This is a genomic window from Alloalcanivorax xenomutans (genome assembly GCF_900217905.1).
In the GTDB taxonomy this organism is placed as follows: domain Bacteria; phylum Pseudomonadota; class Gammaproteobacteria; order Pseudomonadales; family Alcanivoracaceae; genus Alloalcanivorax; species Alloalcanivorax xenomutans.
This window is the reverse complement of record NZ_OBMO01000013.1, coordinates 1-113925: the sequence shown is the minus strand read 5'-3', so window position 1 is coordinate 113925 and position 113925 is coordinate 1. Positions and strand designations below refer to the sequence as shown.

The 113925-nt window shown below is 62.6% G+C and carries 105 protein-coding genes, 1 other RNA gene and 1 CRISPR repeat array (1 of these 107 only partly in view); of the genes, 67 read left to right on the top strand and 39 right to left on the bottom strand.

The window, feature by feature from the left end; genetic code table 11:
* Both gatA and gatC read right to left on the bottom strand, forming a co-directional pair.
* Positions 1 to 46, bottom strand: the 5' end (the start) of a protein-coding gene (gatA, locus tag CRO06_RS12115; RefSeq protein WP_022996279.1) for an Asp-tRNA(Asn)/Glu-tRNA(Gln) amidotransferase subunit GatA. 1409 nt of this gene lie to the left of the window's left edge; 46 of the gene's 1455 nt are visible here — the first part of the coding sequence; its start codon is at positions 44 to 46; its stop codon lies off the left edge, out of view.
* 6 nt (positions 47 to 52) lie between these two features.
* Positions 53 to 340, bottom strand: coding sequence for an Asp-tRNA(Asn)/Glu-tRNA(Gln) amidotransferase subunit GatC (gene gatC / locus CRO06_RS12110; protein WP_022996278.1), 288 nt, complete (start codon positions 338 to 340; stop codon positions 53 to 55).
* A 354-nt stretch (positions 341 to 694) separates the two neighbouring features.
* Here gatC and CRO06_RS12105 point away from each other — a divergent pair, with 354 nt between their 5' ends.
* From CRO06_RS12105 to CRO06_RS12065, 9 genes are all read left to right on the top strand, one after another.
* Positions 695 to 1738 carry a rod shape-determining protein gene (locus CRO06_RS12105; protein ID WP_014995922.1) on the top strand — a complete coding sequence of 348 codons (1044 nt, stop codon included), beginning with the start codon at positions 695 to 697 and terminating at the stop codon, positions 1736 to 1738.
* Between the two features lie 45 nt (positions 1739 to 1783).
* Positions 1784 to 2662, top strand: coding sequence for a rod shape-determining protein MreC (gene mreC, locus CRO06_RS12100; RefSeq protein ID WP_022996277.1), 879 nt, complete (start codon positions 1784 to 1786; stop codon positions 2660 to 2662).
* Positions 2659 to 3150, top strand: coding sequence for a rod shape-determining protein MreD (mreD, locus tag CRO06_RS12095; RefSeq protein WP_014995920.1), 492 nt, complete (start codon positions 2659 to 2661; stop codon positions 3148 to 3150). The genes mreC and mreD overlap by 4 nt, the downstream gene beginning before the upstream one ends.
* 32 nt (positions 3151 to 3182) lie before the next feature.
* Complete coding sequence (locus tag CRO06_RS12090) at positions 3183 to 3803, top strand: Maf family protein (RefSeq protein WP_035450597.1); 621 nt, start codon at positions 3183 to 3185, stop codon at positions 3801 to 3803.
* A gap of 26 nt (positions 3804 to 3829) precedes the next feature.
* Complete coding sequence (locus CRO06_RS12085) at positions 3830 to 7612, top strand: YhdP family protein (protein ID WP_179746577.1); 3783 nt, start codon at positions 3830 to 3832, stop codon at positions 7610 to 7612.
* Between the two features lie 4 nt (positions 7613 to 7616).
* Complete coding sequence (locus CRO06_RS12080; protein ID WP_097058532.1) at positions 7617 to 8465, top strand: carbon-nitrogen hydrolase family protein; 849 nt, start codon at positions 7617 to 7619, stop codon at positions 8463 to 8465.
* Positions 8452 to 9897, top strand: coding sequence for a metalloprotease TldD (tldD, locus tag CRO06_RS12075; RefSeq protein ID WP_097058531.1), 1446 nt, complete (start codon positions 8452 to 8454; stop codon positions 9895 to 9897). The genes CRO06_RS12080 and tldD overlap by 14 nt, the downstream gene beginning before the upstream one ends.
* A gap of 71 nt (positions 9898 to 9968) precedes the next feature.
* Positions 9969 to 10436 carry a cyclic nucleotide-binding domain-containing protein gene (locus tag CRO06_RS12070; RefSeq protein ID WP_022996272.1) on the top strand — a complete coding sequence of 156 codons (468 nt, stop codon included), beginning with the start codon at positions 9969 to 9971 and terminating at the stop codon, positions 10434 to 10436.
* A 5-nt stretch (positions 10437 to 10441) separates the two neighbouring features.
* A complete protein-coding gene (locus CRO06_RS12065; protein ID WP_022996271.1) occupies positions 10442 to 11626 on the top strand; it encodes an MFS transporter in 1185 nt (394 codons plus the stop codon).
* Positions 11627 to 11726: 100 nt separating this feature from the next.
* Here the strand turns inward: CRO06_RS12065 and yjgA are convergent, their stop codons facing one another.
* Positions 11727 to 12266, bottom strand: a complete 540-nt coding sequence (gene yjgA / locus CRO06_RS12060) for a ribosome biogenesis factor YjgA (RefSeq protein WP_026948582.1) — start codon at positions 12264 to 12266, stop codon at positions 11727 to 11729.
* Positions 12267 to 12332: 66 nt separating this feature from the next.
* On the opposite strand from yjgA, the gene pmbA reads away from it, so the two are divergent.
* From pmbA to CRO06_RS12040, 4 genes are all read left to right on the top strand, one after another.
* A complete protein-coding gene (gene pmbA, locus CRO06_RS12055) occupies positions 12333 to 13688 on the top strand; it encodes a metalloprotease PmbA (protein WP_097058530.1) in 1356 nt (451 codons plus the stop codon).
* Between the two features lie 65 nt (positions 13689 to 13753).
* Complete coding sequence (locus tag CRO06_RS12050; RefSeq protein ID WP_097058529.1) at positions 13754 to 14683, top strand: BPSS1780 family membrane protein; 930 nt, start codon at positions 13754 to 13756, stop codon at positions 14681 to 14683.
* A 90-nt stretch (positions 14684 to 14773) separates the two neighbouring features.
* Complete coding sequence (locus CRO06_RS12045) at positions 14774 to 16477, top strand: molecular chaperone HscC (RefSeq protein ID WP_244902821.1); 1704 nt, start codon at positions 14774 to 14776, stop codon at positions 16475 to 16477.
* On the top strand, positions 16477 to 17805 hold the full coding sequence (locus CRO06_RS12040; RefSeq protein ID WP_097058527.1) for an RDD family protein: 1329 nt from the start codon (positions 16477 to 16479) through the stop codon (positions 17803 to 17805). The genes CRO06_RS12045 and CRO06_RS12040 overlap by 1 nt, the downstream gene beginning before the upstream one ends.
* Before the next feature lie 147 nt (positions 17806 to 17952).
* Here the strand turns inward: CRO06_RS12040 and CRO06_RS12035 are convergent, their stop codons facing one another.
* The 11 genes from CRO06_RS12035 to CRO06_RS11985 form a co-directional block, all read right to left on the bottom strand.
* Positions 17953 to 18222 (bottom strand): HPr family phosphocarrier protein, encoded by a 270-nt coding sequence (locus tag CRO06_RS12035; protein WP_097058526.1) that lies wholly within the window; start codon positions 18220 to 18222, stop codon positions 17953 to 17955.
* Positions 18219 to 19073 (bottom strand): RNase adapter RapZ, encoded by an 855-nt coding sequence (gene rapZ, locus CRO06_RS12030; RefSeq protein WP_097058525.1) that lies wholly within the window; start codon positions 19071 to 19073, stop codon positions 18219 to 18221. The genes CRO06_RS12035 and rapZ overlap by 4 nt, the downstream gene beginning before the upstream one ends.
* Positions 19074 to 19145: 72 nt before the next feature.
* On the bottom strand, positions 19146 to 19619 hold the full coding sequence (gene ptsN / locus CRO06_RS12025; RefSeq protein ID WP_022996263.1) for a PTS IIA-like nitrogen regulatory protein PtsN: 474 nt from the start codon (positions 19617 to 19619) through the stop codon (positions 19146 to 19148).
* An 8-nt stretch (positions 19620 to 19627) separates the two neighbouring features.
* On the bottom strand, positions 19628 to 19927 hold the full coding sequence (gene hpf, locus CRO06_RS12020; protein ID WP_014995905.1) for a ribosome hibernation-promoting factor, HPF/YfiA family: 300 nt from the start codon (positions 19925 to 19927) through the stop codon (positions 19628 to 19630).
* A 68-nt stretch (positions 19928 to 19995) separates the two neighbouring features.
* Positions 19996 to 21462 carry an RNA polymerase factor sigma-54 gene (locus CRO06_RS12015; protein ID WP_097058524.1) on the bottom strand — a complete coding sequence of 489 codons (1467 nt, stop codon included), beginning with the start codon at positions 21460 to 21462 and terminating at the stop codon, positions 19996 to 19998.
* Between the two features lie 147 nt (positions 21463 to 21609).
* Positions 21610 to 22335, bottom strand: a complete 726-nt coding sequence (gene lptB / locus CRO06_RS12010) for an LPS export ABC transporter ATP-binding protein (protein WP_022996261.1) — start codon at positions 22333 to 22335, stop codon at positions 21610 to 21612.
* A gap of 2 nt (positions 22336 to 22337) precedes the next feature.
* The gene (gene lptA, locus CRO06_RS12005) at positions 22338 to 23000 is read right to left on the bottom strand and encodes a lipopolysaccharide transport periplasmic protein LptA (RefSeq protein WP_080531437.1); all 663 of its coding nucleotides are present in this window, start codon (positions 22998 to 23000) and stop codon (positions 22338 to 22340) included.
* Positions 22975 to 23532, bottom strand: a complete 558-nt coding sequence (lptC, locus tag CRO06_RS12000) for an LPS export ABC transporter periplasmic protein LptC (protein ID WP_097058523.1) — start codon at positions 23530 to 23532, stop codon at positions 22975 to 22977. Before lptC ends, lptA begins: the two co-directional genes overlap by 26 nt.
* Positions 23529 to 24032, bottom strand: a complete 504-nt coding sequence (locus tag CRO06_RS11995; protein ID WP_022996258.1) for a KdsC family phosphatase — start codon at positions 24030 to 24032, stop codon at positions 23529 to 23531. Before CRO06_RS11995 ends, lptC begins: the two co-directional genes overlap by 4 nt.
* Complete coding sequence (locus CRO06_RS11990) at positions 24032 to 25000, bottom strand: KpsF/GutQ family sugar-phosphate isomerase (protein WP_055100859.1); 969 nt, start codon at positions 24998 to 25000, stop codon at positions 24032 to 24034. Before CRO06_RS11990 ends, CRO06_RS11995 begins: the two co-directional genes overlap by 1 nt.
* Before the next feature lie 71 nt (positions 25001 to 25071).
* Positions 25072 to 26028 (bottom strand): calcium/sodium antiporter, encoded by a 957-nt coding sequence (locus tag CRO06_RS11985; RefSeq protein WP_022996256.1) that lies wholly within the window; start codon positions 26026 to 26028, stop codon positions 25072 to 25074.
* A 136-nt stretch (positions 26029 to 26164) separates the two neighbouring features.
* Between CRO06_RS11985 and CRO06_RS11980 the strand changes: the two genes are divergently transcribed.
* From CRO06_RS11980 to CRO06_RS11950, 7 genes are all read left to right on the top strand, one after another.
* A complete protein-coding gene (locus CRO06_RS11980; protein WP_022996255.1) occupies positions 26165 to 26809 on the top strand; it encodes an MlaC/ttg2D family ABC transporter substrate-binding protein in 645 nt (214 codons plus the stop codon).
* A gap of 95 nt (positions 26810 to 26904) precedes the next feature.
* Positions 26905 to 27159, top strand: a complete 255-nt coding sequence (locus CRO06_RS11975) for a BolA family protein (RefSeq protein ID WP_014995896.1) — start codon at positions 26905 to 26907, stop codon at positions 27157 to 27159.
* Between the two features lie 51 nt (positions 27160 to 27210).
* Positions 27211 to 28473, top strand: a complete 1263-nt coding sequence (gene murA / locus CRO06_RS11970; RefSeq protein ID WP_022996254.1) for a UDP-N-acetylglucosamine 1-carboxyvinyltransferase — start codon at positions 27211 to 27213, stop codon at positions 28471 to 28473.
* Between the two features lie 10 nt (positions 28474 to 28483).
* A complete protein-coding gene (gene hisG / locus CRO06_RS11965; protein WP_022996253.1) occupies positions 28484 to 29131 on the top strand; it encodes an ATP phosphoribosyltransferase in 648 nt (215 codons plus the stop codon).
* A gap of 1 nt (position 29132) precedes the next feature.
* Positions 29133 to 30434, top strand: a complete 1302-nt coding sequence (gene hisD / locus CRO06_RS11960) for a histidinol dehydrogenase (protein WP_097058522.1) — start codon at positions 29133 to 29135, stop codon at positions 30432 to 30434.
* Between the two features lie 78 nt (positions 30435 to 30512).
* Positions 30513 to 31571, top strand: a complete 1059-nt coding sequence (hisC, locus tag CRO06_RS11955; RefSeq protein ID WP_055100856.1) for a histidinol-phosphate transaminase — start codon at positions 30513 to 30515, stop codon at positions 31569 to 31571.
* An 88-nt stretch (positions 31572 to 31659) separates the two neighbouring features.
* Positions 31660 to 33288 (top strand): DUF4139 domain-containing protein, encoded by a 1629-nt coding sequence (locus CRO06_RS11950; protein ID WP_244902820.1) that lies wholly within the window; start codon positions 31660 to 31662, stop codon positions 33286 to 33288.
* On the opposite strand, the gene CRO06_RS11945 is transcribed toward CRO06_RS11950, so the two are convergent.
* Positions 33285 to 34388, bottom strand: coding sequence for a trypsin-like peptidase domain-containing protein (locus CRO06_RS11945; protein ID WP_022996249.1), 1104 nt, complete (start codon positions 34386 to 34388; stop codon positions 33285 to 33287). The two genes, CRO06_RS11950 and CRO06_RS11945, sit on opposite strands and share 4 nt — an antisense overlap.
* A gap of 197 nt (positions 34389 to 34585) precedes the next feature.
* Between CRO06_RS11945 and CRO06_RS11940 the strand changes: the two genes are divergently transcribed.
* The 3 genes from CRO06_RS11940 to sat all read left to right on the top strand — a co-directional run bounded on the left by CRO06_RS11940 (position 34586) and on the right by sat (position 37775).
* On the top strand, positions 34586 to 35344 hold the full coding sequence (locus CRO06_RS11940) for a Nif3-like dinuclear metal center hexameric protein (protein WP_022996248.1): 759 nt from the start codon (positions 34586 to 34588) through the stop codon (positions 35342 to 35344).
* Positions 35345 to 35405: 61 nt separating this feature from the next.
* Positions 35406 to 36323: a diacylglycerol/lipid kinase family protein gene (locus CRO06_RS11935; RefSeq protein ID WP_022996247.1), complete on the top strand. Its 918-nt coding sequence runs from the start codon at positions 35406 to 35408 to the stop codon at positions 36321 to 36323.
* A gap of 237 nt (positions 36324 to 36560) precedes the next feature.
* Positions 36561 to 37775 carry a sulfate adenylyltransferase gene (sat, locus tag CRO06_RS11930; RefSeq protein WP_022996246.1) on the top strand — a complete coding sequence of 405 codons (1215 nt, stop codon included), beginning with the start codon at positions 36561 to 36563 and terminating at the stop codon, positions 37773 to 37775.
* A 102-nt stretch (positions 37776 to 37877) separates the two neighbouring features.
* Here sat and CRO06_RS11925 read toward each other — a convergent pair whose 3' ends face one another.
* Positions 37878 to 38390 carry a Z-ring associated ZapG family protein gene (locus CRO06_RS11925; RefSeq protein WP_022996245.1) on the bottom strand — a complete coding sequence of 171 codons (513 nt, stop codon included), beginning with the start codon at positions 38388 to 38390 and terminating at the stop codon, positions 37878 to 37880.
* A gap of 284 nt (positions 38391 to 38674) precedes the next feature.
* Between CRO06_RS11925 and CRO06_RS11920 the strand changes: the two genes are divergently transcribed.
* From CRO06_RS11920 to CRO06_RS11900, 5 genes are all read left to right on the top strand, one after another.
* On the top strand, positions 38675 to 39304 hold the full coding sequence (locus CRO06_RS11920; RefSeq protein WP_022996244.1) for an alpha/beta hydrolase: 630 nt from the start codon (positions 38675 to 38677) through the stop codon (positions 39302 to 39304).
* Positions 39305 to 39399: 95 nt separating this feature from the next.
* Positions 39400 to 40488, top strand: a complete 1089-nt coding sequence (gene zapE / locus CRO06_RS11915; protein WP_097058520.1) for a cell division protein ZapE — start codon at positions 39400 to 39402, stop codon at positions 40486 to 40488.
* A 97-nt stretch (positions 40489 to 40585) separates the two neighbouring features.
* Positions 40586 to 41731 carry an acyl-CoA dehydrogenase family protein gene (locus CRO06_RS11910; protein ID WP_022996242.1) on the top strand — a complete coding sequence of 382 codons (1146 nt, stop codon included), beginning with the start codon at positions 40586 to 40588 and terminating at the stop codon, positions 41729 to 41731.
* A gap of 356 nt (positions 41732 to 42087) precedes the next feature.
* Positions 42088 to 43326, top strand: a complete 1239-nt coding sequence (locus CRO06_RS11905) for an OmpP1/FadL family transporter (RefSeq protein WP_022996241.1) — start codon at positions 42088 to 42090, stop codon at positions 43324 to 43326.
* A gap of 139 nt (positions 43327 to 43465) precedes the next feature.
* On the top strand, positions 43466 to 45316 hold the full coding sequence (locus tag CRO06_RS11900; RefSeq protein WP_097058519.1) for a hypothetical protein: 1851 nt from the start codon (positions 43466 to 43468) through the stop codon (positions 45314 to 45316).
* A gap of 13 nt (positions 45317 to 45329) precedes the next feature.
* On the opposite strand, the gene CRO06_RS11895 is transcribed toward CRO06_RS11900, so the two are convergent.
* Positions 45330 to 45662 (bottom strand): type II toxin-antitoxin system HicB family antitoxin, encoded by a 333-nt coding sequence (locus tag CRO06_RS11895; protein ID WP_080531429.1) that lies wholly within the window; start codon positions 45660 to 45662, stop codon positions 45330 to 45332.
* Complete coding sequence (locus CRO06_RS20285) at positions 45659 to 45913, bottom strand: type II toxin-antitoxin system HicA family toxin (protein ID WP_080531428.1); 255 nt, start codon at positions 45911 to 45913, stop codon at positions 45659 to 45661. The genes CRO06_RS11895 and CRO06_RS20285 overlap by 4 nt, the downstream gene beginning before the upstream one ends.
* A gap of 121 nt (positions 45914 to 46034) precedes the next feature.
* On the opposite strand from CRO06_RS20285, the gene CRO06_RS11885 reads away from it, so the two are divergent.
* The 7 genes from CRO06_RS11885 to cas6f all read left to right on the top strand — a co-directional run bounded on the left by CRO06_RS11885 (position 46035) and on the right by cas6f (position 55493).
* Positions 46035 to 47012, top strand: a complete 978-nt coding sequence (locus CRO06_RS11885; RefSeq protein ID WP_080531427.1) for a helix-turn-helix transcriptional regulator — start codon at positions 46035 to 46037, stop codon at positions 47010 to 47012.
* A gap of 191 nt (positions 47013 to 47203) precedes the next feature.
* The gene (gene cas1f / locus CRO06_RS11880) at positions 47204 to 48178 is read left to right on the top strand and encodes a type I-F CRISPR-associated endonuclease Cas1f (protein WP_097058518.1); all 975 of its coding nucleotides are present in this window, start codon (positions 47204 to 47206) and stop codon (positions 48176 to 48178) included.
* Positions 48175 to 51561: a type I-F CRISPR-associated helicase Cas3f gene (gene cas3f, locus CRO06_RS11875; protein ID WP_097058517.1), complete on the top strand. Its 3387-nt coding sequence runs from the start codon at positions 48175 to 48177 to the stop codon at positions 51559 to 51561. Before cas1f ends, cas3f begins: the two co-directional genes overlap by 4 nt.
* A gap of 43 nt (positions 51562 to 51604) precedes the next feature.
* Positions 51605 to 52891 (top strand): type I-F CRISPR-associated protein Csy1, encoded by a 1287-nt coding sequence (gene csy1, locus CRO06_RS11870; RefSeq protein WP_097058516.1) that lies wholly within the window; start codon positions 51605 to 51607, stop codon positions 52889 to 52891.
* Positions 52884 to 53870 carry a type I-F CRISPR-associated protein Csy2 gene (gene csy2, locus CRO06_RS11865; protein WP_014995869.1) on the top strand — a complete coding sequence of 329 codons (987 nt, stop codon included), beginning with the start codon at positions 52884 to 52886 and terminating at the stop codon, positions 53868 to 53870. The genes csy1 and csy2 overlap by 8 nt, the downstream gene beginning before the upstream one ends.
* A gap of 18 nt (positions 53871 to 53888) precedes the next feature.
* Entirely contained in the window at positions 53889 to 54926 is a 1038-nt protein-coding gene (gene csy3 / locus CRO06_RS11860; protein ID WP_097058515.1) for a type I-F CRISPR-associated protein Csy3, read from the top strand.
* Between the two features lie 3 nt (positions 54927 to 54929).
* On the top strand, positions 54930 to 55493 hold the full coding sequence (gene cas6f, locus CRO06_RS11855) for a type I-F CRISPR-associated endoribonuclease Cas6/Csy4 (RefSeq protein WP_097058514.1): 564 nt from the start codon (positions 54930 to 54932) through the stop codon (positions 55491 to 55493).
* 129 nt (positions 55494 to 55622) lie between these two features.
* A CRISPR array of direct repeats spans positions 55623 to 57510; the repeat unit is 28 nt; unit sequence GTTCGCTGCCGCGCAGGCAGCTAAGAAA.
* 228 nt (positions 57511 to 57738) lie between these two features.
* Here cas6f and CRO06_RS11850 read toward each other — a convergent pair.
* The 7 genes from CRO06_RS11850 to CRO06_RS11820 form a co-directional block, all read right to left on the bottom strand.
* Complete coding sequence (locus tag CRO06_RS11850) at positions 57739 to 58938, bottom strand: acyl-CoA dehydrogenase family protein (RefSeq protein ID WP_097058513.1); 1200 nt, start codon at positions 58936 to 58938, stop codon at positions 57739 to 57741.
* An 8-nt stretch (positions 58939 to 58946) separates the two neighbouring features.
* A complete protein-coding gene (locus CRO06_RS11845) occupies positions 58947 to 60563 on the bottom strand; it encodes a class I adenylate-forming enzyme family protein (RefSeq protein ID WP_097058512.1) in 1617 nt (538 codons plus the stop codon).
* A 10-nt stretch (positions 60564 to 60573) separates the two neighbouring features.
* Positions 60574 to 61281 carry an ABC transporter ATP-binding protein gene (locus CRO06_RS11840; protein ID WP_022996233.1) on the bottom strand — a complete coding sequence of 236 codons (708 nt, stop codon included), beginning with the start codon at positions 61279 to 61281 and terminating at the stop codon, positions 60574 to 60576.
* A complete protein-coding gene (locus tag CRO06_RS11835) occupies positions 61281 to 62048 on the bottom strand; it encodes an ABC transporter ATP-binding protein (protein ID WP_218839888.1) in 768 nt (255 codons plus the stop codon). Before CRO06_RS11835 ends, CRO06_RS11840 begins: the two co-directional genes overlap by 1 nt.
* On the bottom strand, positions 62048 to 63337 hold the full coding sequence (locus CRO06_RS11830; RefSeq protein ID WP_026948596.1) for a branched-chain amino acid ABC transporter permease: 1290 nt from the start codon (positions 63335 to 63337) through the stop codon (positions 62048 to 62050). Before CRO06_RS11830 ends, CRO06_RS11835 begins: the two co-directional genes overlap by 1 nt.
* A gap of 10 nt (positions 63338 to 63347) precedes the next feature.
* A complete protein-coding gene (locus CRO06_RS11825) occupies positions 63348 to 64289 on the bottom strand; it encodes a branched-chain amino acid ABC transporter permease (protein ID WP_026948597.1) in 942 nt (313 codons plus the stop codon).
* Positions 64290 to 64366: 77 nt separating this feature from the next.
* Entirely contained in the window at positions 64367 to 65599 is a 1233-nt protein-coding gene (locus CRO06_RS11820; RefSeq protein WP_022996229.1) for a branched-chain amino acid ABC transporter substrate-binding protein, read from the bottom strand.
* Between the two features lie 227 nt (positions 65600 to 65826).
* On the opposite strand from CRO06_RS11820, the gene CRO06_RS20280 reads away from it, so the two are divergent.
* Positions 65827 to 66525 (top strand): GntR family transcriptional regulator, encoded by a 699-nt coding sequence (locus CRO06_RS20280; RefSeq protein WP_022996228.1) that lies wholly within the window; start codon positions 65827 to 65829, stop codon positions 66523 to 66525.
* Here the strand turns inward: CRO06_RS20280 and CRO06_RS11810 are convergent.
* The 4 genes from CRO06_RS11810 to CRO06_RS11795 all read right to left on the bottom strand — a co-directional run bounded on the left by CRO06_RS11810 (position 66522) and on the right by CRO06_RS11795 (position 70797).
* Positions 66522 to 67226: an SGNH/GDSL hydrolase family protein gene (locus CRO06_RS11810; protein WP_097058511.1), complete on the bottom strand. Its 705-nt coding sequence runs from the start codon at positions 67224 to 67226 to the stop codon at positions 66522 to 66524. The two genes, CRO06_RS20280 and CRO06_RS11810, sit on opposite strands and share 4 nt — an antisense overlap.
* A gap of 17 nt (positions 67227 to 67243) precedes the next feature.
* Entirely contained in the window at positions 67244 to 68863 is a 1620-nt protein-coding gene (locus CRO06_RS11805; RefSeq protein ID WP_097058510.1) for a phytoene desaturase family protein, read from the bottom strand.
* Between the two features lie 10 nt (positions 68864 to 68873).
* The gene (locus CRO06_RS11800; RefSeq protein WP_097058509.1) at positions 68874 to 69479 is read right to left on the bottom strand and encodes a TetR/AcrR family transcriptional regulator; all 606 of its coding nucleotides are present in this window, start codon (positions 69477 to 69479) and stop codon (positions 68874 to 68876) included.
* A gap of 280 nt (positions 69480 to 69759) precedes the next feature.
* Positions 69760 to 70797, bottom strand: a complete 1038-nt coding sequence (locus CRO06_RS11795; RefSeq protein WP_097058508.1) for an NADP(H)-dependent aldo-keto reductase — start codon at positions 70795 to 70797, stop codon at positions 69760 to 69762.
* 227 nt (positions 70798 to 71024) lie between these two features.
* Between CRO06_RS11795 and rplM the strand changes: the two genes are divergently transcribed.
* From rplM to CRO06_RS11755, 8 genes are all read left to right on the top strand, one after another.
* Positions 71025 to 71453, top strand: coding sequence for a 50S ribosomal protein L13 (rplM, locus tag CRO06_RS11790; protein ID WP_022996223.1), 429 nt, complete (start codon positions 71025 to 71027; stop codon positions 71451 to 71453).
* Positions 71454 to 71464: 11 nt separating this feature from the next.
* Positions 71465 to 71860 carry a 30S ribosomal protein S9 gene (gene rpsI, locus CRO06_RS11785; protein ID WP_022996222.1) on the top strand — a complete coding sequence of 132 codons (396 nt, stop codon included), beginning with the start codon at positions 71465 to 71467 and terminating at the stop codon, positions 71858 to 71860.
* A 526-nt stretch (positions 71861 to 72386) separates the two neighbouring features.
* A complete protein-coding gene (gene petA, locus CRO06_RS11780) occupies positions 72387 to 72974 on the top strand; it encodes a ubiquinol-cytochrome c reductase iron-sulfur subunit (protein ID WP_022996221.1) in 588 nt (195 codons plus the stop codon).
* The gene (locus CRO06_RS11775; RefSeq protein ID WP_022996220.1) at positions 72971 to 74251 is read left to right on the top strand and encodes a cytochrome b; all 1281 of its coding nucleotides are present in this window, start codon (positions 72971 to 72973) and stop codon (positions 74249 to 74251) included. Before petA ends, CRO06_RS11775 begins: the two co-directional genes overlap by 4 nt.
* Positions 74251 to 74907, top strand: coding sequence for a cytochrome c1 (locus tag CRO06_RS11770; RefSeq protein ID WP_022996219.1), 657 nt, complete (start codon positions 74251 to 74253; stop codon positions 74905 to 74907). The genes CRO06_RS11775 and CRO06_RS11770 overlap by 1 nt, the downstream gene beginning before the upstream one ends.
* Positions 74908 to 74998: 91 nt before the next feature.
* Complete coding sequence (gene sspA, locus CRO06_RS11765; protein ID WP_022996218.1) at positions 74999 to 75637, top strand: stringent starvation protein SspA; 639 nt, start codon at positions 74999 to 75001, stop codon at positions 75635 to 75637.
* A gap of 77 nt (positions 75638 to 75714) precedes the next feature.
* Positions 75715 to 76122: a ClpXP protease specificity-enhancing factor gene (locus CRO06_RS11760; RefSeq protein WP_022996217.1), complete on the top strand. Its 408-nt coding sequence runs from the start codon at positions 75715 to 75717 to the stop codon at positions 76120 to 76122.
* Between the two features lie 44 nt (positions 76123 to 76166).
* Positions 76167 to 78161, top strand: a complete 1995-nt coding sequence (locus CRO06_RS11755; RefSeq protein WP_055098792.1) for an LTA synthase family protein — start codon at positions 76167 to 76169, stop codon at positions 78159 to 78161.
* 163 nt (positions 78162 to 78324) lie between these two features.
* Here the strand turns inward: CRO06_RS11755 and CRO06_RS11750 are convergent, their stop codons facing one another.
* The 7 genes from CRO06_RS11750 to CRO06_RS11720 all read right to left on the bottom strand — a co-directional run bounded on the left by CRO06_RS11750 (position 78325) and on the right by CRO06_RS11720 (position 85474).
* On the bottom strand, positions 78325 to 79530 hold the full coding sequence (locus CRO06_RS11750) for an MFS transporter (RefSeq protein WP_022995221.1): 1206 nt from the start codon (positions 79528 to 79530) through the stop codon (positions 78325 to 78327).
* Between the two features lie 70 nt (positions 79531 to 79600).
* Positions 79601 to 80386: an SDR family NAD(P)-dependent oxidoreductase gene (locus tag CRO06_RS11745; protein ID WP_097058507.1), complete on the bottom strand. Its 786-nt coding sequence runs from the start codon at positions 80384 to 80386 to the stop codon at positions 79601 to 79603.
* 34 nt (positions 80387 to 80420) lie between these two features.
* Positions 80421 to 81971 (bottom strand): AMP-binding protein, encoded by a 1551-nt coding sequence (locus CRO06_RS11740; RefSeq protein ID WP_097058506.1) that lies wholly within the window; start codon positions 81969 to 81971, stop codon positions 80421 to 80423.
* Positions 81972 to 82145: 174 nt separating this feature from the next.
* Complete coding sequence (locus CRO06_RS11735; protein ID WP_097058505.1) at positions 82146 to 82715, bottom strand: BON domain-containing protein; 570 nt, start codon at positions 82713 to 82715, stop codon at positions 82146 to 82148.
* On the bottom strand, positions 82715 to 83302 hold the full coding sequence (locus CRO06_RS11730) for a phosphoheptose isomerase (protein WP_022995225.1): 588 nt from the start codon (positions 83300 to 83302) through the stop codon (positions 82715 to 82717). The genes CRO06_RS11735 and CRO06_RS11730 overlap by 1 nt, the downstream gene beginning before the upstream one ends.
* A complete protein-coding gene (locus CRO06_RS11725; RefSeq protein WP_097058504.1) occupies positions 83302 to 83670 on the bottom strand; it encodes a YraN family protein in 369 nt (122 codons plus the stop codon). Before CRO06_RS11725 ends, CRO06_RS11730 begins: the two co-directional genes overlap by 1 nt.
* 4 nt (positions 83671 to 83674) lie before the next feature.
* On the bottom strand, positions 83675 to 85474 hold the full coding sequence (locus CRO06_RS11720) for a penicillin-binding protein activator (protein ID WP_097058503.1): 1800 nt from the start codon (positions 85472 to 85474) through the stop codon (positions 83675 to 83677).
* Positions 85475 to 85603: 129 nt separating this feature from the next.
* On the opposite strand from CRO06_RS11720, the gene rsmI reads away from it, so the two are divergent.
* The 19 genes from rsmI to lpxC all read left to right on the top strand — a co-directional run bounded on the left by rsmI (position 85604) and on the right by lpxC (position 105894).
* On the top strand, positions 85604 to 86461 hold the full coding sequence (rsmI, locus tag CRO06_RS11715) for a 16S rRNA (cytidine(1402)-2'-O)-methyltransferase (protein WP_097058502.1): 858 nt from the start codon (positions 85604 to 85606) through the stop codon (positions 86459 to 86461).
* Between the two features lie 218 nt (positions 86462 to 86679).
* An RNA gene (gene rnpB, locus CRO06_RS11710) (RNase P RNA component class A) lies at positions 86680 to 87037 on the top strand.
* Positions 87038 to 87141: 104 nt separating this feature from the next.
* Entirely contained in the window at positions 87142 to 87954 is an 813-nt protein-coding gene (locus CRO06_RS11705; RefSeq protein WP_097058501.1) for an oxygen-binding di-iron domain-containing protein, read from the top strand.
* A gap of 334 nt (positions 87955 to 88288) precedes the next feature.
* Positions 88289 to 88732, top strand: coding sequence for a division/cell wall cluster transcriptional repressor MraZ (mraZ, locus tag CRO06_RS11700; RefSeq protein ID WP_063142472.1), 444 nt, complete (start codon positions 88289 to 88291; stop codon positions 88730 to 88732).
* Between the two features lie 17 nt (positions 88733 to 88749).
* Positions 88750 to 89685 (top strand): 16S rRNA (cytosine(1402)-N(4))-methyltransferase RsmH, encoded by a 936-nt coding sequence (gene rsmH / locus CRO06_RS11695; RefSeq protein ID WP_097058500.1) that lies wholly within the window; start codon positions 88750 to 88752, stop codon positions 89683 to 89685.
* Complete coding sequence (gene ftsL / locus CRO06_RS11690) at positions 89685 to 89948, top strand: cell division protein FtsL (protein WP_022995231.1); 264 nt, start codon at positions 89685 to 89687, stop codon at positions 89946 to 89948. The genes rsmH and ftsL overlap by 1 nt, the downstream gene beginning before the upstream one ends.
* Complete coding sequence (locus CRO06_RS11685) at positions 89945 to 91684, top strand: peptidoglycan D,D-transpeptidase FtsI family protein (RefSeq protein ID WP_022995232.1); 1740 nt, start codon at positions 89945 to 89947, stop codon at positions 91682 to 91684. The genes ftsL and CRO06_RS11685 overlap by 4 nt, the downstream gene beginning before the upstream one ends.
* Complete coding sequence (locus tag CRO06_RS11680) at positions 91681 to 93153, top strand: UDP-N-acetylmuramoyl-L-alanyl-D-glutamate--2,6-diaminopimelate ligase (RefSeq protein WP_097058499.1); 1473 nt, start codon at positions 91681 to 91683, stop codon at positions 93151 to 93153. Before CRO06_RS11685 ends, CRO06_RS11680 begins: the two co-directional genes overlap by 4 nt.
* Entirely contained in the window at positions 93150 to 94481 is a 1332-nt protein-coding gene (locus CRO06_RS11675; RefSeq protein ID WP_097058498.1) for a UDP-N-acetylmuramoyl-tripeptide--D-alanyl-D-alanine ligase, read from the top strand. The genes CRO06_RS11680 and CRO06_RS11675 overlap by 4 nt, the downstream gene beginning before the upstream one ends.
* Positions 94482 to 95564, top strand: a complete 1083-nt coding sequence (gene mraY, locus CRO06_RS11670) for a phospho-N-acetylmuramoyl-pentapeptide-transferase (protein WP_014995819.1) — start codon at positions 94482 to 94484, stop codon at positions 95562 to 95564. It begins immediately after the preceding gene.
* Positions 95565 to 95566: 2 nt separating this feature from the next.
* On the top strand, positions 95567 to 96892 hold the full coding sequence (murD, locus tag CRO06_RS11665) for a UDP-N-acetylmuramoyl-L-alanine--D-glutamate ligase (protein WP_022995235.1): 1326 nt from the start codon (positions 95567 to 95569) through the stop codon (positions 96890 to 96892).
* Positions 96885 to 98039 (top strand): putative lipid II flippase FtsW, encoded by a 1155-nt coding sequence (gene ftsW / locus CRO06_RS11660; protein WP_022995236.1) that lies wholly within the window; start codon positions 96885 to 96887, stop codon positions 98037 to 98039. Before murD ends, ftsW begins: the two co-directional genes overlap by 8 nt.
* Positions 98036 to 99103 (top strand): undecaprenyldiphospho-muramoylpentapeptide beta-N-acetylglucosaminyltransferase, encoded by a 1068-nt coding sequence (gene murG / locus CRO06_RS11655; protein ID WP_022995237.1) that lies wholly within the window; start codon positions 98036 to 98038, stop codon positions 99101 to 99103. The genes ftsW and murG overlap by 4 nt, the downstream gene beginning before the upstream one ends.
* Positions 99093 to 100544 carry a UDP-N-acetylmuramate--L-alanine ligase gene (gene murC / locus CRO06_RS11650; RefSeq protein WP_022995238.1) on the top strand — a complete coding sequence of 484 codons (1452 nt, stop codon included), beginning with the start codon at positions 99093 to 99095 and terminating at the stop codon, positions 100542 to 100544. Before murG ends, murC begins: the two co-directional genes overlap by 11 nt.
* Positions 100544 to 101506: a D-alanine--D-alanine ligase gene (locus CRO06_RS11645; RefSeq protein WP_051414213.1), complete on the top strand. Its 963-nt coding sequence runs from the start codon at positions 100544 to 100546 to the stop codon at positions 101504 to 101506. Before murC ends, CRO06_RS11645 begins: the two co-directional genes overlap by 1 nt.
* Entirely contained in the window at positions 101499 to 102332 is an 834-nt protein-coding gene (locus CRO06_RS11640; protein WP_244902819.1) for a cell division protein FtsQ/DivIB, read from the top strand. The genes CRO06_RS11645 and CRO06_RS11640 overlap by 8 nt, the downstream gene beginning before the upstream one ends.
* A gap of 19 nt (positions 102333 to 102351) precedes the next feature.
* A complete protein-coding gene (gene ftsA / locus CRO06_RS11635) occupies positions 102352 to 103587 on the top strand; it encodes a cell division protein FtsA (protein ID WP_026948624.1) in 1236 nt (411 codons plus the stop codon).
* 91 nt (positions 103588 to 103678) lie between these two features.
* Positions 103679 to 104842, top strand: coding sequence for a cell division protein FtsZ (gene ftsZ / locus CRO06_RS11630; RefSeq protein ID WP_097058496.1), 1164 nt, complete (start codon positions 103679 to 103681; stop codon positions 104840 to 104842).
* Between the two features lie 137 nt (positions 104843 to 104979).
* Positions 104980 to 105894: a UDP-3-O-acyl-N-acetylglucosamine deacetylase gene (gene lpxC, locus CRO06_RS11625; protein ID WP_022995242.1), complete on the top strand. Its 915-nt coding sequence runs from the start codon at positions 104980 to 104982 to the stop codon at positions 105892 to 105894.
* A 79-nt stretch (positions 105895 to 105973) separates the two neighbouring features.
* Here lpxC and CRO06_RS11620 read toward each other — a convergent pair whose 3' ends face one another.
* Positions 105974 to 106438 carry a hypothetical protein gene (locus tag CRO06_RS11620; RefSeq protein ID WP_097058495.1) on the bottom strand — a complete coding sequence of 155 codons (465 nt, stop codon included), beginning with the start codon at positions 106436 to 106438 and terminating at the stop codon, positions 105974 to 105976.
* A gap of 238 nt (positions 106439 to 106676) precedes the next feature.
* On the opposite strand from CRO06_RS11620, the gene CRO06_RS11615 reads away from it, so the two are divergent.
* The 4 genes from CRO06_RS11615 (at position 106677) to CRO06_RS11600 (ending at position 112867) form a co-directional block, all read left to right on the top strand.
* Positions 106677 to 107603, top strand: coding sequence for a M23 family metallopeptidase (locus tag CRO06_RS11615; RefSeq protein ID WP_022995244.1), 927 nt, complete (start codon positions 106677 to 106679; stop codon positions 107601 to 107603).
* A gap of 185 nt (positions 107604 to 107788) precedes the next feature.
* Entirely contained in the window at positions 107789 to 110521 is a 2733-nt protein-coding gene (gene secA / locus CRO06_RS11610) for a preprotein translocase subunit SecA (protein WP_097058494.1), read from the top strand.
* A gap of 187 nt (positions 110522 to 110708) precedes the next feature.
* Positions 110709 to 111914 (top strand): bifunctional glutamate N-acetyltransferase/amino-acid acetyltransferase ArgJ, encoded by a 1206-nt coding sequence (gene argJ / locus CRO06_RS11605; protein WP_097058493.1) that lies wholly within the window; start codon positions 110709 to 110711, stop codon positions 111912 to 111914.
* Between the two features lie 2 nt (positions 111915 to 111916).
* A complete protein-coding gene (locus CRO06_RS11600) occupies positions 111917 to 112867 on the top strand; it encodes a Nudix family hydrolase (RefSeq protein ID WP_097058492.1) in 951 nt (316 codons plus the stop codon).
* On the opposite strand, the gene CRO06_RS11595 is transcribed toward CRO06_RS11600, so the two are convergent.
* Both CRO06_RS11595 and coaE read right to left on the bottom strand, forming a co-directional pair.
* Entirely contained in the window at positions 112868 to 113062 is a 195-nt protein-coding gene (locus CRO06_RS11595) for a DNA gyrase inhibitor YacG (protein ID WP_022995248.1), read from the bottom strand.
* Positions 113052 to 113657 carry a dephospho-CoA kinase gene (gene coaE / locus CRO06_RS11590; RefSeq protein ID WP_022995249.1) on the bottom strand — a complete coding sequence of 202 codons (606 nt, stop codon included), beginning with the start codon at positions 113655 to 113657 and terminating at the stop codon, positions 113052 to 113054. Before coaE ends, CRO06_RS11595 begins: the two co-directional genes overlap by 11 nt.
* Positions 113658 to 113925 lie beyond the last annotated feature (268 nt).

Sequence of the window (113925 nt, the reverse complement as noted above, 5' to 3'; positions counted from 1 at the left end):
GGGCAGCCAGGCCGGCTCTGAGTTCGGTCAGGGTCTTGGTATGCATGGCGTCTTATTCAATGACTCGGGGGACCAGGAAACAGCCCTCTTCGGTGGCCGGGGCGATCGGCATGACCCGTTCGCGCACGTCCGGTTCGGTAACTTGGTCGTCGCGTAGCGGTTGACTCACATCCAGAGGGTGAGCCAGGGGAGCAACCCCATCCACATTGGCCTGCTGCAATTGGTCCACCATGGCGAGAATGTCATTGAGCCGTTCGCTCAGCGCCGCGGTCTCGTTGTCGTCCACTTGCAGGCAGGCCAGGTGGGCGACTTGAGCGACCACCTTGGAATCAATAGCCATGGTTCTCTCCGTTGTTCTCTTCGCAAGAATCAGCACAGCCCGGTATCAGCACGCCGTGGCGTCGGCACGGGATCGGAAATCGGCTTCAGGAAGGCGCAAAAAGTACCACAGACCGGCCTCGGGGAGCCACTGAACCGGTATCCGGGAGGGGTAAATCCAGGCGCATGCCCCGGTGATAGCGGATGATCGCCTCCCGGCGGGACCAGAAGAGGGGCGTTGATGGCGCTTCCGCCGATCCGCCGGCCTTGCCGGATGGGCCCGCCGTTGCTAGAGTTGCGCCATCTTGCCGTCGCCTGTGAAAACGGGATCAAGACGGCGCTTTCCTCTCGACGAGACTTCAGGAAACTGGCCAGGATGTCCGTTATCAAACGTATTCGGGGGATGTTTTCCACCGATCTTTCTATTGATTTGGGGACCGCCAACACGCTGATCTATGTGCGTGGTCGGGGTATTGTCCTCGATGAGCCCTCGGTGGTGGCGATTCGTCATCACGGTGCCCAAAAGAGCGTGGCCGCGGTTGGCGCCGACGCAAAACGGATGTTGGGTCGTACTCCCGGCAACATTACCGCCATTCGTCCGATGAAGGACGGGGTGATCGCCGATTTCGACGTCACCGAGAAAATGCTCCAGTACTTTATCAAAAAGGTGCATGACACCGGCTTTTTCCCGCCGGCGCCCCGGGTGCTGGTTTGTGTGCCTTGCAAATCCACGCAAGTGGAGCGCCGGGCAATTCAGGATTCCGCCTACGGCGCCGGGGCCCGTGATGTGTTCCTGATCGAAGAGCCCATGGCCGCCGCCATCGGTGCCGGCCTGCCGGTGGAAGAGGCGCGTGGCTCCATGGTGGTGGATATCGGCGGGGGCACCACCGAAATCGCCCTTATTTCCCTGAACGGCGTGGTCTACTCCGAGTCCGTGCGCATTGGCGGTGACCGTTTCGATGAGGCCATCGTCGCCTATGTGCGCAAGGAGTACGGTTCACTGATCGGTGAATCCACCGCGGAACGCATCAAGCACGAAATCGGTACCGCTTATCCCGGTGGCGAGGTGCTGGAAATCGACGTTCGCGGACGCAATCTGGCGGAAGGGGTGCCGCGCCAGTTCACCCTCAATTCCGAGGAAATCCTGGAAGCGCTCAAGGAGCCGCTGGCCGCCATCGTCAATGTGGTGCGCAATGCCCTGGAAGCCTCGCCTCCGGAACTGGCTTCCGATATCGCCGAACGGGGCCTGGTGATCACCGGTGGTGGCGCGCTGCTGCGTGATATCGACCGGCTGCTCAGCGAGGAAACCGGCCTGCCGGTGATCATTGCTGATGATCCGCTGACGTGCGTGGCGCGCGGCGGTGGCAAGGCCCTGGAAATGATGGATACCCACGGGCTTGATATGCTGGCCATGGGTTAATCGACCGGCGCCGCCAAGGCGCCAGTGTCCTGGTAACCGACGGCCATGTCCTCTTCCAACCCAACTTACCGTCTTCTCATCGCGTTGGTGCTTGCCGTGGTGTTGATGGTGCTCGACCAGCGCACACCGTGGGCACAGCCGATCCGCTACGTGTTCGGCTACCTCACCGCGCCGGCTCAGTACCTGGCCCATCTGCCGGTGGATACCGCCCGTTTCGTTTCACGCCAGACCCAGAGCCGCGCCGAACTGCTGGAAGATCAGGAGCGCCTGAACCGTCAGGTGCTGATTCTGGAACAGCGGGTGCAGAAACTGGCGGTACTGGAGGCGGAAAACACCCGCTTGCGCGAGCTGTTGAACTCCTCGGCGAGCCTGGAAGGGTCGGTGCTGGTGGCGGAGATCATCGGTCTGGATCCGGACCCCAACCGCCAGGAAATCGTGATCAACAAGGGTGCCCGCGAGGGTGTGCGCCGTGGTCAGGGTGTGCTGGAAGCCCAGGGGCTGATCGGGCAGGTGGTGGAAGTGGGGCCGCTGGCTTCGCGGGTGCTGCTGATCACCGACGCCAGCCATGCCATGAGTGTGCAGGTCAACCGTAACGGGGTGCGCGCGATTCTGGCTGGTACCGGCCAGGGCAATACCCTGCGTCTGCTGTACGTGCCGGATACAGCCGATGTGCAACAGGGCGATTTGCTGGTGAGCACCGGCCTGGGGCAACTCTATCCCCGCGGCTATCCGGTGGCCGAGGTGGTCAGTGTGGATCACCGCTCCGGCGCCGCCTTCGCCGACATCCTGGCTCGCCCCAAGGCCCAGATTGATCGCGCCAGTCACGTGCTGCTGGTGGAATCCAAACCGGTGGAACCCGCCCCCGCCGATCAGGACGAACAAGGGGACGCGCCGCCGGATGGAGCGGAGGAGGAAGGCCAATGAGCAAGGAGAAACCGGCCGGCACCGGCGTGATCCTGGTGACGCTGTTCCTCGCCGGTCTGCTGGAGGTGGTACCGCTGCCCGAGGACCTGAACTGGTTGCGTCCGGACTGGCTGTTGCTGGTGCTGATGTACTGGGTACTGGCGTTGCCGCATCGGGTCGGCGTGCTGTGGGGCTTCGTGGTCGGGCTGTATCACGATGTGCTGGTGGGCACCACGCTGGGTCAATGGGCTCTGGCCTATAGCCTGGGGGCCTACTTCATGTTGGCCGCCTACAAGCGTATGCGTGTCTTTCCGGCTTTGCAGCAAACCGCGGTGGTGTTCCTGTTGGTCGGCTCCTCGAATCTGCTAGCCTATCTGGTGCAGGAATCCGTGGGGCGCGCTTATTATCCTCCCTATACGATCCTTTACAGTACGCTGGCCAGCGCGGTGCTGTGGCGGCCGATCGTGGCCGCGCTGCGCTGGGTGCAGTTGCGTTTTCTGGTGCGCTGAGAACGGATCGACCAGGCCGATGGCAGGACGACATGACGGACGTTGTTTTACCTCAGCGGGGGACGCCGCTGTTTCTCGCTTCCGGTTCGCCCCGGCGGGCGGAGTTGTTGACCCAGGTGGGCGCCCGCTTTACCCGCCTGCCGGCTCCGGGCGTGGACGAAACACCCTTTCCCGATGAACCTCCCGAGCAGTACGTGATCCGTTTGGCCCGCGCCAAGGCCGGCGCCGGTGAGGGTTTGCGCGCGTCGCCCGGTGCGGTGCTCGGCGCGGATACCGCGGTGGTGCTGGAGGAGCGCATTCTCGGCAAGCCCGTCGATGATGAGGATGCCCTGGCCATGATCGATGCCCTGTGCGGCCGGGAACATCGGGTGCTCAGCGGGGTCTGCGTGTTGTATCAGGGCGAGGCGCGCACGGCCATGTCGACAACCCGGGTAAGGTTCCGGGAGCTCACCGCGGCTCAGCGGCGGGCCTATGTGGCCCACGGAGAAGGCCGGGACAAAGCCGGTGCCTACGGCATACAGGGGCTGGGTGCCGCGCTGGTGGCGTCCCTGGCCGGCAGTTACAGTGGGGTGGTGGGACTGCCCCTGGAGCAGACCCTTCCTCTGCTGGAATGGGCGGGGGTTCCCTACGGTATCTCCGTGCCCGCCGAATAGGGCGCGAAGGTGGTGACGAGGCCAAGGTGAGCAGAAAAAACGACAGGCACGGACATGCCTTCTGGCGCGACTGGCTATGGTGGCTGGTGGCCATTCCACTGGTGTTGCTGGCGGTGTACGTGGTCGCCATGCGGCAGTTCATGGCGGTATTGCCGGAATACCGGACACAGCTGGAAACGCTGGTGGCGGAGCGCTTTGGCACCGACATCAAGATCGACCGCCTGGAAGGCGAGATGGAAGGGCTGTCACCGCGCATCCGGCTGTTCGGGCTGAGTCTGCCGGCGGTGGAAGGCGGGTCTCCACTGACCCTGGATCGGGTGGACGTCAGTGTTCGGGTTCTGGCCTCGCTACTGACCCGGGAACCCCGCCTCAACGAACTGCGTGTCGAAGGCGTGGATCTGCATCTGGTTCGTGACGAGCAAGGCCGGATCCGTCTGCGTGGTCTGGAGGCTTTCGAGGGCGGTGAGCCGCAATGGGACCGCTGGTTGTCGCTGCTCTATCACCAATACCGTATTGTCATCGACGACGCCCGCTTCTCTCTGGAATGGCCGGATTTGCCGCCGCTGGCATCGTCTTTGCGTCTGGCGCTGGTCAACCATGGCGACCAGCACCGTCTGGCGGTGAAGCTGGAGGCCCGTGACCGTCCCTTTTCCGTGGACGGGCGGCTGCGTCTGGACGGCAACCCGCTGCGCTGGGAGCAGGTGAATGCCGGTGCCTATTTGTCGTTGGATGGAGAGCGGCTGGAGGAGTGGCTGCCGGACACCCGTGAGTGGCCTCTGGACCTGCAGAATCTGCAGGGCAAAACGCAATTGTGGCTGGAGGTCAGGGATGGCCGCCCCACCAGCGGCAGTGCCCGTCTTTCGGCGCCACGATTGGTGCTCACCGATGGCGAAACGCCCTGGGCGATCAGCGACCTGAATCTGGACGCGCGCTTCCGCTACGACCCGCAACAGGGGGGAGAGGTGGTGCTCTCCAACGTGCGGGGTGAAACGCCAGCGGGTGATCTGGCCCCAGGGCCGTTGGCGGCATCCTGGCGTGAGCCAGGAGAAGGCCAGGCACGATCATGGGCGGCCCGTGGTGAACGGCTGCGCTTGCAGGCGCTGGCACGGCAACTGGCGCAGTGGCCATTCGCATGGCCGGCATCGATCTCGCCGCTCCGGCAAAAGCTCGAGGCATTCCAACCCCAGGGACAGTTGCGGAGCCTGTATCTGACCGGTGAGGGCACGGCTTGGCGTTCACTCCAGGCTCGCTTCAGCGACCTGCAGGTGCGGGCGGTGGATAAACTGCCTGGCGTCTCGGGTCTCAACGGCTGGCTGACGGCCACGCCGGAGGGGGGCTTGGTGGATCTGCGGGGCGACACGGTTGGCCTGATGCTGCCGGAATTCTATGACCATGCCCTGGAAGCGGCTTTCACCGGTGCGCTGCGCTGGTCGCTGGAAGATCAATCCTGGACGTTGGACAGCGGCGCGATACGCGCCCGCAATCCGGATGCCCGGGGCGTGGCCATGGTCCGGGTGCGGGGCGGGGCGGAACAAATCCCTGAATTGCGGCTGCTGGCGGATCTGTTCGACGGCGACGGTGCTCGCGCCAGTCATTATATTCCGCTTGGGCGTCTGCCCGACGGTCTTGGCGACTGGTTGGGCCAGGCGTTCCGGGGGGGGCATCTGGATCATGGCCAGTTCCTATACCGGGGGCCGGTGAAAATCGAACGCGAGCGCCAACAGGATCGCACCTTCCAGATGCGCTATCAGGCCCGGGATGTTGCCCTGTCATTCCTGCCCGACTGGCCGGTGGCCACCGCCGCGGACGCGGACGTGCTGGTGGACGGACGGCGTCTGGTGGCCACCGCCGGCAGCGGTACTTTGCTCAACAGTCAGATCAGCCAGGTGGCGGTGGATATTCCCGAGCAGGGCGGTCAATTGGTGGTGCAGGGCAAGGTCAGCGGTCCGGCCGCGGATGTTGATCGCATTTTCCATGACACGCCGCTGGCCGCCACCCTGCCGAAGGAACTGCTGGATTGGCGCTTTCGCGAGGGCCAGGTGCAGGGGCATCTGCTGCTGGATGTGCCGCTCAAAAAAGGTGAAGGGCGGCAGGTCACAGTGGTGGCGGATGGCAGCGCGAGCGGTGTTACCGTGGCCAATGAGGCGCGTCGGCTGACCCTGACCGGGGTGGCCTCGCCGGTGCACTTTCACAGCCGCAATGGATTGAATCTGCCGGATCTCAAGGGGGAAGGGCTGGGGGGCCGCTTCAGCGGCGCCTGGACCACCCGAGACGCTGACAGCCGTCTGGTATTAACCGGTGGTTTACCGGCGGCGCGGTTGCGGCAATGGCTGGGTTTCGACTGGCTCTCCCCGGTATCCGGGACCGTGCCGGTGGAGATGACCATGACCATGCCCTGGCGTGGGCGAGGCTTCCATCTGGAGGCTTCGTCATCGCTGCAGGGGGTGGTCGTGAACGCGCCGGCGCCGCTGGGCAAATCAGCGGATACCCGCCGCCGGCTGTGGCTGAGTCTGGATCCGGAACGGCAGGATCTGCGTTTGGAGTACGCCGGCGTTGGCCGTGGCCGGATCCGTATCGGCGATCCGGTGGCCGGGGTGATCCGGCTGGGCGAGGGGGATCTGCCGAACATGCCGTCCCGGGGTGTGACTTTCCTGGGGCATGTGGACCGGGCCGATGCCAATGCCTGGATGGAGTTTATCGGCAGCCTTGCCGGCGGCGGCGCCGGTGGCGGACAGAATGCCCTGGTCAACCGGGCGGTGTTCAATGTTGGCGAGTTGACGCTGGCGGGACAGCGGTTCCGGCAGGTCCGTTTTTCCGCCATGCCGGCGGGTTCCGGTTGGGAACTGGGGTTGTTGGGGGATCAGGTGGCGGCCTCGCTGCGGGTTCCCGGCGGCTTCCAGGCACGGGGTCAACGGCCGTTGCAGTTGACGGTATCCCGTCTGTACTTGCCGGAGGGGGCCACGGGTGGGAACGATGGCGGTGCCGGCAAAGCGCCGATTGCCCCTTCCACGCTGCCGCCGCTGGACGCGACGATCAGCGATTTGCGGTTGGGGGACCAGCAACTGGGCGAATGGAGCGGCAACCTGCGCCCGGTGGACGGTGGCGTGCACATCAGCGGTTTGCGCGGCGGTTGGCGTCGTATCAGCCTGGACGGTGCTCTGACCTGGACCGGCGATGACCGTACTCAGCACACGCGCTTCCAGGGCGCGTTGGCCTCAGAGGACCTGGGTAAGGCGTTGTCCGCCTGGGGATTGCCGCCGCTGGTGGAGAGTAAGGACGCCCGCGCTTCGCTGAACCTGTCCTGGAACGGCTGGCCGTTGGCTCCGCCGCCGCTGGGGCTGCAAGGCCAGGTGAACCTCGATATCGGTGAATGCCGGATCCCGGACACAGACTCGCGCACCTCTATTTTACGCGTGCTGGGTATTCTGAATATCGGTACGCTGCAGCGCCGCCTGCGGCTGGATTTCTCCGACCTCTATAAAAAGGGCCTCAGCTGCGACGCCCTGACGGGCGACTTCCAGTTCCAGGGAGACCGGGTCACCACCCAGAATTTGCACATCGATTCTCCGTCGGCGGCGTTCCAGGTTTCCGGGCAAGTGAATCTGGCGGAGCAGACCTTGAATAACCGGGTCGCCATGACCTTGCCCATTTCCAGCAATCTGTACGCCGGTTGCCTCGCCGGTCCGGCGGTGTGTGCCGGGGTTTTCGTGGTGGAGCGGCTGTGGGGTGATAAGCTGGACAAGACCACCACCATGCAATATCAGGTTTCGGGCCCCTGGAAAGAGCCCCGGGTGACGGAAGCGGAGTGAGGCGATGAGTGACCTGATCACCGTGGCCGCGGTGCAGATGACCAGCGGCAAGGTGCTGACGGACAACCTGCGCGCAGCGGAAGCGGGCCTGGAGCGGGCCGCCGCCGGTGGCGCCCGCCTGGCGCTGTTGCCGGAAAACTTCGCCGGTTACGGCGTCAATTATCGCGAGCTGGCGGCACGGTATGACGACCTGCTGGCATGGCTGGGGGAGCAGGCGCGGCGTCATCAACTGTATCTGGTGGCCGGCAGTCTGCCGGCGCTATACCGCCCGGATGGCAGTGAAGTACCGGCGCCGCGGGTGCGTACACGCAGTGTGTTGCTGGGACCGGATGGCGCGGTGATCGCCGGCTACGACAAGCTGCATCTGTTCGATGTGGATGTGCAGGACAGTCAGGGGCGGTACCGGGAGTCGGAGGTATTCGAGCCCGGCGATGCCGTGGTCACCGCGCCGGCCGCCGGCCTGACCCTGGGCATGGCGATCTGTTACGACCTGCGTTTCCCGCTTCTGGCCCGGGCCTTGGTGGCGCGCGGTGCCGAGTTATTGATTTACCCCAGTGCGTTCACCGCCACCACCGGTGCCGCGCACTGGGAATTGCTGATGCGCGCTTGCGCGGTGCAAAACGGTTGCTACGTGCTGGGCGCCAACCAATGCGGCCAGCACAGCGAGAAACGGGCGAGTTTTGGTCATTCCATGCTGGTGGACCCATGGGGTAGGGTGGTCGCCCAAGCTGGCGGCGAGCCCTCGGTGGTTCTCGGCGATATGGACCGCGCGACTCTTACGCAGGTGCGTTCCGCGTTGCCGGTGCACCAGCATCAACGATTCACGGTGGAAAGTTTCTATGATCTCCGATGAGCGCTTTACCCTGGCGGCGGATATTCTGCTGACGCCGGCGGAGCTGGCCCCTGACCAGTTGCAGGCCCTGCTGGGCGGCAAGCTGGCCGGACAGGCGGATTACGCCGACATCTACTTTCAGCACAGCCGCCATGAGGCCTGGGTGCTGGAAGACGGGCTGGTGCGCGACGCCAGCTTCAATCTGGAACGCGGTGCCGGCGTGCGTATCGTCATCGGTGATAAGACCGGCTTTGCCTACAGCGATGATATTTCCCTGGACACCCTGACTCAGGCCGGCAACGCCGCCGCCGCGATCGGGCGTCAGGGCAGCAGCAAGGCGGTGCGTGTGCAAGGCGGCCGGGCCATGACCGAGCGTTATGCGCCGCTGGATCCACTGCCGGTCTGGAGCAGCGAACGTAAAGTGGCGGTGCTGCAGGAGATGGACCGGCTGGCGCGGTCGCTGGATCCGGCGGTGAAGGAAGTCACCGTCAGCCTCAGCGGTGTGCAGGACGTGATTCTGGTGGCCGCCACCGATGGCACCCTGGCGGCGGATGTGCGGCCGCTGGTGCGTTTCAATATTTCGGTGATCGCCGAGCGCAACGGCCGTCGCGAACGGGGCAGTGCCGGAGGCGGCGGCCGGGTGTCCTACCAATGGCTCGAACAGGACGGGCGCATGGAATCCTGGACCCGTGACGCGGTGCGGCAGGCGCTGGTGAATCTGGAAGCGGCGCCGGCGCCGGCCGGCGCCATGCCGGTGGTGCTGGGTCCCGGCTGGCCCGGGGTGTTGTTGCACGAGGCCGTGGGGCACGGTCTGGAAGGCGACTTCAATCGTAAGGGGACGTCCATGTTCGCCAGCCGAATGGGACAAAAAGTGGCGTCGGATCTGTGCACGGTGGTGGATGATGGTACCTTGCCGGATCGCCGTGGCTCGCTCACCGTGGACGATGAAGGCACACCCAGCGGCTACAACGTGCTGATCGAGAAGGGCGTGCTCACCGGCTACATGCAGGACAAGACCAATGCCCGCCTTATGGGCGTGGCGCCCACTGGCAATGGCCGCCGGGAGTCCTATGCCCACCTGCCCATGCCACGCATGACCAACACTTACATGCTGCCGGGCGAATCCGATCCCGAGGAAATACTGGCGAGCCTGGATCGCGGCATTTACGCGGTGAACTTCGGCGGTGGTCAGGTGGACATCACCTCCGGTCGGTTCGTGTTCTCCACCAGCGAAGCGTATCTGGTGGAAAAAGGAAAAATCGTTTGTCCGGTCAAGGGCGCCACGCTGATCGGCAGTGGCGCGGAGGTGATGAGCCGGATCTCCATGGTCGGCAATGATCTGGCCCTGGATACCGGCATTGGTGTATGCGGTAAGGAAGGTCAGTCCGTACCGGTGGGTGTGGGGCAGCCGACCTTGCGGGTGGACTCCCTGACGGTCGGCGGTACCGCCTGAGAAGAACATAAGAGACAGAAGCGGGGGGAGCCCGTCCGGGCTGGTGGAGTTGTACAGCAGGGAGTAGGGGAATGCCGAGCATTCCATTGTCGCAATTGTTGTCTCATATGCGGTTGTTCGATGGTCTGGAAGCCGAAGAACTGGCCGTGGTGGAAAAACTGGTGTTCGTGAATCGGGTAAAAGCGGGGGAAACCGTCTGTCGGGAAGGGGATCACAGCGACTTTGTCTGTTTCGTCGCCAGCGGCCGTCTCGACATCGTCAAACATCATGCCGAGCAGGGCGAGGTAGTCATTGCTCAGCTCAAGCCCGGTGATTCGCTGGGTGAAATGGCACTGGTGGATCAACAGCCCCGTTCCGCCACCGTGCGGGCGGTGGAGAATTCCGCTTTGGTGGTGCTCACCCGCAAGGGGTTTGAGCAGCTGCGCCGGCGGCGTCCCCGGGCGGCGGCGGTGATCATGGAGAACATTGCCTTGGTGTTGTGCACTCATCTGCGTCAGACCTCGTCCCGGCTGGCGCGTTTCATGCTGCCATTGGGTTAGAGGGGATGACCGCGCTCAATAGCGGACAGGGGCGCCGCCTGCCGCTGCCGTTGTTTCTCGTTGCCCTGTTGCTGATCGCTCTGAACCTGAGGGTGGGGATCGTCGTGATCGGCCCCCTGGCCAATGGCATGGGGGAGGATCTGGCTCTCAGCGGTGGTGCCTTGGGGCTGCTGACCACGTTGCCGTTGCTGTGCTTTGGCGCGCTGTCGATTTTCTCGCCCCGTTTCGCCGAGCGCTGGGGGCTGGAAACGGTCCTGCTGACCGCGCTGTGGCTGCTGTTCCTGGGGTTGGTGTTGCGACTGTTTGGCAGCTATTTCTGGTTGCTGGCGGGCACGGCGTTGCTGGGTGCCGCCATCGCCGTCATGAATGTGCTGATCCCGAGTCTGGTGCGCGGCCGTTTCCCTCACAAGGTGGCGGCGCTGACCGCGCTTTATTCGGTCACCATGACCCTGGGAGCGGCTTCCGCCGCTGGTATGGCGGTGCCGGTACGGGATGCCTTCGGTGGTGACTGGCGCTATCCGCTGGCGGGGTGCGCGCTGGTGGCTCTGGCCGGTGCTATCGGTTGGTGCTTCATGCTGCCATACCGGACTCCCGCCGCGTCCGGCAAGGCGCCGTCATTGGGATTGTGGCGTAATCCCCGCGCCTGGGTGTTCAGTGTCTTCTTTGGTTTGCAGAGCCTGTTGTACTACAGCCTTACCGCCTGGCTGGCGACGGTGTTCGTTGATGCCGGTATGAGCGAGGCCCGGGCGGGGGAATTGCTGACCCTGTTCAATCTGTCCGGTATGCCCGCCAATTTCTGCGCGCCGCTGTTTTTCGCGCGCATGCGTAATCGGCGTCTGGCCATGGTGCTATTGCACGTGCCGCTGCTGATCAGTGTCCCGGCGTTGATGATCGCGCCAACCAGCCAGCCGGTACTGTGGGTGGTGCTGCTCGGCCTCGGGCAAGGTTCGATGATCAGTACCGGTTTGACGCTGATCGCACTGCGCGGCGCCGACGCCCGGGCTGCTGCCGGCCTGTCCGGGCTGTGTCAGTCCGTGGGCTACCTGCTGGCGGCTTTGGGGCCGGTGACTCTGGGATTGCTGCACGACGCCGCTGGTAACTGGCGGATACCGCTGATGCTGCTGTCGGCTCTGCTGCTGGTGCAGTTTGTCGCCGCTGTGCTGTCCGCCGATGGCGAGCCGATTGGCTGACGTTGAATTCGCCAGCAAGCCAGCTCCCACGGCGGCTCCGTGGCTTCTCTCTGTGGGAAGCTGCCTTGGCAGCGAATCAAGATGTGGATGTGCCAGCCAATCAGTACAAAGGCGCGTTTCTTTCCAGATCGTTGAGAGCGCTCAGAAAGCGCTTGCGCTCGCGCTTGAAGCGTTCACGTTGCTCCTGTTCAGCGGCGCCGGGATCGTCCAGACGCGCCTTGATCAGATTGCGTGCCTGATTGCGCAGCGCCTGGCGGTCCGCCCGCGGATAGAACTCGAGGATCTGCTGAATCACCGGTTCCGCTTCCTTGGCTGAAGCCGCCGCCACGACCTGCTCGGTCCACTGCAGCAGGCGCTGCTGCCGTACCGGGTCCTTGAGCGCGGCCAGGGCGGAGAGAATGGCATCGGTTTCGGCATCACGGATCAGGCGGCCGACAAACAACGCATGACGGCGTTGGGCATCGGCGTTGGTGATGCGGCGGGCCTCTTCCAGTGCCCGCCGCAACGGGTCATTGAGCGGCAGCCGCGCCTGTTGCGCCGGTTTCAGCGCCATGATGTCCAGCCCGGTCTGCTGCAGCTCCGACATTTCCTGTTTGAGCTGCGTTTTGCTGGGAGGTAGGGGCTCGTTATACTCGGTCATTGTTTATGGGAGCCGGTCCGCCGCGACACGAACGCTCCGCCATCAAGCTGAAGGAAACCCTATTTTATGTCCGATCACCCCCGTCCGTCAGCCGATCTCGGCCCAAACCAGTTGAATGCGGCCAAGGACACCGTGGCTTTTGTACTGGAAGAAGCGCACCGGCAGGGCGCCAGCAATGCGGAAGTCGGCTTGTCTCTGTCCCAGGGGTTGTCGGTGGACGTCCGCCTCGGTGAGGTGGAAACGGTGGAGTTCCATCGCGACCGGGGCGTGTCGGTGACGGTGTACTTCGGCCATCGCAAGGGGCAGGCCAGCACTTCGGATGACCGCCGCGAAAGCCTCTGCGACGCGGTGCGCGCGGCCTGCGCCATTGCCCGCCATACCGAGGAGGATCCCCACGCGGGTATCGCCGATGCCAGCCTGCTGGCGGATCAGGTGCCGGATCTGGATTTGTATCACCCCTGGACCTTGACCACTGACCAGGCCATCGAACAGGCGCGGCGGTGTGAGGCGGTGGCTCGTGATGATGCCCGCATCGTCAATTCCGAGGGGGCCTCTCTCAGCACCGGCGCCAGTCTGTACGTGTTGGGCACCAGTGCTGGTTTTCTGCAAGGTTTCGCCGGCACCCATCACAGCCGCAGTTGCGCGGTGGTGGCTCAGGATGAGGCCGGCATGCAGCGGCAATTCTGGTACGACAGCGGCCGGCGCGCGGAACGGCTGGCCAGTCCGGAGCAGGTCGGCGAAAAGGCCCGTGAGCGTACATTGGCGCGGCTGGGGGCCGAGGTGCCCGTCACCGGCGAGTTTCCGCTGCTGTTCTCGGCGGAAATGGCGAGTGGACTGATTGGCCATTTGATCGGCGCGATCAGCGGCGGCTCACTGTACCGGCGCGCCTCTTTCCTGTGTGACGCACTCGGCTCCCGGGTGTTGCCCGAGGGCTTCCGTTTGGGGGAGCGGCCGTTGATGGCGGCCGGTAACGGTTCCACCCCTTTCGATGGCGATGGGCTGCCCACCCGGGACCAGGATTTCATCGAGGATGGCGAGCTCAAAGGCTATGCCCTGGGTCTGTATGCGGCTCGCCGGCTGGGAATGTCACCCACCGGTAACGGAGGTGGAGTACATAACGTCATTCTGAGCGACACCGGGGAAAGCCAGGAAGCTCTGTTGCGCCGCCTGGGAACGGGAATTCTGGTCACCGAAGTGATGGGACAAGGTGTGAACCTCGTCACAGGAGACTATTCTCGCGGCGCCGCGGGATTCTGGGTGGAAAACGGGGTTATACAGCGACCATTGCAAGAGTTTACTATTGCCGGAAATCTGAAGGACATGTTCGGAGGCGTTCTGGGCAGTGGCACGGATGTGGATCGAAGGGGGAATATCCACTGTGGTTCGTTACTGTTGTCGCCCATGAAAGTCGCCGGGCGCTAGCTGTTTTTCGTCTTTCAGAATGATTATTCACTGTTTGGCTTAACCAAGGACAAGGAGCATACATTATGGAATCCAATAATCCATATCAGGGGCCCAGCGCGGATGTGCTGGTGACACAGGCGGGATCGGGAACGGTAGGGCAGGCGCAGAAGCGGCCGGTCGGGAACGGTGGTGCCTGGTGGGCACAGGCTTGGCAGATCGTGCGTCAGAACAAGTTGATGTGGGCATTGGCCACTTTCGTTTTCCTGCTGATTTTCATGGCCATCGGTTTGATCACCGCGTTCATTCCTTTTATCGGCACTTTCATCCCCACCCTGTTCGCGCCGGTATTCGTGGTCGGCTTGTATTTCATTGCCCACAGGGTACGTGAGCAAAACACGTTTTCCTTCGGTGACCTTTTCGTCGGATTTTCCAATCAGACCGGGCCGCTGTTCATGGCCGGTCTGGCGCAGATCGTGGCGATGCTGGTCTTTTTTGTTCTGATCGGCATTCTTGGCGCCCTGTTCTTTGGCAGTGAACTGATGATGATGTTCAGCTCCTTTGCCGACCCCTACGCCGCGCCCATGATGAACCCGGCCTTTGGCGTCGCCAAGATGATCCTGTTCGGCCTGGTCTCTCTGTTGTTGATCATTCCCTACATGGCGGCGATCTGGTTCCAGGTGCCTTTGGTGTTCTTCGGGCAGCGCAATGCGTTCGCGGCCATGGTGGAAAGCTTCACCGCGGTATTCCGTAATTTCCTGGCCATGCTGTGGTACGGCATCATCGGCTTCCTGATTTTCCTGGTGCTGGGTATCGCGGCGGCGATCATTGTCGGAGTGATTACCGGGGTGCTCGGACAAGGTGTGATCAGCGGTATTCTGATGTTCGTGTTCGGTGTGGTGATGCTGTTGGTGATGTTGGTGCTGATGGCTCTGTACTCCGCCACCATCTATTGCTCGTTCCGCGATATCTTCGAGTTGGGTGAAGCCGCGCCGCGGCAGCCTGCCTCTGTCTGATTCGCTCAGCACGACATTGCCCGGTGCTTGTCGATACCGGGATCCTCGCCGGGCGGTTTGATACCGCCCGGCGTTCGTTTGAGGATGTGAATGGCGAAAGGAGAGGCCATGGCGATCATCGGTATTGATCTGGGTACCACCAACAGCGCATGTGGTGTGTGGACCGGGCAAGGGGTGGAGCTGATTTCCAACCGGCTGGGCGACGTGCTGACACCGTCCGTGGTGGGCGTCGATGGCAGCGGAGAGATCATGGTGGGCCGCACCGCCCGCCAACGGCTGATTCACCATAGTGATAGAACGGTGGCGGCGTTCAAACGTCTCATGGGCACCGACCACAAGGTGACCCTTGGCGATCAGCGTTTCAGCGCCACCGAGCTGTCCTCCCTGGTGTTGCGCTCGCTCAAGGAAGATGCCGAGACGTACCTGGGGGAGCCGGTGACGGAAGCGGTGATCAGCGTTCCCGCCTATTTCAACGATAACCAGCGCCACGCCACCAAACAGGCGGCGGAGCTGGCGGGACTGACGGTCAGGCGGCTGATTAATGAGCCCACCGCCGCGGCCATGGCTTATGGTCTCCACGAGAAGCAGGAAGGGTTGTTTCTGATTCTCGATCTGGGGGGCGGCACTTTCGATGTGTCGTTGCTGGAATTCTTCGATGGCGTGATGGAAGTGCACGCCAGTGCCGGCGATAACTTCCTGGGCGGTGAGGATTTCGTCGATGCCATGATCGACGATGTGCTGGCCGAACATGAGCTGAGCCGGGACGCCTTGCCGGCCAGTGCGATGCAGAATCTGTACCTGCAAATGGAAGGCGCCAAACGCCGGCTGGGCAATGCTCAGACTCTGAGCCTGAAGCTGGGGGACCGGGAGGTGACCCACGAGGTGACGCCGGAGTGGTTCGCCCGTGTTGTCACGCCTCTGTTGTTGAGAGTGAAGCACCCCATAGAAAGGGCACTGCGGGATGCCAACTTGCATCCTGACAAGGTGGATGACGTGGTCTTGGTCGGCGGCTCCACCCGTCTCGCGTTGTTCCGCTCCACCGTCGGCAAGATGTTCGGCCGGCTGCCGTCCTGTCATCTGGATCCGGATACGGTGGTCGCCGTGGGCGCGACCATCCAGGCCGGCCTGCTGGCGCGGGGGGAAGGGCTGGACGACGTGGTGCTTACCGATGTCTGTCCCTATACGCTTGGCACCGGAGTGATCAATGAGGACAACCCCCGGTTGGGCGATTACTTTCTGCCGATCATCGAGCGCAACAGCGTGGTGCCGATCAGCGTGGAGCGTCATCTGTCCACCGCGTCCGATAACCAAACCAAGATGAAGATCCGGATCTATCAGGGCGAAAACCGTCTGGTGGAGAAGAACGTTTATCTGGGCGAGTTGAGCGTGACGGTGCCCAAGGGGCCGCGTGGACAGGAAAGCGTGATCGTCCGTTACAGCTATGACATGAACGGTCTTCTGGAAGTGGACGTGAAGGTGGAGTCCACCGGCAAGACCTATTATCAGTTGATCGAACATACGCCGGGTGCCTTGAGCGAAGACGACAAGGCAAGATCCCTGCAACGTCTGGCGGTGTTGAAGTTCCACCCCCGGGACGGTGAGGAAAACCGTGCCCTGCTGGCCCGCGGGGAACGGCTGTATGAGTCCAGTCTGGGAGACCGTCGGGAGTTCATCGCTGATCTGATGGGGCGGTTCGAGCAGGTTCTGGACCGGCAAAATCCACTGGACATCGCCCGGGTCCAAAAGGAGGTCAAGGAGGCATTGGACAGCCTGGAAAGTGAGGATTGGTTCTGATGGATCCCTGGCGCGTCCTGGGGCTCGAAGCCACCGAGGATACCCGGGCGGTCAAGCGTGCCTACGCGCGCTTGCTGAAAAGCACCCGCCCGGATGAGCATCCGCAGCAATTCCAGGCTTTGCACGCCGCTTACAAACGTGCCCTGGGCCTTGCCGAGCAACGTGCCCGTGCCGCCGCCGCCGGTGATACGGAGCCGGAAACGGAAACCGCCGGGAAGCGAACGGAGAAGGCATCCACTGCCACGGCCGCCGGGACTCAGCCGATTCCGCCCGAGACACCGGAATGGCCGGCGCCGGTGGTTCCGGATGATCCGCCAGCGGCACCGGTGGAACCTGAGCCGGCGTTCCAGGATCAACCTCCCCCGCCGGCGCGGGACCCGGAGCCGGCCTGGGCCGCGGCACGTGAGCGGGAGGAAGAACGGGAGCCGGAAGAAGACGAGTGGCTGGCGGCCAGTCGTGAACACGAACGGCTGTTGACCCAGTGCCAGGCTTTGCTGGAGCGCGAGGGGCAGCCGGCTGAGGAGAAGGAATGGCGTTTCCTCGCCAACAGTGCCTGGATGCTGGATAGCGCCTTTCACCATGGTTTGGGGGATGCCCTGATGGCGCGGCTGGTGGAACGGCTTCGGCAGCAGGATAACAAGCCGCCTCTGGATGCGGTGATACTGGCTTATTTGAACAGCCTGTTTGATTGGGAAGGGCGTCGTGGCTTGCTGGCGGCCCGTTTTGGCGATACCGCCATGGATCGGGTGTTGGCCCCCCTGGATACGAATTCTTCCGGCGATCAGGCCTTATTACAGGGGTTGCGTGGTGGCAAGGAGACGGTGCCGCCCTCCCGTCAGGCAAACACCGAGCCGGCCCCCGAAACCCTTTATTTCACTGGCATGACCCTGCGTATGGTCGCTATCGTCATCGATCTGCTGGTAGTGGCGGCGCTGTTGGTCATGCCGATATGGGTGGTGAGCATCGTGGTGGCGGATTTCAACGGAACAGGGGGCGACATCAGTCTTGAGTCGTTCATGGGCGTCTTTCTGATACTTGCCGCGCCAGCCTATTTGCTAATGGCGTTGGTCATGGAGGCAGGGCCCGGGCAGGCGACGCCGGGGAAACGGATGCTGGGGCTCAGGGTGACGAGCCTGGAGTTTGAGCGGTTGTCATTTCCGCACAATTTGTGGCGGGTCATGGCGTTCGTGGTGGTCAATGCGCTGACCAGTAAAGTGGTGATCCTGGTGAACCTGTTCCTGAAAGGGAACCTCCTGCACGATCGCGTCAGCCGCAGTTATGTCATCAACTGGGCGCGCAGTCAGAGGGAGCAGAAAGACGAGCAGTAGACCGGGCCACGGAGCCGCTGTGGAAGCCAGCCTGCAAGCGAATTCTTGGAACGTTGCGCATTCGCTTGCAGCGGCCCGTCGCCCGGACAGGCTCCCACAGTAGCCTTGTAGCGAGCCCTCCCAGAACAGGGCCGTGATGTCAGCGCTTTATTCCTCTTCGTCGAAGCGGCGGGCGAACAGGTCGGTGAGTTCCTCCATGGCCGGCTGCTCGTCGTCTCCGTCCACTCGTACTCTGAGGCTGGTGCCCTTGGCGGCGCCGAGCGTAAGCAGGCCCATGATGCTCTTGGCGTCGATCCGGCGCTCGTTGTGAAGCACTTGTATGGTGCAGCTGTAACGCGATGCCACGCTCACCACTTTGGCGGCGGCGCGGGCATGCAATCCCAGTTTGTTGATGATGGTGAGTTCCCTCTCGATCATCCCTCCAGCTCCCGATGCCGCACATGCAAGGGGATGGCTTTATTGCGCAGGCGCTGGGCCAACTGCTCGGCCAGATACACGGAGCGATGGCGGCCACCGGTGCAGCCGATGGCAACGGTAACGTAACTGCGGTCGTTGGCGGCGTAGCTGGGTAGCCAGCGCACCAGAAACTGAAAAATATCGTCGATCAAATCTTCGGTTTCCTGATGAGATTGCAGGAAGGCCGCCACCTTGTCGTCGCGACCGGTCAGGGCCCGCAGATCACCGTGCCAGTGGGGATTGGGCAGCATGCGCACGTCGTAGACCAGATCGGCGTCGTTGGGCAAGCCGTTCTTGAACCCGAACGATTGGATCAGCAGCGACAGTTTGACGTTGCGGCCGGCGACCCGCTGGCGGATCTGATTGCGCAGGGAGTGGACATCCAGAGTGCTGGTGTCGATCACCAGATCCGCGCGCATGCGGATGTCGGAGAGCAGCTCGGCTTCATAGGCAATGGCATCGGCCAGGGTGCGATCATCGCCGCTGAGCGGGTGGGGGCGCCGGGTGGCGCTGAAGCGTTTGAGCAGGGTGCCGTGATCGGCGTCGAGAAAGATGATCTCGGTCTCCACCTGCAATTTGTGCAGTTCCGCCAGGGTGGAAGGGAAGGCCAGCAGTTGCCTCGGCAGGTTACGGGCATCGATGCCCACCGCCACCCGCTCCAGCACCCGGTCCTCGTCATCCAACTGTCCGGCCAGCTGTGGCAGCAGGCCCAGAGGCAGGTTGTCCACGCAGTAATAACCGTGGTCTTCCAGTGCTTGCAGAGCCGTGGTCTTACCGGAGCCGGACCGGCCGCTGAGAATGGTCAGTTTCATGGCGATTGACGCTTTCTTCCCCCAAAAGACGCCCGGGCCGGGGAGAACCGGCCGCATGGGCCCTGTCGCAGCTTATGAAGCCAGACGCAATTCGGCCTCTGACTCCACGGCGGTAATATAGAGTTGATGATCGTCCGTGGCCTGGCGCAGCTCACGCCGGTAATCCTCGTCGTTGAACAGGTTGGCCAAGTGACTCAGGGTCTTGAGGTGCTGTTCGGGGTTCTGTTCGGGCACCAGCAGAACGAACACCAGATCCACCGGACGGCCATCCACGGCATCGAAGTCCACCGGTTCGGCCAGTTTCAGCAGCAGGCCCACCGCTTGCTCGCAGCGTCCGAGTCGGCAGTGGGGGATGGCGATGCCTTCACCGATACCGGTGGAGCCCAGGCGCTCCCGGGCCACCAGTGCATCGAACACTTCCTGGGCGCCGAGGTCGCCGCAACTGGCCGCGGCCAGCTCGGCAACCTGATCCAGAAGGCGTTTTTTGCTACCCACCTCGATACCGTTATGGGTGCGGTCCTCGGTGAGAAGTTCTCGTACTCGCATAGATCCGCTTAGTGACCGTGCTTGCGGCTCACGGTCTTCTCCTTGTGTTTGAGAATCTGACGATCCAGCTTACTGGTCAGGGCATCAATAGCCGCGTACATGTCACCGGCCTCGGCGGTGGCGAAGACTTCGCCGCCGGAAATGTGGATGGTGGATTCCGCTTTGTGGGTGTTCGGCTCCGGGGACAGGATTACCTGAATGCTGGTGATCTGGTCGAAATGCCGTTCCAGCTTGGAAAACTTGTCGTCCACATAATCACGAAGGGCTTCGGTGATATCCAGGTGATGGCCACTGATGTTGATTTGCATAGCTGGCTCCTTTGCCTCGTTATTTAACCCCGGCCGCTGGCCCGGGTTATAAGCCGTTTCCCGCGTCGTCAAACCAGGCGTTTGCGAGCGCTGGAAGACGGGATTCGCATCGCCTCTCGATACTTGGCGACGGTCCGGCGCGCCACCTTGATCCCTTGCTCATTGAGCAAACTGGCCAGCTTATTGTCGCTGAGCGGCTTGCGAGGGTTCTCGGCGGCGACCAGCTTCTTAATGATGGCACGAATGGCGGTGGAAGAACATTCACCGCCGCCTTCCGTGTCCACGTGACTGGAAAAGAAATATTTCAGTTCGAACACCCCGCGGGGCGTGAGCATGAACTTTTGATTGGTGACCCGGCTGATGGTGGATTCGTGCATCTCCACCGCCTCGGCGATATCCGCCAGTACCAGCGGTTTCATGGCTTCCTCGCCATAATGGAAGAAGTCCTGCTGCACCTCGACGATGCGCCGGGCCACCTTCAGCAGGGTGTCATTACGGCTTTGCAGGCTTTTCAGGAACCAGCGCGCTTCCTGCATGCAGTTGCGCAGGTACTGGCCGTCCTCGCCCTCGGTGCGGCGGGCCAGCCGGGCGTACTGGGCGTTCAGGTTGACCTTGGGCAGGACTTCCTCGTTCAGTTCCACCCGCCAGCCGCCGCGGAAGGGGCGTACCACCACGTCGGGAACCGCGTACTCCGCCACCTCGCCGCCGATTTGTTCGCCTGGGGCTGGATCCAGGGTGCGCAACAACGCCAGAGCGTCGAGGAGATCGCTTTCCGTCACCCCCATGGCGCGGCGTAGTCCGGCATAGTCGTGCTTTTCCAGTAGCGCGAGATGTTCCAGCAGGGCGGTCGCGGTGGCCAGGTGTGGAGTGTCTGCGGGCTGTTGGCGCAATTGCACGCCCAGGCATTCGGCCAGGTCGCGGCTGGCCACGCCGATCGGGTCGAACTGCTGCAGCCGATGCAGGACCGCCACCACTTCGTCTTCCTCCACCGGATCATCGGCATCGGATATTTGCCGCTCGGCGGTGTCGATCACATCATCCAGGGGCAGGGACAGGTAGCCACGGTGGTCGAGGGCGTCGATGAGGATGCCGGCGATGACACGGTCCCGATCACTCATTGGGCTGAGGTTGAGTTGCCAGAGCAGATGATCCTGGAGGGTGACCGGAGCGACGTGGCGCTGTTGCCAGGCATCGGCGTCATCGTCCTCGCCGTTGCCCGAGCCGGAACCGGACTGGCCCACATAGAGGTCGTCCCATTCACTGTCGCTCTCCACCGGCCCTTCCACCAGGTCGTCCAGGGCCTCGTCGCGTTCGAGGTCCATTTCCTCCGCTTCCCAATCGTCATCGGCGGGGGTGTCGTCCTCGGTGTAGGCTTCGCTCCCTTCTTCGAGTTCCAACAGGGGGTTGGTTTCCACCGCCTGCTGGATTTCCTGGCGCAGGTCCAGCGTCGACAGTTGCAGCAAGCGAATCGCCTGCTGCAACTGCGGCGTCATGGTGAGCTGCTGGCCGATCTGGAGTTGTAGACTCGGTTTCATACTGCCTTGGTGGTCTGGTGAATCGCCAAGGCGGCAGAATAGCAGCGTCTTTCAACGCTTCGCAATTTATTTAAGCAATATGTATGCCAATGTTGAAATTGCAATTGAAAAAGAGTAAGGGCTCCGTTGACCGCGATTTCCAAGGGGCTACAGCCGGAAGTCGGCGCCCAGATAAACGTCGCGGACCTGCTGATTGCCAAGGATGGTCTGGGAATCGCCCTCGGCGATAATGTGGCCGGCGCTGCAGATATAGGCGGTATCGCAAATGTCCAGCGTTTCACGCACGTTGTGGTCGGTGATCAGCACGCCGATGCCGCGATCCTTGAGATGGCGAATGATGCCTTTGATGTCATTCACCGAGATCGGGTCCACCCCGGCGAACGGTTCATCGAGCAAAATGAACGCGGGGTCCGTGGCCAGGCCGCGGGCGATCTCCGCCCGCCGCCGTTCGCCGCCGGACAGGCTCATGCCCATGCTGTCGCGGATATGGGTGATGTGAAATTCCTCGAGCAGGTTGTTCAACTCCTGCTCACGCTCGGCTTTGCTCAGTTCCTTGCGGGTTTCGAGGATCGCCATGATGTTCTGTTCCACGGTCAGGCGGCGGAAGATGCTCGCCTCCTGAGGCAGATAGCCGATACCGCGCTTGGCGCGCCCGTGCATGGGCAGGTGGGTGATGTCCTCGCCGTTGATCTCGATGCGCCCCGCGTCCGCTTCCACCAACCCGACGATCATGTAAAAGCAGGTGGTCTTGCCGGCGCCGTTGGGGCCCAGCAGGCCGACGATCTGGCCCGCTTCCACTTCCAGGGAAACGTCCTCGATGACGCGGCGCCCCTTATAGCTTTTGGCCAGTTGGCGGGCATTCAGTTTCGCCATGGTCAGGGGGTCTCCGCATCATTGGGGGTGCTGTTCTCCGGCGCGGTGGCCGGCGTGCTGTTAGCGGGCGACTGGGTCGAGCTGCCGTCCTCGCCTGGGTTGCCTTCGCCGTTTTGCGACTCCTCGCCGCCGCTGTCGCCGTTCCGGGCCTGGGAGGCGTTGGCGGCCGGAATCACCAGCCGCACCCGTTTGTCGCCCTCGCTGCTGGCGTCCATGCGTCGGGAGTTGAGATCATATTCCACCCGGGCCCCTTCGAAGGTGTTGCCCTGATGTTGCACGTAGGCGTTGCCGGTGAGGATCAGACGGCGGCGCTTGAGATCGTAGACCAGTTTGTCGGCGTGGGCGTTCAGATCCTTGCCTTCACGCATGCGTACCGGGCTGCCGGTGGCTTCCACCCGCACCAGTTGCTCGTTCTCGGTGAACAGCCGCAAGACATCGGCGTTGAGTTGACGGTTACCCTGAATCAGTTCGGCGTCACCCCGGTATACGCCAGTGCCGGCGTCCCGTTCGAACACGGCCTGGTTGGCGCTGACCTCCACCGGGCCCTCGGCGCCGGACTGGGCCACGGCCAGCGCTGGAACCAGAATGGCGGCGGCTATTACCGCGCGCCAGCGGCGCAGCGGGCCATGCACCGGACCGTTATGGCTTGGGTCCTTTGAATTCACTTACTACTCCTTGCTTGAGAGTCATGCGCCCGGTGTCCAGGTCCGCGTCCATGCTGCCCGCCCGGGTGCTGCCTTCACTGTGTCGCATATGGACGGTGTCCGGGGCGGAAACCTGGCGATCGCCGCTCAGGTAGTGCAGCTCCCGGGTGTCGAGGGTGACGCCGTTGTTCTTGCTGACCGCCTCGACGTTGTTTTCGAAGACGATCAGATCGCCGTTGTCGCGTACTTCACCATTGTCGGCCTGGATGGTCCACTGGTTGTTGCCGTTGTTCAGGCTCAGGTTCGGGTGATCGAGCAGCGTCAGCGCTTCGCGTTCGTACTGTTCCAGATTGTTGGCCAGAAGCCGGTATTCCACTTCGCCGCTGTCGCGGTTGAACTGACGGGCGACGATGTTTTCGGCGGTGATGGCCGGGGCGCTGAGGAACGCTTCGTTGTCGCCTTCCAAGGGGTTGCCCCATTCGTGCAGGGTCATCATCACGATCAGCCCCAGCAGGATAACACCGCTGGCGCTGAGCAGGCCGGGCCGTCTCACTGGCCCTCCCGTAGCCGCAGCAGGCTGTCGCACACTTCCCGTACCGCCCCTTCGCCGCCGCGGGCCTCGGTGACATGGCCGGCGGCGCTGCGCGCCACCGCGTGGGCGTTGGCCGGGGCGAAACCCAGTCCGGCCCACTCCAGTGCCGGTACGTCCGGTTCATCGTCGCCCATGTAACCGATCTCCGCGGCGCTCAGGCCCAGTTGCTGTGCCAGCGCGGACAGGGCCACGCCTTTGTCCTCACGGCCCTGGATCACGTGCTCGATCCCCAGGTCCCGGGCGCGGCGGGCCACCATGGCGGAGTTACGGCCGGTGATGATGGCCAGGGTCACGCCGCTGGCCGCCAGTTTTTTCAGCCCATGGCCGTCCAGGGTGCTGAATGTTTTCAGCATTTCGCCGTCCGGGCCGTAATAAAGGCGGCCATCGGTCATCACGCCGTCCACGTCGAAGGCCATCAGACGCAGGCGCAGAGCCTGTTCCGGCTTTACCCCCAGCGTCATTACATTACCCCCGCGCGCAGCAGATCCTGGGTGTTGAGCGCGCCGATCGGTCGCTGCCGGTCGTCACAAATGATCAGACCGTTCACCTTGCGCGTCTCCATCAGTTGCAATGCCTCCGCCGCCAGACGGCCGGGCTGGATGGTGACCGGGCGCGGTGACATCACATCGCGAATGCCGGCGACACGGACATCGACGCCCTTCTCCAGGGTGCGGCGCAGATCGCCGTCGGTGAAGATGCCGATCAGCTTTCCGTCGTCGTCCACCACCGTGGTCATGCCCAGGCCCTTGCGGGTCATTTCCAGCAGAGCATCGGACAGCGGCGTATCGGCACTGACCACCGGCAGTTGTTCCTCGCCGTGCATGACATCGTCCACTTTGAGCAGCAACCGGCGCCCCAGGCTGCCGCCGGGGTGGCTGAGGGCGAAATCCTCCGGAGTGAAACCACGTGCTTCCAGCAGCGCTATGGCCAGGGCGTCGCCCATGGCCAGGGCCGCGGTGGTGGAAGAGGTGGGGGCCAGATTATGCGGGCAGGCTTCTTCCTTCACCGCCACATTCAGATGCACGTCGGATAACTGCGCCAGGGAAGATTCCGGGCGGCCGGTCATGCTGATCAGCCCGCTGCCTTTGCGTTTGATCACCGGGATGATGGTCAGCACTTCCTGGGTCTCGCCGGAGTTGGACAGCGCCAGCACCACATCCTCGCTGGTGATCATGCCCAGATCGCCGTGGGAAGCTTCCCCCGGGTGAACAAAGAACGACGGGCTGCCGGTGCTGGCCAGCGTGGCCGCCAGCTTGGTGCCGATATGGCCGCTTTTACCCATGCCGGTGACGATAATGCGACCAGTGCAGGCCAGCAGGCGCTCGCAGGCATTTTCGAAATCCTTATCCACACGCGCACTGAGCGCGGCCACCGCCTGGGCTTCCTCGTCCAGTACACGGCGCGCGGTGGCGATGAAGTTGTAAGGCATAGAATCTCCCTTCACGGTCGCGGCCCGGTCCGCTGCCGGGATTTGTCGGCGGGGCCTGATGAAGCCGCCGATTATACACCGGATGTTGCCTGAAGGCCTCGCCAGAGCACCATCAAATAGACCGCGTATCCACCTAACAGTGCCAGACCAGTGCCACGCCCCAGCGGATGGCGTACCGCCAACATCATGCCAAGCGCCATGACCAGGGTCAGCAGCACCATGGCGGCGTAGTCGCGATCCAGCAGTGCCGGATCGGCCAGCCTGCCGGGGCCGAGCAGGGCGGGCATGGGCAGTACCATCAGCAGATTGAGGATATTGGAGCCGAGCACATTACCCAGGGCCAGATCGCCGTGTCCGCGACGGGTGGCCGCCAGACAGGTGGCCAGTTCCGGCAAGCTGGTGCCGAGCGCTACCAGGGTCAGGCCGATCAGGGCCTCGCCGACACCCAACTGCCGGGCTGCTTCCGTGGCGCCCCAGACCAGCGCCCGGGCGCTGATCAGAAGCAGCACCAGCCCCCCGAAGAACAACAGCAGGTCGTGGCGCCGGCTCCGGCCCGGTTGGGGCCGCGCCGGCTGTGGCGTTGACGTTTTGCGATGCCAGGTGATCAATGCCAGCGCGGCCAGGCCAATGAGCAGGATCGCACCGTCGGCGCGGGTCAGGTGGCCGTCGATCAGCACCACTCCGGCCAGGGCGGTGACCAGCAGGCAGGCACTCAGTACCAGCCGGCGACTGTGATCGGGACAGGGCACCGGGCGCCACAGCAGGGTCAACGCCAGCACCAGTCCCAGATTGGCAATGTTTGAACCCAGTGCATTGGCCACGCCAAGGGCGGAACTGCCGCTCAAGGCAGCGGTGGCGGAAACCAGAATTTCCGGCGCCGAAGTACCGAAGGCGACCAGCGTCAAACCCACCAGCGCCCGGGACAGGCCAAAATCCAGCGCCAGCCCGGCGGCGCCGGTGACAAAACGGTCGGCGCTCCAAGAAAGTACTGCCAGGGCGATCAGGCTGGTCAAAAGGGCAGTAAACATGGAACCTCCGTTGTCAAAAGCCGTCAAATCGTGCAAGAGCCGTGGCGCGCGCGGAACCCGCGCGTGTAGGATGCGGTGAGTTTGCCGGGGCCATCAACTGGATAGCCGGATCATCGAACGACCAGGGAGCGAGTGCATGACTTATCCGAAACAGCTGTTTTCCATGATGGCGGCCGTGCTGCTGCTGTTGGCCGCCGGTCTGGCGCAAGCGGAACAGGATCCGCGCAAGCTGGTGGAGCAGACCGTCGAGCGCATGACCAAGCGTATTGACGCGGAACGCCAGAAGTTGAACAACGACCCCCAATACGCCCGTGAGCTGGTGCGTGAGGAACTGGGCGATCTGGTGGACTTCAAGCGGATTACCCGGGTAGTGATGGGGGATTATTTCGACCAGGCCTCCCGGGAGCAAAAATACCGCTTCCTGGAAGTATTCGAGAACAGCCTGGTCAATACCTATGCCTCCGGTGTGACCTTGTACGACGGCCAGAAGATGAAAGTCCTGCCTTTGCGCGAGGAAGACCGCCGTGGCAACTATGCGCGCGTGCGCATGGAGTTCTCCACCAACTCAGGCCAGGTGGTGCCGATCTTCTTTACCCTGTTCCTGGACGGTGGCCAGTGGCGTGTGGTCAATGTTTACGTCAATGGGCTTGATCTGAGCCAGATCTACAAGCAGCAGTTCGCCCAGTCCATGCAACAGCACAATGATATGGACACGGTCATCGCCAACTGGTCCGCCGCCGATGTGGCCGACGAGGTCGAGAACAAGGCCAACGTCAACTGATTCCTCCGTTTCCCTCCCTCATTGACGCGGGGCCGGCATGGCAAGGCCTCGCGCCCTCGCGTATTATTGCCGGTTCATTCGAATGAGGAGTTCCCATGAATCCGGAAGACGTGAAGGCGCTGGTGGAAGCCGGCTTCGACGATGCCGAGGTGGCGGTGGATGGTGGCGGTGACCGCTTTCTGATCCGCGTGGTGTCTGATGCCTTCGAGGGCCTGATGCCGGTGAAGAAGCAGCAACTGGTTTACGGCTGCATTAACCAGGCGATCGCCGACGGTACCATTCATGCCGTCAGCATCCAGACCTATACCCGGGCCGAGTGGGAAAAAGCCCAGAAGATGGGGCTGGCCTGAGCCCCGGGCGGCCCGCCATCTGCCTTTATCAACAGGCTCTAAGAGATCCGCATGGACAAACTCAAGATTACCGGTGGACAGCGCCTGGATGGCGAGATCCGCATTTCCGGCTCCAAGAATTCATCGTTGCCGATTCTCGCCGCCACTCTGCTGGCCGACGAGACCGTCACCGTAGGCAACCTGCCGCATTTGCAGGACGTCACTACCCTGATCGAGCTGCTCGGCCGGATGGGCGTGCATGTGGTGCTGGACGATCGCATGAACGTGGCGGTGAACCCCACCGGTATCCGCGAGTTCACCGCGCCCTATGAGCTGGTGAAAACCATGCGCGCCTCGATTCTGGTACTGGGGCCGTTGGTGGCGCACTTCGGCCGCGCCGAGGTGTCCCTGCCCGGCGGTTGTGCCATCGGCTCACGGCCGGTGGACATCCACCTCAAGGGGCTCGAGGCCATGGGCGCCGAGATCGAGGTGATGAACGGGTATATCTCCGCCCAGGTGAAGGGGCGTCTCAAGGGCGCCCGTATCGTCATGGACACGGTGACCGTGACCGGCACCGAGAACCTGTTGATGGCCGCCGCCCTGGCCGAAGGCACCACGGTGCTGGAAAACGCCGCGCGCGAGCCGGAAGTGGTGGATTTGGCCAACTTCATCAACCGCATGGGCGGCAAGATCACTGGCGCGGGCACCGACACCATCGTGGTGGAAGGGGTTACCTCGCTGGGGGGCTGTCACCATGATGTGATCTCCGACCGCATCGAGACCGGCACCTATCTGATCGCCGCCGCCATCACCGGCGGCCGCGTCAAGGCCAAGAACACCGATCCGGCTCTGCTGGATTCGGTACTGCAGAAGTTGCGCGAGGCCGGTGCGGTGATCGAGACGGGGGAGGACTGGATCAGCCTCGATATGGAAGGCCGCCGGCCGCAAGCGATCAGCCTGCGCACCGCGCCTTATCCGGCGATGCCCACCGATATGCAGGCCCAGTTCATGGCCATGAACACGGTGGCCGAAGGTACCGGCACCATCGTCGAGACGGTGTTCGAGAACCGCTTCATGCACGTGCAGGAACTGAATCGCATGGGCGCCCATATCGAGGTGCAAGGCAACACCGCCATCTGCCGTGGCGTCGAGTCGCTGACCGGTGCTCCGGTGATGGCCACCGACCTGCGAGCCTCTGCTTCCCTGGTGATCGCCGCTCTGGTGGCCAGGGGCGATACCCTGGTGGACCGGATCTACCATGTCGACCGGGGCTATGAGTGCATCGAGGAAAAACTGCAATCCCTGGGGGCGACCATCCGTCGCGTCCCTTCCTGACCGTGAAGCCATGAGCCAGAAACCGCTGATCATCGCCCTGTCCAAGGGCCGCATCCTCAAAGACACGCTGCCTCTGCTGAAGGAGGCGGGCATTGAGATGACCGAGGATCCGTCCGCTTCCCGCAAGCTGATCTTCGACACCACTCGCGAAGACGTGAAGATCATCGTTATTCGCGCCACCGATGTGCCGCCTTATGTGCAGCATGGCGGTGCCGACATCGGCGTGGCCGGCAAGGACGTGTTGATGGAGCACGGCGCGGAAGGTCTGTTCGAACCGCTGGACCTGGAGATCGCCCGCTGCAAGCTGATGGTGGCGGCGCTCAAGGACGCCCCGCCGGTGAGCGGACGCCTGCGGGTGGCGACCAAGTTCGTCAATGTGGCGAAAAGCTACTTCGCCCAGCAGGGCCGCCAGGCGGAGGTGATCAAATTGTACGGCGCCATGGAACTGGCGCCGCTGGTGGGGCTGGCGGATCGCATCGTGGACATCGTCGATACTGGCAACACCCTGCGTGCCAATGGCCTTGAACCCACCGAAATGATCGCCACCATTTCTTCGCGGGTAGTGGTCAACCGGGCCAGCATGAAGACCCGTCACAGCCAGATTCAGGAGATCCTGGATCAGGTGGCGAAAGCGGTGGCGGCGCGACGGGAGCAATGACATGAAAACCAACTGGCTGGACGCGGGCGACAGCGATTTCGCCGAGCGTTTGACGGCGCTTACCGCCTGGTCGGAGGAACGCGACGAGGAAGTGACTGAGCGCGTGCGCGGTATCCTCAAGGATGTCGCCCAGCGTGGTGACCAGGCGGTGATCGACTACACCAACCGGTTCGACCGCCGGCAAGTGACGTCCATGGCGGAACTGACCGTGAACCGGGAGCAGCTGCTGGCGGCGCTGGAGCGGATCCCCGTGGCCCTGCGTGAGGCCCTGGAGGCGGCTGCCCGGCGGGTGCGCGCCTACCACGAAAAGCAGCAGCAGGATTCCTGGCAATACCGGGACGAGCACGGCTCGTTGTTGGGGCAGCAGGTCACGCCGCTGGATCGGGTCGGCATCTACGTGCCTGGCGGCAAGGCCGCCTACCCCAGTTCGGTGCTGATGAATGCGCTGCCGGCCCATGTGGCCGGAGTGGGCGAAATCGTCATGGTCAGCCCGGCGCCGGATGGTGAGCTGAACGATGTGGTGCTGGCGGCGGCGGCGGTGGCCGGCGTCGAGCGCTTCTTTTCCCTGGGCGGCGCCCAGGCCGTGGCGGCCCTGGCCCACGGCACGGAAACGGTGCCGGCGGTGGACAAGATCGTCGGGCCCGGCAACATTTATGTGGCGGAAGCCAAGCGCCAGGTGTTCGGCAAGGTGGGCATCGACATGATCGCCGGCCCGTCCGAGATTCTGGTGGTGTGCGACGGCAAAACCGATCCCGAGTGGATCGCCATGGATCTGTTTTCCCAGGCCGAACACGACGAGGAAGCGCAGTCGATTCTGGTCAGCCCGGACGCGGAGTTCCTCAAGCGGGTGGACGCCGCCATGGATCGTCTGGCGCCGACCCTGGAGCGGGAGGACATCATCCGCACCTCCATGGCCAACCGCGGCGCCCTGATTCAAGTGAGAGACCTGGATCAGGCCCTGGAGGTGGTCAATCGCGTCAGCCCGGAACACCTGGAATTGTCCATGGATGACGCCGAGGCCTGGGCGCGCAAGGTGCGCCATGCCGGTGCCATTTTCCTCGGCCGTCATACGCCGGAGGCACTGGGTGACTACTGCGCCGGCCCCAATCACGTGCTGCCGACCAGCGCCACGGCCCGGTTTTCCTCGCCGTTGGGCGTGTACGATTTCCAGAAACGCAGTTCCTTGATCGGCTGCTCCCCGGAAGGGGCCAGCGAGCTGGGGCGAATTGCTTCCGCTTTGGCGCGCGGCGAGAGTCTGACCGCTCACGCGCGCAGCGCCGAATACCGCATCAAGAAGGATTAACGTCGTGGGGAGTGGCCCGGTCCGCTCCCATGACAGGATCAACACACCGTAGGAGCGGTCCAGCGACCGCGATGGGTTATGAGCAAATTCTGGAGTCCGTTCGTTCGCGATCTAGCGCCCTATGTGCCCGGTGAACAGCCGAAGATGGCCAACCTGGTCAAGCTGAACACCAATGAGCACCCGCAAGGGCCATCGCCGAAAGTGCTGGACGCTATCCGGGCGGAAGCGGATGAGCGCTTGCGTCTGTACCCGGATCCGCGCAGCACCGCGCTGTGCGAGGCCATTGCCGACTATTATCGGATCAAGCCGGAGCAGGTGTTTGTCGGTAACGGCTCCGACGAAGTGCTCGCCCACATTTTCATGGGATTGTTTCGCCAGTCCCGGCCGCTGTTGTTCCCGGACATCACCTACAGTTTTTATAAGGTCTACTGCGGGTTATACGACATCGACTACCAGACCGTGCCGCTGGACCAGGAGCTGTCCATCCGGCTGGCCGATTATGACGCCCCGAATGGCGGCATCATCTTCCCCAATCCCAATGCGCCCACCGGCCGTCTGCTGCCGCTGGCGGACATCGAGGCGCTGCTGCGTCGCAACACCGAGTCGGTGGTGGTGGTGGACGAAGCCTATATCGACTTTGGTGGCGACAGCGCCATTGCCTTGGTTGACCGCTACCCGAACCTGCTGGTGACCCAAACCCTGTCCAAGTCCCGTTCCCTGGCCGGCTTGCGTATCGGTCTGGCGGTGGGTGACGAAGCGCTGATTGACGGGCTCACCCGCATCAAGGACAGCTTCAACTCCTATCCTCTGGACCGGTTGGCGGTGGCCGCCGGCAAGGCCGCCTTCGAGGACGACGACTGGTTCCGCCAGGGCCGGGATCTGGTGGTGGAACAGCGCGGCTGGTTGACCGGGCAGCTGGCCGAGCGTGGCTTTCAGACACTACCGTCCGCCGCCAATTTTGTCTTCACCCGCCATCCTGATCATCGCGGCGCCGATCTGGCTGGCGGCCTGCGCGAGCAGGGCGTGATCGTGCGTCATTTCGGCAAGCCGGAGCGCATCGCCGACTATCTGCGCATCACCATCGGCACCGCCGGGCAGAACCAGACACTGGTGGCCGCGCTGGACCGGTTGCTATAACCTGCCAGACATCGCTTCTGTTTGGTGGTACACCCGTTTAGTCAGACGCTCGTTTGGTCATACTCTCGTTTAGTCATACAAGGACGCCATGATGAAACGCCTGCTGCTGCCCGCGTTGATCGCGGGTCTGTGCCCGCCCGCGGCGCTCGCCGCGGTCTTTCCCGTCACCGCTCCGGTAACCGAGGTGCTGCTGTTTCCCTCCCAGGCCGAATTGACCCGTTCGTTGAGTCAGCCGTTGCCGGCCGGGCAGCATCAACTGACCATTGCTGGTCTGCCGGAACTGGATCTGGATCGCCTCAGGATCGAAGTCGACGGGGCCGTGCTCGAGGGCGTCCAGCGCCGCCGGGAAAGTAACGCCGAGGATGTCTCCGAGCGCCGCCAGGCATTGGATGAACAAATCGCCGCGCTGGAGCGCCGCATCCAGGAAGCCGCCACCGCTGACCGCCTCGACCAGGAACAGATCCAGCAGTTGCAATCGCTGCTCGGGCAGGCGCCGCAAGGGCCGGCGCTGTACAGCGAAGTGCCGGTGGAAAAGTGGGCCAGTGCCTGGGCTCAGATCCGTGAGGCGGTCAATCAGCGTCAGTCCGCGATCAATGAGCGGGCGGCGCAACGGCCGGACTGGCAACGGCAACTGCGGGCGCTGCAGCAGCAACGCTCGCAGTTGGGCCAACAACAGCAACAGCGCCAGGTGCTGGTGGTGGATCTGGTCGCCAAGCAGGCCGGCACCGCCGATCTGGCTTTGCGCTACTTCACCCATCAGGCCGGCTGGAGCAATCAGCTCCAGGCCAACCTGGACAGTGGCGCGGAACAGATCGACCTGAACGCCTACGCCGAGGTTCGCAATGGCACCGGCGAGGATTGGCGTGATGTCAAAGCCACTCTGGGGCTGCTGCCGTCGGGATACCGGTCATTACCGGAGCCGACGCCGTGGATTGTCGGTCTGGCCCGGCCGCGCCCGGAGCGCGACCGTTTCGCACGGGCGGTGATGGCGGAGCCCGTGGCGGAAATGGCGGATATGGCGAGTTCCAGCCTTAAGAAGGGCGCCGTGGCCCCGGCCCCGACACCGCAGCCGGTGGCCCACGGGTTTGATATGCGGGTGCCGCTGGACGCGCCCCTGACCCTGGCCAGCGATGGCAGTACCGCCCGCATCGCTTATCAGGATGCGGTGGTACCGGTGACTCTGAGCCGCGAGAGCTATCTGTGGCAACAGCCCGCGGTGCTGCTGGTGGGCGAATGGAAAAACAGCAGTGGCGTGCCCTGGCTGAGCGGCCAGGTGACGGTGCTGCGTGACGGGCAAAGGCTGTCCAGCTATGGCCGTGCGGAAGGCATCCAGCTCGGGGAAACGGTGCGGATGAGTTTTGGTGACGACCCCCGGCTGCGGGTGGAAGTGGTCACCGAGCCCGCCAGCCGGGGCGAGGCCGGCCTGATCAGCAAGGAGAACACGCTTACGGTGACGCGTAGTATTACCGTTTCCTCGGGCTACGATAAACCGGTGGACGTAGTGCTGTACGACCGTCAGCCGGTCCCCAATGATGACCGCATCAAGCTGGAAGCCACGGGGGCCAAGCCGGACCAGAGCAATGTCCGCGATATCAAGGGGCTGATGGCCTGGGAGCGCACCGTGTCCGCGGATCAGGAGACACGCCTGGAGCACGGCTTCCAACTGCGTTACCCCACCGACATGGATCTGACCGGAGTGGAAGGCCTGCCGCGCTAGCCCTCCGCCGCCGGCCGGGTGCCGATGGTGACTTCGACATCCATGCGGGTGCGGTTGCGGATCACGTTGAGCGTCACCTTGGTGTCCGGAGCGGTGCCGGCGATGCGGTTCATGGCCTCGTAACCGTCCTTCATGGTCTCGCCGTCGATGCCGATCAGCACGTCGCCGGGTTGCAGCCCGCCCTGATTGGCCGGGCTGTCCACCACCACCTGGGTGATCACGCCGCCGGCCACCCGGTCCATATCGAAGGTTTCCGCCAGAGAAGGCGTGATGTCCTGCACCGTGACACCGAGATAGCCCCGGATCACCCGGCCGTGTTCGATCAGGTCCGACATCACCTCGCGGGCGATGGACGCGGGCGTGGCGAAGCCGATGCCCTGCCAGCCGCCGGTGGAGGAAAGGATCGCCGTGTTGATGCCAATCAGGTGACCGCGCGTATCGATCAGCGCGCCACCGGAGTTACCGCGGTTAATGGCGGCGTCGGTCTGAATGAAGTTTTCGAACGTAGCGATGCCCAGATGACTGCGGCCGGTGGCACTGACAATGCCCATGGACACGGTCTGGCCCACGCCCAGCGGATTGCCGATGGCCAGCACCACATCGCCGACGGTGACCTGATCCGGACCGTTCAGCTCGATTTTCGGCAAATCCTCCAGGGCGATCTGCAGCAGCGCCAGGTCGGTCTCCGGATCCGTGCCGACCACCCGGGCGGGAGCATCCCGGCCGTCGCGCAACGACACCAGGATCTCGTCGGCGTCCCGGATCACGTGATAACTGGTGAGGATATAGCCGTCGTCGGCGACGATCACACCGGACCCCAGGCTGGCCAGGGCGCGCTCCCGGCGAGGCTGTTCCATGAAGCGGTTGAACAGCGGATCCTGGGTGATGGCGCCGGTGGAGACGATCTGCGTGGTGTAGATATTCACCACCGCCGGCGCCGCCCGGTTGACCGCGCTGGCGTAGCTGTCCGGGCTGGGAGCGCCCTGGCCGCGCGGGGAACCCGGCCCCTGCTGGTGCCACCAGAGCACCCCGAACCCCACCAGCAAACCGGCGAGCACCGGTAAGGCGAGGAAACGGATCAGTCGAGTTACAGCCCCCATGAAAATGCCTCGTTCTTTGCCGCGGTGCGCGCACCGGTTGTAGAGAAACGGAGAGAAACTTGCCCCGGTCCGGCGAACCGGCTAGTTTGCCGGGCTGAGCGGGCCGCCGCGGTGGTTCCATAAAACGCTCATGGTAGCAGATCGACGGTAGAATGGGCTTGCCGTAAGCTGCCAATCGACTCCGGGAGGGTGCCCTCATGCTGAAACGAGACCGTCTGTTGTCGGTGCTGGACACCGAGCTGCAAAGTCACCGGTTCAAGGACTACTGCCCCAACGGCCTGCAAGTGGAAGGGCGCGAGCAGGTGCGTCATCTGGTCACCGGCGTCACCGCCTGTCAGGCGTTGATTGATGCCGCCATCGTCGAGGAAGCGGACGCGATTCTGGTGCATCACGGTTACTTCTGGAAGAACGAGGACGCCAGGGTGCGCGGCATGAAGAAGCAGCGTTTGCAGAGCTTGCTGCGGCATGACATAAGCCTGTTCGCTTATCACTTGCCCCTGGATGCCCACCCCGAGTTGGGCAACAATGCGCAGCTGGCGCGGCGCCTGGGCCTGGTGGTGGAGGGCGGGCTACAGCCACAGGACAGCTTTCCGATTGGCAACGTGGGGCGTCTGGACGGGCCGATGACCGCTGACGAGTTCGCTTCCCATGTGGAATCGGTGCTGGGACGTCAGGTGCTGCATATCGGCGATACCCAGGATGAGATCGAGACCCTGGCCTGGTGCACCGGTGCCGCCCAGGGCTTTATCGATCAGGCCCAGGCGCTGGGCGTGGACGCCTACCTGAGCGGTGAGATTTCCGAACCCACGACCCACTTCGCCCGGGAAACCGGCATTCATTACTTCGCCTGCGGCCATCACGCCACCGAGCGCTACGGCGTGCAGGCCCTGGGGGAATGGCTGGCGGATGAATACGGTCTGGAACACACCTTCATTGATATCGACAACCCGGTTTGAGGCCCCCTTCTGATTCGCCATGGCGTGCCATTCGCGCCGGGCGCATGCAGTACAGGACAGCATGAACATAACCGTCATTTTCAATCCCACCGCCGGCGGCGGTCGGGACCGCCGGCTGCGGCATTTTATCCGCACCCTGGAGCAGGGCGGGGCGCGCGTCCGCCTCTATCACACCCGCTCTCCCGGGGATGCGATCCGTTACCTGAAAGGCCTGGAAGACCAGGGCGATTGCGTGGTGGCGGCCGGTGGTGACGGTACGGTCAACGAGGTGCTCAACGGGTTGCGGCCCGGGGTGGCGCTGGCGTTGTTCCCGATCGGCACCGCCAATGTACTGGCCAAGGAACTGGGGCTGCCACGTCATCCGGAAGCGGCGGCCAAGGTGGTCCTGTCCGGCCGCTCCCTGCCGGTGACGCCGGCGACGCTCAATGGCCGCCGCTTCATGGTCATGTGCGGGGTGGGCTATGACGCCTGGGTGGTCGATCAGGTGGACCTGATTCTGAAACGGCGGATCGGCAAGCTGGCTTACGCCTTGAGCATGATCCGGCAGTTGGCCCGCTACGGCAAAGTGAGCTACCGGGTGGCGGTGGATGGCCGGCCCCTGGACTGTTTCTCCGCGGTGATCACCAATGGCCGTTATTACGGCGGCAGTTTCGTGCTCAGCCGGCAAGCCAATATTGCCCGCGCCAAGTTGCAGGTGCTGCTGTTTCAGCGCTCCGGGGTGTGGTTCCTGTTGGGATGCCTGGTGGCGCTGATGCTGGGACGGCTGGAGCGGCGGGACGGCGTGGCTTCGGTGAGCGCGGAGAAAGTCACCGTGGAAGTGTCCCGGTACCTGGCCGGCAGTGAAGTCCGGCCGGTGGGTGAGGCGGCCTGGCCGAGACCGGGGCCGGAGCCGATTCAGGCGGACGGCGATCCGGCCGGCTGGTTGCCCGCGGAAATCGCGCTGGAGAATCAGGCGGTGCTGGTCCGGGTGCCGCAATAGATCCTTAGCCGCGGTAGGAGCCAGCCTTGCTGGCGAATCTTTTCGACCCCGGAACCTGTTCGCCAGCAGGCGGAGGGCCGCCCCGCCTGGCCCCTACAGCTTCCCGGCGGGGATGAGAGTGCTGTCACGAGAATAAGACCCAAACGTAATATTCTTAGTAGCGGTGGAGGGGCCCCGCCGCCGGCCGGTATAATCCGCGCCCGTTAATGCCCAAAAAATGACCTCTAGGGAGTGAATATGTCACAACTGGTGAAACCGCATGGCAGCGATACGCTGAAGATCCTGCTGCTGGAAGGCTCCGAGCGGGAGCAGGCGCTGCAAGCCGCCGAAACCCTACCGAAAATCACCCTCAGCTCCCGGGAGCGGGGTGACCTGATCATGTTCGGCATCGGCGGTTTCACCCCCCTGGACGGGTTCATGGGCAAGGCGGACTGGCAGAGCGTGTGTGACAACATGACGCTGGCGGACGGCGTGTTCTGGCCGATCCCGATCACCCTGTCCACCGACGCGGCCACCGCCGAGGGCTTGAATGAAGGGCAGGACGTGGCGCTGGTGGATGAGGCCGGTGAGATCATGGGCGTGCTGACGCTGACCGAAAAGTACGGCATCGACAAGGCCCACGAATGCCAGCAGGTGTTCAAGACCACCGATGAAGAGCACCCGGGCGTGAAGATGGTGATGGCCCAGGGCGAAGTGAACCTGGCCGGTCCGGTCAAGGTGTTCAGCCAGGGCGAGTTCCCCACCAAGTACGCCGGCATCTATATGACGCCCACTGAAACCCGCGCCATGTTCGAGGAAAAAGGCTGGAAAACCGTGGCCGCTTTCCAGACCCGGAACCCGATGCACCGCTCCCATGAGCACCTGGCGAAAATCGCCATCGAGATCTGCGACGGTGTCATGGTGCATTCCCTGCTGGGCAACCTGAAACCCGGCGATATCCCCGCCGAGGTGCGCCAGGAAGCCATTGGCACCCTGATCGACAAGTACTTCGTGAAGAACACCGTGGTGCAATCCGGCTACCCGCTGGACATGCGTTATGCCGGGCCTCGCGAGGCGCTGCTGCACGCCCTGTTCCGTCAGAATTACGGCTGCTCCCATTTGATCGTTGGTCGTGACCATGCCGGCGTGGGCGACTACTACGGTCCGTTCGACGCCCACCATATTTTCGATGAAATCGCCGATGACGCGCTGATCACCCAGCCGCTGAAAATCGATTGGACTTTCTGGTGCGACAAGTGCGGCACCATGGCGTCCATGCGCACCTGTCCGCATGAAGCGGAAGACCGGGTACTGGTTTCCGGCACCAAGCTGCGCAAGCTGCTGAGCGAAGGCGGTGATGTGCCGGACAACTTCAGCCGCCCGGAAGTGCTGGAAGTGCTGCGCCGCTACTACGAAGGGCTGCAAGAGCACGAGAAGGTGAAAGTGGAGCTGAAAGGCCACTCCGCCCGCTGAGCGGCTGTTTGAAGACTATCGAGAATTGATTCGCGGCCGAGGCCGCTTCCCACAGCAGCTTGGTAGCTCCTCCGTGGGAAGCGGCCTCGGCCGCGAAGGGTTTCAGGCTTTCTTGTCGTCGCTTTCGCTGTCCACGTCCGCGTAATCCCGGGGCGGCTCGACGAAGTTCGCCGGCTTGGCGTTGTCGTCCACGTTGACCGGTTCGAACGGCCCGTCCGGATTGGCGCGCAGACCGAAATCCTCGGCCAGAGTGCCCTTGGCCTTGGGCGCGTAATCCAGCGGTTGGGATACCGGCATGTTCTGTTCGCCGGCGGCGTCCAGGGATTTGGCGGCGGCCCGCTGGCGCCCCGCTTCACTGCACAATTCACTGGCGCCTTCGGACAATTGCTGATGTACCGCGCGATAGGCGTTGGTCAGTTCGTTGACCAACTCGGCGGTACGCAGGAAATGATGATCCACCTGATCCCGGTAGTGATTGAGCGCCTGGCGGGCGTCATCGCGGTCGCGCAGCACGCGGCTGGACTGGCGGCGCGCGGGCAGCAGCCAATAAAGCAGGCCGGCGCCCAGCACCAGGCCCACGGCGAATGAGATCAGATTGGTTGTCAGCATATCCATGTCATACTCCTAGCGACCCTGAACAGGTCCTACTACCCGGATGGCGCACCAGATACCCGGTGGACCGGCTCCGTTCCACACGGCTCGCGCCGTCCACCATTGTCATGCACCATACAACGACGACTGCGCGGTTTGGTGCCGTACCCGGATCAAGCCGTATTGCAGCACAGACATCGCCCGGGCGCCAACTGTAAACGGCCGCCGGCATTTAAAAACATGAGCCGGATCAGCGTTAGGGACCGGCGGGAAAACGCGCGCCACACCAGGAATTCGGGAGGATAATCATGAGCTCAGAACGGCTGTTGCTGGACGGGCCGGAAGGCAAACTCGAGGCCGTGCTGGAAGGGACCACCGAAACCCCGCGGATGATCGCCATTATCTGTCATCCTCATCCGTTGTTCGGCGGCACCATGGACAACAAGGTCGTCACCACGCTGAGTCGCGCCGCCCGCGAGGCGGAGGCCGCTGTGGTGCGATTCAACTTTCGCGGTGTCGGCGCCAGCCAGGGCGCTTACAGTGAGGGTATCGGCGAAACCGAGGACCTGGTGGCGGTGCATAACTGGCTGAGTAAGCGCTACCCGGGATTGCCGTTCTGGCTGGCGGGATTTTCCTTTGGCACTTTCGTGGCCGCCCGTGGCGCCGAGATTCTGGCCGCCAATGGCAGCGGACCGAAAGCGCTGTTTCTGGTGGCTCCGGCGGTGCACAACTACCCCTTTGACGAGATCGAATCGGTCGGCTGCCCGGTGACGGTGGTGCAGGGCGAGGACGACGAAGTGGTGCCGGTGGACAAGGTGTTCCGCTGGGTCGAGACCACCCCCTTGGCGCCGGACCTGATCCGCTTCCCCGAAAGTGGCCATTTTTTCCACGGTCATCTGTTGGAATTGCGCGACGTGGCCGCTTCGCGATTGCCGTGAATTCGGAAGCCCGGATGCCGCGTGTCGCTTGTCTCCTGGCAATGAGAACGCTACATTGAGCCGCCGTCCACTGGCCGTTTGAGTTTGCCCAACCGATGACGCCGCTAGAGAAGTATCAGGCCGATCTGGCCAGCCCGGAGTTCATGCACGACGCTGCCCAGGAAGAGGCTGTACGGGCCCTGGATGCTCTCTATCACCGGCTGCTTGAGCCACGCAATGGCGGCGGCTTGCTGGGCCGGCTGCGCAAACGCAAGCCAACACCGGAAATGGGCCTGTACATGTGGGGCGGCGTGGGTCGTGGCAAGACCTACCTGATGGATGTGTTCTTCGAGGCGCTGCCGTTCGAGGAAAAACGGCGCATGCACTTCCACCGCTTCATGCAGCGGATCCACCGGGAAATGCGCGCCCGCCAGGGGGAGAAAAACCCGCTCACCAATATTGCCCGGGAATTCGCCCAACGTTACCGGGTGCTGTGTTTCGACGAATTCTTCGTCACCGACATCACCGACGCCATGATTCTTGGCACCATCATGGAGACCCTGTTCGACCAGGGGGTAACGCTGGTGGCCACGTCCAATATCGAGCCGGACGGGCTTTATAAGGATGGTCTGCAACGGGCCCGTTTCCTGCCGGCCATTGCCTTGATCAAGCAGCACACCCGGGTGCTCAACGTGGACGGCGGCAAGGATTACCGGTTGCGCTTGCTGGAGCAGGCCGAGCTGTACCATTGCCCGCTGGGGCCGGAAGCGGACCGCTTTATTTGCGAACGGTTCGAAGCGCTTTCCGGTGATCACGGCCGCCGCCGGGAGCAGGGCAATATTCTGGTGGAAGGGCGCAAGATCGCCACCCTGAAATCCGCCGATGATGTGGTCTGGTTCGAATTCGAGGCGCTCTGTGACGGTCCGCGCAGCCAGAACGATTACATCGAAATCGCACGGGAATTCCATACCGTGCTGGTGTCCGGCGTGGAACGCATGGGCATGGCCACCGACGACCGCGCCCGCCGTTTCATCAACCTGGTCGACGAATTCTATGACCGTGGGGTCAAGCTGGTGATGACCGCCGAGGTGCCGATCGAGGACCTCTATGCGGGCGGGCGCCTGGAGTTTGAATTCGAGCGTACCCGCAGTCGTTTGCTGGAAATGCAATCGCAGGAATACCTGGCGAGAGAGCACCTGGCCTGATCGTTTTGGTCATTGTCCGCCCGCGCCACTTGTTTCACTCTGGTTGACTGTTTCGCCGGCTGAGTGCCGGTTTACCCAACAACAACCGGAGAACATCATGATCCCCCGTACCCTTTTCAGTTCCGACCACGAAGCGTTCCGCGATACCGTCCGCCGTTTTCTGGAAAATGAAGCCGTGCCTCACCATGAACAATGGGAAGAGGAGGGCCAGGTACCGCGCGAATTGTGGCGTAAAGCGGGGGAACAGGGGTTTCTGTGCCCGATGGTCAGCGAAGCCTACGGTGGCATTGGCGCGGATTTCCTTTACAGCGTGGTGGTCAGCGAGGAGGTTTCCCGCGCCGGCCTGACCGGTATCGGCTGGGGCCTGCATACCGAGATCGTCGCTCCCTATATCGAGCACTATGGCTCGGAGGCGCTCAAGCAGAAGTACCTGCCGAAGATGGTGACCGGTGAGCTGATCGGCGCCATCGCCATGAGCGAGCCCGGTGCCGGCTCGGACCTGCAAGGGGTCAAGACCAATGCGGTGAAACAGGGCGATCACTACATCCTGAACGGCTCCAAAACCTTCATCACCAATGGTCAAAACGCCGATATCGTCATCGTGGTGGCCAAGACCGATCCGGAGAAGGGGGCCAAGGGCATCAGCCTGTTGCTGGTGGACGCGGGGACACCGGGCTTCGAGAAAGGCAAGAATCTGAAGAAGGTGGGCATGAAGGCCCAGGACACCTCGGAGCTGTTCTTCCAGGACGTGAAAGTGCCGGCGGAGAACCTGATCGGTGAGGAAGGCATGGGCTTCATTTACCTGATGCAGGAACTGCCTCAGGAGCGTCTGGGCATCGCCATCAATGGCCTGGCCATGGCGGAAAGCGCGTTCGAGCATACCCTCAACTATGTGAAGGAGCGCACGGCCTTTGGGCGTCGCGTCGCTGACTTCCAGAACACCCAGTTCAAGCTGGCGGAGATGCACACCCGGCTGGAAGTGGCCCGTGCCTACGTGGACCGCTGTCTGGAGCTGCATCTGAAGAAGGAGCTGGACGTCCCCACCGCCGCCGGTGCCAAGTACTACGTGTCCGACCTGCAATGCGAAATCGTCGATGAATGCGTGCAGCTGCACGGCGGCTACGGCTATATGTGGGAGTATCCGGTGGCACGCATGTTCGCTGACTCCCGGGTGCAGCGTATCTACGGCGGCACCAATGAGATCATGAAGACCATCATCAGCCGGGCCCTGCTCGCTGGTTGATTCGCCCCTCCACTCCTGCTCCCCCCACGTACCGGTCGCCTTGGGGCGATCCGGCACGTGGGTGCGGTTTTACAATACAAATCTTCCCCAAATGTATATCTCTGTATAACCTTTGCGCACAGGTGCTCGCTGAGGCGTCCCGGGCCCGTTCCAGTGGGGAAAATAAAAGGAATCCGGGTTCCGCGAACGTCGCATGCCCCGTGAAGGCCATGTTGTATGGCCGTGCGGAAGGCGGCGATTGGCCCAATGTGGTGGCTAGGCGGGTGCTTTTATCAGGTGTATAAGGGATTTTGAGGCTCAGCTAGAGTTTCACCCAAGGACGCCTTTATTCAGCTCGCAGGATGATGGAGAAAATCATGAAAATAAAAGGTGCGATTCTGGTAGGATCGGCGCTGTCACTGGCGGTGAGTTCGGCAATGGGTTCCGGGTTCTCTGTCTCTTATCAATCCGTTTCCGCCCTGGGTACCGCCTATGCCGGTTCCGGGGTGCTCAGTGAAGACGCTTCCAATCAATGGTATAACCCGGCGACTCTGGCTGGCCTGAAGAAGGCCCAGGTCACCGTGACCGGTCATCAGGTCTGGATCGATACCGACTTCAAAGCGGACGGTGCTTCAGGTCCAGGCAACTTCAAGGACGTGGAACCGTTTGTTGGCAGCGCGTTCCTGGCGGTGCCGATCAACGACACCATGACCTTTGGTTTGGCGCTGACCGCGCCGTTCGGTACCAAGATCGAGTATCAGGACAACTGGGGTAACGCGCTGTCTCCGGTTGGCGTGCCGGCTTCCGGTGATTTCTACGCGCAGGAATCCGACGTTCAAACCGTGAACATCAACCCGTCCCTGGGCATCCAGGTCACCGATCGGCTGAACCTGGGTGTGGGCGTCAGCTATCAGCGCATCGATGCGGATCTGAAAAACGCCGCCACCCGACTGGAAGGCGACGATGACGCCGTGGGCTGGAACGTCGGCCTGACCTACCAGGCGGACGACAATAACCGCTTTGGTATCGCTTACCGCTCCAAGATGGAATACACCGTGGACGGTGATATCACCTTCCACCCTGCCGCCACGGGTGCGCCTGTTGACATGACGTTCGATGGCAAGGCCGACATCGATCTGCCGGCCAGCCTGCAGCTTTCTTACGCCGGTAACATGACCGACCGTACCCAGTTGCTGTTGGGCGTCGAGTGGATGGAGTGGAGTGATCTGAACAAACTGGAAGTCAAACACGGCGGCCCGGCTCCGTTGCCGAACCCGGCGGTGGAGAACTTCGACTGGGAGAACACCGTGCGTTACTCCCTGGGCCTGCGTCACACTCTGACCAACGATACCGTGTTGCGCTTCGGCGTGGCCAAGGAAGACTCCACCCAAGGAACCTCCAACCGGTCCGCCATGTCTCCGGACTCCGATCGCGTCTGGGTGACCCTGGGTGCCGGCTTCAAGCCCACCGACAACATGAGCATCGATGTAGGCTACGCGCATATCTTCGTCAGCGACGCGGATATCACCCGTCAGGACGGCACCAAGCCGCCCCTGTCCGGCACCTACGAACTGGATGCCAACGTAGTGGGCGCGCAGCTCAACTACACCTTCTGATCGCCTTTCGGGACGATCTCGACGGCGCGGCTTCGGCCGCGCCGTTTTTGTTTCCGAACGCCCGCCCGTTAACGTAAACCCTATTGTCCCGCCACTGCCCCTCCTTCAGTCTGTCGATAACTCGGACCGGGATGGGATCATGTTCAGAGTCGCACTATTGCTGTTTCTTATACCGCTGGTGGCTTGCCGCTCCAGTGGCGGAGAGCCGGTGCCTCAAGATGACGTCACCGAACTGACCCTGTATGGCGACAGCCACGCTCGTATCAATGAAGTGGTGGGCATCGTCGCGGTTTTGCCGGACCGGTACGACCAATACCAATGGACACAGCTGGACGGCGCGCCGGTGGCATTACCGGACCGCCACGGTCCGGCGATCAGCTTCCGGGTCAGCGACCCCGGGCGTTATCGATTTCGTTTCCAGGCCGGCTCGGACCAGGGCAGCATCAGCGATGAGTTTGTCGTCACGGTGGCGGATGACGGCGAGCCGGCCCGGGCCGCTCTGCGAGCGGATCGCTCGGTCAGTGCCGGCGGGCGCACCTCCCTGCGTTTCTGGCTGGATGACCAGGCGCCGGTCTCGGCACCCCGATTTCGTCAGGTGAGCGGACCCGCCGCCTCCCTCGCCTACGGCAGCGACCCGGCGATTGTGTACCTGACCGCGCCTGATGTGCCGGGCGATCGGGTATTGGTGTTCGAAGCCAGTGTCGATACCGCTGAAGGCACCTTCACTGACCAGGCGCGGGTAGTGGTACGCAATCGTCCGCCGGTGACCAGCCCCTACTTCTGTGCCGAAGACGGCGCGAACTGCGCCACGACAACACCGCTGCAGGAAGTGCGAGCCTATCGGCGGGGTTCAACCTATCGGCCGGTATTGGAACGTTGTGTCTATGACAATCAACTGGATGGCGCCCGGCTGTGCCGGGTGTCGGAACTGCCGCCATTGGGAAGGCAGGGGGATTTGCCCACGGTGGAGCGGATCATGGATCGGGTGCTGGTCAGCCACGACTGGATGGGCGAGCGTTTCGAAGCGTTATTACGCGACCCTGAGACGCAAGCGGATTTGCGCCACCTGCTGCGGCCAGTGACCGCCGTGGTGATCTCCAGCGACCTGCGCCCCTCGTTTTACTGGGCGCTCACCGGCGCCATCTACCTGGATCCCCGTTACCTGTGGCTCACCCCGGAGGAGCGGGATCTGATCAACGAACAGCCGGATGCCCGTAGTGGTTTCGGTGAAGACCTGCCGTTCCGGGTCGTCAGCCGTTTTCTCTCCGATGAGGGGCCCATGCCCGCTTTGCCCGCCGCTGGCGAGCGGGTGGTGATCAGCGAAGACCGTTTGCGCCCCCGACTGACCAACACCCTTTATCACGAACTGGCCCACGCCAACGATTATCTGCCGCCCTCCGTGCTTCCCTTTCTGGACGCTGAGCTGCGTATCGTCGACGAGGTCAATCGCCGCGCTCCGGTTTCCGCCACCTTGCCTGGAGGTCCACGGGACACCAACCTGACGCAACTGGCCCGGGTCCGCTATTACGGTGACCCCATCACCGAAGCGCAAAAACAGCTGGACCCGGACCAGGTGGCGGACTGGTTCTTCGCCGACGTCACCAACGACTTCTACGCCTACACCACGCCCCGCGAAGACCTGGCCATGCTGTTCGAGGAGGCCCTGGCCGGATTTCGTCTGGGATACCAACGGGATCTCGCCGTCACCGACATCGACTATATAGTGCGCCAGGGCTGGCGGCATCGCATCGCGCAAACCGGCGTGGCGGAGCGGGTGGGGTATGTACTGGACTGGATCTATCCCGAGCAGGCCCCGGCCATCCGCGCCCACATAGAAAGCCTTACTCCGGAGCCGTTATGCGCGGACGTGGCATTCACATCCAGTGGCCCTGAATGCGCGACGCCAATGGCCTTCCCGGCATCGCCGGAAGCGTCCCAATACCGACCGGAGTTGCACGAGCACTTCTCTCCACCTTCGGTGCGGCCTTAGGTGTGCCGGACTGTTATGTGCGGGTTTCCCGGCTCAGCACATCAGCGACCCATTGATTGATGCTCTTGTGCGCAAGTTCGGCCCTGACCGCAACCGTAGCGTGCAGTTCCGGTTCCAGTCTCAGGCTGAGCTTGCCGGAGTAAGGCCTTTGCGGCTGGCGATTCAGCTTGGCGCAGGTATCGAGATAGTCATCGACCGCCTCCTCGAAGGCGGAGCGCAATTCCTGAACGGACTCTCCATGAAAACCCACCACGTCACGAATGCCCGCGATGTGTCCCACGAACAGATTGTCTTCGTCACTGTACTCGATGCGGGCCGCATAGCCTTTGTAGGTCATTGCATTCATGGGGTAACTCCTGCTTGCTCAAGGAAGGCCCGTGCGTCACGTACCTGATACGGCTTGGCCTCCTTGTCGGGATGGGGACGGTGAAAAGTACCAATCACACCATTCAGCTCGAAGCGCACTCTCGATCCATTCCCTTCGATAGTACGAGCACCGAGGGCCATAAGGAGCGACTCAATCTGCTTCCACTCAAGCGATTTCGGAGTAGGGCTGGAGTAGATGGCCTTCAGGGTGCCGCGCTGCTTACTGTTCATGGTATCAAATAATAATACCGTGATTCTGGCATGGCAAACCCGGACAGCCTCAGTATGAGTTGTGACGTGGTTCACGAAGAGATAAAGTCGATTAAACAAGAAAAATGCATAAGGATTTGCCGTGACCCGCCTGGAGCGTTTTTACCGCATCCACGGTCTGTTGCGCAGCGCCCGGCAACCCGTACCGATGCGGCGCCTGATCGAGGAACTGGGGGTAACCCGTAACACCATCACCCGGGATTTTGAATATCTCAGGGATTTCTTTGGCGCGCCCATCGTCTACGACCGGGACCGCAACGGCCATTACTACGATCCGGAAGCACCGGAATTCGAGTTGCCCGGTTTCTGGATGAACGCCAGTGAGCTTTACGCGTTGCTGGCCTGTGAACAATTGCTGGAAACGGTACAGCCGGGGCTGATGGCTCAGCGATTGACCCCGATTCGCCAGCGGATCCAGAAATTGCTGGGGGACGCCAGCGAGCATGAAACCCGGCTGGGCCAGAAAGTCCGACTGCTTCCTGTCCTGCAACGACCGGTCGACAACCCCGTCTTTATCGGCATCGCCGATGCCACCCTCGCCAATACTTGCCTGCGCATTCGCTATCGGGCCCGTAGTCATGACAGATCCGGAGAGCGCACGGTACACCCACAGCGGCTTCTTCATTATCGCCACAACTGGTATTTGTTGGCGTACTGCGAGCAAGCGGGTGATCTGCGCCTCTTCTCTCTCGATCGAATAGAGATGCCGCAGATGGAAGACCGCCCCTACAAACAGATCGACGCTGAATCTCTGGAGGCATTCATCGGCGACAGCTTCGGCCTCTTCTCCGGCGCACCGTCCAACAGGGCAGAACTGCGTTTCTCCCCACGCGCCGCCCGCTGGGTCGCCGACGAACTCTGGCATCCGGACCAGCGAGGAGAATGGCGGGATGACGGTTACTACCTTTGGGTGCCGTACTCGGACCCCACGGAACTGATCATGGAGGTGTTGCGGCATGGGCCGGACGTGGAGGTACTGGGGCCGCCGGAACTGCGGATGGCGGTGCGGAAGCGTTTGGAGGGGGCGTTGATGGGCTACGTCGGAAAGCAGAGTGAATGACGTGGATACAGGGCGAGCCTCTATATAAGGCGCCCATTATTAGACTGTCTTTATGCTCAGTGGTGCCATTTGGTGAGCAGAGGGAGTGTTAGGGTCACTTAAGGGTTTAAGTAGTCATTAGAGCTATGGAAATTGCAAACCAGACTGTGACGGTGTGAAAAGGCGCCGAGGACAGACTCCTTGGGGGGATTATGCAGGACATATCGCCGACGGATTTGAAGACAATACTCCATTCGAAACGGGCCAATATTTATTATTTGCAGCATTGCCGGGTATTGGTAAATGGCGGGCGAGTCGAGTATGTCACCGATGAGGGGCGCCAATCCTTGTATTGGAATATCCCTATTGCCAATACAACAACGCTCTTGCTTGGTACAGGCACTTCCATTACTCAAGCTGCAATGAGAGAGCTGGCCAAGGCCGGCGTGTTGGTGGGTTTCTGTGGAGGAGGTGGTACGCCGCTTTTCTCGGCCAATGAGGTTGATGTGGATGTGGCTTGGCTGACGCCGCAAAGTGAATATCGGCCTACAGAGTACCTGCAGTACTGGGTGCGGTTCTGGTTCGATGACGAACGGCGGCTCGATGCGGCCCGTGCCTTTCAGTTGTCCCGTTTGGCACGAATTGAAACGCTATGGCTCAGTCGGGCTCTCAAGGACTCTGGTTTTGAAGTAACCGCTGACGTTCTGGCCTCGACTCTGGCGCATCATCGGAAAGCGATCGAAGAGGCTACCAATACCACGGATTTACTCACCCTGGAGGCGAGGCTTACCAAGGCCCTGTTCAAAATGGCCACTCGGGCGGTGGACTATGGTGACTTCACCCGCGCCAAGCGGGGCAGTGGCACCGATCCCGCCAATCGCTTTCTCGATCATGGCAACTATTTGGCCTACGGGATCGCGGCCACAGCCACTTGGGTGCTTGGGATCCCCCATGGTCTGGCTGTACTCCACGGCAAGACAAGGCGAGGTGGGCTGGTTTTCGACGTGGCGGATCTGGTCAAGGATGCGGTAATTCTGCCTCAGGCGTTTCTTTCCGCCATGCGAGGCGATGAAGAACAGGAATTCCGCCAGGCCTGTATCGAGCGGCTTACTCGGACCGAGTCGCTGGACTTTATGATCGATACCTTGAAGAGCGTCGCGCAGGATCTCGGGCAGGGCATCGAATGAACGTGCTGTTTGTTTCCCAATGCAGCAAAAACGCTCTGAGCGAGACGCGCCGGATTCTGGATCAGTTTGCCGAGCGCCGCGGCGACAGAACCTGGCAAACTCCGATTACCCGGGCCGGACTGGATACATTGCGTCGATTACTACGAAAGTCGGCACGCAAAAATACCGCGGTGGCATGTCACTGGATTCGCGGGCACGACCACAGCGAGCTGCTGTGGATCGTTGGGGATGCCAGCCGCTTCAATGCCCAGGGGGCGACACCCACGAATACCACTTCCCGAGATGTCCTGCGCCAGAGCGACGAGAACGACTGGCATACCGGTGAAGACATCCTGCTGTTAGCTGGCCTGGCTGCTCTTATGCATGACCTGGGGAAGGCTTGTCTTGCCTTTCAGAATCGGCTGGTTGGAAAGCTTGAAGGCCGTAACCTCTATCGGCATGAATGGATTTCCCTACGCCTGTTCGCCGCTTTTGTCGGTAATGATGACGATGCCGGTTGGCTGGGAAGGCTGCTTGGGCCCGGTCTGGGGGATGACGATCGATGGCTTCAGCAGTTGCAGAGGGATGGTTTGGACGACAATGGTGACTCGCCGTTTCGCCACCTACCGCCTTTGGCCGCGGCAGTAGGGTGGCTGATCGTGACACATCACCGGCTGCCGATGAAACCTGGCGAGCCCGATGATTCAGGTAGACGGCCTCGCTGGGGTGTATTGCGCCCCGCGCTGCGGTCGGATCAGCTTCAGGATATACCCGCTGTCATTAGTGCGGACTGGAATGAGGTCCACGACACCTGTGTGCGGGAACAGGTTGAACCCTACTGGTGTTTTGAACACGCTTTGCCGGTAACTACATCCCGATGGCGTGAGCGGGCCGGGCATCTGGCCCGGCGTTTGCTCGAGCGTTTGCCGCATCACTCATCCCCTGTGCTGGATAATGCTTATGTCATGCATCTGGCAAGACTGAGTCTGATGCTGGCGGACCATTACTATTCCGGCCTTGAGGAAAGCAGACACCGGGTTCGCGGTGAAAGAGGTTATCCCCTCTACGCTAATACCGATAAAGCAGGTGTCTTGAAACAGCCTCTGGATGAACATCTCTTGGGGGTGGAGAAACACAGCGCGGCAGTGAGTCGGGCACTGCCCAGCATGGCCCGACACCTCCCTCGTCTTGCTCGCCATAAAGGCTTTAGAAAACGCAGTGATCACCCCCGCTTCCGCTGGCAGGACAAGGCATTCGATCTGGCCCGCTCAATCCGCGAGCGTAGCGAACGGCAGGGGTTCTTTGGCATTAATATGGCCTCCACGGGTTGCGGGAAGACTCTGGCGAACGGTCGCATCCTCTATGCCCTTGCTGATCCGGAAAAAGGGGCTCGGTTCAGCGTTGCATTGGGCCTGCGCACCCTGACTCTGCAGACCGGGCAGGCTTATCGCGAGCGCCTTAACCTCGGTGAAGATGAGCTGGCGGTAAGAGTGGGCGGCAGCGCCAGCCGGGCGCTGTTCGAGCACTATGAACAGCAGGCTGAGCGCACAGGATCGGCCTCCGCCCAGAGCCTGATGGAGGAGGACGGACACGTCACTTTTGACGGCAACTTTGATGCTCACCCTGTTCTGCGGCGGCTGAATCAGGATCCAAATGTTCGTAATCTGATTGCCGCACCTATTCTGGTCTGCACCGTCGATCATTTGATTCCCGCCACCGAAGGGACTCGCGGTGGCCGACAGATTGCGCCCATGCTGCGCTTGATGAGCAGTGATCTGGTTTTGGATGAGATCGACGACTTCGATATCGATGATTTACCCGCACTTACGCGGCTGGTGCATTGGGCTGGTCTCCTGGGCTCGCGGGTATTGCTGTCCTCGGCCACCTTACCGCCTTCGTTGGTTCGTGGTCTTTTTGAGGCCTATCGGGATGGCCGGGAGCAATATCAAAAGAACCGGGGCGAGCCGGGGTGCCCCGTGGAGATTTGCTGCGCCTGGTTCGACGAACACGACCGTCACCATGAGACCTGCTCGGACGGTGGCGGTTTTTCAGGCATGCACCAGCAATTCGCCAAGCGCCGACATCAGCGGCTGGCGAAGGCAGAGATACTCCGCCGGTCGGAAATCGGTGATTTGAAGGGGCTTGGGCAAGATGGGGCGTCAATTCGTCAGTCATTGGCGGAGTGTCTGCGAGATCATGCCGAGCGCCTGCATGATCGCCATCATAGCGTCGATCCCCATGGTGGCAGGCGGGTGAGTTTTGGTTTGATCCGCATGGCCAATATCGATCCCATTTTTGACGTGGCCCTGGCGTTATATCGGCTCGGGGCAAGAGATGGGCGGAGAATTCATCTTTGCGTCTATCACTCCCAGCAACCTCTATTGGTACGGTCCGAGATTGAACGGTGTCTGGATCGTGCTCTGGACCGCCGTGACGCCAAGGCGTTCTTCGAGATGCCTGATATCCGGCGACGCCTGGATGCTCATCCGGAACAGGACCAGCTTTTTATAGTGCTGGGGTCCCCAGTTACTGAGGTGGGGCGCGATCATGATTATGACTGGGCGGTGGTGGAGCCATCGTCCATGCGATCGATCATTCAACTGGCGGGCCGGGTGCGGCGGCACCGGGAAGCGGCCTGTGATGCCCCCAATATGGTGCTTCTGGATACTAATCTGAAACACCTGGAGCGTCCAAGCGAACCGGCCTTCTGCCGGCCTGGCTTCGAGACCGCTGGTGATTGGCGCCTTAATAGTCACTCACTGCATGATCTGATGCGGCCGGAGGAATGGACGGTCGTGGATGCCCGGCCGCGTATCCTGGAGCGGCAAACGCTTCGGCCTCATGAGAGTTTGGTGGACCTGGAACACGAGCGCTTGCGGGCATCCCTGTTGGAGCCACCAGGGGATGCGAAACCTGATCTATCTCCCATGGATTCCGCGTCCCTGACGCCACGCGAACGCAAGCGTCGTCTCAGGGAGCCGGTTCCACCACGGCTGGGTGCCTACAGTTGGTACAGGATGCCGAGGCTACACCTATTGGGTGTCATGCCTCAGTACCAGCCCTTCCGCTATCAATCGGCCCGTCAGGACGAGCTGGTTTTGCTGCCGGATGAGCGTGGAGAGGACTGGATACTGCATCTGATCCAGGATGGCCAAAGACGCCACGAGAAGCTCTATGTTCCCGTGGAAAAGAGCAAGCTCGAACGGATTGATCTTGCCCGGGACAGAGGGCCGGGGATTCAGTCATGGGGAACGCCAGACTACCTGGGGGCACTGGTAGAACTCGCGGACGCCAAAGGAATGGTCTTGGAAAACGCCGCTCGGACCTTCGGTGTGGTCACGCTGCCGGAAAGTGCCCAGGGCTGGCGTTTTCATCCGGCCCTGGGGTTTTCGAAGCGGCGATAAAATGGTTTCAGTAAGGGAAGAGTAATAGGGAGGGGTAGGTAAGATGCCTGAATTAGAAAGTGCTCAGTTGCATTCGGTGATTAAAGGGTTTCTTAAGGAACGGTTAGCAGCTAAAGCAGAGAAGCTGGCTCCGGAAGACCCGAAACGTGAGGAGCTCGTTGCTCAGTACGAGCTGGAAACCTGGGTGGCCGACGCGGCACGCCGTGTCGGTCAGCTGCAGGTGGTTACTCACTCGCTCAAACCCCTCCATCCGGACGCTAAGGGTTCTAATCTCTATGCGCCACCGGAAAGCCTAGTTCCTCACTCGCTGGTTGGCAGCCATCTGCTCCCCGAGGATTTTGACGGCGATGTGGTGGGCAACGCAGCGGCCCTGGATGTGTATAAGTTCCTTAAGTTGGAACATGACGGGCGCTCTTTTCTGGACCGGGTATTGGAGGGGGATCCAGCCCTGACGGCTGCTCTGAGCAAGGACCCGGAACAGGCCAGGGAGTGGATGACTTCCTTTGCCGCCATCACGGAGCCCCGAGGTGGTGAAGCGTCCCATACCCATGCCAAGCAGGTGTACTGGCTGGTAGGTGACGACCCCGGAGATGACGGAAGCTTTCATCTGCTTGCCCCCTTGTACGCTACCTCTTTGGCTCATCGTGTTTATCAAACGATCAATGAGGACCGTTTCGGTGAGACCACCAAGGCGGCCCGGCAAGCCCGGCGGGACGGCCGCTACTGGGAAGGCGGATATCGGGATTACCCCAATATCGCCGTTCAGAAGTTCGGAGGTACCAAACCCCAGAACATCTCCCAGCTCAATAGCGAGCGGGGTGGCAGTAACTATCTGCTTGCCTCGCTTCCGCCGACATGGATCGACAGTGGTACTAAACCTCCGCTTTTCACGGATTCGGTGTTTCCCCGTTTTGGCCGGCGCAAGGAGGTGCGTCGGCTGTTGTCCGGGCTGCGCCGCCTGTTGATGTCGGATGCGGAGCCGAATGCTGAAACTCGAGATCGCCGTGATGAGTATGTGGGGGCCATGATCGATGAATTAGTGGCCTTCGCCAGTGGCTATTCGGTGCTCGAGCCGGGGTGGAGTGACTCGCCGGATTGTCGCCTTGTGGATGTGGAAGCGCTATGGCTCGACCCCTGGCGTGATGATGAGAGCTTTGCTCAACGCCGGGAGCAGGGCGACTGGGCGCAGGAGGTTCGGCATCGCTTCGCGACTTGGCTGAATAGCCAGTTTGGCAAATCCCTGCCACTCGGGGATGCGGAATTCGCGTTCTGGCAGAAACAACTAGCCAAGAGGTTGAACGCGCTGCAGGAGGACCTGCCCTATGTCTGATGTACGTAACCTGCTGATATTGCCGCATTTGCGCATTCAGAATGCCAATGCGGTTTCCAGCCCGATGACCTGGGGCTTTCCGGCCATGAGTGCCTTCGTGGGGCTGATGCAGGCTCTGGAACGCAAGCTGCCGGAGACTCTGGATCTGGAGTTCGACGCGGTAGGCGTTGTCTGCCACCACTACCAGGCTCAAGCCACAGAAGGCGGCTTCACGCGTGCCTTTCATTTGACTCGCAACCCAGTGGATAAGACGGGAGCCACGGCGGCGATTGTCGAGGAAGGGCGTATCCACCTCGACATTACACTGATCTTCTCGGTTCAAGGGGGGGCCTGTGCCGGCGAAGGGGCGGAGCTGGGTCAAGTAGCGAACGAGATCGCCGGGATAGTGGCGGGTATGCGCGTCGCGGGCGGGAGTGTTATGCCGGCTCTGAGCGGCGGCCGGCCATCCAGATTGAAGCCTGAATTAATACAACTGGATGACAACGCGGAGGCTCGGGCCATGCAATTCAAGCGCTTGCGTCGGCGGTGCCTGCCTGGGTTTGTTTTGGTGTCACGGGATGACCTGCTTCAGCAACATCTTGATGAACTGCGCTCTGTGAACCCGGAGTTTTCCATGCTGGACGCTTGGCTGGACCTGTCTCGTCTGAACCATACCTGCCGGTTGGAAACCACCACCAACAGCCAGGGTGAAAGTCATGACGCCGTGGAGTGGGAGGTACGTCATCGGCCCGGTTGGATCGTGCCCATCCCTGTGGGCTATGGCGCCCTGTCCCGGCTTTACGATCCTGGTGAAGTGGCTCGGACGCGGGATGCGTCGACCCCATTCCGGTTCGTGGAGAGCCTGTATTCCGTTGGTCAATGGGTCAGCCCCCACCGCCTGGAGCGGCCAGAGCAGTTGCTCTGGTATGTGGATAACGACCTGGACTCGGGGCTGTACCGGCTCCGCAATGACTACAGAGATAAACCCATTACCGCTTAACGAAAGGGGATACCCATCATGGCCAAGAACGATAAACTCAAAACCGCATCCGTGCTTGCTTTCGAGCGTAAACTGGACCCGTCCGATGCGCTGTTTTTCGCCGGGCAATGGTCGCGGCGCGACCAGGTTGGCGAATGGCCGGCGGTCACTATCCGGGAAAAGTCGGTTCGGGGGACCATATCTAATCGCTTGAAAACCAAGGATCAGGATCCGGCCAAGCTGGACGCCGCTATCGAGAATCCCAATCTACAAACCGTGGATGTGGCGGCCTTACCCAGCGAGGCGGATACCCTTATGGCTCGTTTCACCCTACGGGTGCTCAGCGGCGCCGGTAAGCCTTCGGCTTGTAATGACTCTGATTATCAGGCCAGGCTGCATCAGGCAGTACAGGGCTACGTTGCGGCGAACGGCTTTACTGAGCTCGCGAGCCGCTACGCCTATAATCTGGCGAATGGCCGCTTCCTGTGGCGCAATCGAGTGGGGGCCGAGCAGGTTGAAGTACAGGTGCGGTTAATGGAGCAAGGTGAGCCGGCTGAAATCTGGACCTTCGATGCACTTTCCCTGTCTCTGCGGGGGTTCGAACCTACCGAGGAGGCAAAAACCTCTCTGCAGGCGCTAGCAGGGTGTATCACCGACGGGCTGTCGGGAAGTCGTCATGTGCTACTGGAAGTGGTGGCCTTCGCCCGCCTTGGAGCCGGACAAGAGGTGTTCCCTTCCCAGGAACTGATTCTCGATCGTGGACGTGGTGACAAGAGCAAAACGCTGTATCGAGTCGGTGAAACTGCTGGGATGCACTCCCAGAAGCTGGGTAATGCCATCCGTACCATCGATACCTGGTACCCCAAGGAGGAGGACGAGAACTTGGGACCCATCGCGGTGGAACCCTATGGGTCGGTGACGACCCAGGGCAAGGCTTATCGCCAACCCAAGCAAAAAGCCGACTTTTACTCCCTTCTGGATAGCTGGATGCTAAAGGACCAGGCACCCACGGTGGAGCAGCAACATTTCGTGATGGCCATCCTGATTCGTGGTGGGGTGTTTGGAGACGCGGGGTGAGATATGGACCAGTATATTGATATCCGGATACTTCCCGATCCGGAGTTTACGTCGACCATTCTCATGGGGGCGTTGTACGGTAAATTGCACCGCGCTTTGGTCAAGCTTCAGTCTGATGACATTGGTATCAGTTTCCCGGAGCACCAGCGGCGGCCGAAATCCCTGGGTGGTGTCTTGCGTCTGCACGGCAGTGCCGCGGCTCTGGATCATTTAATGAGTCAAGATTGTCTGGCCGGCATGCGTGACCATATCCAAATGACAGGGTTGGCTCCGGTGCCAGGCAATGCCAAGCATCGTGTGGTCCAGCGCCGCCAATTCAAGACCAATGCGGAACGTCTCCGGCGTCGCCGGGCGCGGCGTCACGAGGAAACTCTGGAACAGGCTCGGGAGCGAATCCCAGACACGGTGGAGCGCAAGGTTGATTTACCCTACGTGACGCTGCGTAGCCAGAGCACGGGTCAGGACTTCTGCCTGTTTATAGAGCACGGTGACCTGCAGGCACACCCGGTTACGGGCCGCTTCAGCCGCTATGGCCTCAGCCCTACCGCAACGATACCGTGGTTCTGACCCTTTTTTTGATTCCAATTAATACTTTCCGAAAATCAATAACTTACGTCACGCTCCAAAATTTGGGGTGTGGCGCTTCTTTTTAGCCTTGTTCTTTAAAAATCAGGGAGTTAGATTCGTTTGGTTCTAGTTCGCTGCCGCGCAGGCAGCTAAGAAATCCCGCGGCAGCTCGACGTTATCCCGCATGAGGTTCGCTGCCGCGCAGGCAGCTAAGAAAATAGGAAAACCCGACGCCCAGCCAGGGGTCGCGTTCGCTGCCGCGCAGGCAGCTAAGAAAGCCGGTTGCTCGTGACCGGCTCCGGCTGAGAGGTTCGCTGCCGCGCAGGCAGCTAAGAAATTGTCGGCAGCGCTGGTGCCGCCCAGCCATGCGTTCGCTGCCGCGCAGGCAGCTAAGAAAGGGCTGTTTGAGCACAACACTAAAGCGGGGGTGTTCGCTGCCGCGCAGGCAGCTAAGAAAGGCTGATCGTGCCCAGGTTCGAGCATGACGCCGTTCGCTGCCGCGCAGGCAGCTAAGAAATGATAGCGAATGGCCCGCTGGCTTATCTAGAGGTTCGCTGCCGCGCAGGCAGCTAAGAAATGTCGCGGCCGTCCCACGGCGCTGACTCAATCGTTCGCTGCCGCGCAGGCAGCTAAGAAAGATATGTCGGCGCGAGAGACGTTGACGCAATCGTTCGCTGCCGCGCAGGCAGCTAAGAAAAGGTCCAGAGGGTCCAGAGTGGCGGCCAGGTCGTTCGCTGCCGCGCAGGCAGCTAAGAAACTCCGGCAACGGCATCTTCAACCGTGACAATCGTTCGCTGCCGCGCAGGCAGCTAAGAAAAGCTCGCCGGTGATGTGAAGATCGTTCCAGTCGTTCGCTGCCGCGCAGGCAGCTAAGAAAATCTACCGCGAAGCATTGGCGCGTATCGGACAGTTCGCTGCCGCGCAGGCAGCTAAGAAAACACCCACGTGGCTTGAGGAACCGATAAGGAGGTTCGCTGCCGCGCAGGCAGCTAAGAAAAACGGATGACGTGATCCTGACGTTGGCCAGGAGTTCGCTGCCGCGCAGGCAGCTAAGAAATGAGTCAGGTCCGTTTCATCGGACTTTGCCATGTTCGCTGCCGCGCAGGCAGCTAAGAAAGGCGCCGGCAGGGTGATCGGACCGGAGGAGTTGTTCGCTGCCGCGCAGGCAGCTAAGAAAACTGATTTCGGCAGGCGCGTCGGCTGAATGTGGTTCGCTGCCGCGCAGGCAGCTAAGAAAAGGAACGGGTAGCTCTTGTGTCTGGCGCGGATGTTCGCTGCCGCGCAGGCAGCTAAGAAATTCCAGCGCGCTGTTGTACAGGTCGGAGTCGTGTTCGCTGCCGCGCAGGCAGCTAAGAAAAGCTACGCGCAAACCGTCGTCTGAGCGAGCTTGTTCGCTGCCGCGCAGGCAGCTAAGAAATCCGATGGGACGAGGTGGAACTATGCGTCCAGGTTCGCTGCCGCGCAGGCAGCTAAGAAAAAACGAGAAAACCGGCCACTTCCGGAGCGCTGGTTCGCTGCCGCGCAGGCAGCTAAGAAAAGGTGCTGGCTCGACGTGCCGAAAAGGCCAAGGTTCGCTGCCGCGCAGGCAGCTAAGAAAATGAATGACGCCAGGGGCGTTTTGCCGCCGCCGTTCGCTGCCGCGCAGGCAGCTAAGAAAGCCCGGAACGGCAGGGCTGACATAGATGATCTGTTCGCTGCCGCGCAGGCAGCTAAGAAAGTCGATCGGCTAGGGGTAAGACACCTGGACGAGTTCGCTGCCGCGCAGGCAGCTAAGAAAAGGAAGGCAAACAGCACCAGTGCAATGACGGAGTTCGCTGCCGCGCAGGCAGCTTAGAAATCCCGAAGCTCACCGGACAACAGTCGCACCATGTTCGCTGCCGCGCAGGCAGCTTAGAAAAGCTGGTGACGTGGTGGTTCTCCGTCCTCGATGTTCGCTGCCGCGCAGGCAGCTTAGAAAAGACCCGAGAGCTGCGTGAGCGGATGAAGACGGTTCGCTGCCGCGCAGGCAGCTAAGAAAAGGGTCCTGCGGATCGGTAGCGAGGGTGAGCCGTTCGCTGCCGCGTAGGCAGGGAGAGAAGTGCAGGCCATGTTTATTGATAGTCATAAAGATGTCTGCTTTTAAGCAGGGGGTGAGTCAGGGCGCCAGGGAGGGGCGATCCTGAAAGCATGAGTTAAGGCCGGTGTCATTGCCCTTGGACCGCTCCCACAAGACGATCTTGTGAGAGCAGTTAGGCAGAGTGCTTGATTAACGATACCGCGCCAGTTCCAGCCGGCCGATCTGGTTGCGGTGCACTTCGTCGGGGCCGTCGGCCAGGCGCAGCATGCGCGCGTTGGCGTAGGCTTTGGCGAGGCCGAAGTCGTTGGTGACGCCGCCGCCGCCGTGGGCCTGAATGGCCCAGTCGATGACACGGGCGGCCATATTGGGGGCGGCCACCTTGATCATGGCGATTTCCTTGCGCGCCACTTTGTTGCCGACGGTGTCCATCATATGGGCGGCGTTGAGCACCAGCAGCCGGGTCTGATCGATGAGTATGCGGGATTCGGCGATGCGTTCCAGGGTCACGGTTTGTTCCGCCACCGGTTTGCCGAAGGCGACCCGTTCCTGGGTGCGTTTGCACATTTTCTCCAGCGCCCGTTCCGCCAGGCCGATCAGACGCATGCAGTGGTGGATACGGCCGGGGCCGAGGCGGCCCTGGGCGATTTCAAAACCACGGCCTTCGCCCAGCAGCATATTGCTGGCGGGTACGCGCACGTTTTCGAAACGGACTTCTCCGGTGACGTCCGGCGTGCCGGAAAAGCCGAAGACGGGTAGCGGGCGGACGACGGTAATGCCCGGGGTATCCCGGGGCACCAGAATCATGGATTGCTGTTTGTGCCGGTTGGGGTTGTCCGGGTCGGTCTTGCCCATGAAGATGAAAATCTTGCAGCGCTCGTCCGGCGATCCGGAAGAAAACCATTTGCGCCCGTTGATGACGTAGTCGTCACCGTCACGCACGATGGCGCTTTGGATGTTGGTGGCGTCGGAGGAGGCCACGTCCGGCTCGGTCATGGCGAAGCAGGAGCGGATCTCGCCGTCGAGCAGCGGCTGCAGCCATTGTTTTTGCTGCTCCGGGGTGCCGTAGCGGGCCAGCACTTCCATATTGCCGGTGTCCGGTGCCGAGCAGTTGAATACTTCCGGCGCCCACATTACCCGCCCCATGATTTCGCACAGGGGGGCGTATTCCAGATTGGTGAGTCCGGCGCCGTGTTCTGATTCCGGTAGAAACAGGTTCCACAGTCCGGCGGCGCGGGCTTTCGGTTTCAATTCCTCGATCACCTCCGGCCAGTAGTTACCGGCGGCGAGTTCTTCTTCGTAGCGCGCTTCGTTGGGGTGGATATGTTCGTCCATGAAGGCGTTGAGTTGGGCGATCAGGGCTTGCGTTTTTTCCGGGTAGGCGAAATCCATGGTGGTTCTCAGCAGGGTTCGGTTTCGGGATGGGCGAGGCGATCGCGCAAGGTGGTCTTCATCACTTTGCCGTTGGCGTTGCGCGGTAGCGGCTCCCGTTGCAGATGAACAAAATCGAGGACTTTGTAGTCGGCCAGACGTTCAGCACAGAAGCGGCGGAGCGTGTCGGCATCCAGGTCGCTGTCCTGACTGCTGACCACCGCCAGAATCTTTTCGCCAAGCACCGGGTCTGGCACGCCGATCACGGCGCACTCGGCCACGGCCGGGTGATAGGCGATGGCGTTTTCCACTTCGATGCAATAGATGTTGTAACCGCCGCGAATAATCATGTCTTTCTTGCGATCAAAGATGCGCACATAGCCATCGGCGCTGATGTCACCGATGTCGCCGGAGCGCCAATAGCCGCCGACGAAGTTCTCCGCGGTGCGTTCCGCATCCTGCCAGTAGCCGGGAATCACCACCGGCCCGGAGATCCATAACTCCCCGGACTCCCCCGCCGGCCGCTCTTGGCCTTGTTCATCCATGATGCGGATATCCACGCCATCCAATACCCGTCCGATGCTGTCCAGATGCTCCAATTGGGCTTCCGGTGGCATGGCGGTGACGGCGGTGCAGGTTTCCGTGGCGCCGTAGGCATTCATTAATTGCAGGTGTGGCAGCCGCTGGCCAAACTCGACGATGGTCGATTCCGGCATGGGGGCACCGCCGAATGCACCGACCCGCCAACTGCTCAGATCGAGCGTGTCGAAGTTGGCGCGCATCAGACACAGCTTGTACATGGCTGGAACCATGATGGTGCTGGTGGCGTTTTCATCGGCGACCAGTTGATTGAATTCGGCGGCGTCGAATTGCGGCATGATCAGGGTGCAGCCGGCCATGTGTGCCATGGTGAAGATGATGCCCATCAAACCAGTGACGTGGCTGCCGGGAACGGCCAGGACGGAGCGCTCGGCGAAGCGCAGATCCATGGTTTTTTCCCACAGTTTGACGGTATGAGCGATATTGAGGTGGGTCTGCATGGCGCCCTTGGGGCGGCCGGTGGTGCCGGAGGTGTAGAGCAGAACGGCGGTGTCTTCCTGTCCGGGTCGGGCCAGCGGCAGATTGGTGTCGGGGCCTTCAAGCAAAGGCTCGAAGGGGGAGGTGCCTTCGGCGTCGCCTCCGACCGAGAACAGAGCGGTCAGATCCCCGGTGGCGCCGCCGTCGTGCAGCCGCTGCACCAGGTCGGCTTCGGCGATAGCCACCTTGGGCGCGCAATCGGAAAAAATATAGCCGAGCCCGGCGCCTTGTTCCCGGGCGTTCAGGGGAACCGCGATGGCGCCGAGCCAGAGCGCGCCATAAAGGCCGTACATCAACGCCGGGCCGTTGCGCAGCACCAGCGCCACCCGGTCCCCGGGACGCACGCCAAGTTCATGGAAGGCGGCGGCGACCCGCGAGGCCCGCCGTGCCAGTCGGCGGTAGCTGACGCGTTCGCCCTCGACCACGAAGGCATCGCCGTCGGGATTGCGTTCCAGGGCGGATTGCAGCATGGCTTGCACCGAGACTGGCCGCTGCTGGAAGCAGCGAATGACACGGCCGCCGAAGTGCGTTTCGTAATGCATGTCGAAGCGATTGGTGGGATGGTTCACGCTGCTCTCCTCACGCCACTTCCAACCAGTCGCGGCGAATGTCATCCCGCGCCTGCATGTCGGCGGTGGAACCGGTGAAGACGATCTGGCCGTGTCCCATCACCAGTACATGGCTGGCCACGCGCAAGGCCATGGTCATCTTCTGTTCCACCAGCAACACACCCACGCCGCGCTGGTGAATGTCACGGATCACGTCCATGACCACTTGCACGATCATTGGCGCCAGTCCTTCGGTGGGTTCATCCACCAGCAGCACCAGTGGATTGCCGAGCAGTGAACGGCAGATGGTGAGCATTTGCTGTTCGCCGCCGGACATGTAGCCGGCTTTCTGATTGCGGCGTTCACGCAGGCGGGGGAAGTACTGGTACATATCCTCCGCCTGCCAGCGAGGGGCGCCCTCGGCGCCGGTCTGCATGCCCATCATCAGGTTTTCTTCCACGGTGAGGTTGGGGAAGACCTGACGTTCTTCCGGTACGTAACCCAGGCCGCGCCGGGCGATGACATGGGCCGGACGGCCGGCCAGATCCTCGCCGTTGAGTGCCACCTTGCCCTGGCTGGGAGGCACCAGACCCATCATCGCTTTCAAGGTGGTGGAGCGGCCGGCGCCGTTGCGCCCCAGCAAGGCAACGATGCGCGGTTCCGGCATGGTGAAACGCACGCCGTGCAGAATATGGCTCTTGCCGTAATAGGCGTGCAGATGGTCGATGTCCAACAGCATCAGTGTTCCTCCTCCTCGCCCAGGTAGGCGCTTTGCACCTCCTGATTAGAGCGAATCTCCTCGGGACCGCCGGTGGCGAGAATGCGGCCGTAGACCAGCACCGAGATGCGGTCGCACAAACCAAATACCACGCTCATATCGTGCTCCACCATCATCAATGTCTTGCCTTCGGTGACCTGGCGGATCAACTCCACCATGTAGGCGGTTTCGTCCCGGGACATGCCGGCGGTGGGTTCGTCCAACAAGATCACTTCCGCGCCGGTGGCCAGGGTCATGCCGATCTCCAGCGCCCGTTGCTCCGAGTAGGTAAGGTCCGAAGCCAGGTTGTCGGCACGGTGGTCCAGGCGCACTTGTTGCAGCAGAGCATGGGCTTCGTCATTGATGGCGCGCATCGGTTTGATTCGCCGATACAGGTTGAAGCGAATGCCGTGCCGGGCCATGACGCCGATGCGGATGTTTTCAAACGCGCTCATACGGCTGAACACATTGGTGATCTGAAACGACCGGGTCAGACCGCGACGGCTGATCTGTTCCGGTTTCAGACCGCTGATGCGCTGGCCGCGCAGATAGATCCGCCCGCCGCTGGGTCGATGCTCGCCGGAAATCAGGTTGAACAAGGTGGATTTGCCGGCGCCGTTGGGGCCGACCAGGGCGTGACGTTCACCTTGCTTAATCGTGAGGTCCACGCCGCGCATGATTTCCAGGCCGCCGAAGTGTTTTTGCAAGTCGTCGATAACCAGGACGTCGGGCTGCATTGCGGTGTCCATCAGTGGCCTCCTTCCATCAGTTCCCGCGGGGCGGCGGCGATGTCGCCGTTGTCATCGTCGTCGTCCTTATCCCATAACGTTTGGATGCGGGCGAAGGCGCGACGCAGCAGGTACAGACCGGGCACCAGCAACAGCACCGGGAACAGCCACGTGAAGGGATGGAACACCTGCCATTCCCGGGCGAACACCGTGTACGGCGCATATTCGCCGGTGCGGGCCACCGCCGCCGCGTACTCCCGGGACAGCACGATTTCCAGACTCTGCACCACGAACACGGTGGCGCAGGCGACCATCAAGCCGGCCAGGGTGGCGAGCGCGTACGGGGCGGCCAGCCGCTTCCAGGGCAAGGCATGGCGTTGTTCGATGTGAGCCTGGATGACGCCGCCGATGCCCTTGGGCGCGAACAGCATGACCAGCACGAAGATGATGCCCTGATAGAGCATCCACGAGTGGGTGACGCCCGAGACCACGAAAGTGAACAGTGACAGCACGCAAGCGCCGACGATCGGACCAAAGAAGATGGTGGAACCGCCAACGAAGGTATGCAGCACCACCAGGGCCGAGACCTGGGTGCTGAACACACTGTAGTTGGCGGTTTCGTTGGAGATTGCCATGAGGCTGCCGGCGACACCGGAGAACATGGCGGAGATGGCGAATACCACGATCTTGGTGCCGTGGGCGTTGAAGCCCATGAAGCGGATGCGCTGCTCGTTGTCGCGTAATGCCAGGGTGAGCCGTCCGAAAGGCGTGCGGGTGTAGGCGTAGAGCAGGCCGATGCAGATCACCACCCAGGACAGCGTCAGGTAATACACCTCCAGCGTGGAGCCGAAAGTGAAGCCGAGCGAGGGCATGCGCATGGACGATAATCCGGCTTCGCCGCCGAACATTTCATCCCAGTGCGGCGCCAGGGAGTGCAGCAGTTCCGCCAGAGCCAGGGTCACCAGCGCGAAATAGACGCCGGAACGCATGGTGGCGAAGAAGCCGGCCAGGGCGCCGCACAGCAGGCTGACGGCGGCACCGGCCAGCGGCAGCAGCACGGTGGGGAAGGGGATATCCCCGTATTCCACCGACTGCATCAGATGGATCACGGTGAAGGCGCCGACACCAAAATAGGCGGCGTGACCGAAGGACAACATGCCTCCCTGGCCCACCAGAAGATTGAAGGCCGCGGCGAACAGGGCGGCGATCAAGGCGTTGATCAGAGCGTACTGCCAGCCGGTGCCGAGCAGGGGCGGCGCGATGATCAGCAGCGCCAGCAGGGCCAGGATGGCAATCAGGGCGTATCGCATCGTGGCCTCCTCAATTCTTTGAACCCATCAGGCCGGCTGGACGCACCAGCAGCACGATGAGCATCAACAGGAAGGGAACGGTGGCGGAAATCGAGGACAGCGGCATGGTCACCAGGCCGCCCAGACTGTTGGCCCAGTCTCCCAGGCCGATCAGGCTGAACAGTGAAGCCAGCGACCAGTCCAGGCCCACCGCGAAGGAACTGAACACGCCGATCAGCAATGAGGCGATCAGCGAGCCGGCCAGGGACCCGAGCCCGCCGACCACCACCACCACGAAAACGATCACGCCCAGCTCCAGGGCCATGTTCGGATTGGTGGGAAAGAACGCGCCGGCCACCGCGCCGGACAAGCCGGCCAGGGCCGCGCCGGCGCCGAACACGCCGAGGAACACCATGGGCACGTTATGCCCCAGCGCCCGCGCGGTGTCCGGCAGGCGTTCGGCGGCACGCACCACCATGCCCACGCGGGTGCGGGTCAGTAGCACGAACAGCACGATGAACATCAACAGCGCCACCAGGCCGATGAACACGCGATAGAACGGATAGTCGGTACCGAACAGATTGAAAATGGCGAAATTGAGGTAGTCCGGACGCTGATAATTCACCGGGAAGTCGCCGTAAAACAGCTTGATCAACTCCTCGAAGATGAACACCAGGCCGAAGGTCAGCAGCAGCTCGTGGGCGTGGCCATGGGCATGCACCCGGCGCAGCATGTAACGCTCGATGAACATGCCGATGATGGCCACCAATAGCGGGGCGACGATCAGCCCCACCCAGAAATTGAACAGGCCGGAAAGGGTGTAGGCGAAGTAGGCGCCCAACATGTAGAACGAAGCGTGGGCGAAGTTGAGCACGCCCATCATGCCGAAAATCAACGTCAACCCGGCGGACACCATGAACAGGAGCATGCCGTAGATGACGCCGTTCAGCGTGGAGACGATCAAGAACTCCATGCGTCTCTCCCGATGTTGTTATCAGTATGGCGGCCGGCTCCCGGGGAGGCGCGGCCGCGGAATCAAAGCGGGATGGGTTATTTCGGGCGCCGCATGCGGCAGCTGTCCTGGGCCGGATAGATGGCGTCCTCGCCGGCCACGGTCTTGATCGGCTTGAAGCCCAGTTCGGTGCCGTCCACCGGGTACTTGACGCCGCTGGCCACCTGGGACACCACGATGGGGATCACCGCCTGATGATCCGCCTTGCGGACATGCATGCCGCCCAGACCGTTATCGAAGGTGGTGTTTTCCATCGCCAGGGCAATTTCGTTGACGTCGATATCGCCGCCGTCGAAATTCACTTTTTTCAGGGCTTCCGCGAACAGCCCGACGCCGTTCAGAGTGGTCGGTTCGATGAACACCGGATAGTGACCGGTGGCTTTCTTGTAGGCTTCGGTGCCGGCCTCGTCGAGCAGTTCTATGTTGCTGCTGTGGGCCACGTAATGGCCCTCGGCCACATCACCGGCGTTGGCCACATTGCCGGGCTGGTCCATGAAGATGGTGCCGAAGGTGATATCCAGGTTGGCGTCGCCCACCGCCTTCATCAGCAGCAGCAGGTCATTGGACCAGTTGCCGGTGATCACGGAATCCGGATTTTCCGATTTGATGCGGGCCACGAACGGGGAGAAGTCCTGGATCCGGTTCACCTCGTGGAGCACCTTGTCCACCACCTGGTAATCAAACCGGTCCGCGTTGTCGACGATGGCGGCCTCCATGTCGCGGCCCCAGGAGTAGTTCTGGTTGATGGAATAAACGCGCTTGCCCAGATCGCCCTGTTCGGACATGACCTGCATCAGCGGGACGGTGCGATAGGGCGCCGTGGTGGTGAAGTGGAAGGCGTGGAAATGACACTTCTTGCCGCGCAGCTCCATGGCCTCGGCACCGACATTGATATAGATGATCGGATTGTCGGGGTTACGGATATTGTGCTTGCGCACGTCTTCGGTGACCTGGCCGCCAATCGCCGAGGAAGCGCCCTGAATAATGACGTGAGCGCCGTCGGCGGCGGCTTCGCGGAACTTGGTGGCGGCGCCGGAGGTGTCGCCGGCGTTGTCGTACTCTTTCACCTGGATGGGTTCGCCATTGAAACCGCCGTTGGCGTTGGTCTGATCGATCACATACTCAGCGGCGGTGGCGATCAGGCGGCCGGTGGAGGTTTGCGGGCCGGACAGGGATTCGATGATGGCGATTTTCAGGGGTTCGGCCTGAACCGCGGGAGCGATGACGCCCAGAGCGGTGATGGCCGCTGCCGTGGTGATCCAACGTGGCATGGTGTGCCTCCTCAAATGGTTGTTGTGTTTATACGCCGGGCGTCGACGGCGCGCGGCGGGTAGTGAGGTGTTGCGTTTGTCTGAAACTAGCCCATGGACTATTGTGGGTCAATATCGTAGGACAATATTGCTAACATAATTCGAGGATGCGTGCCGGGCGAGGCCTCATTAAAATGCGCTGCCAGCCTGCTCCGGCCCCTAAAAACGATGATCAAGGACCGTTCCCCATGCGCAGAGCCGAAGACGCCACCCCGCCGGTCACGCCGCCGCTGAGTTCACCGGATGCGGTGATCCAGGCCATTTGCAAAGGCATTGGCAGCGGCCGTTATGTGCCGGGGCAGAGGCTGGTGGAAGCGGATCTGACCCGCGAGCTGGGGGTGAGCCGGGGACCGGTGCGGGAGGCGCTGAAGCGGCTGGCGGCGGAACGGATCATTACGCTGACCCGGCACAAGGGCGCCTATATCCGCTCGCTGAGCCGGGATGAAGTACGCGACCTGTTGCAGAACATCGAGGTATTGCTGGGGCTGGCGGCGCGGCTGGCGGCCCAGCGCATCGACCAGGCCGATCATCGCCAGCGTTTTGAAGAAGTTTTTGACGAACTGCTGGCTCACCGCCGGCGTGGGTTGAGTTTCGCCTATCTGGAGCAACGGGACCGCTTTTACGGTGTGATGATCGACATCGGCGGCAATCGGGAATTACCGCGTATGCTACCGGCGACCATGGTGCAGCTGCTGCGCCAGCAGTTTCAGTCCTACGACCAGTTCACCAACCCGCCGCGCCGCTTCCGCGAGTATCAGATCATGGGGGAGGCGATTCTGGCCGGCAATCCGAAGCGAGCGGAGCGCTGTACCCGCCTGCACATCCGCAGCTCCCGGCTGGCGATCCAAAGTCTGCCGGACGCGGCGTTTTACGGTAACGGGGGCTAGGGCACGTTGATGTTGTTCGCCACCGTTCGAGCGATAAACGCATAGCCTTGTTCGGACGGGTGATAACCGTCCTCGGCCAGCAGATCCTTGCCTTCAACGGGTGGATAAGCCAGGTGGTGTACGCCGGCCAGCGCGCGGGCGAGCTCTTGCTGCACTTGATCCAACCCCCGTGCACGCCAACCCAGCAGGTCTCGTAACGGCCGGGGCAGAGCGGTGAAACGCTGCATCGGAGGCACCGCCAGCAGATAAACCGGTAGCTCGGCTTTGTCCCGCCGTAGTTCGGCGATCAGCTCCGTCAATGCGTGGCGATAGCCGCGGCGCCGGGTCAGGCCGGTGGTGTCGTTGACGCCGAGGCTGATTATCACCACATCCGTCTCCGGCACCCTGGGCAGCTGCCCGATCAGCGCGGCGGCGCGAATGCCGTTGACGCCCACGGTTCGCCACAACACGGTGCGGCCATGGCGCCGGCTCAATTGCGCGGCCAAATGCGCCGCCAGGCCTTGTTGATGGTCACCAACACCGACGCCGGCGGCGGTGGACTCTCCCACCACCAGCAGCCGTAGCGCCGGTCCGGCCTCTCCGCTTTGGCCGCTGGGGGCGCCGCCCGCCTCCGGCAGGCGAGGGGTGGTCGCCCGAGTGCGTTTCGCCTGCCACAGCAGCCAGGGGGACAACAGCAACAGCGCCAGCCAGAAACGAATCATGATTACTCCATGAATAGTCAGCCCGCGAACATGGCCTTGGCCAACGGCAGGGCGCGCACGCCGCCCACCGAAATGGCGGTGACCAGCCCGGCGATCATGGCGCCGGCGACGCCGCAGGTAAGCACGTCCTGGCCGGTGAGATAGAGGCCGGGAATGGTGGTCTTGGGGCGCAGCCATTGTTGCTCGAACCGGTTCGGGTCATGGTTCAGGCCATAAATCTCACCGCTGGGGTAGCGGCAAAAATAGGCGGTGGAAAGCGGAGTGGACAGCTCGTAGTAATCGAGGTGCTCTCGCAGGTGCGGCATTTTCTCGAACAGTTTTTCCAGCAGCCGCTGGGAGAATGCTTCCTTGAGCGCGTCGTAATCGTCCCCCCGTTTGCCCCAGGGCGTGCCATCCCAGGCCTGGAACCATTCGTAGGGGGCGGCGGCGACGATCTCGATGGTGGCGCGGCCCGGATAGCGTTCGCTGAAGCTGGGGTCCTTGGCGCTGGGAAAGGAAATATAGGTCAGCGGAATATCGTGATCATCGGGGGCCGCCAGGGCTTGCTCCAGTTGCCGTTGATAGTCGCTGTCCGGGTAAATCCAGAAATTGGTTTTCGGCAGTCCCAGGCTGGCGGCGTCCGCGTTCAGACCCACGTACAGGCAGGCGCTGGCCATGGAACGCTGCACCCGGGTCAGCCGGTCCAGGTAGCCCTGGCGTTGCGGGCAGGCATCCGGCAACAGGTTCTGGAAGGTGTTGAAGACACCGGCGTCGCTGATGATCACCGGCGCGGAAACCACATTATCGTCCGCCAGCCTCAGACCGGTGGCGCGACCGTTCTCGATGACGATCTCCCGCACGTCGGCATAGGTGAAGACGTCGCCGCCGCCTTGCTGGATCACCGGGATAATGGTTGTGGCCATGGCCGAGGCGCCGCCCACCGGATAGAAACCGCCGTACAGATAATGGCGGGCGATGATGGCGTGGATCAGAAAGCTGGACTGTTCCGGTGGCAGGCCGTTGTCGCCCCACTGGCCGGTGAGCACCGCGATCAGCTCGTGATTGTCGGTCAGCTCACCCAGCACTTCGGCGGTGGGCCGGTTCAGCTTGCCGGCCCCGGTGAGACTCAGCCCCTTGGCCAGCAGTTTACCGGCGGCGCCGGGCAGCACCTTGGCGGTGGTCAGCACCTGGATCGCGGTGGCGGCCTTGGCGGTGAGCTTCATGTAGCGGTCGATGGCGTCGTGGTCGTCCGGGAACGCCCGCTTCAGGGTCTCGACGAAGGCCTTGGGGCCGGCCATCAGATCGTACTGCCGGTCGCCAAGGTGGATGCGGTCGTAGCAGGGATCCATCGGCGCCCATTGCAATTGGCCGTCAGTGATGTGGTCGAACAGCCGCTTCGCCAGGGTGTGATCCTTGCCCACGTCACCGATGTAATGGACGCCCACGTCCCATTCGTAGCCGTTGCGCTCGTAGGCGTGGGTAAAACCGCCGGCGGTGTAGTGTTGCTCGAACACTGCGACCTTCTTGCCGAGTTTGCTCAGACAGGCGGCGGCGCTGAGCCCGCCGATGCCGGAACCGATGACCAGAACATCATAGGGGCCTTGCAGGCGGTTGGCGCGGTAGCGTCGGCCTATTCGCAGTGTGCTGGGGCTGGGCATGGTGGGCTCCTCAGAGGGTGTTGTCATGGTGGGAAGGCGGGCCGCCGGGCAGCAGCAGCCGGGTGACCAGCGCCGCCAGGCCTGGTGCCTGCTGTTCGTCGGGCAGGTGGCCATCAATGGTCAGTTCGGCGAAACCGTGCACCAGGGACCAGGCGGCGGCGGTCAGCGGGCCGGCCGGCTGGCCGTTCAGGTAGCCGGCGTCGAGAGCGTCATCAATGCTTTGCTGCAATACGGCGAAGGCGCCCAGGCCAGCGGCGTCCAGGTCCGGATGGGCGCCGCGCGGCAGCAATTGGCCGCCGAACATCAGCCGGTACAGGTTGGGTTGGGCCTGAGCAAAGGCGATGTAGGCCTGGCCGATGCCGGTGAGCCGCTCCAGGGCGTCGTCCCGCTGAACCGCCAGCAGTTGTTGACGCAGCTCCAGGAACCCGTGCTCGGCCAGTGCGGCAAGCAGGCTGTCGCGATTGCGGAAATGCCGGTACAGCGCCGGCGCGGTCACCCGCAGGCGGCGCGCCAGGGCACGTAAAGTGACCGCCGCCGCGCCTTCCTCGTGAAGGAGGGCCTGCGCCTGTTCCAGCGCCTGACGGTACAAGTCGCCGTGGTGATAGGTGGAGGACATGCTGATCCCGATGTCGTGTTAACGGCGTTAACATTGCGCCGATAACAAGGGAGTCGTCAAGAGGGGCTTGGAAACATATACAGGGGGTGGCTACCAGGCCGCCACGCCAGCGTGCCATTCGCCAGCAGGCTGGCTCCCACAGATAATGCTACACAACCGCTGTGGGGAGCTTGCTTGCAAGCGAATGGGCAACGGCCCGGGGGCATTCGCGGCCAAGGCCGCTTCCCACAGCAATGGACCACGAAGCCGCTTTGCGAATTGCCCGAGCGCAGTTCGCGCGTCAGGGCGCCGGATAAGGGAAGCGGGTATGAATCGCTTCGATCTCCTTTTCCAACTCGTCATTCCAGTTCAGGTTGACGCTGTCCAGGTTCTCCCGGAGCTGCTCCAGGGTGGTGGCGCCGATGATGTTGCTGGTGACGAAGGGCCGGGTGGTGACGAACTGCAGCGCCAGTTGGGTGGGGCTGATTCCGTGTTGCTCCGCCAACTGACAATAAGCCTCGGTGGCGGAGATGGACTGGTCATTGGTGTAGCGGGAGAAGTGCTTGAACAGCGTCAGCCGGCCTTTTTCCGGCTGCTGGCCGTGACGGTACTTGCCGCTGAGCAGGCCGAAGGCCAGTGGGGAGTAGGCGAGCAGGCCAACGCCCTCACGGTGCGCTACCTCGGCCAGGCCCACTTCGAAGCTGCGGTTGAGCAGGGAATAGGGGTTCTGGATCGATACCGGACGCTCCAGGCCGATCCTTTCCGCCTCGCGGAGGAAGGTCATGGTGCCCCAGGGGGTTTCATTGGACAGGCCCCAGTGGCGGATCTTGCCGGAATCCACCAGTGCCTTCAGGCCGGCCACGGTTTCCGCGATCGGCACCGCCTGATCGTCCTCGCGATGCTTGTAGCCGAGGCGGCCGAAATAGTTGGTGGGGCGCTCCGGCCAGTGCAGTTGATAGACATCGATAACATCGGTCCGCAGGCGCTTGAGGCTGCCTTCCACGGCCTCTTGCAAGCTTGCCGGGCTCAGGCGCGGGCCGCCGCGGATATGTTTGACGTAGTCGCCGGGGCCGGCGGCCTTGGTGGCCAGCACCACCTTGTCGCGGTTGCCGGTGCGGGCGAACCATTCGCCGATGATGGTTTCGGTGCGGAAAGAGGTTTCCGGGCTGGCCGGAACCGCGTACATTTCCGCCGTATCGAAGAAATTGACCCCCTGTTCGAGGGCCAGATCCATCTGCGCGAAGCCGTCCTCGGCGGTGTTCTGGTTGCCCCAGGTCATGGTGCCCAGGCACAGGCTGCTGACTTTCAACTCGGTATGGCCGAGAAAGCGGTATTCCATGGTGGCTCCTTAATCTGTCCGGGTCTGTCCGGGCGGCTTTTCAGGTGTCTTTTCAGGTAAGAACGAGTCAGCTGACTATACCCAACAATTTCCCGTTTTCCGTGCTTGTCTTTACCCGGGCGCTTCAGTACAATTCGTGCCCTCTTGCCCGGCGGGCTTAACGCCGGCGGGTTCTCGGAACCCGTAAGCATCTGAATTTAGGGCACAAATTTTTAGGGAAGACTCCCATGAAGACCTTCAGCGCGAAACCGGAAAGCGTAAAGCGCGACTGGTATGTGGTAGACGCCTCCGGCAAAACGCTGGGTCGGCTGGCTACAGAAATCGCCAGTCGTCTGCGCGGTAAACACAAGCCGGAATTCACTCCGCATGTGGACACCGGCGACTATATCGTGGTGATCAACGCCGAGAAAGTGGCGGTTACCGGCAAAAAAGCCAGTAACAAGATGTACTATCGTCATACCGGCTATCCGGGCGGCATCAAGGAAGCCAATTTCGAAACCCTGATCGGCAGCAAGCCGCAGCTGGTTATCGAGAAGGCCGTGAAGGGCATGCTGCCGCGTACTCCGCTGGGTCGCGCCATGTTCAGCAAACTCAAAGTCTACGCCGGCGCCGAGCATCCTCATGCTGCTCAGCAGCCGCAGCAGCTGGAAATCTAAGGGGTTAGTCGATGGCAACTGCAAACGCCGATTACGGAACCGGTCGTCGTAAAACCGCCGCCGCACGCGTTTTCCTGCGCCCCGGTAGCGGTAACATCACCGTTAACGGTCGCCCGCTGGATCAGTTCTTCGGTCGCGAGACCAACCGGATGGTGGTGCGCCAGCCGCTGGAACTGGTGAACATGACTGACCGTTTCGACGTCTACGTGACCGTGAAAGGCGGTGGCAACAACGGCCAGGCCGGTGCCATTCGTCACGGCATCACCCGTGCTCTGATGGAGTACGATGGTGAAATGCGCGGCGCGCTGCGTCGTGCCGGCTACGTCACCCGTGACGCCCGTGAAGTCGAGCGTAAGAAAGTGGGTCTGCACAAAGCGCGTAAGCGTCCGCAGTACTCCAAGCGTTAATCGGCACCACCGAATACCGCTCACGCTTGCGAAAAGCCCGGCATTGCCGGGCTTTTTTGCGTTCAAATCAGGGGTTTACCGGGCGTCTCTCCCCGGAATAACCGGTTGTAAGATGTGGGTTTTTTCTTTACCATTTCGGCCGCCTTACTCCGCCTGAAGCGTGAGCTCTGACCTCTCGTCCCGGTCCGGGACATCTTTGCCTGATCTGGGTCACTCCTGCGCTCCGACGGAGCCCGCTTTCGTTCGATTTGATCCGCCGTTGTCGGCATCATTCGTCCTGCGGGATTTAAATAACAAACCGGTTCGGTGTTGCCGTTTCTCACACCCTTGTTCGTCCGGGTCCGGGCCTTCCGCCCCTGCCTGACATAGCATTGGTGTGTGCCATGCCCTGGTGGTGTGGCTGGCGTGGCTCGACATTCCTGGCACAGATCCGGGTGTGGATGTGAAGCCTGGCATCCACCGGAAGAGCAACGCGGCGAACGATGGAAAAGACAGATGAAAACAGGCTCCAGGGGAGAAGATCTCAATGAGCAATGACGGCGTAAATACCAGCCGCCGTACCTTTCTGATCGGCCTGACATCGGCGATCGGGGCAGCAGGTGCGGTGGGTCTGGCGGTTCCTTTCGTGAAATCCTGGCTGCCTAGCGCCAAGGCGGAGAACGCCGGCGCCCCGGTCCAGGTCGATATCAGCAAGTTGGAATTGGGCCAGCGGGTGGTACAGGAATGGCGCGGGCAGCCGGTGTGGGTAGTGAATCGCACCGACAAGATGCTCGAAGGCCTGTCCCAGATCGAGGGTTCGCTGCGCGACCCCAATTCCGAGGAAGATCAGCAGCCGCCGTACGCCAAGAATCAGTGGCGCTCCATCAAGAAAGAATATCTGGTGCTGATCGGCACCTGTACCCACCTCGGTTGCTCCCCCCTGTATGAACAAGAGCCCACCGTGCAACTGGATCATGGCGGCTTTTTCTGTCCCTGCCACGGCTCCATGTTCGATCTGGCGGGACGTGTTTACCAAGGCGTGCCGGCTCCCACCAACTTGGTGGTTCCGCCGCACTCTTATCTGAGCGAGTCCGTGATCATCGTCGGCTCTGAAGAAGGGGAGACTCAGGCATGAGAGTGGTGAATGGCTTGATCGACTGGGTGGACGCGCGTCTTCCCGTCGTTAACACCTACAAGAAGCACATGTCGGAGTACTACGCTCCGAAGAACTTCAACTTCTGGTACTACTTTGGGGTGCTCTCCATGGTGGTACTGGTGAACCAGCTGCTTACAGGCATCTGGTTGACCATGTTCTTCTCCCCCAGCCAGGGCTTCGAGTCCGTCGAGTACATCATGCGCGACGTGCAGTGGGGCTGGCTGATCCGCTATATGCACGCGGTCGGCGCTTCCGCCTTCTTCGCCGTGGTTTACATCCACATGTTCCGTGGTTTGATGTACGGCTCCTACAAGCCGCCGCGGGAACTGGTGTGGATTTTCGGCATGCTTATCTATGTGGCGCTGATGGCCGAAGGTTTCCTTGGCTATGTGCTGCCCTGGGGGAACATGTCCTACTGGGGCGCCCAGGTGATCATCTCCCTGGCCGGCGCGATTCCGTTCGACGTGCTTCCGTTCATCGACGCCAATGACGCCAAGGAAATCGGTGAGGCCCTGACCACCTGGGTGCGTGGCGACTACCTGCTGTCCACCGCCACCGTGAACAAGTTCTTCGCCCTGCACGTGGTGGCGATTCCGCTGGTGCTGGTGGCGCTGGTTTTCCTGCATATCCTGGCGCTGCATGAAGTGGGCTCCAATAACCCGGATGGCGTGGAAATCAAGAAGAACAAGGACGAGAACGGCATTCCCAAGGACGGTATCCCGTTCCACCCTTACTACACCGTCAAGGACCTGCCCGGCGTCATCATCTTCATGATGGTGTTCGCGGTGGTGATCTTCTACTTCCCCACTGGCGGCGGCTACCTGATCGAGAAGCCCAACTTCGCGCCGGCGGATCCGCTGAAGACCCCGGATCACATCGCTCCGGTGTGGTACTACGGCCCCTATTACGCGATGCTGCGTGCCACCACCATTGACTGGTTTATCTCCTCCAAGGCCTGGGGGCTGATCGCCATGGGCGGTGCCATCGCCATCCTGTTCCTGCTGCCCTGGCTGGACCGCCATCCGGTCAAGTCCATCCGTTACAAAGGGCTGCTGAGCAAGATCACCCTGGCGCTGTTCGTGGTGGACTTCCTGATTCTCGGCTATCTCGGGACCCAGCCGGCCACTGGTCTGGCGAAGACCGTGGCGCAGATCGGCACGGTGTATTACTTCCTGTTCTTCATCGTGATACTGCCATTCGGCCATCGATTCGAGAAATCCAAGCCGGTACCTGAGCGCGTCACGGGGGGTCACTGATGAAGAAGTTTTTTGCCGCCATTTTGTTCAGCTGTTTGCCGGTATTGGCCGTGGCCGCCGGTGGTCATGACGCTGAGTATGAGAAGGCTCCGGTCAATCTGCAGGACAAAGTGAGCCTGCAGAACGGTGCCAAGTTGTTCGTGAACTACTGCATGGGTTGTCATAGCCTGGAATACCTGCGTTATGGCCGTATGGCCGATGACCTGGGCATCCCGGATGAGCTGGTACTGAAGTATATGAACTTCACCAGTGATAAGATTGGCGATCCGATGCAGAACGCCATGGATAAGGACGATGCCAAGAAGTGGTTCGGGACCGCGCCGCCGGATCTGACCCTGGAAGCGCGCCTGCGGGACCCGGATTGGCTGTACTCCTACCTGATCGGCTTCTATGAGGACGAATCCCGTCCGTTCGGCTACAACAACAAGGTGTTCCCGAACGTCGGCATGCCGCATGTGATGGCCGGTATGCAGGAAGCCGTGGATGAAGAGGAATTCAAGGCCGCCATGGGCGATATCACCAACTTCCTCACTTACGCGGCGGAGCCGATTGCGCCCACCCGTGAGCGGATTGGTGTTTACGTGCTCGTGTTCCTTGCTATCCTTCTCGTACCGGCGTACCTGCTGAAGAAGGAATACTGGAAAGACGTTCACTGATCCACGAACGTCGATCCAGCCAGCAACAGGGTAACCGCGCAAGCGGCTACCCTGTTTGTGTTATTAGATGATGCTTGGAGATGACTCGACCATGGGCGTGGTGACCAAACGTTCCTCAATGACTTTCTTCTCTTCCCCGGACGATCACTACAGCCACCGGGTGCGTATCGTCCTGGCGGAGAAGGGCGTAACCGTGGATATCGTGGACGTGGACAGCCGGGACAAACCGGAAGATCTGGCGGCCCTGAATCCGTATAACGAGGTCCCGACCCTGGTGGACCGTGAACTGACCCTGTATCAGTCCACGGTGATCATGGAGTATCTGGACGAGCGCTTCCCGCACCCGCCGTTGCTGCCGGTGTATCCGGTGGCGCGGGCGCAGAGCCGTCTGCTGGTGCACCGTATCGAGCGTGACTGGTGCGGCCATGTGGACGCCCTGGTGCTGGGTGAGGAGAAAGACGCCGCTTTGAACAAGCGCCGCAAGGAACTGCGCGAGGGAATGATCGCCACCGCGCCGATCTTCAATGAGCTGCCGTTCTTCATGAGCGAGGAGTTCACCCTGGTGGATTGCGTGGTGGCGCCGATTTTGTGGCGGTTGCCCATTCTGGGTGTGGACCTGCCCGCCAAGCAGGCCAAGCCGTTGCTGGATTATGCCGAGCGTTTGTTCGACCGTGACAGCTTCCAAGCCAGCCTGACCGAGGCTGAGCGGGAAATGCGCCTGGCGCTGTGAACCCCGGCCCGTGCCCCGCGCACGGGCTTTTTTTGCCGCCGGAGCGCGGCCGTATCCATCGGAAAAGCCTTGCTGTTATGTCCGAAATGACTTCCAACCGGCCCTATTTGATCCGCGCTACTCATGAGTGGATATGCGATAACGGTCTTACCCCTCATCTGGCGGTGGACGCGGGCTATCCCGGCACCGAAGTGCCGCAGGAATTCGTCAAGGATGGCCAGATCGTACTGAACGTGGCTCCCCGGGCCGTGACCCAGTTCGTGGCGGGCAACGATGAGATCGTCTTTTCTGCCCGTTTCGGCGGCGTGCCGCATCATCTCAGAGTGCCGGTGGGCGCGGTGATCGCGATTTTCGCCCGGGAGAATGGCCAGGGCATGGCGTTCGAGCCCATGGATCCACCTCCTGATCCTCCCGAGGACGGTCCCGATGACAATGGTCCTGACAAAGGTCCCGACAAGGGCCCGCGTTTGCGTGTGGTGAAGTAAGCGCCGTCGAACTTCGATAACCCGCATCTGATTGTGGAGCCTGTATGCTGTTTTCGCCGCGTGTGCGATTGATCCTGAGCCTGGTTGCCGCGTTCTTCCTGGTTTTCGTGGTACTGAGAGGGGCGTTCTTCTGGTTTTTCCTTTCCGGCCTGGAACTGCCTTCGCAAGAACTCTGGCATGCCTTCGGCATTGGCGTCCGCTTCGACTTGCGTTTGGCCCTGCTGATTGTTCTGCCGGTGGCCATTCTCAGTCTGCTGCCGGGCCTGCTCGGTCTGCGCCGCGGACAGCTGGCCCGCAAACTGGCGGTGGCCTGGCTGGCTCTGGCCTCCGCCGTGGCCTGTTTCGTTTACATCGCGGACTTCGCCCACTACAGCTATCTGGAAGAGCGTCTCAACAGCTCCGTGCTGCGTTTCCTGACCAACCGTGGGGATTCCCTGCAGATGGTGTGGGAAAGTTATCCGGTGGTCTGGCTGACACTGCTGCTGCTGGTGACGCTGGCGGTGGGCGCCTGGTTGGGGCGCAAGCCGATTGCCGCTTTCGCGCGCCGTCCGGCGCCGGGGCGGGGCTGGTTGGGCGGCACCATCGCCGTGGCGTTGGGTATCTATCTGTACGCTCTGGGGATCATGGGGCAAACCGGCACCGTGCCGCTGCGTTGGAGTGACGCTTACTTTTCCAACAATCTGCAGGTGGCGTCACTGGGTTTGAACCCGGCGATCTTCTTTTACGACACCTACACCACCGGTACCCGGGAGCATGATGACGAGCTGCTGGCGCTGCGTTATCAGCGGGTGGCGGAATACCTGGGGGTGACCAATCCGGATCCCGAGACCATGACGTTTGCCCGGTCGGTGCCCGGCCAGGCCCCGCAACGGCCGCCCAATGTGGTTCTGATTCACCTGGAATCCATGGGCGCCAATCGTATGGGGCTGTTTGGCAATCCCATGGAAGCCACGCCCAATCTGGACCGTCTTGGTAATGAGGGGTTGTTCTTCCCCAATTTCATGGTGCCCTCCAGTGGTACCGCCCGTACCGTGTTTGGTCTGGTGACCGGCATTCCGGATATCACCTGGGGTGGCTCCACCGCCTCCCGGGATCCGCAGATCGTCAATCAGTACACCCTGGTCAACGCTTTTAAAGACTATGAGCGCCTTTACTTCATAGGCGGCTCCGCGGGCTGGGCCAATATCCGAGGTGTATTGAAGAACAACATTCAGGATCTGGAGTTGTGGGAGGCCGGAGACTACGACGCTCCCAACATCGATGTCTGGGGTATCTCGGACCGGGACCTGTTCAAGGCCGCTCACCAGCGCCTGGACCAGCTGGATCCGGACAAGCCGTTCATCGCCTTTATCCAGACCGCGGGCAACCATCGGCCGTTCACCATTCCCGATGACGATTCCGACTTCGAGGTGATCAATCCGCCGGAAGACAAAGTGCGCCAGCACGGCTTCCTCGGCAATGATCAGTACAACGCGGTGCGCCTGCTGGACTACAACATCGGTTACTACCTGAATGACCTGGTGGCCAATTCCCATTACGCGGACAACACCATTTTCATTCTGTACGGCGACCATAACGACCGCTCAGAGCCATCCCAACATATGGGGTACAGCGAGTCCCTGCTGCTGGACAAACATCATGTGCCGTTGATCATCTACGGCCCCAACGTGATTGGGGGGCACCGGGTGATCGAGCGCCCCGCCAGTCTGGTGGATATCATGCCCATGGCGCTGGGGCTGGCCGGGCTGCCGTATGAGAACCGCACCATGGGGCGGGATCTGCTGCACATCGATGGCCCCTCATACGCGATCACCTTCGGAGGGGACCGTTCCCACCGGCCATTGATCGGCCTGGTTGGCGAGGATTATCACCTGAGCATGTACTACGACGGTGACAATGCGCGCCTTTACGACCTGGAGGATCCGCGTCTGGAGGCGGATGTTCGCGCGGACCACCCGGAGGTGTTCCAGGATCGCAAGGAATTGCTTGAAGGGCTGTATCAGGCGGGGCGTTACATGCTCCATCACAATCGGCCCTAGTGCGGTTTGGAGACATAAACTCAAAGGTTGCTACAAGGCCGCTGTGGGAGCTTGCCCGGCAAGCGAATTTCCTTTTGGAAACGGGTGCCCATTCGCTTGCCGGGCAAGCTCCCACAGCGGCTTCGTAGTACCTGCTGTGGGAAGCGATGCGTTTAAGCGGTCTTCAGGACACCGCCACATCAGCTGGAAACCGGCGAATACGCTGGGTCAGAAATAACCCGACAAGCAGCCAGAAGCAGGTAAAGCCGATGGCGAGCGGGAAGCCTCCCCGCGTTTCGATCAGCCAGCCCGCCACCGCCGGGCCGATCAGCTGCCCGCCAGCGAAGAACAGAGTGACATAACTGAACGCGATGGGAATGTAACGCGGTGCCACCTGGTCGGTACTGGCGGCCTGGATCAAGGTGAAGACCCCATTGACCGCGCAGCCCATGAAGAAGAAATGGGCGACGAACAGAGGCAGGCTCTGATCGATCAGTGGCAGCGCCATGGCGACGGTCACCACCGACATGGCCAGACTCAGAGTATTGCCGCGCCCCCAGCTGTCCGACAGCGAGCCCCATAACGGGCCGCTGAGGACGGAAAGCAGCCCCATCATCGCCATCAGCCACCCGGCGATGGTTTCGTCGAAGCCGGATTCCACCACGTAGCTGACCATGAACAGAGCCTGGGTGATGTACACCATGCCGATGATGCCGTACACCAGCGCCATGATAATGACCCGGGGATTCCGGTAGATCAGCCATTTATCCGCCGAGGGCGGCCGCGCCGTGCCGGCGTCGTCAGCGGTGGGGGGATCACGCACCGCCAGCAGGACCAGTAAGCCGACGGCGCCGGCGACGGCGGCGAAAATGCCCCAGGTCACCCGCCAGCCGTTCGCGCCGAAAAGATCGGAGAGCCAGGGCACCAGCAGCCCGATGAAGAAAATCCCCGCGCCAACGCCGGCGGTCATGCAGCCGATCATCACCCCACGCCGCTCCGGGTACCAGGTGGCCAGCAGTGACACCGTGGGCGCGAAGCAGAAGGCGGTGCCGAAGCCGAGCAAGGCCATCAACACCACGATCAGCGGGTAGTCGCCGGCGACCGCCAGCCCGGCAAAGCCCAAGGTCACCGCGGCAAGCCCGAAAACCACCGTATTGCGGGCGCCCCAGCGGCTGGCCGCGAGGCCGCCGAGCAATACGAACAGCAGATAACCCAGGGCGGTGACCGTGCCCAAGGCGCCGGCCTGGCGGTAGCTCAATCCGAGATCGGTGCGCATGGCCGGCAGCAGCAGGCCGTAGGCCAGGCGGGCGAAGACAATCACCACCAGCGCCACCAGCATGGCGGACACGGCCATGACCAAGGGATTGGGCCTGTTATCGGTTCGCGGCATTGGCGGGATCACTCGACTGAGATCGGATCAGCATGGTCGGCGTCATGCGCGCAACACGCAACCGTACCCATCACGCGTTGCGCGCCATCAGGCCACCGTCCACCGGAATCACCGCGCCGGTAATGTAGGACGCCGCCGGCAGGCACAGGCTGACGGTCATGTGCGCCACCTCTTCCGGGGCGCCATAGCGTCGCAAGGCGGTTCGCCGTCTGGCGAAAATGGCCTTGTGCTCGTCCGCGATCCGCGCGGTCATGCCGGTGTCGATGGGGCCGGGGCAGATGCAGTTGACGGTGATGCCTTCCTTGCCCAGCTCCACCGCCAGGGCGCGGGTCAGGCCGGTGACGCCGGCCTTTGCCGCCGCATAGGCGCTGTTCTCGGCGGTGGCGCCGAGCGCCTCAGTGGAGGCGATATTGACGATGCGCGGATGGTCCGAGCTTCTCAGGTGGGGCAGCGCGGCCCGCACCAGGCGCTGCTGGGCGGTCAGCAGAATCGACAGGCTGGTGTGCCACGTGGCCTCGTAGTCGTCCGTCGAGGACGAGATGGCGGTGAAGCCGGAGACCCCGGCATTGTTGATAATAATGTCCAGGCCGCCGAAGGCTTCGGCTACCTCGGCGGTGATCGCTTCGATCGCCGCGGCGTCGCTCACGTCCAGGGTCCAGCTTTGCGCCTGGAAACCCGCTTCCCGGATCTCCATGGCCACCCGCCCGGCGCTGTCGCCATCGCGGTCGGTAACGGCAACCCGCGCGCCCTCGCTGGCGAACACCCGGGCGGTGGCTCGTCCCATGCCGCTGGCGCCACCGGTCACCAGGACCCGGGCACCGTTCAGGGAACGGCTCAATTCAGTCATGGTGCTCATACCTTGATCTCCCTGGCATCCGAAGGGTGGTCCGTCAGGCCCATTGCTGGCGAAGGGCTTTCTTGTCCAGTTTGCCGTAAGCGGTGAGCGGCAGACTGTCGAGCAGATGAATCTGTTTCGGAACCTTGTACTTGGACAGAGCGCCTTTGCAGTGGCGCAGCAGCGCTTCCAGGTCCAGCTCGGCGCCGGCATCGGGGACCACGAACGCCGTCACCGCTTCGCCCCAGTCCGGGTCGGGCAGGCCGACCACCGCCACCTGGCCGACACCGGGGTACGGTTGGATGGCGTTCTCCACCTCCGAGGTGTACACGTTCATGCCGCCGCTGATGATCATGTCGTTCTTGCGGTCCAGCAGATACAGGTAACCGTCCGCGTCCATCCGTCCGATGTCGCCGGTGTGCAGCCAGCCGTCCACCAGCGTTTCGGCGCTTTTCTCCGGCAGGCCGTGATAACCGAGCATGTTGTATGGCGTGCGAGCCGCCACTTCGCCGCTTTCACCCGCGGGCACCGGTTTTCCGTTGCCATCGACGATACGGACCTGGCTCATGGTCGCGGCCTGGCCGCAACTGAGCAGCCGTTCCGGATGGGCCGGATTGTGGTCCTCCCGGCGCAACCGGGTGATGAAGTTGGGCGCTTCCGACTGGCCGTACAATTGCACGAACACTGGACCGAAGGTTTCCAGGCCCTGAGTCAGACGCTCCACCGTGATCGGGGCGGCGCCGTACAGCATGGTGCGCAGCGAACTCAGATCCGGACGGGGCTCCGGATTGGCCTCCAGCCAGTCCAGCAGCCGGTAAATCATGGTGGGTACCATGAAGGTGAGAGTGACCTTGTCCTCGCTGATGCGGCGGATCACGGTGGCGGGATCGAATCCGGGTTCGATGTAGTGGGTGGCCCCTTTCAGCAACCCGACCATCAGGATGCTCCCGGCGGCATGGGGCAGAGGCGAGGTGAGCAGAAAGCGCTCGTCGTCTTGCAATGCCAGCTCCATCTGATGGGAAAGCAGGTTCAGATAAATGTTTTTCTGGCTGTGCAGGACGCCCTTGGGCTTGCCCGTGGTGCCGCCGGTGTAGGGAATGAAGGCCAAATCATCCGGTGCCACGTTGACGTCGGTGTACTCCGGCTTGCCGGAGGCGAGAAAATCATCCCAGGGCATCATGTCCGGCGGGCAATCCCGCGCCGGCCCGAGCGCGATCACCTGTTCCAGCTCCGGCAAGCGATCGCGGTGGCGGGAGAGCAACTCTAAACGCTGAGTATCGACGATGGCCACCCGGGTGTTGGAGTCGGCCAGAATATAGAGCACTTCGTCGTCGCTAAGCATGCTGTTCAGCGCCACCCGGGTGGCGCCGGCCTGAATCAACCCCTGGGCCGCCACCGCGAACTCCAGGCAATTGGCCATGGCGAGCGCTACCCGGGTGCCCGGAGTGACGCCGAGCTCGATGAGGGCGTTGCCGACCTGAAAGCTGCCGCGCTGCAACTCGGCATAACTGAGGTCGCGGCCCCCCATGGTTAGCGCGCAGCGGTCCGCGAAACGGGCCAGAGCACCGGTGTACAGGGATTTCAGCGTCATCAGCGGGACGGTCATGGAGGCACCTGGTTGTTGTCGTTGTCGGGCGGCGGGCGGAGAGCCGGATGGGTCGGTGTATTACGTTAGCGAGGGCGGCAGCGGGTAAGCATCGTCGGAACCGACGAAGCGTGGGTCAATAATCTTGACGGAGTTGGTGGGGGGAAGGGGCGGCCTGATCCCGCCCCGGGTGGATCAGTCGATGTATTCGATGATCTTGACGATCTTCTGCACGCCGCCGACTTTCTGAACTTTTTGCACGGCCATGTCGGCTTCCTCACGGGTGAGCAGCCCCATCAGATAAACCACGCCGTTCTCGGTGACCACCTTGGTGCGCATGCCGGGCGTGTCGCCGCTGAGCAACAAGCGGCTTTTCACCTTGGCGGTGAGCCAGGCGTCGTTGGTACGGGCCATGGCGGAGTTGTTGCCAGCCACACGCAGTTCATTGTGGACGTTGCGCACATGGCGTACTTCACGGGCAATGTTTTCCGCCTGGGTTTTCAGTGATTCGCTGGCCACCTGGCCGGCCAGCAGCACATTGCCGTTGAAGCTGACCACGACAATGTGGGATTCGTCCAGGTCGGCGCTGGTGCGGGCCAGATTGATCTTCACCTTGCGTTCGATGTTGCCGTCCTCGATGAACGCTCCGAAGGTGCGGGAACCATGGTCCTGGTCCACCGGCTCCTGCGACATGTTCTTGGTCATGGTGGTGCAGCCCGTGGCGAGCAGGGCGGCCAACAACACGATCAAACCGGTGACGCGCATCAGGCTCCTCCGAACAGCTGTTGATCGATAAAATCACACAGGGCGTGAATCACCAGCAGGTGCACCTCCTGAATGCGGGCGGTGGAGTGCGCCGGCACCCGGATCTCGATGTCCTGGGGGCCGTACAGGTTCACCATCTCGCCGCCTTCCCGGCCGGTCATCGCCACCACCTTCATGTCGCGGTCGTGGGCCGCCTGGATCGCCTGGATCACGTTGGCGGAATTGCCGCTGGTGGAAATCGCCAGCAGCACGTCGCCACCGTTACCAAGCGCGCGCACCTGCTTGGAGAAGATCTCGTTGTAGCTGTAATCGTTGGCGATGGAGGTCAGGGTGGAGGAATCGGTGGTCAGCGCCACCGCCGGCAGCGCCGGGCGCTCCATTTCGAAGCGGTTGAGCAATTCGGAGGAGAAATGCTGGGCATCGCCAGCGGAACCGCCATTGCCGCAACTGAGAATCTTGCCGCCGTTGAGCAGGCATTCCACCATTACCTGGCCGGCCATGGCGATCACCTCGGGGAGCACTTCCCCGGCCTTCGCCTTGGTCTCCAGACTTTCGGCGAACAGTTGCCTGATGCGATCCACACTCATCATTGGTCTCCGTAAAAAGCGTTTTGCACCCATTGGTAACGGACCTCTCCGTCACCATCCGGTTCCAGTCCGAGCACGTCGAAACGGCAGGGATGAGAGCCCCAGCGGGCATTATGAGCCAGAAAATGACGGGCGGCGACGTGCAGCCGCCGTTGTTTGGCGCGGGTCACCGAGGCCAGCGCGCCACCGTAGTCGCGGCGGCTGCGCCAGCGTACCTCAATGAAGACCAGGGTGTCGTGGTCGGTCATGATCAGGTCCACTTCGCCCTGGCGGCAACGGTAGTTCCGCGCTACCGGGCGCAGGCCCCGCTCTCGCAACCAGCGCAAGGCCTGCCACTCCGCCCGTTGACCACGCCAGGCGCCGAGCATCGGATCAGGGCGTCAGCAGCGGGCTGGGCAGACCCCCTTCGAAGGTGGCCCATTGCAGCTCACGCACCACGCGCTTGCCGTCCAGGTGCAGCACGCCGGTGGCACCGGACAGAGTGCTGCCGGGTGCGTTGTTCAATACTGGCAGCCGGGCCTGCAGACGGAAGGCGTCCACGCCCATGGCGAACAGACGGGTGTAGCGGCCGTGGCCATCCGGCCAGTTCGCCGTGGCCATCTCCTCGAGACGCGGATCCGGATTCAGCACCCAGGGCATGTCCACGAACTGGACCCGGTCCAGATCCTGGTCGCGGCGCGGGTCGGGGACGCCGCCGTAAATATAGGAGGTACTGTGCACCGGCAGATAGCGGGCATAGTGGTAGTTCAGGGCTGGTTTGACCTGACGCCCCTGGTCGGCGTTGGCCACCAGGAACACAAACGCCATGTCTTCCGGGCCGCGGGGGCGGAATTCCTTGCCGCCACTGGAACCGAGCTTGCTTCGGGCCTCGCCGAGGAACGCTTTCACCGAACCGCCGATATCGTCATCGGCGTAGGTGCGGCTGACCACGATGGAGCCGCCTTGTGACTGCCAGGCATTGCTGAACGCCTCGGCGACACGGTAGCCCCATTCTGAATTGGGATAGAGCACGCCGGCTCTCACCGCGCCGGCGGCGTAACCGTCGCGGGCCACCTGGCGGGCTTCGTCTTCCGGCGCCAGACCGAACTGGTACAGGCCGCTGCCGCCATCGTCCAGGTAGTTCAGCGCCAGAGTGGGGACCGGCGGAGTGCCGAGCGCATCGATGGCGGCCACCTGGTCCTTGGCCAGCGGACCGATCACGAATTGCGCGCCGTCCATCACCGCTTGCTGATAGACCTGGGCGGCATCGGCGTCGGCGGTATCGTAGAAGCGGAGCTCCGGGGTGTAGTCGCCATTGTCCCGGGCCAGGTAATAACCCGCCATCAGGCCATCATGGAGCGCGTTGCCGGCATAGGAGAGAGGGCCGCTTTCCGGCAGCAGAACCGCGACCCGGGCCGGCCGCTCCTGCGCGGCGCGGCGCATGGCATTGAGGGTTTCTGGCAGCTGTGCCTGAGCCGGGTGCTGCGGCCAGCGCCGCTGCCAGTCGTTCATGCGCGCCACCTGATCATCGAGACCGGCCTGGGCATCGCGGTAAATGTCCGCCAGTTCCAGCCAGCCGAGCAGATCGCCGCTGGCGCCCTCGGCTTCCTGCTGCAATTGGTTGCGTGGTACACGCAGCAGCGCCTGCCAGGTCATCTCTTGGTTGTAAGCGCGGTCGGATCGCCCCAGTCGCGGCTGGATTTCGACCCGCTCCTTAAGGCTTTCCATCAGGTTGTCGTTGAGAGCAAGGGCGTCCGCGCGCAGCAAAGCCAGGCGTGCCTGCTGATCCGCGGGCAGGGAGCGGATATCCCCCTGGTAATCGTTGAGCAGATCCAGCGCCTGTTGCGGTTTGTGCTGCCCGAGCAGGGCCTGGGCGCTCAACTGCAACCAGCGGAAACGCTGATCCATGCTCTGGGCGCCGCCGCGCACCAGATCCAGCACCTCACTGGCTTCCCGGGCCCGGTCGTTGACCAGGTAATAGCTGGCCCAGGAGAGGGCGGTGTCGGTCCGCGCCGGATCCGCCATGTCACCAAGGCGTTGTCTTGCTGATTCGGTGCTGGAAGGGGCTTCACGGGCGGGAGCCGTGTCCATGGCGGGGGTGCCGGCGCGCTGGTACGCCCCCGGTGTCTGGACGCAGCCGGTGATGGCGAGGATCACCAGCAATGCGGCCCATCTAACCTGTCTCAATTCCATGACGGTGGGATAACCCTTTGCTACTGCGGGAATGGAGCCGGTATTGTAGGCACTTTCCGACTCGCGAATAACCCCCGGCGGCGCTGCGCGCCCCTTCTCTTGCCTTATCAGTGAGACAGAGCACGTAAAATGACCCGACCCTCCCACGACGCCGAAGCGGGCTGCCTGTACGTCGTCAGCACACCGATCGGTAATCTGGACGATATTTCCCGGCGCGCCATTCAGGTGCTGCAGGAGGTGGATTGGGTGGCCGCGGAGGACACCCGGCACAGCCAGGGGCTGATGCAACAACTGGGGATTTCCCCGCGCCTGATCAGTTGCCATGACCACAATGAACAGCAACGGGCGCCGGATCTGGTGGCACGGCTGGTCGATGGCGAGAGTGGCGCGCTAATCAGCGATGCCGGCACGCCGCTGGTCAGTGATCCGGGCTACCGTTTGGTGCGGGCCTGCCAGGATGTCGGGGTGGCGGTGGTGCCGATTCCCGGGGCATCGGCTCTGCTGGCGGCGCTGGCGGTGGCCGGCCAGCCCAGTGACCGCTTTTTGTTTGAAGGCTTTCCTCCGGCCAAGGGCGCCGCCCGTGAACGGGTTCTGGAGCGCCTGGCCGCCGCGGACGTGACCACCATCGTCTACGAGGCGCCCCACCGGGTGCTGTCCCTGCTTGAGGCTTTGGCGCCGAAAGTGGCGCCGGAGCGGGAACTGACCCTGTGCCGGGAACTGACCAAGCGCTTCGAAACGGTACGCCGGGGACCGGTCGCCGAGGTGCTGGAATGGGTGCGCGCCGACAAGGACCAGCAACGCGGGGAACTGGTGCTGGTGCTGGGGCCGGCGCAGCAAAGCGACCTGCTCAGCGAACGCGACCGGGCCCTGGCCCGCGCTCTGCTGGAGGAACTGCCCCTGTCCCGCGCCGCCCGCGTGCTGGCCGCGCATACCGGGCTCAAGCGGCAGGCGCTGTACAACTACCTGGAAGCAGTTAACAGTGAATAGTGAATAGGTAACAGCGAAAAACAAGAGGCGTTGCGGTTTTGCAAAACGCCCTTGCTTATCCGCAATTCTTGGTTTGGTGCCCGAGCCTTCTTTGAAAAGCGGGAAGAGTGCCTCCTGGGGCTGGGCGCGGCCTGGTACCTTTAAGGACACTCTGTCGCTGCTCGCGCAACTATTAACTATTCCCTGTTCACTATTAACTGAATCCATTATGCTGCGCCCGGGTCGGTCAGGCAGCCGCTGGCGGGAAACCGCTGGAGGAAAGTCCGGGCTCCACAGGGCAGGGTGCCAGGTAACGCCTGGGGGCCACACTGGTGACGGTGTGGCTACGGCCAGTGCCGCAGAAAAGATACCGCCTGTTCCTTCGGGGGCGGGTAAGGGTGAAAAGGTGCGGTAAGAGCGCACCGCGCCGCTGGTAACAGCGGTGGCAGGGTAAACCCCACCCGGAGCAAGACCAAATAGGGATCCAATGGCGTGGCCCGCGCTGGATCCGGGTAGGTCGCTAGAGGTCCTCGGTGACGGGGATCCCAGATGAATGGCTGCCCACGACAGAACCCGGCTTATCGACCGGCCCACCTTATTTCCTCAATGTTGGGATCCGTCCTGGACGGGTCTTGATACAGATCAAGTGCCTTCCGTCGCGCCTATGCAAAATACTTGACTTACATCAAGGAGGGGGCGCGATGACACGGGCGGATATTCTGTTCCAGCAAGGGGACCACGTGGTGGCCAGATTTCATGATCTGGTCCAGGGCGAAGGCGTGCAGGCCAATCAGTTCGCCATTCGCCATGGCGAGCAGGGCGCGCTGATTGATCCCGGCGGCGATCTGACCTATACCCCTCTGACCATCGAGTTGAGTCGCCATCTCAACTTGCGTGATCTCACCTATATCCTGGCGTCCCACCAGGACCCGGATATCATCGCCTCGCTGCCGCGCTGGATGTTGCATTCCCACTGCAAGGTGGCGGTGTCCCGGCTATGGTCGCGGTTTCTGCCCCACCTGGCCTCCACCTTTGTCACTTCGCGGGTGGGGGAGCAATGGCAGGAGCGGATTCTGGCGCTGCCGGACAACGGGGCGGTATTGCCGTTCGCGGGTTCGGAATTGTGGGCCTTGCCCGCCCACTTTCTGCATTCAGTGGGTAATTTCAGTTTTTACGATCCGCTCAGCCGCATCCTGTTTTCCGGCGATATCGGCGCCTCCCTGGGCGGGGAGGAGGGTGAGGTGAGCCGCTTCGAGGATCACATTCCCGCCATGGCCGGGTTTCATCGGCGCTACATGGCCGGCAACCGTGCTTGCCGCTATTGGGTGCGCATGGTGCGCGAGTTGAATCCGGCAATGATCGTGCCGCAGCACGGCGGTTATTTTGCGTCTCGCGTCACCATTGGACGCTTTCTGGATTGGCTGGAACGGCTGGAATGTGGCCCTGACTTGATGGGAGTGGAGCATTACCGGCTTCCAGGGAGAGTTGGCGCTCACCCAAATAGAACCAAATAGGCTTTATTTAACATTTTATATTTCTAAAAGATCTAATACTTAAAGTGCTTTCTCAGCTCCAGAGCGCAGCTGTCTGATTAGTTTCAGAACCAATTTCCCCTCCTTTATTCCCCTTTCAATGTGACACAGCTAACAAACTGATTTTCAAGGAATTTCTTTTACATTCACCAATGTCGTGAAACTTGACTTGTGAAAAGCGCTGGCCATAGAGTGTCGCAATGTGGTGAAAAGTGGGATGAAGTGGGAAAAAGGCTTCATCCGGTGTGGCGAAGTGGGATGGATAACCACTCCCAATGCTTCGACATAGAAGGGCCGACATAAAAGGGGAAGGCCAGTGTTCAATGGGCGTACCGCGCTCAATCTGGATGCAAAAGGTCGGCTGACCGTGCCGACGCGCTATCGCGAGCCGCTTAACAGCGCTTGCGGTGGCCGCGTCGTGCTTACTCAGCACCCCTATGACGCCTGTCTGGTGATGTACCCGTTTCCCGAGTGGCGCGAGATTGCCCGCCAGGTGGCGGCGCAGAGTGACGCCCACGCTCAGGTTCGTGCGCTGAAGCGCCGGTTCCTGGGTCAGGCGGTGGAAATGGATATGGACGGCAATGGCCGTTTGCTGGTGCCGCCGGAACTGCGGGACGTGGTCGGGCTGGAAAAGCGCGCCATGTTGGTGGGTCTGTTGCACCGCTTTGAAATCTGGGCCGAAGACACCTGGAACGAACTCGAACAGCAGAACCTGGACCAGGAAGCCATGCCCGAGAGCGTGCAGGCTCTGTCGTTCTGACGCCGCGAGGTCATGGCATGAACAACGGGAAGCAGTACGCACACCAGCCGGTGATGCTGGAGGAGGTACTGGAAATGTGGTTCACGCGGGACGACGGCTTCTATGTGGACGGCACTTTTGGCCGCGGCGGCCACAGCCGTGCGCTGCTGTCGCTGCTGTCGCCCGCCGGGCGTCTGACAGGCGTGGACCGTGACCCGCAAGCGGTGGCCACTGGTGAGCAACTGGAAGCGGAAGATTCCCGCTTCCGTATTCATGCCGGCCGTTTTGACTGTCTGCCGGAACTGGTGAGTGAGGCCGGGCGGCCGATTGACGGTCTGTTGCTGGATCTGGGTGTGTCCTCGCCGCAGTTGGACGATGCCAGCCGCGGGTTCAGTTTTCTGCGCGATGGTCCGCTGGACATGCGCATGGATCCGGGCAGTGGTGAAAGCGTGGCCGACTGGCTGGCCCGCGCCGAGGAAAAAGACATCGCCGACGTGTTGTATCGCTTCGGCGAGGAGCGCAAGTCACGGCGCATTGCCCGTGCCATAGTCGCGCGCCGTCAGGAAGCGCCGTTGCGGACCACTCGCCAACTGGCCGATCTGATTGAGTCGGCGCTGGGCAAGGGCGATCCGGGCAAACATCCGGCGACGCGCAGCTTCCAGGCCCTGCGCATCCACATCAACAGGGAGCTGGAGGCGCTGGAAGCGACTCTGGCACAAACGCTCGAGACGCTCGCCATCGGCGGGCGTCTCGCCGTTATCAGCTTCCATTCTTTGGAAGATCGGCTGGTGAAGCTGTTCATTCGCGACCAGTCCGGCATGGCGCCCCGGGGGCGGGGTGGATTGCCGCTGGGTGAGGAAACACCCCAGCGGCTACGGCCGCTGGGTAAGGCCCGGCGGGCCGCGGAGGAAGAAGTGCGGCATAACCCACGCGCCCGCAGCGCGGTGCTGCGCGTGGCGGAGCGGGTGGCCTGATGGCCCGCTGGCTGCATTGGCCGTTGCTGATCCTGGTAGTGGGGTCGGCACTGGCCGTCAGTTATACGGTGCACGAGGCACGTCGCCTGACCGATGAGAGTCAGCGGCTGCAGCGGCGCCAGGCGCAACTGGAAACCCAGTGGGGCCAATTGCTTTTGGAACACAGCACCTGGGGCAGCTACGCCCGGGTGGAGAGCCTGGCCAGAGAAAAGCTGGGCATGAAAGTCCCGACCACCGACGAGCGAGTGTTGACACGGCCATGAGCGCCAACAAACGCAAAGCGACACGCAAACCGGTCGCCAGCAAACGCTGGACCGGCAGACGCTGGCACTTGGTGCTGGCGTTCTGGCTGGTGTGCGCCGGTGTGCTGGTGGTGCGCGCGGTGGATCTGCAGGTGGTCGAGCACGATTTCCTGGCCCACCAGGGGGATATCCGTAATTTGCGGGTGGAGCCTCTGGCCGCCAACCGGGGTGTGATTCGCGACCGCAATGGCCGGCCGCTGGCGGTCAGTACTCCGGTGGTGACGCTGTGGGCGAATCCCCAGGAGGCGATGGAGAATCAGCAGCAATGGTCCAAGCTGACCGGCAACCCGATTATTGACCGGGCGCGTTTCGCCCGGCGCGTGAAGGCGCACGCCAGCCGGGAGTTCATTTATCTGGCCCGGGGGTTGGCGCCGGAGCAGGCGGAATCCGTATTGTCCCTGGGCGTGCCGGGTATCTACTCGCTGACCGAGTACCGCCGTTATTACCCGGCCGGTGAAGTGACCAGCCATGTGGTCGGGTTCACCAACATTGATGAACAGGGTCAGGAAGGCGTGGAACTGGCCTTCGACAAACAGCTCACCGGCGCGCCGGGCCGCAAGAAAGTGGTCCGGGACCTGCTGGGCCGGGTGATTCAGGATATTGAACTGATCGAACCGGCGCGTCCGGGTGAGGATGTCACCCTGAGCCTGGATCTGCGGTTGCAGTACCTGGCCTACAAGGAACTGATGTCCGCGGTGCATCGCTTCGGCGCCACCGGCGGTTCGGTGGTGGTGCTGGACGTGAAGACCGGCGAGGTTCTGGCCATGGTCAACCAGCCGGGCTACAACCCCAACAACCGCAGTGGCATCAATACCGCCAGCCTGCGCAACCGCGCCGTCACCGACCTGTTCGAGCCCGGTTCCACGGTGAAACCGTTCACCGTGGCCGCGGCCCTGGAGCAAGGCATGGTCACCCCCGCCACCGCCATTAATACCCACCCGGGCTATCTGCGCGTGGGGCCGAAAACCATTCGCGATCATCGCGATTACGGCGTCATTGATGTGACCACGGTGCTGACCAAGAGCTCCAACGTGGGCACCAGCAAGCTGGCGCTGTCCATGGATCAACAGGTGTTGCCGGCCATGCTCGAGCGGTTCGGTTTCGGCCAGCCCACTGGCGTGCGTTTTCCCGGCGAGAGCGGCGGGGTGCTGCCGATCCGTGCCAAGTGGCGTGATGTGGAGCGGGCGGCGCTGTCCTACGGCTATGGCGTCAGCGTGACCGCTCTGCAACTGGCACAGGCCTACGCCATTCTCGGTAATCAAGGGCGCCGGGTGCCGCTGTCCATGGTCAAGGTGGATGAAGCGCCCCAGGGCGAGCGGGTGATTGGCACGGATACAGCCCGCGCCATTGTCGACATGCTGGAAACCGTGGTCGGCCAGCTGGGCACCGCCCGCCGTGCCCGTATCCCCGGTTATCAGGTGGCGGGCAAGACCGGCACGGTGCACAAACTGACCGCCACCGGCTATGCCGAACACCGCTATCAGGGCATTTTCGCCGGTCTGGCGCCGGCCACCGATCCGCGCATCGCCGCCGTGGTGGTGATCGATGATCCGGACCAAAGCGCCTACTACGGCGGTCTGGTGGCGGCGCCGGTGTTCTCCACCATTGTTGGCGGCGCCCTGCGCGCCATGCACGTGCCGCCGGACAAACCGGAAGGGGTCATCGCCGGCGAGCCGGACGGGGAGGGTCGCACATGATCACCCTGGGCCAACTGCTGACCGATCTGGCATTGCCGGCCGACCTGGCCGGCTTGCCGGTTATGGCGTTGCGGCTGGACAGCCGGGCGGTCCGTCCCGGTGATGTGTTCCTGGCGGTGCCTGGATTCCGTGCTGATGGGCGCAGTTATATCGGTGCCGCCGTCGAGGCCGGGGCCGCCGCCATCCTGCAGGAAGGCGATGCCTTCACCGTTGATCAGAGCGGCGCGGTGCCGCGCATCGGGATTCCCGGGCTGGGCCGCGGGATCGGCACCCTGGCGGCCCGTTTTTATGGTTGCCCCGCCGACCAATTGCAGATTGTCGGAGTGACCGGCACCAATGGCAAAACCAGCATTACCTGGTTTCTGCGCGACGCTCTGGATGCCGTCGGCCACCGCTGTGGCCTGGTCGGTACTCTGGGCGTGGGGCTGAAAGGGGACGAGGCGGATACCGGCCACACCACGCCGGATCCGATCACCCTGCAGTCGGCGCTGCATGGCTTACGGGAAAAGGGCGCCGATTATGTCGCCATGGAAGTGTCCTCCCACGCTTTGGATCAGGGGCGTCTGGGGGATACCCGGGTGTCCTGCGCGGTGTTCAGTAATCTCAGCCGCGATCACCTGGATTACCACGGCAGCATGGACGCCTACCTGAATGCCAAGCGCTCTCTGTTCACCCGTCCGGGGCTGGCCATGGCGGTGATCAACACCGATGACGACGCGGCCTCCACGCTGGTGGCCAGCCTTGACGATGGTGTGCGTTGCGTGACCTTTGGATCCGCGGATGGCGCCACCGTGCGCTGTCTGGAGCATCGGGCCCTGCCGGAAGGCATGGAAATGGTGTTGAGCGTGGGCGGCGAGCCGTTATCCCTGCGCCTGCCGCTGTACGGCGACTTCAATCTGAGCAATGTGATGGCGGTGGCCGGGGTTCTGCACGGCTTGGGTTGGAGCAACGAGGCGCTCGGCCAGGGGCTGGGCGCGCTGACGCCGGTGCCGGGACGGATGGAGTCCCTGTGCCAGCCGGGGCAGCCGGTGGTGGTGGTGGATTATGCCCATACACCGGATGGTCTGGAGAAAGCCCTGAGCGGCGTGCGCGGCCACTTCCCTGGCCGCTTGTGGTGCGTGGTGGGTTGCGGCGGTGACCGTGACACCGGCAAGCGCCCGCTGATGGGCGCGGTAGCGGAAAAGTTGGCCGACCGAGTGGTGCTCACCAGCGATAACCCGCGCAATGAGGCGCCGGAAGGCATCATCGGGCAGATCCGCGGCGGCATGAACCGGCCACAAGAAGCGTTGTGTCTGAGTGACCGGCCCGAAGCCGTGGCCCGTGCCATCGCCGAGGCCGAGGCCGGTGACGTGGTGCTGATCGCTGGCAAAGGCCACGAAACTTATCAGGAAGTGGCTGGCCACCGTTATCCCATGGACGACCGGGCCCTGGCCCGGGCGGCGCTGGCGCGCCGGGGAGGCCAGGCATGATGCGTCTGTCGCGGATCAGCGAGTGGACCGGTGGCGTACTGCGCGGCGCCGATCAGGATATCAGCGCGGTGTCCACCGATACCCGCCAATTGTCCGCCGGTGCCTTGTTCGTGGCACTGCGTGGCGAACGCTTCGACGGCCATGCCTTTTTGCAACAGGCCCGTGAAGCCGGCGCCGTGGCCGCGCTGGTGGAAGCGGATCAGGACGTTTTCGAGTCCCAGGTGAAGGTGGCGGATTCGCGCCGTGGCCTGGGCCTGCTGGCGGCGGGTTACGCCGCCGGGTTCCCGGTGCCCCGGGTGGCGGTGACCGGCAACGCCGGCAAGACCACGGTGAAGGAAATGATCGCCGCGTTGCTGGGCGAAGGGACCCTGGCCACCCGAGGCAATCTCAACAACGACATCGGGGTACCGCTGACGCTGCTGCGGTTCGATGATCAGGTGCGTCAGGCAGTGATCGAACTGGGTGCCAATGCGCCGGGTGAAATCGCCTGGACCAGCTCCCTGGTGCGGCCGCGGGTGGTGTTGATCACCAATGTGACCGGCGCTCATCTGGAGGGCTTCGGCACCATGGAAGGCATTGCCCGCGCCAAGGCGGAAATCTTCACCGGCTGTGAGCCGGGGGCCACCGCGGTGATCAACAATGACGATGGCTTCGCCGACTTTTTCGCCGGGGAAGCCGCCAGGCACGGCTTGAACGTGGTCCGGGTCGGCGGCGCGGATGGCGCGCTGCGGGCCGAAGAGGTGGTTCTGGAGGACCGTGAAGTGCGTTTCCGGCTGATGCCTCAGGGGCTGCCGGTGCGGGTGCCGCTGGCCGGCGCCCATCAGGTACAAAATGCGCTGCTGGCCCTGGGCGCGGTCAATGCTCTGGGTGTGGAACTGGCCGATGTGGTCGACCGCTGGCAATCGCTGAGCCCGGTGCCGGGGCGGATGAATCTGAAGACGCTGGGGCGCGGCCTGTTGGTGGACGACACCTACAACGCCAACCCCGGATCGGTGCGGGTGGCGGTGCGCTGGCTGGCCGACCGGCCGGCGCCGCGAACTCTGGTGCTGGGGGCTTTGGGGGAATTGGGGCCCGGCGCCGGTGACATCATGCGTGCCCTGGGCGAAGAGGCGGCCCGGGATCTGGATCTTTTGATTGCCATGCCGGGAGCGGAAGCCGCCGCGGCGGGTTTCGGCGAAGGCGCTGTTTTGGCGACGGATCACGATGACGCCGCCGCGCGCGCCGGCACGGTTCTCGACGCTGGCGGCACGGTATTGGTGAAAGGCTCACGCACTGCCCGCATGGAGCTTGTGGTGCACCGGCTTGAAGAACTCAAGGGGGGACACTAAATGCTGCTTTGGCTGGCGGAGAATCTATCGAGCCTGTACAGCGGATTCCTGGTTTTCCAGTACATCACCATGCGCGCCATCATGGCGGTGCTCACCGCGCTGTTCCTGGCGTTCTGGATCGGGCCGGTGATGATTCGCAAACTGCAGGAAAAACAGGTCGGCCAGGCGATCCGGGACGACGGCCCGAAGAGCCATCTGAGCAAGGCCGGCACGCCGACCATGGGCGGCGGTCTGATTCTGGTTTCCATCGCCGTGGCGACGCTGCTGTGGGCGGACCTGTCCAATCGCTACGTCTGGGTAACACTGGGCGTGCTGGTGGTGTTCGGCGCCGTCGGCTGGGTGGACGACTGGCGCAAGGTGATCGAAAAGAACCCGCGCGGCCTGCCGGCGCGCTGGAAATACTTCTGGCAGTCGGTGGGGGCGCTGGGCGCGGCACTGGTGCTGTTCTTCACCGCGCAAAGCCCGGCGGAAACGCAATTGATCGTGCCGTTCTTCAAGAACGTGGCCATCAACCTGAGCTGGTTCTATGTGGTACTGACCTATTTCGTCATCAACGGCACCTCCAACGCGGTCAACCTGACCGATGGCCTGGACGGGCTGGCGATCATGCCCACCGTGCTGGTGGCGGCGGCGCTGGGTATTTTCGCCTACGCCAGTGGCCACGCCGAGTTCGCCACCTACCTGCAGATCCCCTATATCGCCGGTGCCGGCGAACTGGTGGTGATCGTCGCCGGTCTGTGCGGAGCGGGGCTTGGCTTTCTCTGGTTCAACGCCTATCCGGCCCAGGTGTTCATGGGCGATGTGGGCGCGTTGGCGCTGGGCGCGGTGCTCGGCGTGATGGCGGTGATCGTCCGCCAGGAAATCGTGCTGTTCATCATGGGCGGTGTGTTCGTGATGGAGACCGTGTCGGTGATGTTGCAGGTGGCGTCGTTCAAGCTCACCGGCCGGCGCATCTTCCGCATGGCGCCCATTCACCACCACTTTGAACTGAAGGGGTGGCCGGAACCGAAGATCATCGTCCGGTTCTGGATTATTACCGTAATGCTCGTACTGGTGGGTCTGGCGACCCTGAAACTGAGGTAAGGATGACGAAGGACGCGTTTGATCTGGTCATTGGCCTGGGTGTTTCCGGCCGCTCCGTGCTCCGCTATTTGCAGGGGCAGGGTATGGCCGTGCGCGCTCTCGACACCCGTCAGGCTCCGGCGGGCCTGGATGATCTGCACGCGGAATTCCCCAAACTGAAGGTGCATACCGGCGGCTTCAAGAAAGGCTGGATGGAACGTGCCCGCCGTTTGATCGTCAGCCCCGGCGTGGCGATTTCCACCCCGGCCATCGCCGCGCAGATCGCGGAAGGCAAGGAAGTGATCGGCGACATCGAACTGTTCGCCCGTGCCGCCAGCCGCCCGCTGGTGGCGATCACCGGTTCCAATGCCAAGAGCACCGTTACCACCCTGCTCGGTGAAGTGGCCGAAGCTTGCGGCCGTCAGCCGGGGGTTGGCGGCAACCTGGGAATCCCGGCGCTGGATCTGCTCGCCAGCGACGCCGGTCTGTACGTCCTGGAGCTGTCCAGCTTCCAGTTGGAGACCACCTACAGCCTGAATGCCCAGGTGGCCACGATCCTCAATGTGTCCCAGGACCATCTGGATCGCTACAACCGCTTCAGTGACTACCTGGCGGCCAAGCAGCGCATCTACGACGGCTGTCAGGTGGCGGTATGGAATCGCGATGACGTGGCCACCCGCCCTCAGGTGCCGGTGCCGCGGGAGGTGACCTTCGGCAGCCACCCGCAAGCGGACTATCGGCTCGACAGCGACCGGAACGCTCTGCTTTACAAGGGCGAAACCCTGTTGACGCTGGACCAGCTGACGCTCACCGGCCATCACAACGCCATGAACGTACTGGCGGTGCTGGCCATGGCCGATGCCCTGGGGCTGGAACGGGAGACCGCGCTGGCCACGGTGTGTGCGTTCCAGGGCTTGCCCCATCGCTGCCAGATGGTGGCGGAAGCCGGCGACGTGCGTTGGTTCAACGATTCCAAGGCCACCAATGTGGGCGCCACGCTGGCGGCGTTGACCGGCATTGGCGAAGCCATCAACGGCAAGGTGATTCTGATCGCCGGCGGGCAGGGCAAGGGGCAGGATTTCTCTCCGCTGGCGGAGCCTGCCCGGCAATACCTGCGCGCGGCGCTGCTGCTCGGTGAAGACGCGGACAAGGTGGCGGACGGTCTGATCGGCGTGCCTCGTGAACGGATCGAGACCATGGCCGAGGCGGTGACACGGGCGCGGCAACTGGCCCAGCCCGGTGACGCCGTGCTGCTGTCGCCGGCCTGCGCCTCCTTCGACATGTACAGCGGCTACACCGAACGCGGCGATGATTTCGCCCGGCATGCCCGGGAGGTGAGCCATGGCTAGTGTGCTGATGCGCCCGCGGGCCGGGCAGCTCGATCAGGTTTTGATGTGGTCGGCGATCGGTCTGACGCTGGTGGGGCTGGTGATGGTGACGTCCGCGTCGCTGCAGATCGCCGAAACCCGGCTGGATAACCCGTTCTATTACGGCATCCGCCATGGCACTTATTTGTTGATCAGCCTGGGCATCGGCGCCGCTGTGTACTGCTGTGTGCCGCTGGCACTGCTGGAGCGGCTGCGCTTCGCCATGCTGCCGGTGGCGGTGGTGGCGCTGGTTCTGGTGTTCGTCCCTGGTCTGGGCCGTGAAGTGAACGGCTCCACGCGCTGGATCGCGCTGCCGGGTATGACGATTCAGGCCTCCGAGATCGTCAAGCTGTGTTTCGTGCTTTACCTGGCCGGTTACGTGGCCCAGCGCAAGGCGGAACTGGAAACCCAGTGGAAGGCTTTTTTCGTGCCGCTGGGGGTGCTCGGGCTGCTGACTTTCATGCTGTTGCTGGAACCGGATTTCGGCGCCGTGGTGGTGCTCGGTATCACCACCATGGGCATGTTGTTCCTGGCCGGTGTGCCGACCCTGCGATTCCTGCTGATCGGGCTGGTGGCGGTGGGCCTGGCGGCCCTGGTGGCCGTGGCGGAGCCCTACCGGGTGGCGCGGCTGATGAGTTTTCTCGATCCCTGGGCGGATCAATACGGGTCCGGCTATCAGCTGACGCAGAGCCTGATCGCCTTTGGTCGCGGCCATTGGTTTGGCGTGGGTCTGGGTAACAGCGTGCAGAAACTGTTTTACCTGCCGGAAGCGCACACCGATTTCGTTTTCGCGGTGTTGGCGGAGGAGTGGGGGCTGTTCGGTACCTTGCTGCTGATTTTCGGCTTCGGCCTGCTCGGCTGGCGCGTGTTCCGTATCGGCCACAACCTGGAGCAACGGGGTTTTCTCTACCACGCCTATGTGGTTTACGGCATCGCCTTTGTGTTCTGCGCCCAGGCGTTCATCAATCTGGGAGTCAATATGGGTGTCCTGCCCACCAAGGGGCTGACTTTGCCTTTTGTCAGCTATGGCGGTTCTTCGCTGGTGATTTCCGCGGTGATGGTGGCGCTGGTATTGCGCGCCAGCGCGGAGCAGCAGGAACTGCAAGCGCGGGGGAGGGCGAAGCGATGAGCGGGACCATCCTGATCATGGCCGGCGGCACCGGTGGCCACGTTTTCCCCGCGCTGGCCGTGGCCGAGCAATTGCAGGCCGCCGGTTACCGCATCCTCTGGCTGGGTGCCGAGGACGGCATGGAAACGCGGCTGGTGCCGCGTTACGGCTTCCCGGTGGCGACCCTGGGCGTGGGACGGCTGCGCGGTGGCGGCCTCAAACGCAAATTGATCGGCCCACTGCAGTTGATCCGCGCGGTATGGCAGGCCCGGTCGGTGATTCGCCGCGAGCGGCCGGTGCTGGTGGTGGGCTTCGGTGGTTTCGTCAGCGCCCCCGGCGGTATCGCCGCGCGGCTGTGCGGCGTGCCTCTGGTGATTCACGAACAGAATGCGGTACCGGGAATGACCAACCGGTTGCTGGCCCGCTTCAGTGATCAGGTGCTGGAAGGCTTCGAAGGGGCCATGCCCGGCGCTATCTGGGTGGGTAATCCGGTACGCGAGGAGATCACCGGCCTGAACGATCCGGCCCAGCGCTACGCCAGCCGGCGCGGCCCCCTGCGGGTGCTGGTGCTGGGCGGCAGCCAGGGCGCTCTGGCCTTGAATCAGGATTTGCCGGAACTGCTGCTGGCCGCGCTGGGGCCACACCTGGAAGTGCGCCACCAATGTGGTCGTGGCCGCGCCGAGGAGGCCCGGCCGGTATACAAGGCGTTGGGGCTCAACGCCACGGTGACCGAATTCATCGATGACATGGCGCAGGCCTATGACTGGGCCGATCTGGTGGTCTGCCGTGCCGGCGCCCTGACCGTGGCGGAAGTGGCCGCCGCCGGCGTGGCGGCGTTGTTCGTGCCGCTGCCGACGGCGGTGGACGACCACCAGACTCTGAACGCCAACTGGCTGGTGGATCGTGGCGCCGCCCTGATGCTGCCGCAGCGGGATATGAACGCCAGCGCCCTGGCGCGCAGCCTGGCCGGCATGACCGAGCGGGACGCGCTGGCGGAACTCGCCTGCCGCGCCCGTCAACTGGCCATCGCCGACAGCGCCGAGCGAGTGGCCCGACTTTGTGAGGAGGTGGCCGATGGCCGATAACGTCGCCGCCAGTAACCAGGCCGCCAACAGCCATGTGGTGCCGGAGATGCGGCGCATTCGCGGCATCCATTTTGTCGGCATCGGCGGCGCCGGGATGTGCGGTATCGCCGAGGTGCTGGCCAACCAGGGCTACCAGGTCAGCGGCAGTGACATCAAGGAGTCGCCGGTGGTGGTACGTCTGCGCCGGCTGGGCGTGCGCGTGGACATTGGCCACCGCGCCGAGAACATTGAAGACGCCGACGTGGTGGTGACCTCCACCGCGGTGAGCGCGGATAACGTGGAAGTGGCGCGTGCCCACGAGTTGCGTATCCCGGTGGTGCCGAGAGCGCAGATGCTGGCGGAGCTGATGCGCTTCCGTCACGGCATCGCGGTGGCCGGTACCCACGGCAAGACCACCACTACTTCCATGGTGGCGGCGATTCTCGGTGAGGCCGGACTGGACCCGACTTTTGTCATCGGCGGCCGTCTCAACAGTGCCGGCACCAACGCCCGCCTGGGTCAGAGCCGTTATCTGGTGGCCGAGGCGGACGAGTCCGATGCCAGCTTCCTGCACCTGCAGCCGATGAGCGCCATCGTCACCAACATCGATGCCGACCATATGCACACCTACGGCGGTGATTTCGCCCGCCTGGAGAATACCTTCATCGAGTTTCTCCACAATCTGCCGTTCTACGGCGTGGCGGTGATGTGCGTCGATGATCCGGTGGTGCGCCGGTTACTGCCGCGGGTGAACCGGCAGGTGATCCGCTACGGCTTCGACGAGGACGCGGATCTGCGCGCCGAAGCGGTCAGCGCCCACGGCATGAGCACCAGTTTCCGGGTGGTGCGCGCCGAGGGTGAACCGCTGGAGATCACTCTGAACATGCCGGGGCGTCACAACATTCTGAATGCGCTGGCGGCGATTGCCGTGGCCAGTGATGAAGGGGCTCCGGATGAGGCCATCGTGCGTGCCCTGAACGGCTTTAGCGGGGTGGGCCGGCGCTTCGATGTGCTTGGTGAATACCCCTGCCAGGGCGGCGGCGCCACCCTGGTGGACGATTACGGTCACCACCCCCGGGAAGTGGCCGCCACCGTGGCGGCGATCCGCGAGGGCTGGCCGCAACGGCGGCTGGTGATGCTGTTTCAGCCGCACCGTTATACCCGGACCCAGGACCTTTACGAGGATTTCGTCGAGGTGCTGTCGCGGGTGGATGTGCTGCTGATGCTGGAAGTGTATGCCGCCGGCGAGGAGCCGGTGCCGGGCGCCGACGCTCGTGCCCTGTGTCGCAGTATCCGTCAGCGCGGCCAGGTGGAACCGGTGTTCGTCGACGACCCGGCGAAACTGCCCGCCTTGCTGGAGAACCTGCTGCGCGACGGTGATCTGCTGGTGACCCAGGGGGCCGGTAACGTGGGAACGATCGCGCGGGATCTGGCCGAGCGGGTGAGAGGAGAACGGTCATGATGATCGATAACGCCATGAAACAACGATTGGCACGCATCGGTCGGGTGGCGGTGCTGGCCGGCGGCAGCTCGGCCGAGCGCCCGGTATCCCTGAAAAGCGGTGCCGAGGTCCATCAGGCGCTGCGCCAATTGGGATTGATCGCTGAGTTGGTGGATCCGTCGGAAGTGGGGGTCGAAACCCTCAAGGGCTTTGACGTGGCCTTCATCGCCTTGCACGGCCGTGGTGGCGAGGACGGCGTGATCCAGGGCGTGCTGGAACATCTCGGTGTGCCGTACACCGGCTCCGGGGTGATGGCCTCGGCCATCGGCATGGACAAGGTGCGCAGCAAATGGCTGTGGAAAGGCGTTGGTCTGCCGACTCCGGCGTTCCATGTGGTGGGCGCGGATGATGACGGCGAGGCGCTGGCCGAATTGGGTTTCCCGCTGATGGTGAAGCCGGCCCATGAGGGTTCCTCCATTGGCATGGCCAAGGTGGAAGACGAGACGCAACTGCGCAGGGCGCTGGATGACGCCCGCCAGTACGACAGCGAAGTGCTGGTGGAGGCCTGGGTCAATGGCCCCGAGTACACCGTTTCCGTGGTTGGTGAGCAGGTGTTGCCGGCGATCCGGTTGAAGACACCGAATCAGTTCTATGACTACGAGGCCAAGTACCAGTCCAACAGCACCGAGTACCTGTGTCCGGCGGGGCTCAGCGACGAGGACGAGAGCGAACTGCGGGCGCTGTCGCTGCGGGCCTTCAAGGTGGTGGGTTGCCAGGGCTGGGGGCGCGTCGATGTGATGCGTGACGAACAGGGTCGCTGGCAACTGCTGGAAGTGAACACGGTGCCCGGCATGACCGACCACAGCCTGGTGCCGATGGCCGCCCGTGCCGCCGGTGATGAGTTCCCGATTCTGGTGGCGCGGATTCTGTTGGACGCGGTGGACCGGTTCCCGCCGCGCAAAGGAGGTAAACGCCGTGGCTAAGGCGCCTCGCCGTCAAAAGGGAGCGCAACCACGTTCCCGTGGTGCTTCCAGCGTCCGGCGCAAGACGCCCCGGGTGCCGCTGCGTGAGCGCCTGGCGGCGGCGGTGCCGGCGGTGCTGGTGGCCCTGGTGGCGGCGGTGCTGGTGGGCGGTGTGATTTACCTGCCACGGGTATTGGATCACTACCCGGTGCGCAAGGTGGGCGTGGACGGTGTCACCGATGTCCGCCGTCAGCAGCAGGTGCAGACCAAGCTGGCTGCCCTGGTGCGTGACGCCAACTACTTTACCGCGCCATTGGACCGGATCTATGACCAGGCGCGGGAACTGAGCTGGGTGGCGGACGTCTCGGTGCGGCGCCAGTGGCCGGATACCGTGGTGCTCACCGTTACCGAGCGGGAACCGGTGGCGGTATGGAACGAGACCTTGCTGGTCTCCAATACCGGCGAACCGTTCAAGGCGTTGAAGCAGTACGACCTTTCCGGGCTGTCGCGCTTGAACGGACCGGAGCAACGGCTCGACGAAGTAATGAGTTACTACCACAGCATGGCCAAGCTGCTCAGCGACATTGGCCTGGGGATCGAGCGGATGGAGGTGAACGCGCGTCTCACCGCCCGCCTGACCCTGAATAACAACATGCAGTTGGTGGTGGATCGGGAACAGTACGTGAACAAGCTGCGCCGCTTCGTGCGGTTGTACCGCGGGGTGCTGAGCACCGACAGTCGCGGCGTGGCCCGGGTGGATCTGCGCTACGCCGATGGCGTGGCGGTCACCTGGCGGGATGACCAGGACGCGCAAGCGGCATCCGCCCGCCGGGCGGGCAAAGTATAACGGATCGAGGCAGGCGCTAATGGCGAACGCAATGGACAACATGATCGTGGGACTGGACATCGGTACCTCCAAGGTGGTGGCGATCGTCGGTCAGGTGACCAGCGAAGGCACCGTCGAGGTGGTGGGCCTTGGGTCGCAGCCCTCCCGCGGCATGAAGAAAGGCGTGGTGGTGGATATCGAGGCCACGGTGCGCTCGATCCAGCGGGCGGTGGAGGAGGCGGAGCTGATGGCCGGCTGCCAGATCCACTCGGTCTACGCCGGCATCGCCGGATCCCACGTGCGCAGCCTCAACTCCCACGGCATTGTCGCCATCCGTGACCGGGAGGTGATGCAGGCGGATATCGACCGCGTCATCGACGCCGCCCAGGCGGTGGCGATTCCGGCGGACCAGAAGACCCTGCATGTGCTGCCGCAGGAATACGTGGTGGACAACCAGGAAGGAGTGCGCGAACCGGTGGGCATGAGCGGGGTGCGTCTGGAAGCCAAGGTGCACCTGGTGACCTGCGCCGTGAACGCCGCCCAGAACGTGGAAAAATGCGTGCGCCGCTGCGGTCTCGAAGTGGAGGACATCATCCTCGAGCAACTGGCCAGCGCCTATTCGGTGCTTACCGAGGACGAGCGTGAATTGGGCGTATGTATCGTCGACATCGGCGGCGGCACCACCGATATCGCCATCTTCACCGAAGGGGCGATCCGCCACACCGCCAATATTCCGATTGCCGGTGATCAGGTCACCAACGATATCGCCATGGCGCTGCGCACGCCGAAACAGCACGCCGACGAGATCAAGATCAAGTACGCCTGCGCGCTGACGCAACTGGCCGGCGCCGACGAAACCATCAAGGTGCCGAGCGTCGGCGACCGGCCGCCACGGACCCTCAGCCGCCAGAATCTGGCCGAGGTGGTGGAGCCGCGTTACGACGAGCTGTTCACCCTGATCCAGGCGGAAATCCGCCGGTCCGGGTACGAGGACCTGATCCCCGGCGGCATCGTGCTCACCGGCGGCTCCTCCAAGATCGAAGGCGCGGTGGAACTGGCGGAGGAAATTTTCCATATGCCGGTGCGGCTGGGTACGCCGCAGGGCGTGGCCGGGCTCACCGATGTGGTGCGCAACCCGATTTATTCCACTTCCGTGGGCTTGCTGCTCTACGGGCTGCGGATGGAAAAGGAAGGCTTGAGCGCGCGCGCCCAGGCCGGTGGTGGACAGGTGAACTGGGTCGAGCGCTTCAAGCGCTGGTTCCAGGGCAATTTCTAAGTCGATTTGCAACGGTTTCAGGCCCGGCCGCCAAGGCGGCCGGAATTGAAAAAACAGCAGTACCAGGGAAGCAACAAGCGGGAGATCAATTATGCAATTCAAACTGGAAGATTCCGTACCCCATGGCGCGGTGATCAAAGTGGTGGGCGTTGGTGGCGGCGGCGGCAACGCCGTGGACCACATGGTGCGCTCTAACGTGGAAGGCGTGGATTTCATTTGCGCCAATACCGACGCACAGGCCCTGCGCAACTCCTCGGCCAAGACCGTGATTCAGCTGGGCAGCCAGGTGACCAAGGGTCTGGGTGCCGGTGCCAACCCGGAAATCGGCCGGCAGGCGGCGCTGGAGGACCGTGACCGCATCGCCGAGTTGCTCGACGGCGCGGACATGGTATTCGTCACCGCCGGCATGGGCGGTGGTACCGGTACCGGCGCGGCGCCGGTGGTGGCCGAGATCGCCAAGGAACTGGGTATCCTCACGGTGGCGGTGGTGACCAAACCGTTCCCGTTCGAGGGCAAGAAGCGCATGCGCTCCGCCCAGGAAGGCATCCAGGCTCTGCGTGACCAGGTGCACTCCCTGATCACCATCCCCAACGAGAAGCTGCAGTCGGTGCTGGGCGGTTCCACCACCCTGCTGGACGCGTTCAAAGCGGCCAACGAAGTACTGCAGGGCGCGGTGAAAGGGATCGCCGACCTGATCGTCCGGCCCGGTATGATCAACGTCGACTTCGCCGACGTGCGCACGGTGATGAGTGAGCTGGGTACCGCTATGATGGGCACCGGTATCGCCACCGGCGACAACCGAGCCGCCGAAGCCGCTCAGGCCGCCATTTCCAGCCCGCTGCTGGAGGATGTGGATCTGCGTGGCGCCCGCGGCATCCTGATCAACATCACCGCCAACGAGTCCATCGCTCTGGATGAGTTCTCCGAGGTGGGTGACATCGTCAGCGAGCTGGCCAGCGAGGAAGCCAATGTGATCATCGGCACGGCCATCGATCCGGATATGGGCGACAATATCAGCGTAACGGTGGTCGCCACCGGTTTGGGTGCCCAGCAGGAACTGAAAGTGGTGCGTGGCCGTCAGAACCCTCTGGGCGCGGAAGGCCGGGTCGATTACAACGACCTGGAGCGTCCCGCCGTCGAGCGCCGTCGTGCCGTGCAGCAAAGCATGGGCGGTTCCGGCCGTGGCGCGGTGAATACCGCGGAAGATCTGGACTTCATTGATATCCCGACCTTCCTCCGCCGTCAGGCCGACTGACGGCGGCGCGGCTAACGGCGCGATAGGCACGGTCAATGGTGCGGTAAGGGGATTTTGGGTATACTTATCCTCTTATAACGCTTCGAGGATGGCAGTATCCTTATTTTTCAGGATACCGGTAGCTTTGTGACGGATCGATGATCAGACAACGAACACTCAAAAACGTAATCCGCGCCACCGGCGTAGGGTTGCATACCGGTGAGAAAGTCTACCTGACGGTACGTCCGGCGCCGGTGGACACTGGCATCGTGTTTCGCCGCGTGGATCTGGACCCGGTAGTGGAGATCAAGGCGGGGGCCCACAGTGTGGGCGAAACCACCTTGTCCACGACCCTGGTGCAGAACGGCGTCAAGGTGGGCACGGTTGAGCATTTGCTCTCCGCCATGGCGGGGCTGGGAGTCGATAACGCCTATGTGGAGTTGTCGGCACCGGAAGTCCCGATCATGGATGGCAGTGCCGGGCCCTTCGTGTTCCTGCTGCAGTCCGCGGGTATCCGTGAGCAGGAGGCGGCCAAGAAGTTCATCCGGATCAAGAAGAAGGTGACGGTGAAAGAAGGCGACAAGGTTGCCACTTTCGTGCCTTTTGACGGGTTCAAGGTGACTTTCTCGATCGAATTCGACCACCCGGTCTTCGAGGAACGCGATCAGCTGGCGAGCATCGATTTCTCCACGACCTCGTTCGTGAAGGAAGTGGCGCGCGCCCGGACCTTCGGGTTCATGCGTGATATCGAGTTCCTGCGCAGCCAGAACCTGGCGTTGGGCGGCAGTGTCGACAATGCCATCGTGGTGGACGAATACCGCATCCTTAACGAGGACGGTCTGCGTTACGACGACGAATTCGTGAAGCACAAGATGCTGGACGCCATCGGCGACCTGTATCAGTTGGGCTACAGCCTGATTGGCGAATTCGTGGGCCACAAGTCCGGTCACGCTTTGAACAACGCCCTGCTGCGCGAACTGCTGAGCCAGCCGGACGCCTACGAAGTGGTGACGTTCGAGGACGCTGACGCGGCGCCGATCTCCTACGCTGGACCTTTGGCCACCGCCGAATAACGGTGCGCTTCCCCGATCCACCCCGGCCACCCTCCCGCGGCCGGGGTGGGCAATTACGCCCTCCAAATGACCCTTTTCGTCACTTTTTGACCCGGCTGGCCAATCGGGCCAGGGCCTCACGCAGGCCCGGATCGTCCATGTCACGCGCCGCGCGAGCAATATGAGCCGCACTTTCCTCATCCAGAACCGGCCCCATGGCACGGTATTTGCCTTCATCCATGGCGTGCGTGGAGGAGCCGCCGTCAAGCTGGCGCCGCCCGGTCACCACGATTTTGACGCTGGCGCCGCCGGGCAGAGCCCGTTGCAGCCGGGGCAGATGGAAGCGCAACAACTGCGCGGTGGCGCTGTTTTCCACCAGCGCCAGCCAGCGCTGCGATTCTTCCACCAGCATGACCCGGTCACGCAGCGCGGGCGGCAGGCACGCTCGCGGATCCCGGCTTTGAGAGGGCGCGGGCTGGGCGCGGGCATTGGACGCCAGCCGCCCCAGTCTGGGGTGGCGTTTGAGCAGCGCCCCGAGGTTTTGGGGCCGGTTTGTGTTGGCCATGGTATTTCCTTACACTACCCGGCTAATTGTAAAAAAAACGATAAGTCTCTCGCCAGCTACACCGGGCTCGTCGAACCACGGCCAGACCATAACCGGCCGGGTGGCACGAAGGAAACCGGGGAGACCAGCGGGGGACGGTGCCGCCCGGCACCACCGGCATTGTCATTTATGAATGGATATTCCGTGGGCCCTCGGACCGTTGGCCTGAAGACTTTTTGGAAGGGGTGTTTCCACACTCATGAACATCATATGGCTTAACAGCAAGGGCGGCCATGCCCGATCGGTGCAGTTGTCCCGATCCTGGCTGTATCTGGCGCTTTTCATAATGGTGGCGCTGCCGGTGGCCCTGGGTACCGGCGCTTATTGGCTGAATTACAAACTGGCGCCGCCGGCGTACACCGAAGCCGTGGCCGAGCGGTTCCAGAGCGAACTTGACGAGCAGAAGCGTGAAGTGGCGGACCTGTCCCGTCTCAGCGCGGAACAGTTTCGCGCCTTGACCCTGCAACTGGCGGACACCGAAGCACGACTGGTGCGTCTGGATGCTCTCGGGGAACGTCTGGTGGACGTGGCCGGCATCGACAGCCAGGAATTCGATTTCAGCAGCGCCCCGGCCATCGGCGGTCCGGAAGTGGAGGGCAGCAGCAGCTTTACGCCGCCGTCGTTCATGCAGGAGCTGGAGCGGGTGACCAGTGCTTTGCAGCGGCGCGAGCAACAGTTGGACATCCTGGAAAAGCTGTTGGCCAATCGCCAGCTCAAGGATGAAACCTTCCTGTCCGGCCGGCCGATTCCGCATGGCTGGATGTCCAGCCGCTATGGCCGCCGCACCGATCCGTTCAGTGGCCGGGTGGCCTGGCACAAGGGCGTGGATTTCGCCGCCCGGGACGGGTCGCCGATCATTGCCACCGCGTCCGGTGTCGTCACCTTCGCTGGCAAGAAAACCGGCTACGGGCAGTTGGTGGAAATCAATCACGGTAACGGTATCAGTTCCCGCTATGCCCACGCCAAGAGTGTCACCGTGGAAGTGGGAGATATCGTGCGCACCGGTGATACCGTCGCTATCGTCGGCACCAGCGGCCGTTCCACCGGTCCCCATGTGCACTATGAAGTGTTGAAGAACGGCCAGCAGGTGGATCCCTCCCCCTATATTGCCCGGGCGCGCCGCTAACGGCGGAAGCGGGTGAGAACCGGGGTGCTGTCAAGCGCCCCCAATGGCCCGGGGCCGTCACCCGGGTCTTGATTCCTCCGCCCAAGGCTTGAATTATGGTCGCCCCTACCCAATCTCGTGAGTAGAATGATCCCTCCTTAGCGCGGGGCGCTCTGCTCCACCCATTGAGAAAAAACGGACGTTTCATGCTGTCTTCCATCGCAAAGAAAGTCTTCGGCACCAAGAATGACCGTGAACTCAAGCGTATGAGCCGCCTGGTCACGGCGATCAACGCGCTTGGTGACGACATGGCCAAACTGGATGACGAGGCGCTGAAAGCCAAGACTGGCGAATTGAGGGCCGCCTTCGCCGAGGGCAAGACGCTGGATGAACTGTTGCCGGAAGCGTTCGCCGTGGTCCGCGAGGCCGCCACCCGTATCATGGGGATGCGCCATTTCGATGTGCAGCTGCTGGGCGGGATCGCGTTGCACGAGGGGCGTATCGCCGAGATGCGTACTGGTGAAGGTAAAACTCTCACCGCGACCTTGCCGGCTTACCTCAACGCCCTGTCCGGTCTGGGCGTGCACGTGGTGACCGTGAACGAATACCTGGCCGAGCGGGACGCCAACTGGATGCGTCCCCTGTACGAGTTTCTCGGCCTCAGCGTCGGCATTATTTACTCCCAGCAGCCGGCGCCGGAAAAACGCGAAGCCTATGGTTCCGACATTATTTACGGTACCAACAATGAATACGGCTTCGACTATCTGCGTGACAACATGGCGTTCCGGTTGGAAGACCGGGTGCAACGCAAACTCAATTTCGCCATCGTCGATGAAGTGGACTCCATCCTCATCGACGAAGCCCGTACCCCGTTGATCATTTCCGGCCCCGCTTCCGATTCCTCCGAACTGTATCGCCAGGTCAATCTGCTGATGCCGCGGCTCCGGCCGCAGCCGGAAGAGGGCGATGAAACAGGTCACTATGTGATCGATGAAAAGCAGCGGCAGGTGGAACTGACCGAGGAAGGCCACCAACTGATTGAGTCGTTGCTGGTGGAGAACGATCTGCTGGAGCAAGGGGAGAGCCTGTACGCGGCCCATAACCTGACGCTGCTTCATCACGTGCACGCCGCCCTCAAGGCCCACGCCTTGTTCCACCGGGACCGGGAGTATGTGGTGCAGAATGACCAGATCGTCATCGTCGACGAGCACACCGGCCGGACCATGCCGGGCCGGCGCTGGTCCGACGGCATCCACCAGGCGGTGGAAGCCAAGGAAGGGGTGCGCATCCAGCAGGAGAACCAGACGCTCGCCTCGACCACGTTCCAGAACTACTTCCGCCTTTACGACAAACTCTCCGGCATGACCGGTACCGCCGACACCGAGGCAGTGGAGTTTCGCCAGATCTACGGCATGGACGTGGTGGTGATCCCCACCAACCGTCCGATGGCGCGGATCGACGCCAACGATCTGGTCTACCTGACACTGAAGGAAAAATTCGAAGCGATCGTCGACGAGGTGAAACAGTGTGTCGAGAAAGGCGCGCCGGTGCTGGTGGGTACCGCCACCATCGAGGCCTCCGAATACCTGTCCCATCGCCTCAATCAGGACAAGATCAAACACCAGGTGCTGAACGCCAAGCAGCACGAACGTGAAGCCCAGATCATTGCTCAGGCCGGCCGGCCGGGCACCGTGACCATCGCCACCAACATGGCCGGCCGCGGTACCGATATCGTGCTCGGCGGCAATCCCGAGGAGCAGATCAAGCATCTCGAGGATCCGGATGGGGCGGAGGCGCAGAAGATCCGGGAGGAATGGCGGGACAATCACGCCAGGGTGCTGGAGGCCGGCGGCCTGCATATCATCGGCTCCGAGCGGCACGAATCCCGCCGTATCGACAACCAGCTGCGTGGCCGCGCCGGCCGTCAGGGCGATCCGGGTTACACCCGCTTTTTCCTGTCCATGGAAGATGACCTGATGCGCATCTTCGCCTCCGACCGGGTACGTAACATGATGCGTTCACTGGGTCTGAAGGACGGAGAGGCCATCGAGCACCGCTGGGTGACCCGTGCCATCGAGAATGCCCAGCGCAAGGTGGAAGCGCGCAACTTCGATATCCGGAAGAACCTGCTTGAATACGATAACGTGGCCAATGACCAGCGCCGCGTGGTGTACAGCCAGCGCGAGCAGATTCTGGAATCCGAGAGCCTGGCGTCTTCCATTGAGAGCATCCGCCGTGACGTGATGCCGGATGAAATTCATGCCTACATGCCGCCCGGTTCGGTGGAAGATCAGTGGGATGTGGATGGACTGGAGCGTACCCTGGCGAGCGAGTACAGCTGCCGGGCACCGGTAAGCCAGTGGTTGAAGGAAGATACCGGGCTGCACATCGACGGGGTGGTGGAAAAGGTCATCGAGACCATGGAAGAGGAATACCGCCGCAAGGAGCAGGAAGTTGGCGAGGAAACCCTGCGCCAGATCGAAAAACACCTGATGCTGCAGATCCTTGACCGTCATTGGAAAGATCATCTGGCCAGCATGGATCATCTGCGCCAGGGCATCCACTTGCGCGGCTATGCGCAGAAGAACCCGAAACAGGAATACAAGAAGGAAGCCTTCGAGCTGTTCCAGGCCATGCTGAATCAGATCCAGCACGAGCTGATTCGCGTGCTGCATAATTTCGAGGTGCGGCGCGACGACGAAGTGGAACGGCTGGAAGCCCAGCGCCAGGAAGAAGCCCGGATACAGGCGGAGCGGATGAAGGCGCAACAAGAGCAGATGGCCGCGCCCACCGCGTCCGGCGACGGTATCCAGACCCAGGGGCCGCCGCGGGTGGCCCAGCCGGTGGTACGCGAAGGCCGCAAAGTGGGCCGCAATGAACCCTGTATTTGCGGTTCCGGCAAGAAGTACAAGCACTGCTGCGGCCGTCTGGAAACGTGATCATGGCGGTTCCCCGCGAGGGGAGAGCGCTTTCCCATCCAACCCCGCCATCGGCGGGGTTGGTGCGTTCGGGGGCCTTGCCCCTTTCGGGGGCCTTGCCCCTTTCGGCCCGGAAAGGCCATGCTATCAATCAGGGTCGCGAACAGGTGGCCCGCATCATTCCATGACCCTTGGTGAAGGATCGAACATGACGCAGTCGCAGTGGTTTCCGGTGGCCGGCGTGCGCCTGGCCGCGGTGGAAGCGGGCATTAAAAAAGCCCAACGTAAGGACCTGGTGGTGATCGAGCTGGCGCCGGGCAGCCGTGCCGCCGGCGTATTCACCCGCAACCGCTTCCAGGCCGCGCCGGTACAGGTGGCACGCCGTAACCTGACGGAAAAAGCGCCTCGCTACCTGATGATCAACACCGGCTATGCCAATGCCGGTACCGGTGACAAGGGGCTGGCTCTGTGTGAGGAGACCTGCGTGCTGCTGTCGGAGCTGGCTCTGTGCCACCCGGCTGAAGTGCTGCCGTTTTCCACCGGCGTGATTGGTGAACCGTTCGCCATGGAACCGTTCGAAAACGGCTTGCCGGCGGCGCTGGAGACTCTTGATGAGCATGGCTGGGGGCGTGCCGCCGAAGGCATCATGACCACCGACACGGTGCCGAAAGTGGCCAGCCGCCGCCTGGAGCTTGGCGGTGTGCCGGTGAACATCACCGGCATCGCCAAGGGAGCGGGCATGATCAAACCGAACATGGCCACCATGCTGGGTTACATCGCCACCGACGCGGATATCGCCAAGCCGTTGCTGGATCGCTGGGTGCGCCAGTTGGCGGATGCTTCGTTTAATCGCATCACCGTGGATGGTGACACCTCCACCAATGACGCCTGCATTCTGATCGCCACCGGCCAGTCCGGGGCGGCGCCGATCGAGCAGCAGGACAGCGAGGCTGCCCGCTTGGTGTTCCAGGCGCTGGAGCAGGTGTTCGTGGAGCTGGCCCAGGCCCTGATCCGCGATGCTGAGGGGGCCTCCAAGTTCGTTGAGATTCAAGTGGAAGGCGCCGCCAGCGACGGTGATGCCCTGGTGGTGGCGGAAACCATTGCTCATTCCCCGCTGGTCAAAACCGCCCTGTTTGCCTCCGACCCCAACTGGGGCCGTATTCTGGCCGCTGTGGGGCGCGCGCCGATCGATACCCTTGACGTGAGCCGGGTGGCGATCTGGCTGGATGAGGTTCGTATCGTCAATGAAGGTGGCGTCGACGATGAGTACACCGAGGAACGCGGCGCCGCCGTCATGGCGCGTCCGGAAATCACCATCCGTGTGGACCTGGCGGCGGGAGCGGGCCGGGGGCAAATGTGGACCTGTGATTTCAGCTATGACTACGTGAAAATCAACGCCGAGTATCGTACCTGACCATGTCTGATTCCCATGAGAGCCTTCCGGAAATCACCGTGGTGGCGGGCATTATTCGCGACGGAGACGGACGCTTGTGTCTGAGCCGCCGCCCGGAGCACAAGCATCAGGGCGGGCTTTGGGAGTTCCCGGGAGGCAAGGTGGAGCCGGGAGAGGCTCTCGACGTTGCCCTGGCCCGCGAACTGCATGAGGAGCTTGGGCTGGATGTGACCGGATGCGAGCCGTTCATGACCGTGCGCCACCGCTACCCGGACCTCAAGGTCACCCTGCATTTCCGTGAGGTGCGGCGCTACAGCGGCGAGCCCCACGGCCGCGAGGGCCAGCCGGTGGAGTGGGTGCCGCTGGCCGATATCACCGAGCGCGCGTTTCCCGCCGCCAATCGCCCAGTGGCGCTGGCACTGAGACTGCCGCCGGAGTGGGTGGTGGTGCCCGAGGGGCTCGAGGAGCCAGCCGTGGTCCAGGGGTTGGAGCGGCTGGACCCGCGACGGCAGGGTGTGTATCTGCGTGGCTGGAGTCAGGGTCCGGCACTGCCGAGGCTGGCGGCGTGCTGCCGTGAACGGGGCCTGCCTTTCTGGGTCCGGGATGATGCGGCGCTGGCGGCGCGGGAAGGGGCCGCCGGATTGCATCTGAGCCGCCGGGCTCTGATGGCCGCGTCGACGGTGGAACTGAACGGGTTTACCGGCGTGATCTCCGCCGCATGCCACGATGCCGCGGCCCTGGAGCAGGCTCTGGCGCTGGATATCCCCATGGCGGTGGTATCGCCGGTGGCGGCCACCGCCACGCATCCCGATGTGGCGCCCATGGGATGGGGCGGTTTCGCCGCGCTCACCGAAGGGCGGCCGCTGGTGTTTTATGCCCTGGGCGGGTTGTCCCCGGATGATCTGAGCACGGCCCGGGAGCACGGCGCCTATGGCGTCGCCGGTATCCGCGCCTTCTGGCCCGGGGTGGATTGACTACCGCTCCGGGTCGTCGAGATCGTCCACCGGCGCGTTCGGATCCCCCGGAATCACATGTTGCTCCGAGGCCCAGGCACCCAGATCGATCATCTTGCAGCGTTCGCTGCAAAACGGCCGCCAGGGATTGTCGTCCCAGCGGGTGGGTTTCTTGCAATGGGGACAGGGGTAGATGCGAGTGGTGTTATCCGCCATGGCGTCGGGCTAACTCCAGATAACGTTGATGCAGTTGTTCCAGTTGCTGATGAAGCCGCTCCAGGGGACCGTCGTTGGTCACCACGTCGTGGGCCCGGGCCAGGCGTTCTTCCCGTGACAGCTGGGCACGCATGATCGCCTCCACCTGCTCCATGGGGACCTGATCCCGATTCACGGTGCGGGCCACCTGAATTTCACCGGGCACGTCGACCACCAGAACGCGATGGGTCATGTCCTTTTGCCGCCCTTCCAGCAGCAAAGGCGAGACCAGCACGGTGTAGTCGCTATCGCTGTCCTGGATCTGCCGGCGCAGCTCGTCGCCGATGGCCGGATGGGTAATCGCTTCCAACTCCCGCCGAGCCTGATCGTTGCTGAATACGATATCGCGCAGAGCCCGGCGATTGAGTGTGCCGTCTTCCTGCAATATCCGCTCGCCGAACCGATCGACGATGGCATGGAGTGCCGGTTGCCCCGGCTCCACCACGATCCGGGATGCCTGATCCGCATCGACGATGGTAATGCCCAGACGGGCCAGGAAATCGGTGGCGGCGGTTTTACCACTGCCAATGCCACCGGTGACGCCTACCACATACATGCTCTGTCTCCACCCGGAACTGGTCTGCAAACTACACGGCGGAGCCGGAAAAATCCAGAACGCCGCCTCCCCGGGCTGCCGTCGGCCTCTTGGCCATAAAGGGGTTGCCACGAAGCCGCTGTGGGAGCTTGCTTGCAAGCGAATCTTTCCCTGAAACACAATTCGCTTGCAGGCAAGCTTGTATGGTTACCCGGCAAGTCTTAGAAAGAAGAGACTTGTCGGGGTGGAGGGACCAGGCAAGCTTCTGACCCTAGGGTACAGACTGTGG

Bases quoted from the DNA above. Each gene is read 5' to 3' on its own strand.
- CRO06_RS11745 (WP_097058507.1), bottom strand. From the start codon at position 80,386: ATGAGCACCATGACTGAATTGAGCCGTTCCCTGAACGGTGCCCGGGTC.
- sspA (WP_022996218.1), top strand. From the start codon at position 74,999: ATGGGCGTGGTGACCAAACGTTCCTCAATGACTTTCTTCTCTTCCCCG.
- gatC (WP_022996278.1), bottom strand. From the start codon at position 340: ATGGCTATTGATTCCAAGGTGGTCGCTCAAGTCGCCCACCTGGCCTGC.
- yjgA (WP_026948582.1), bottom strand. From the start codon at position 12,266: ATGACCGAGTATAACGAGCCCCTACCTCCCAGCAAAACGCAGCTCAAA.
- CRO06_RS11755 (WP_055098792.1), top strand. From the start codon at position 76,167: ATGCTGTTTTCGCCGCGTGTGCGATTGATCCTGAGCCTGGTTGCCGCG.
- lptB (WP_022996261.1), bottom strand. From the start codon at position 22,335: ATGGCGAAACTGAATGCCCGCCAACTGGCCAAAAGCTATAAGGGGCGC.
- csy2 (WP_014995869.1), top strand. From the start codon at position 52,884: ATGTCTGATGTACGTAACCTGCTGATATTGCCGCATTTGCGCATTCAG.
- CRO06_RS12070 (WP_022996272.1), top strand. From the start codon at position 9,969: ATGCCGAGCATTCCATTGTCGCAATTGTTGTCTCATATGCGGTTGTTC.
- CRO06_RS12105 (WP_014995922.1), top strand. From the start codon at position 695: ATGTCCGTTATCAAACGTATTCGGGGGATGTTTTCCACCGATCTTTCT.
- hisG (WP_022996253.1), top strand. From the start codon at position 28,484: ATGAGCCAGAAACCGCTGATCATCGCCCTGTCCAAGGGCCGCATCCTC.
- cas1f (WP_097058518.1), top strand. From the start codon at position 47,204: ATGCAGGACATATCGCCGACGGATTTGAAGACAATACTCCATTCGAAA.
- rapZ (WP_097058525.1), bottom strand. From the start codon at position 19,073: ATGAAACTGACCATTCTCAGCGGCCGGTCCGGCTCCGGTAAGACCACG.
- CRO06_RS12050 (WP_097058529.1), top strand. From the start codon at position 13,754: ATGGAATCCAATAATCCATATCAGGGGCCCAGCGCGGATGTGCTGGTG.
- CRO06_RS11775 (WP_022996220.1), top strand. From the start codon at position 72,971: ATGAGAGTGGTGAATGGCTTGATCGACTGGGTGGACGCGCGTCTTCCC.
- CRO06_RS20285 (WP_080531428.1), bottom strand. From the start codon at position 45,913: ATGAACAGTAAGCAGCGCGGCACCCTGAAGGCCATCTACTCCAGCCCT.
- hpf (WP_014995905.1), bottom strand. From the start codon at position 19,927: ATGCAAATCAACATCAGTGGCCATCACCTGGATATCACCGAAGCCCTT.
- tldD (WP_097058531.1), top strand. From the start codon at position 8,452: ATGATCTCCGATGAGCGCTTTACCCTGGCGGCGGATATTCTGCTGACG.
- CRO06_RS11975 (WP_014995896.1), top strand. From the start codon at position 26,905: ATGAATCCGGAAGACGTGAAGGCGCTGGTGGAAGCCGGCTTCGACGAT.
- ftsL (WP_022995231.1), top strand. From the start codon at position 89,685: ATGGCCCGCTGGCTGCATTGGCCGTTGCTGATCCTGGTAGTGGGGTCG.
- CRO06_RS11910 (WP_022996242.1), top strand. From the start codon at position 40,586: ATGATCCCCCGTACCCTTTTCAGTTCCGACCACGAAGCGTTCCGCGAT.
- CRO06_RS11945 (WP_022996249.1), bottom strand. From the start codon at position 34,388: ATGGGGGCTGTAACTCGACTGATCCGTTTCCTCGCCTTACCGGTGCTC.
- CRO06_RS11770 (WP_022996219.1), top strand. From the start codon at position 74,251: ATGAAGAAGTTTTTTGCCGCCATTTTGTTCAGCTGTTTGCCGGTATTG.
- mreD (WP_014995920.1), top strand. From the start codon at position 2,659: ATGAGCAAGGAGAAACCGGCCGGCACCGGCGTGATCCTGGTGACGCTG.
- ptsN (WP_022996263.1), bottom strand. From the start codon at position 19,619: ATGCGAGTACGAGAACTTCTCACCGAGGACCGCACCCATAACGGTATC.
- CRO06_RS11620 (WP_097058495.1), bottom strand. From the start codon at position 106,438: ATGGCCAACACAAACCGGCCCCAAAACCTCGGGGCGCTGCTCAAACGC.
- CRO06_RS12040 (WP_097058527.1), top strand. From the start codon at position 16,477: ATGGATCCCTGGCGCGTCCTGGGGCTCGAAGCCACCGAGGATACCCGG.
- murA (WP_022996254.1), top strand. From the start codon at position 27,211: ATGGACAAACTCAAGATTACCGGTGGACAGCGCCTGGATGGCGAGATC.
- CRO06_RS11675 (WP_097058498.1), top strand. From the start codon at position 93,150: ATGATGCGTCTGTCGCGGATCAGCGAGTGGACCGGTGGCGTACTGCGC.
- CRO06_RS11705 (WP_097058501.1), top strand. From the start codon at position 87,142: ATGACACGGGCGGATATTCTGTTCCAGCAAGGGGACCACGTGGTGGCC.
- CRO06_RS11825 (WP_026948597.1), bottom strand. From the start codon at position 64,289: ATGGAGTTCTTGATCGTCTCCACGCTGAACGGCGTCATCTACGGCATG.
- CRO06_RS11795 (WP_097058508.1), bottom strand. From the start codon at position 70,797: ATGGAATACCGCTTTCTCGGCCATACCGAGTTGAAAGTCAGCAGCCTG.
- CRO06_RS11835 (WP_218839888.1), bottom strand. From the start codon at position 62,048: ATGGACACCGCAATGCAGCCCGACGTCCTGGTTATCGACGACTTGCAA.
- CRO06_RS11830 (WP_026948596.1), bottom strand. From the start codon at position 63,337: ATGCGATACGCCCTGATTGCCATCCTGGCCCTGCTGGCGCTGCTGATC.
- CRO06_RS11735 (WP_097058505.1), bottom strand. From the start codon at position 82,715: ATGCGCGTCACCGGTTTGATCGTGTTGTTGGCCGCCCTGCTCGCCACG.
- ftsW (WP_022995236.1), top strand. From the start codon at position 96,885: ATGGCTAGTGTGCTGATGCGCCCGCGGGCCGGGCAGCTCGATCAGGTT.
- CRO06_RS11995 (WP_022996258.1), bottom strand. From the start codon at position 24,032: ATGACGCTGGGGGTAAAGCCGGAACAGGCTCTGCGCCTGCGTCTGATG.
- CRO06_RS11935 (WP_022996247.1), top strand. From the start codon at position 35,406: ATGAACATAACCGTCATTTTCAATCCCACCGCCGGCGGCGGTCGGGAC.
- CRO06_RS11850 (WP_097058513.1), bottom strand. From the start codon at position 58,938: ATGGATTTCGCCTACCCGGAAAAAACGCAAGCCCTGATCGCCCAACTC.
- murC (WP_022995238.1), top strand. From the start codon at position 99,093: ATGGCCGATAACGTCGCCGCCAGTAACCAGGCCGCCAACAGCCATGTG.
- CRO06_RS11645 (WP_051414213.1), top strand. From the start codon at position 100,544: ATGATCGATAACGCCATGAAACAACGATTGGCACGCATCGGTCGGGTG.
- CRO06_RS11595 (WP_022995248.1), bottom strand. From the start codon at position 113,062: ATGGCGGATAACACCACTCGCATCTACCCCTGTCCCCATTGCAAGAAA.
- CRO06_RS11720 (WP_097058503.1), bottom strand. From the start codon at position 85,474: ATGGAATTGAGACAGGTTAGATGGGCCGCATTGCTGGTGATCCTCGCC.
- mraY (WP_014995819.1), top strand. From the start codon at position 94,482: ATGCTGCTTTGGCTGGCGGAGAATCTATCGAGCCTGTACAGCGGATTC.
- secA (WP_097058494.1), top strand. From the start codon at position 107,789: ATGCTGTCTTCCATCGCAAAGAAAGTCTTCGGCACCAAGAATGACCGT.
- cas3f (WP_097058517.1), top strand. From the start codon at position 48,175: ATGAACGTGCTGTTTGTTTCCCAATGCAGCAAAAACGCTCTGAGCGAG.
- CRO06_RS12065 (WP_022996271.1), top strand. From the start codon at position 10,442: ATGACCGCGCTCAATAGCGGACAGGGGCGCCGCCTGCCGCTGCCGTTG.
- CRO06_RS11950 (WP_244902820.1), top strand. From the start codon at position 31,660: ATGATGAAACGCCTGCTGCTGCCCGCGTTGATCGCGGGTCTGTGCCCG.
- CRO06_RS20280 (WP_022996228.1), top strand. From the start codon at position 65,827: ATGCGCAGAGCCGAAGACGCCACCCCGCCGGTCACGCCGCCGCTGAGT.
- argJ (WP_097058493.1), top strand. From the start codon at position 110,709: ATGACGCAGTCGCAGTGGTTTCCGGTGGCCGGCGTGCGCCTGGCCGCG.
- rplM (WP_022996223.1), top strand. From the start codon at position 71,025: ATGAAGACCTTCAGCGCGAAACCGGAAAGCGTAAAGCGCGACTGGTAT.
- CRO06_RS11990 (WP_055100859.1), bottom strand. From the start codon at position 25,000: ATGCCTTACAACTTCATCGCCACCGCGCGCCGTGTACTGGACGAGGAA.
- CRO06_RS11940 (WP_022996248.1), top strand. From the start codon at position 34,586: ATGCTGAAACGAGACCGTCTGTTGTCGGTGCTGGACACCGAGCTGCAA.
- CRO06_RS11615 (WP_022995244.1), top strand. From the start codon at position 106,677: ATGAACATCATATGGCTTAACAGCAAGGGCGGCCATGCCCGATCGGTG.
- CRO06_RS11800 (WP_097058509.1), bottom strand. From the start codon at position 69,479: ATGTCCTCCACCTATCACCACGGCGACTTGTACCGTCAGGCGCTGGAA.
- CRO06_RS12090 (WP_035450597.1), top strand. From the start codon at position 3,183: ATGACGGACGTTGTTTTACCTCAGCGGGGGACGCCGCTGTTTCTCGCT.
- CRO06_RS12045 (WP_244902821.1), top strand. From the start codon at position 14,774: ATGGCGAAAGGAGAGGCCATGGCGATCATCGGTATTGATCTGGGTACC.
- CRO06_RS11680 (WP_097058499.1), top strand. From the start codon at position 91,681: ATGATCACCCTGGGCCAACTGCTGACCGATCTGGCATTGCCGGCCGAC.
- CRO06_RS11905 (WP_022996241.1), top strand. From the start codon at position 42,088: ATGAAAATAAAAGGTGCGATTCTGGTAGGATCGGCGCTGTCACTGGCG.
- mreC (WP_022996277.1), top strand. From the start codon at position 1,784: ATGTCCTCTTCCAACCCAACTTACCGTCTTCTCATCGCGTTGGTGCTT.
- CRO06_RS11685 (WP_022995232.1), top strand. From the start codon at position 89,945: ATGAGCGCCAACAAACGCAAAGCGACACGCAAACCGGTCGCCAGCAAA.
- csy3 (WP_097058515.1), top strand. From the start codon at position 53,889: ATGGCCAAGAACGATAAACTCAAAACCGCATCCGTGCTTGCTTTCGAG.
- ftsZ (WP_097058496.1), top strand. From the start codon at position 103,679: ATGCAATTCAAACTGGAAGATTCCGTACCCCATGGCGCGGTGATCAAA.
- zapE (WP_097058520.1), top strand. From the start codon at position 39,400: ATGACGCCGCTAGAGAAGTATCAGGCCGATCTGGCCAGCCCGGAGTTC.
- murG (WP_022995237.1), top strand. From the start codon at position 98,036: ATGAGCGGGACCATCCTGATCATGGCCGGCGGCACCGGTGGCCACGTT.
- CRO06_RS11810 (WP_097058511.1), bottom strand. From the start codon at position 67,226: ATGATTCGTTTCTGGCTGGCGCTGTTGCTGTTGTCCCCCTGGCTGCTG.
- CRO06_RS11600 (WP_097058492.1), top strand. From the start codon at position 111,917: ATGTCTGATTCCCATGAGAGCCTTCCGGAAATCACCGTGGTGGCGGGC.
- sat (WP_022996246.1), top strand. From the start codon at position 36,561: ATGTCACAACTGGTGAAACCGCATGGCAGCGATACGCTGAAGATCCTG.
- rpsI (WP_022996222.1), top strand. From the start codon at position 71,465: ATGGCAACTGCAAACGCCGATTACGGAACCGGTCGTCGTAAAACCGCC.
- CRO06_RS11820 (WP_022996229.1), bottom strand. From the start codon at position 65,599: ATGCCACGTTGGATCACCACGGCAGCGGCCATCACCGCTCTGGGCGTC.
- CRO06_RS11925 (WP_022996245.1), bottom strand. From the start codon at position 38,390: ATGGATATGCTGACAACCAATCTGATCTCATTCGCCGTGGGCCTGGTG.
- CRO06_RS12015 (WP_097058524.1), bottom strand. From the start codon at position 21,462: ATGAAACCGAGTCTACAACTCCAGATCGGCCAGCAGCTCACCATGACG.
- lpxC (WP_022995242.1), top strand. From the start codon at position 104,980: ATGATCAGACAACGAACACTCAAAAACGTAATCCGCGCCACCGGCGTA.
- rsmH (WP_097058500.1), top strand. From the start codon at position 88,750: ATGAACAACGGGAAGCAGTACGCACACCAGCCGGTGATGCTGGAGGAG.
- CRO06_RS11895 (WP_080531429.1), bottom strand. From the start codon at position 45,662: ATGAATGCAATGACCTACAAAGGCTATGCGGCCCGCATCGAGTACAGT.
- cas6f (WP_097058514.1), top strand. From the start codon at position 54,930: ATGGACCAGTATATTGATATCCGGATACTTCCCGATCCGGAGTTTACG.
- CRO06_RS11730 (WP_022995225.1), bottom strand. From the start codon at position 83,302: ATGAGTGTGGATCGCATCAGGCAACTGTTCGCCGAAAGTCTGGAGACC.
- csy1 (WP_097058516.1), top strand. From the start codon at position 51,605: ATGCCTGAATTAGAAAGTGCTCAGTTGCATTCGGTGATTAAAGGGTTT.
- hisD (WP_097058522.1), top strand. From the start codon at position 29,133: ATGAAAACCAACTGGCTGGACGCGGGCGACAGCGATTTCGCCGAGCGT.
- pmbA (WP_097058530.1), top strand. From the start codon at position 12,333: ATGTCCGATCACCCCCGTCCGTCAGCCGATCTCGGCCCAAACCAGTTG.
- CRO06_RS11760 (WP_022996217.1), top strand. From the start codon at position 75,715: ATGTCCGAAATGACTTCCAACCGGCCCTATTTGATCCGCGCTACTCAT.
- CRO06_RS12035 (WP_097058526.1), bottom strand. From the start codon at position 18,222: ATGATCGAGAGGGAACTCACCATCATCAACAAACTGGGATTGCATGCC.
- CRO06_RS11840 (WP_022996233.1), bottom strand. From the start codon at position 61,281: ATGCTGTTGGACATCGACCATCTGCACGCCTATTACGGCAAGAGCCAT.
- CRO06_RS12080 (WP_097058532.1), top strand. From the start codon at position 7,617: ATGAGTGACCTGATCACCGTGGCCGCGGTGCAGATGACCAGCGGCAAG.
- ftsA (WP_026948624.1), top strand. From the start codon at position 102,352: ATGGCGAACGCAATGGACAACATGATCGTGGGACTGGACATCGGTACC.
- rsmI (WP_097058502.1), top strand. From the start codon at position 85,604: ATGACCCGACCCTCCCACGACGCCGAAGCGGGCTGCCTGTACGTCGTC.
- murD (WP_022995235.1), top strand. From the start codon at position 95,567: ATGACGAAGGACGCGTTTGATCTGGTCATTGGCCTGGGTGTTTCCGGC.
- CRO06_RS11805 (WP_097058510.1), bottom strand. From the start codon at position 68,863: ATGCCCAGCCCCAGCACACTGCGAATAGGCCGACGCTACCGCGCCAAC.
- CRO06_RS11920 (WP_022996244.1), top strand. From the start codon at position 38,675: ATGAGCTCAGAACGGCTGTTGCTGGACGGGCCGGAAGGCAAACTCGAG.
- petA (WP_022996221.1), top strand. From the start codon at position 72,387: ATGAGCAATGACGGCGTAAATACCAGCCGCCGTACCTTTCTGATCGGC.
- CRO06_RS11900 (WP_097058519.1), top strand. From the start codon at position 43,466: ATGTTCAGAGTCGCACTATTGCTGTTTCTTATACCGCTGGTGGCTTGC.
- CRO06_RS11985 (WP_022996256.1), bottom strand. From the start codon at position 26,028: ATGTTTACTGCCCTTTTGACCAGCCTGATCGCCCTGGCAGTACTTTCT.
- CRO06_RS11725 (WP_097058504.1), bottom strand. From the start codon at position 83,670: ATGCTCGGCGCCTGGCGTGGTCAACGGGCGGAGTGGCAGGCCTTGCGC.
- coaE (WP_022995249.1), bottom strand. From the start codon at position 113,657: ATGTATGTGGTAGGCGTCACCGGTGGCATTGGCAGTGGTAAAACCGCC.
- CRO06_RS11750 (WP_022995221.1), bottom strand. From the start codon at position 79,530: ATGCCGCGAACCGATAACAGGCCCAATCCCTTGGTCATGGCCGTGTCC.
- CRO06_RS11740 (WP_097058506.1), bottom strand. From the start codon at position 81,971: ATGACCGTCCCGCTGATGACGCTGAAATCCCTGTACACCGGTGCTCTG.
- hisC (WP_055100856.1), top strand. From the start codon at position 30,513: ATGAGCAAATTCTGGAGTCCGTTCGTTCGCGATCTAGCGCCCTATGTG.
- CRO06_RS11980 (WP_022996255.1), top strand. From the start codon at position 26,165: ATGACTTATCCGAAACAGCTGTTTTCCATGATGGCGGCCGTGCTGCTG.